The organism is Arthrobacter sp. lap29 (assembly GCF_032458965.1).
GTDB lineage: Bacteria > Actinomycetota > Actinomycetes > Actinomycetales > Micrococcaceae > Specibacter > Specibacter psychrochitiniphilus.
The window spans coordinates 1-115343 of the sequence record NZ_JAUCEK010000003.1; the positions used below are offsets into that span (position 1 = coordinate 1).

Genomic DNA, 115343 nt, shown 5'->3' on the forward strand with positions numbered 1-115343 from the left:
CCAGGGCGGCTTCCCGCATTTAACGGGCTTCCCTTGGTTCCCACCACCAGATTTGGGGGCCACCCCCTCCTTCTGGAGCCGTGGTGGAGCAGAAGTGGCGGAGGCAGAAGAAGGGCGGCAATCGTAGTGATTGCCGCCCTCCGGATGTCTTATCCCTTCAGTGTTCTGTGCCGCCTAGCTTGGCGTTAGCGCAAGATGATGGCCGTGGCAGTGGCGGGAGACTGGCCCGTGGAAACAAATCCTGAGACGTTAGCGTGCGGGTGCTTGATAATGTCCGTCACCGAGCCCAAGTGACGAGACAAATCAACCTTGTCTTCCGGGGCAGCCAGTAACAACTGGAAGCCAAACTCCTGAAGTGCGTTGATGCCGGCCCCCGCGTATTCGGAGTTGGCCTGGATGAAGGCCTCATCGATCATCACTGTCCCGTAGGTGCTGTAGCCCTGAGCATCGATCCCCAACTGGTACGCCAACGCGGCACCCATGATGAAAGAGGTGAAGCGCTGACCCTCACCGCCCGAGAGTGTGCCCGGCTCGAGGCCGGTCTCAATCTCACCGTTAGGGCGGTGCTCATTGCAGCTGATGCTCACGTGTTGACGGACGTCCAATACAGTGTCTGTCCAATGAGCCAGGGCAGGATCGGCCAGCGCGTTAACCAGCAGTTCTAGCTGCTGATAGCTGGAAGCCATGGTTTCCTCCGTGGCCTGGGTGTAGGCATTACCCAGTGCTTCCTTGAGGTCTTGGCGGAAGGTGCGGGCCTCGTCCGGAATGCTGGTTTTGACTTCGAGGCGCAGGCGGCTGCCCTTTTCAAAGGGCACGTCTGCCAGAATCTGGTTCAGCGGCAGTATGCGTTCCTCAATGGCACGGCGCTCTTCCTCCAGCAACTGCAACAGGTCCGAGAAACGTTCGTAGGAGCGGTTGTTGAAATACTCCTTGAACTCATCCTGACGCTGGGGTAGGCCATCGGAAACAATGCGGTCATAGAGTTCGGCATAGTGTGGTGCAGCCTCAGCGCCCGTGCCGTGGCTGGCGCTCATGGAGGGTCCGAACGCCCTGGCAAAGGCCTTAAAGATTTCGCTCAGCGCACCTTCCGTGCGGAACTGGTGCTCCTTCAATGTGGCGATACGCTCACCCAAGTCCACGGCGACATGGCTTAACAGCATTTCCAGCTCTTCAAGGGTGTTGGGTTCACCATCTCTGAGATAGGGGGCAAAGGCTTCCTGCGCCCAATCGTCGGCGGGCTTTGCTGAGTCGCCACCCGCGAGCACGGCCTGTACCGAGGCAAGGTCCCGCTCCAGGGCAGAGCGATCGTGGTGAAGTACAGCCACCCGGCCCACGGCAGCTTCCAGTTCAGCCTGGGCCGCTGTGAGGGAGTCTCTGAGTTGGGCCAAGGTGGTGCTGCCTGCAATGGTTTTCTCCAAGGTTGCCGCCAGTCCGTCCAAGGTGGTGGCTAGTGCCGTTGAGTCCAGTTCGTCAAAGCGCCGGGAGTCACCGGCTATCCGCTTCAGTGTTGCAAGCTTGCGGGCCGATTCCTCCTTCACTAGGCTGCTCTGCATGGCGGCGGCTTCTGCGGCTGACTGTTCGGCCGCCAGAAGTTCCGCCTGCTCTTCCAGCTCGGCAATCTTGGCCCCATTGTTGAATCCGAGCAAGTAGTCTGCTGGGTTGATGGTACGGGTATCACGCTCAAACAATGCGGCGCCGAGTTTCACGGTACCGGCCTGCGAGACTGCCTTTGCGTGCTGGTGCAATGCTGCGTCGTCTACAACGCAGGCTAATGCGAAGTCTCCCGCGATTTTTCCACGTAGCCAGGCGCCGGCGTCGGACTCGTGGAAATCAAGTTTGGTGACCAAATGATCGCGCCCCGCCTTGGCTGGCTTGGCCGGAACACCCAGATCTATCCAGCGCAGCTTGCCATGGCCCTCAAGGGTGTTGATAGCGGCCGTCACGGCAGCGACGTCCGGACCCCTCACCAGCAAAGTGGTGGCGAGCGAACGCAGTACCTTCTCCGCCGCAGGCCGCCAGGCACTGTGACCGCCGCCAATGTCCACCAGCTCTCCGGCAAACGGCATATCCTGGACATCGAACCCTGTTGCGGCACAAATGGCGCGGCGGGCCGCGGCGCTGCGCGAGTCAATGTTGGAGCCGCGGCGCTCATAGGCTGCAATCTCGGCACGCAGCGCCTTCTTCTGTGCCTTGACATTCACACTCGCTGCAACGGATTGATATTCGTAGGCCTTGGCTGAATCGGTCTGTGCTTGTTGAGGCTCGACGCCGTCTGCCGCGGCCGAGCGGGCTGCGGCCAGGCCATCAGGGCTCCAGTCATATACAAGCCCGGCCCCCGAGAGGTCTTCCCTAACAGCAGCCTCAAGACGTACCCGCTCGGTGAGTTCGCGCTTACCGCTGCGGATGTCCTTTTCTAAATTCTCGATGGCATGCCCACCATGGCTGGCATGTTGGTTGGCCAGCGCGGACACGGATTCACCCAGTGCGTCCTTTGCTAGTGTGGCAGCCGCGATTTCGGTGTGCTTGCGCTCCTGCGCCTCTTCCAGTGCAACGGCCTTGGCCGCCAGCAGTTCCCCTTGGAATTGCTGGCGCAGAAGGGGAAGCTGAACATTTTTTAGCTCAACTGTGCGGGTATATTCTGCGCCCAATTCGCACATTTTTTGATGCAGCGCAGGCACAGGGGCCAGCGCATCTCGCTGTCCACGGGCGTCCTGAAGCTGCCGGTGAATACCGCTGAGATGGCTGAAGTCCTCCACCGCGGCAGCGGCAGCGGTCAGTGTGGCCGGCTTGTCCAATACCTCGTAGCGGAAGAAGCGGTTGACGCCCTTATCCAGGCCCTTGCCGTTCTGTAGCGTTCGCAGCAAGCTGAACGCCTTGTCGTTGTGGATTCCCAGCTTGCGCCGGAACCGCTCAGCAAACGTCTTGTGCACATCAAAGGCCTCGGCCCCGGGAAGCGCAGCGTGCAGGGACGACGGCGAGAAGCGGCGGCTGCCGTGGTTCTCCAGTGCCTGGGTGTCAAGGGGCTTGTCATGGATGAGGTAATGCTTGCCAAGCTGCCCCTCAAGGCCGTTCGCCGGCAGGTCAAAGAGGGCGGCAATAGTGACGTGCCTACCCAATCCGTCCTCGAACACGAGCGCTGTGGCGGACCAAGTGGCGCTGGGGCGTTGGTATGCAACGCCCTGGGCGGTTTTGATCTTGCGCCCGCGCATATAGCTGAACGTGGTGCGGCGGTCCTTGCGGTTCGACGCGTCGTGCGCGGATTCGTTGAGCCTCGGCGCAGCATAGAAAATATGCTGGATGCCGTCAAAAAGCGTTGACTTGCCCACGCCTGGGTGGCCCGTTAGCAAGGTACCGGCACGGTCCACATGCATGCTGTGGCGTCCGTGGAAGGTGCCCCAGTTGATGATCTGAATTTGGCTCAACCGGAACTGTCCGGGGTTCAGTTCCTCGCCGATGGGCAAGGTTGTTGCAATGCTCATAGGAAGGCCCCTTGCGTGGCAGAGTCGTCAGTAGCGGAGCCGTCGGTAGCTGGCTCGTCGGTGCCGGGCTCGTCTTGTGCGCCAGCATCCAGTGCGGCCAGGTAGGCCGGTATTTGATCGATGGAGTCAAACGGCAAGGCCAGCGCAAGGGCGTTACTGACCCTGTATTCGTTCTCCAGCTCGGTGGGCAGGATGAGCTTGAGGTTGAGCAATCTGGCCAGTGCCGCATCCGTGGCCTCGTCCAGACGCTTGTCATCAACAGTGCCGGGTTGACGGTGTTCAGCCAGGATCTCCCGTGCCCCCGCCCGGGAGATACTCACATCCGTCCCCGTGCCAGCGTGCCTATCCAGCAATACCCGAAGACGCAATGCAAGCAGTGTTTCCTCGCGGCGAAGGGGCTTTCTGGCCACGATGGGCTGGGCATGGACTGCCTCAATCTCGGCGGGCGCGAGCAGTGCAATTTTGCGTTCACTATCAACACTGAGCAACAAGAAAATCTCGCTGAGATACTGCTGGAGCGAGACGGAGTGCGTGAGAATGGTGGTCCACAGGGCTGGATCTGCTGCGCCGTCAATGTAGGGCCCGCGTAGCAACCGCACGAGGGCTTGGCGCATGTCCAGAGGAAATGAGCCGGTGTCGCCGGGAAAGAGGGTGCGCTCGGTGCTCATGGTGCGTTAGTCCTTCGTGAAAGTGAAAAGGGGGACGGTTGCGGTGCGCGTGGTCCCGTCAATCTGTGTGAATGAAAGTGTTTCGCTGCGGCCCGGATCCAGGTTGTGATTGGAACCGCGTGCAGCGAGAATCAGTCCGCGAATCGTGTTGATGTGATGAAGCTCGTCCGGCAGGCAGGCATAAACCTCTGAAAGAGTGGCGGCACCATTGCGCAATTCCTTGGCCTGCTCCACGGCGGCCAGCAACTTGGGCATATTGGGTGCCGGTGTTGCCGGGGTCCTGTGGATATCGGCGTCGCTGAGGGCCGGGGGAGCGGCCAGTTTAGGTGGCGGTACGTGGTCCTCCGGATTGAAGATCCCCAGCCCGGCCAATGTTTCAAAGGTGGGTGAGAACAGCAACGGTGTCACCACCGGGGTGCGGGATCCCAAGGACGCCGTAGCAACACCCTGTTCGGCAGCATGGATGGCTTTGCGCAGCAGCACCGACTCTTGGAATTCTGCGGACTGGACGTAGGCGTGCAGGCTCTCCGAAAGGCGCCCGTAAATCGTGTGGACCTCGGCTGCCTGGCGGCGCATTTCCCGAACCAGCGAGGCTAAGTTGTGCCGTTCTTCGGAGGTGAGTGCCGCGGTGAAGTCCCGCTCCAGGACTTCATTGACCGATTGCCGGAACCGGGCCTGCTGAACGGGGTTGTTGAGGAACTCGGTGAAGCCTTTGAAGGTCTCGCCCTCGGCCGTGCCGCGCAGGGCCTTATCTCCTGCCAGTACCTGGCCTACGGCAACACCCTTCGTCACGGAGGATTCCATGATTTCGGTGCGAATCGTATGCAACATGACCTCAACGCCGTCGCGCATGCGCTTGAAATCAGCCGGCAGACTGGCGGCTAGATCAAGCACGCTGCGGGTTGCGGCAACCGCGGAGTCGTTGGAGAGCACGGCCGGGCTGGCGCCGTTTTGCAGCGCGTTGATCTCATGGCGGCGCTCAAGAATTTCCGCTTCGAGGGCAGCGATGCGCGACTCCGGGTTGGGATCGCTTTGCTGCGAGAGCGTTTCAATACTGTTCAGCAGCGTGCTCAGACGTGAACTGTTCAGGTTCGTGTGACGGGCACCGAGCGTGTCAATGAACGCCAGCACCCGTGCCGTGGCTGCCGTTGGCTCGTACTGGAACTTGCCATCAACCATGGGCCGGGCCAGGAACTGGCTGCGTACCCAAGAGTCCGCATAATGCGAAGCCTGCCAGGCCTCGTTCAGGCTGAGGCTCTCCTCCCGCAACTCCTTCATGAAGTCCGTCAGCGAGGCATGGAATTCCTCTAGGGGAACGCGCTGCCGGGTGGCGCTGAATTCTGCCCGCAAAAAAGCAAGCGCCCACGGTGCACCCTGGAGAAGTTTCCAGGCCGGGCCTGTCCGCAGCTGTTTTTGCGCGTGCCACTGCGCAACGGCGTTGTCAGTAGAGCGCATGGCAGAGCCTTTCGGCAAAAGGGGACGGGGTTAGTTCCATTTTAAGCCATGGTGTGGCCATTTCCGCCGCTTCTGGGCCCCGTCGGAGCGTGACGTTGGCGGTTCATCCTATTCATCCGTGAGAAATGGTCGTTTTGAGCCGCGAAAGCGACCATTTCTCACGGCTCGATGAAGGTGCGAGCCGGATCGGTGCGCGGTAGTGCTGAAAGCGAGCCTTGCGGCAGAGGGCACAGCGTGTGGCGAGAGTTACGCACAGGGGTGAGGCTCCGGCGTCGTACTTACGGTAGGATGGATAAGTCTGTGCTGGCACCGGACCCACTCGTTGAGTGTTCGCGCCAGGCAGCACCGCAAAAGAACCTCCTGTTACGGAAATGCCGTAACCGCCTAGACCAAAGGAGGTGGGTTCACATATGCGTCCTTACGAACTGATGGTAATCATCGACCCCGATGTTGATGAGCGTACCGTTGAGCCGTCGCTTCAGAAGTTCCTCAATGTCATCACCAACGATGGTGGAACCATCGAAAAGGTTGACATCTGGGGCCGTCGTCGCCTGGCTTACGACATCCAGAAGAAGTCTGAAGGTATCTACGCCGTGGTGAACTTCACCGCTGAGCCTGCTACCGCTCAGGAACTTGACCGCCTGCTTGGCCTCAATGAGACCATCCTGCGCACCAAGATCACCCGTCCGGAAGAGCAGAAGGTTGTTGCCGAGTAATTTCGGCAAACACCCCATAGCTTTTTCATTGTAGGAAAACACCAAGCAGGAAGCAGGAGCAGATGGCAGGCGAAACCACTATCACGGTCATTGGTAATCTCACCGGTGACCCGGAACTTCGGTTTACCCCGAGCGGTTCAGCAGTAGCGAACTTCACCATTGCGTCGACTCCGCGGACCTTTGACCGCCAGTCCAACGAGTGGAAGGACGGCGAAACGCTGTTCCTCCGCGCGTCGATCTGGCGTGAAGCGGCCGAGAACGTTGCCGAATCCCTCACAAAGGGCATGCGCGTACTTGTTTCAGGCCGGCTGAAGTCGCGGACCTACGACACCAAAGAAGGCGAAAAGCGCACCGTTATGGAGCTTGAGGTCGACGAGATCGGTCCCTCGCTGCGCTATGCCAACGCCAAGGTCAACCGCACCCAACGCTCCGGCGGACAGGGTGGGGGCAACTTCGGTGGCGGCAATGGCGCTCCCGCGGGCGGCAACTTCGGCGGCGGCAACGCTGGCGGAGGACAAGGCGGCTTCGGTGGCGGCTCTCAGGGTGGCGGCAACGCTCCTTGGGGCGGCGGCCAACAGCAGCAGCCACAATCCGCACCGGCGGCTGATCCCTGGGCTACGCCCGGTGGAACAACCGGCGGCTGGGGCGCGGGCCCGGATAGCTCCGAGCCTCCCTTCTAGAAATACCAAGTAAATTTGTGCGGCAACCGCCGTACGCACACCATCCCGCGGATTAATATCCACGGGCTCCACGAATACTAAGGAGCTCCACGATGGCTAAGGCTGAACTCCGTAAGCCCAAACCAAAGTCCAACCCCTTGAAGGCCGCTGACGTCACAGTCATCGACTACAAGGACGTAGCATTGCTGCGCAAATTCATTTCTGATCGCGGAAAGATCCGTGCGCGCCGCGTCACGGGTGTCACCGTCCAGGAGCAGCGCAAGATCGCACAGGCAATTAAGAACGCCCGCGAAGTTGCACTGCTGCCCTACTCCGGCGCTGGCCGCGGTTAAGGGAGATAACTAAACATGGCAAAGCTCATTTTGACTCACGAAGTAAGCGGCCTCGGTGCCGCTGGCGACATCGTTGAGGTAAAGAACGGTTACGCACGTAACTTCCTTTTGCCCCGCGGCTTCGCACTGACCTGGTCCAAGGGCGGTGAGAAGCAAGTGGAGACCATCAAGGCTGCACGTGCTGCTCACGCGCACGCGACCATTGAAGCCGCACAGGCGCAGGCAGCTGCCCTGACGGCTACGGTAGTTGTACTCAAGGTAAAGGCAGGCGCCTCAGGCCGCCTGTTCGGCACCGTCAAGGCTGCCGACGTTGCACAGGCTGTTGCCGCTGCAGGTCTGGGAACCATTGACAAGCGCAAGGTTGAACTGCCCGCCCACATCAAGTCGGTTGGCAAGCACACTGCAACTCTTCGTCTCCACGACGATGTTTCAGCTACGCTCACCTTGAACGTTGTAGCAAGCTAGTCTCGCTGCACTGCTTCATCGCTTCAAAAACCCGGTCCCCTTGTGGGGGGCCGGGTTTTTGGGTTAACGCCCCGTTTGGTGAAAATACGACGGCGGGTCACTCACCTTCCCTTCCCCGAAGCGTACGTGAAGTGATATTCACCGAAGGCAATGCGGCAGTGCCGGCACATACCTGAGTGCGCATAGGAGCCGAAGGCAGGCCTGAACTGTGCGGATATCCACAGAGCGACATATCTCTGTGGATATCCCCTGACGGGTGATTTCGATAACTGAGCGCCGAGGCTACCTCGCGATAGCGAAGAAGGTCACTAAAAATGTCCTAATCCACAGGCAGTGGATAGTGTTTTACCTTGTCAGCGCGTGTTTCTATGCAGCTTGGCGGAGTTATCCACATGCTTGTCCCCATCCTGTGCACAAGCAATGGCAGTTAATGCACCGGTTATCCACAGGAGGGGTGGACAATGGGGTTGGTAGATGTTCTGAGAGCGTCTAACGTTGCAAAGAACGCCTCCTCTTTTGACAACTTTGTCGGTATCAGCTGGTAAGCAGGAGCAGTAGCACGCAATGTGTCACCGCTAGGTGATGAAAGGCCCGGCCAGCAGGGCAGAAAGTGGGCACCAACATGTCAGCTCCAGCCATGGACAAAAGGGATACTTCCCGCGAGCCGGACTTCGCCAGAACCCCGCCGCAGGATCTAGTGGCCGAACAAAGCGTCCTAGGTGGCATGATGCTTTCCAAGGATGCCATTGCAGATGTTGTTGAGGTTCTGCGTGGCAACGACTTTTACCGACCGTCGCACGAGAGCATCTATGAAGCAATCTTGGACCTCTACGGCCGTGGTGAGCCTGCTGATGCCATCACGATCGCCGATGAGCTAACCAAACGCGGTGAGATCACCAAAGCCGGAGGTGCCGCATACCTGCACCAGTTGATCCAGTCTGTGCCAACAGCTGCCAATGCCGGGTTCTATGCTGAGATTGTTGCCGAGCGTGCAGTGCTGCGCCGGCTTGTCACCGCCGGCACCAAAATTGTCCAGATGGGCTATGCCCAGGACGGTGAAGTAGAAGACACCGTCAACGCGGCACAGGCAGAAATATTTGCTGTCGCTGAACGCCGCACCACAGAGGACTATGTGCTCCTCAAGGACGTCATGGAATCCACGGTGGATGAAATTGAGGCCTCAGGACACAAAGGCCAAGGGATGACAGGCGTTCCCACCGGTTTCTATGAATTTGATGAATTAACCAATGGTCTGCACCCCGGCCAGATGATTGTCATTGCTGCCCGTCCAGCCGTTGGCAAGAGTACCTTCGCACTGGACTGGGCGCGTTCGGCCGCCATTGATCACAATATGGCCACCGTTGTCTTCTCCCTGGAAATGGGGCGCAATGAAATTGCTATGCGGCTCCTATCTGCCGAGGCAACCATCAGCCTGCAGGATCTACGCAAGGGAACCGTCAAGGACGATCAATGGTCTAAAATTGCCACCACCATGGGCAAAATGAACGAGGCCCCGCTATTCATTGATGACTCGCCCAATATGTCACTGATGGAAATTCGGGCCAAATGCCGCCGGTTGAAACAACAGCATGATCTAAAGCTGGTGATTCTTGACTACCTGCAGCTAATGTCTTCGGGCAAAAGGGTGGAATCTCGCCAGCAGGAAGTCTCAGAGTTCTCACGTGCGTTGAAGCTGCTCGCCAAAGAACTGCAAGTTCCCGTAGTGGCGTTGTCACAGCTGAACCGTGGCTCTGAGCAGCGAACCGATAAAAAACCCATGGTTTCAGACCTCCGTGAATCCGGCTCCATCGAGCAGGATGCCGACATGGTCATCCTGTTGCACCGTGAGGATATTTACGACAAGGAATCGGCGCGCGCCGGAGAAGCAGACGTGATCGTGGCCAAGCACCGAAATGGTCCCACCAAGACCATTGTGTTGGGTTTCCAGGGCCACTATTCCCGCTTCGCCAACATGGCCAGCGAAAGTGGCGGCGGCTACTGACCGCCTTCGGGAAACACGCGTTGTAAGAGAAGCTTCCTAAGAGAAGCCCAGCCGCCTTCCTGAAAACGGCCCAGGCGCTGACGGCGGTGCTACCCGCGGCGGCTGGGAGGTGGCTGGCTCTTTCTGCATACCCCTGAGCTCCTGGCCCAGGACGCTCCTTTGTCCAGGCGGCTCCTCTGCCCAGGTGGCTTCTGCTTCACGGCTACTGTTAAACCATGCCCGAATCAGTCATGCGTTCCGACGCCTCCAAGGCCACCCGCCGCACAACTGCCAGAGCAATTCGTGGGCTCGCCATACCCGCATTTGGGGCACTTGTTGCTGAACCGCTTTTTCTGCTGGCGGATTCCGCCATTGTGGGTCATTTGGGTGTTCCGCAACTGGCGGGGGTGGGGCTGGCTGCCGCAGTTTTACAAACTGTGGTGGGGCTTATGGTTTTTCTGGCCTATTCCACAACGCCCGCCGTTGCACGTCTTCTGGGGGCTGGCAGGCATCGCGAAGCTCTCGCAGTGGGGCGTGATGGGCTGTGGCTGGCTGTGCTGCTCGGGATTGTACTTTCCGTGCTGGGTATATTTTTCGGCGGCTGGCTGCTCACTGCCATGGGTGCTCAAGACGAAGTCTTAGAGTACGCCCGGCAATACTTCATGATCAGTTTGGCGGGTATCCCGGCCATGCTTCTGGTCATGGCCGCCATGGGTGTTCTGCGCGGACTTCAGGACACCAAGACACCGCTGATTGTGGCTACCATAGGTTTTGCCGTAAATATTGTCATGAACTTTTCTCTGGTCTACGGCTTTAACCTCTCGGTGGGAGGAGCCGCTGCTGGCACCGTCATTGCCCAGTGGGGCATGGCCGCGGTTTACCTCGTTATTGTGGCCCGTGCAGCGCGGCGCTATGAGGTGGGGTTGCGTCCCGATTGGAGCGGCGTCAAAGCAGTCTCTAAAGTGGGCAGCTGGCTCATGCTCCGTACCCTGTCCTTGCGTGCCGCCATTGTTTTGACCGTGGTGGTGGTGACAGCACAGGGGCCAACCAATCTTGCCGCCCATCAGCTGGCCATGACGCTCTTTAGTTTCTTGGCATTCGCACTGGATGCCCTGGCCATTGCCGCTCAGGCCCTGGTTGGCAAGGAACTAGGAGCTGGCAACGTGGCTTCAGTGCGGCTGCTGACAAAGACCATGACCCGGTGGGGGCTGGGGTTTGGTGTTGTGACGGGTGTTGGAATTGCGGCTATTTCAGGGGTGGTGGGCTGGCTCTTCACAACAGATCCTGGCGTCCATGCAGCGTTGACTGTGGCTCTACTGGTTATGGCGGTAGGGCAGCCCCTGGCCGGTTACGTGTTTGTTCTTGACGGCGTTCTGATAGGTGCAGGGGATGCCCGCTACCTGGCCTTAGCCGGGCTGGCTAATCTGGTCATCTACCTGCCGTTGCTTTACTGGGTTGGACAGGCGGGCCTTGGAGATACCATTCCGGGCATGCTTTGGGTCTGGGTGGCATTCAGTGTGGGCTATATGGGAGCCAGAGGATTGACGCTGGGCTTGCGCGCGCGAACGGGGCGATGGATGCAGATCGGTGTTCCGGCTCGCCGCGGCTAGACTTAGTGGGTGAGTGATACAGCCCTTCCCCAATCTGCTAACGCCAAACTCTTGACGCCTGGAGCGCCACTGCTGTGGCGACCGGTGTTGTTGCGAGCCCTAGTCGCCTTGGCTTTTGGCCTCACCACCGTCTTCTGGGCCGAACCCGGCCCGCTGGGCATGTGCCTTGCCCTAGCGGTTTACTTCTTGGCCTCTGCTGCGGGGCAGTACTGGATTGTGCGCACCATGGCGCTGCCGCGCCGAGACTCCCGCAGAGTTATGCTCCAAGGTGCCGCAGGGATCCTTGCAGTAGGTGGCGTGATGGTGGCGATTTCAGCTAGTTCTGTGGTTGCCGCGTGGCTGGGTGGTGTGGCACTGGCCGTGCTGGGTGCGGCTGAACTATTCGCAGCGATACGGAAGCCGGCGGGAAACTCAGGGGAGAAGCTTGCTCTTGCCAGTGACTGGCGGATCTCAGGAGTATTGGCGATGGGCACCGGTATCCTGCTGCCGTTCTTTGCGGCAGCCGGGCCCCATGCCATGCTCGGTGTGGCCGGCGGTGGGGCGCTGATGACAGGCGCTCTTTGGGCGTTATCAGCCTTGACGCTACGCCATGACGGCGGCACCGCAAAAGCCCAGTAAACTGGTAGTAGATTTTTCTACTTTGCGTAGAAACGCGTGGTGCGCGACACACCAATCAAAGCAAAGGATCAATTGTGGGCACTGAAGAGCCGGCGAACCCCAAATCAGCCAATTCCATAAAGCTCCCGTTGAGTTTCTCGGCTGCTTTGGCAGCAGTGGCTGGTCTATTCACGTTGGTGTTTGCCTCCGGTGGTACACAGTACGGTCTGCGGTGGGACCTTGCTGGCATTGCTTGCGGCATTGCCTTCGTTGCGTCATTGCTGGTTTCTTCACTCCTGGTGATGGGACACAAGGAAAACGACGCCTACCTCAGCGAGGGCTCCGGCGTATACCGAAAATCCTCCGACCGTTTGGCCCCGAACCCAGAACAGGCCGGCCAGGCTTCCGCAGCGCAAGCAGGGGAGCCTGCAGAAAAGCCCGATGAAGAAGCCCAGGACGGCCCCAGCAAGTAGGTAAAGCCCCTTCGGCGCTACCCGCGCAGGGCTGCGAGGCTATCTTGGATTCTGGTAAAAACTACCGCATCCACCTCAATACCGTTGCGCTTGAGGACCAGTACTGCTGAGCCCACCACTCCGTCTTCGACCATAGAAGCACTTGCAGCCGTCCCCGGCTGGGCCGCGGCCAGTTGCTTGAGCACCTCTGCCGCAACCGTCCTTCCCTTTGTTAGGACACTGCCACCAAATACCAGCGGCTGGGCGCATACCTCTCCGGGAGTCCGGGCAATGCCGCCGGCGTCAGCTGACGCCGGGCCAGTTGCTGAGGCGCTACTGGCAACAGCTAGAAGTGTTTTGGCCAAATGACTGGCAGCGCGGTGCGCGATCTCCCCTGCGACGGCGTCTTGCGGCAGCGCAAAGACTAGCGGGGCAAAGCGGGAAAGCTCAATAGGGCTCAGTTCGTATGTTTTGACGATCAGTTGCTGTTGAGCCCGCAATCTGCCCTGAGAGCGCTGTGCAACATTGAGCTCGATGCCCAGTTCGGTCAACACTAACCCTGTCAGTGCCGTCCGTGGGCCTCTGCCGTCTAACTCGGCGGCCACCGCCCGGGCCACCTCCCGGCCCAGCCAGAAACCCGAGCCGTTATCACCTAATAACCACCCAGTGCCGTCAGCCACGGCCACCAGCTCCGCACCCTCGATTCGGGCACTAACGGCTCCGGTACCGGCTATCAAGGCGCAGCCATCATCCTGATAAGTTCCTGAGTAAAAAGCCCCCAATAAATCAGATTCAATCATCACGCTTCCGCATAGGCCCAGTTCAACGAAGCGTTCGTGGAACAAATCCATTGGCGGTTCCATGGAAGCTCCAGCCATGGCCAGGAGTACCCCGGAGATGTTTGCTGGGGCACCTCCAAGGGCCTGCATGGAGGCTTGGGTCAGCGACTCCAAAGCGGCCGTAACTCCGCGAGAAACCGGGTTTCCGCCCCCTGCTGTTCCGTAGCCCAGACAGTGACCGGAGGAGTTCAAAAGAACGGCGCGTGTAGACGTGCCGCCGGCGTCAATCGCTAGGTATTTACGCATCGTTACCATTCTGTGTCTGAGTGTGACTTGACTTACATCAATAGTGATAATAGTTTTCATTATGTACCCACCTAAAAGAAATGGATTTTCATATGTCAGCCTCCACGACTCCTGCAGTAGCAGTTTCGGCTGCCGGTGTCGTGAACCGCATTCAGGCCAAGCTACCTGACATGCCTGCGGCAATGGCGAAAATTGGTTCCTTCCTCTTGGAGCACCCGCAGGCACCCTTGGAGTTCTCCATCATGGAACTTGCGGAACAAACTAAAACGTCCCCGGCCACGGTGACCCGGTTCTGCCGTCTGTTAGGTTACGCCGGATATGTCCCGTTCCGGGTCAGTATTGCTTCTGACCTTGGTCGCAGCGATGCCCGTGAATCGTGGAAGGCTGACATTGGGCGTGCGTTTGGTCCCGATGACTCCCCCCGAGATGTACTCAGCACGCTAGTGAACGCGCACACGCGCTCACTAGAAGAGACCGCTGCGGTCATGGACCTGGCGTTGATGAACAAAATTGCCCGCCGTATTGCCATGAGTTCCCACGTTGATATTTATGGCATTGGCGGCAGTGCCGTGATGGCTAAGGAACTGCAGTCACGGCTATACCGCATTGGCATCAACGCCCATCATTGGTCGGAGGTCCACGCGGGCCTGACCAGCGCAGCCATTCAGGATTCAAATTCCGTGGCCATTGGAATCTCAAACACCGGCCGCACCGAAGAAACACTGCAGATGCTCCGTGAAGCGGGCGAGGCCGGTGCGCTGACCATCGCGCTGAGCAACAATCCGGGTTCGCCTCTAGCTGAGAGTGCAGATGAGGCCATTATTACCTCGGTACACGAGCAGTTCTTGCAGCCGGATGATCTCTCTGCCAAGCACGTCCAGTTACTTGTTCTGGACTTGATTTACTTGCTGGTGGCCCAAGTGAATTTCGCCCAAACCACGTCAAAATTGGCAGCCTCTGCCATGGCTGTCTCTCCGCATAGGCGCCCTACCCGGGCAGCCCGGATCGAGTTGAGTGCCCATAGGAGCCTGCGCAACGCCGGGAAGGGTGAAGCTCATGTCTAATTCCATTACAAGTTTCAGCTTTGAAGTTTCCTCTCGCCTTGACGCCATTACTGAATGGGCGCTGGCTGGCGGAGCTGCACAAGCCGCTGCCGCCATGGCGGAGGCATTGAGTAACGGCGGGGTCATCCAGGCATTTGGTACCGGCCACTCCGAGGCGTTTGCCATGGAAATTGCCGGCCGGGCCGGAGGGTTGATCCCCACGAGCAAGATTGCGCTGCGCGATCTGGTTCTCCACGGAGACCGTGACGTGTCTGAGCTGGACTCGCTGGAGGGCTCCGTCTTGGAGCGCGATACCGGGGCAGCGGAGGAGCTTTTTGAGCTGTCACTGATCGATCCCCGGGATATATTCCTAATCGCTTCCAACTCCGGAGTTAACGGCTCCATTGTTGGGTTGGCCCTTGAGGCCAAGGAACGCGGACACACTGTGATCGCCGTCACCAGCCTTGAGCACACAAGCGCCGTCGAAACAAAGCATCCTTCGGGAATGCGTCTGAGTGAAATTGCAGACATTGTTATTGACAATCAGGCGCCTTATGGGGATACCACCCTTGAAGTTTCCGGCGGAGGAGGTGTTGGTGCGGTCTCATCGATCACAGCTGCATATATTGCGCAGCTGCTCACCATTGAGACTGTCCAGTGCCTGGTCCGTGCGGGGAAGCAACCGCCCATTTATATTTCAGCAAATATACCGGGCGGCGACGAACACAACACAGCACTGGTGGGCCAGTATGTTGGCCGGCTCAGGCGGGAGGCGTGATTCCAACGGCACTGGAGAAGAAGATCGCTACAGCGCCTGAAGTCAGCCGTAAGAATTGCAGTGAAATGCAGTGAACGTACGAACTAGTACAGGGCAGTAGAAGGCAGTACAAAGCAGTACCGAATTAGCGCTCGTACCATCAATGGAAGGCAGTAAATAGAATGAGTATTCAGAACAAGCCGCTGCAGCGTCGTGGATTCCTCCGCGGCGCCCTGGCCACCGCCGTGCTTTTGCCCTTGGGCGGAGCGCTTGCTTCCTGTGCAGGCGGCAACAACGCAGCGGAGACCTCTGCTGCCCCCGGTGGCGACGTTGACCCCACAAAGAACCCGTTCGGCGTAGCCGCAACCGGCAAGCTTGACGCTGTCATCTTCAACGGTGGCTACGGCATTGACTACGTTGAGTTCGCTGGCGCCATCGTCAAGAAGAACTTCCCCGAGCTGGAAGTCGGCATCAAACCTTCCACGGACATTGCTCAGGAGCTACAGCCCCGCTTTGTTGGTGGCAACCCGCCTGATCTGATCGATAACTCCGGTGCAAAGTCCATCGGTTTCAGCACCATCTTGGATCAGCTCGAAGACCTGCAGAGTGTTGTTGACGCCAACAACCTCGAAGGCACCAAGATCGCCGATACGCTCTTCGATGGCGTGCTGGCTCCGGGTACCTTTGACGGCAAACTTGCCGCCATCAACTACGTGCTCACCGTATACGCGTGGTGGTACTCCGCCAGCCTGTTCAAGGACAATGGCTGGACCGTTCCCACCACCTGGGACGAAGCCTACGACCTGGGCCTTAAGGCCAAGGAAAAGGGCAAGTTCCTCTTCGTCTTCGGTAAAGAAGCCGCAACGTACTACCAGACTATGGCAATTGAATCCGCCATCAAGGAAGGTGGCGATGAAGTTCGCCTATCCCTTGAAAACCTGAAGCCCGACTGCTGGTCAATGCCGGCAGTGCAGAGCGTTTTCACCGCCATGGAGAAGATTGTCAAGGCTGGCATGTTCAAGCCCGGTGGCGCAGGAACTGTCTTCACCGCAGCTCAGGCTCAGTGGTCCAACGGCCAGGAAGCTCTCCTGTACCCGTCCGGTTCCTGGATTGAGAACGAGATGAAGGACCAGACCAAGGCGGGCTTCGAAATGACGGGCGCACCGGTTCCCGTTGTCTCCGCCAGTCCGAAGATCGCCCAGACGGGTGTTCGCTCCGCAGGTGGCGAGCCCTTCATCATTCCCGCCAAGGGTGCAAACGTTGCAGCAGGCAAGGAATTGCTGCGCACCATGCTCTCCAAGGAAGCAGCTACCAACTTCGCCAAGGAGAAGCTGGCACCGACCGTTGTCAAGGGCACCGTCCCCGCCGACGGCTTCGGCTCCACCGCGCTGGTCTCACAGACCACCATGTTGGAGAAGGCTGGTAAGGACATCTTCACCTGGAACTTCGTTGACACCTATGGCATGAACGGTGACCAGCTTGTTCCGTGGAACTCCTTCCTTGACGGCAAGCTCGATGTTGCAGGTCTGACCAAGGCCCTGCAGGAGATCACCGATAAGGTTGCCAAAGACGATTCGGTCAAGAAGATTGAAGTGAAGTGACTCAAGTAACAAACGAAGTGCAGTCGGGCGGTGGCGTTGTCGCCACCGCCCGGCGGCGCCGGAAAAAACTGACATTCGATAAGGTCAGCTTCATGGCAGTCTTCTTAGGGCTGCCGTTGGTGATCTATCTGGTCTTTGTGATCTCGCCTTTTGTTCAGGCGATTTACTACTCAATGACCAGCTGGAGCGGCTTCGACAACAATATGCCGTTCGTAGGCTTGGGTAACTATGTCAAGCTGTTCAATGATGACGTCTTTATGATTTCGGTGCGCAACAGTGTCACCCTAGCAATTTTCTTGCCTGTCATCACAGTTATTCTTTCCCTGATTCTTGCCACCCTGGTCACCATTGGTGGAAGCAGCCGCGGGCAAATCAAGGGCCTGCGAGGCGCAGGTTTTTACCGCGTGGTCTCCTTCTTCCCCTACGTAATTCCGGCCGTTGTCATCGGCATTATCTGGTCCCAGATTTTCAATCCCTCTAACGGTTTGCTCAACGGTATTCTCACGGGTATTGGCATTGACAGTGCTCAGGACTTTGCCTGGCTAGGTGATTCCAGAACCGCCATGATCGCATCGATGGTTGTCATTGTGTGGGGCTTTGTGGGCTTCTACATGATCCTTTTCATCGCAGCCATTAAGGGAATTCCTGCCGAGACGTTCGAGGCAGCTCGCATTGATGGCGCTGGACGCTTCCGTACGGCAGTAAACATTACGATTCCTTTGATTCGTGACAACATCCAGACTGCCTATGTCTACATGGGCATCTTGGCCCTGGACGCGTTTGTGTATATGTCAGTGTTGAACTCCACAGGTGGTCCAGGAAACTCAACCTTGGTCATGTCGCAGAAGCTCTTCAGCACGGCATTCACCAAGGGTCAGTTCGGTCTGGCCTGCGCCATGGGTGTGGTTCTGGCAGCAATAACCCTGATCTTCTCGGCGCTGGTATTCCTAGTAAACCGGCTCACCGGCGGCACTGAGGATGTGTCTGAATGATGTCCATGAAACTTTCAAAGAAGCCGGCTGCTGCCGTGCACGTAGAGCGCAAGGCTCAAGATACCAAGGGAGATAAGGTTGTTGCTGGTGTCTCGCACACCATGCTCGCCCTGTGGTCACTTTTGGTGCTGGTCCCACTGGGCTGGACGCTGTTGTCCTCCTTCAAGACGACCTCGGAAATCTTCGCCTCACCCTTCTCGCTTCCCGCAGTGTGGAAGTTTGAGAACTACATTAACGCCTGGAACACCGCAGGCATCGGTACGTACTTCTTCAACACCGTTATTGTGGTGGGCTTTGCGCTGGTCATTGTGATGGCTCTGGGTGCCATGTGTGCCTACGTGCTGGCACGTTACGTATTCCCCGGTTCGCGTGCCGTCTACTACCTGATGCTAGCCGGTTTGACATTCCCCATCTTCTTGGCCATTGTGCCGTTGTTCTTCATCCTGCAAAACCTGGGGCTTTTGAACACGTTGCCAGGATTGATCATTGTGTACGTGGCGTTCGCTCTGCCATTCACCGTCTTTTTCCTTTTCTCATTCTTCAAGGCGCTCCCGCATGAAATTGCTGAAGCGGCTCAGATTGACGGTGCCGGTGAATGGCGGACCTTCTTCCAGGTCATGCTCCCGATGGCCAAACCGGGCATGGCCTCCGTGGCCATCTTTAACTTCCTTGGCCTATGGAACCAGTACCTGATCCCTGTCGCCATTAACACCAAGGCAGAGAATTACGTGCTCTCGCAGGGTATTGCGCGGTATGCAGGCCAAATGGGCTACTCGGTTGACTTCGGTGCATTGTTCGCCGCCGCCATCATCGTAATTGTCCCCGTCTTGATCATGTACGTTCTGTTCCAGCGCCAGCTCCAGGGCTCGGTGTCTGCAGGAACCATGAAGTAATAGCTCTTCCTTTTCAGGAAAGTACCGAAGGCCCACATTGGATGTTGATGTGGGCCTTCGGTGTGTTTAAGGGAGTTTCTCGGTGCTGGACTTACGGCGGCGGTACGCTGCCACGTGGGCGCGGTTGCCACAATTGCCGGTCTCGCAGTAGCGGCGCGAACGGTTCTTGGATAGATCGATCACCACGGCGCTACAATTCGGAGCGGCGCACACCTTTAGCCGGGCCAGCTCCTTACCGCGGATGACGTCTACCAGAGCCATGGCCGCCTCGACTCCCATGCGTTGGGCCAGGGGAGCGGCCGGTGCCGTGGCGTGCAAGTGCCAATCCCACTGGTCATGCTTGACCAGTTGGGGCAGGGCGTGAGCGCGGGCCAGCAGGTTGTTGACCATACTTGCCGCACCATCCTCGTCCGCAGTAAAAATATTGCGTAATTCGGTGCGCATTTCGCGCACAGCATCCACTTCGGCCAGGGAGTGTTCGCGGGATCCGGTGAACTGTTCTTGGAGTATGAAGGCATCCAGTTCGGACACGGTTTCCAAGGTGTCAGGCCCGGAAGGACCATTCTCGGCGACTGTGGTGGGGGCGGTGTTGATCAAATTCACGGCAGAGAGCAACGCTATCTCCGTGTCATGACTAAAGACCATATTGACTCCTGACAAGCCTCGAGGGTAATGTCACTAGCATAACGCTCTTCACTCATGACTCTTTGGATTTACGTGACTACCTCAACAACTTCCAGCCCCTCTTCCGCCATTGGTGCACGCACGGCCATGGCGTCCCCAGCTTTGGTCATCGCTTTGGTCTCGGCAGCGGCCTTCGCGTTGTCCGGCCCCTTTGCAAAATCGCTCTTCGATGTGGGCTGGTCCCCGGGAGCAGCCGTCGCTGCGCGCATTGGGGGCGCCGCCGTCGTACTTTTAATTCCGGTGATTATCACGCTGGTGCGGCGCTGGGCCAAGGTCAAGGGATCGTTGGGGCGGATAGCTATTTACGGTGTGGTGCCCATTGCGCTGTGTCAGCTTTTTTACTTCAATGCCGTCCAGCACCTCTCAGTGGGGGTGGCGCTGCTACTTGAGTACCTCTCGCCCGTGCTGCTGGTGGGGTGGGCGTGGATCATTACCCGGCACCGGCCGCGGCTTTTGACCATTGTGGGTGCCGCTTGCGCCATGGCCGGATTGGTTCTGGTGCTGGATCTGGCTGGCAGCCAAAAGGTCAGTGTTGAGGGTGTTTTGTGGGGGCTGGCGGCCGCCGTGTGTTCGGCCGTGTACTTCATCATGTCGGCACGTGCCGATGACCACGTCCCTCCTGTCCTCATGGCAGGCGGTGGCATGGCTGTGGGCGCGCTGATGATCCTGGGGCTGGGCGCGGCGGGGATTCTGCCCATGGTCTTTAACTTCAACAACCCGGTGTTTGCCGGAGCCCAAGTGCACTGGCTGGTGCCGGTGCTGGGCCTGGTGCTGGTCACCACTGTTTTTGCGTACCTGATGGGGATCGTGGCAACCCGGGGGCTGGGGTCCAAAGTGGCCTCATTTTTGGCCCTCTTTGAGGTGCTCTTCGCCGTGATCTGGGCGTGGATTTTGCTCGGTGAAATGCCGAGGGTCATCCAGCTGATAGGTGGCGTGGCCATCATGGGCGGGGTGATTCTGGTGCGCCTGGACGAGCTGCGCGGATCTCCCCGGCGTGGGCCCACGCATGTGGTGGAGCTCGACGCCGGAACGAGCCGCGCAGGCGATGGGCTTTCAGCAGCCCGGATTGAAGAGCTACCGGCCGAAGCGGCGCAGCCGTAGCGAGTTTGCCACCACCAGCACGGAGCTGGCGGCCATCGCGGCACCGGCAATCATTGGGTTCAGCAGTCCCAGTGCGGCCACGGGGATGCCAATGGCGTTGTAGAAGAACGCCCAGAACAAGTTCACCTTGATGGTGCCCAGCGTTTTACGGGACAGCGCTATGGCCGTGGCCACTTGGCCCAGTTCGCTGCCCATGACCGTGAGGTCTGCGGCCGCGATGGCCACGTCCGTGCCGGAGCCCATGGCGATGCCAAGGTCTGCCTGCGCCAGGGCGGGGGCATCGTTGACACCGTCACCGGCCATGGCCACGATGGCCCCGGCCGCCTGCAGCTTCTTGACGGCCTCAACCTTGCCCTCGGGTAGCACGTCGGCGAACACATCCTCGGCCGCGATGCCCACCGCGGCGGCAACCTGTGCGGCCACGGTGGCGTTGTCGCCGGTCAACAGGATGGGGCGCAGACCCAGGGACTTCAGCGTGGCGATGGCTTCCTTGGACCCGGCCTTGATGGTGTCCTTGAGTGCAATCAGCCCGGCCGCGTGGCCGTCCACGGCCACCCAAATGGTGGTGGTGCCGCGTTGTTGCTGGTTTAGCAGTTCTGCCTTGGCCGCGTCGGAAAGTTCGACGGCGTTTTCCTCCAGCCAGCCTGCCCTTCCGGCCAGCACGGTGCGGCCCTCGATCACGGCCCGGACACCGCCGCCGGGAGCTGACATGAAGTCCACAACTCCGGCGAGTGTGCCGCCTTCGCCTGCCTGTTCATGGGCGTGGGCCGTAATGGCGTGGGCAATGGGGTGCTCACTGTGGGACTCAACCGCCCCTGCCAGTCGCAGCACTTCAGAGGCAGGCACCTGGGTGAGCGGGACGACGTCGACCACGGCCAACCGGCCCTGCGTGACTGTGCCGGTCTTGTCCAAAAGGATGGTGTCCACGGTGCGGGTGTCCTCGAGGACCTGCGGACCCTTGATGAGGATGCCGAGCTGGGCGGCGCGGCCGGTGCCGGTGAGCAGGCCCACCGGGGTGGCCAGGCCAAGCGCACAGGGGCAGGCAATGATCAGCACGGCCACGGCCGCTGTGAATGCGGACGCGATATCACCGCTGAGCAGTAGCCACAGGGTGAACGTGATGACGGCAATGACGAGCACCACCGGCACAAACACGGCGCTGATACGGTCCGCGAGCCGGGCGATGGGAGCCTTCGATGCCTGTGCGTCGCTGACCAGCTTGCCCATCTGGGCCAGTGTGGTTTCACTGCCCACACGGGTGGCGCGCACCAGCAGACGGCCGTCCGTGTTGATGGTGGCACCGGTGACGGGGTCGCCGGCACTCACGTCCACAGGCAGGGATTCGCCCGTGATGAGCGAGGTGTCGATGGCCGAAGAGCCGTCGGTCACGACGCCGTCCGTGGCGATCTTCTCGCCGGGGCGGACCACGAAGATTTCATCCACTGCTAGTTCGTTGGCGGGGACTTTCACCTCGACGCCGTCGCGCAGCACCGTGGCTTCCTTGGCGCCTAGGCTCAGCAGCGCCTTGAGGGCATCGCCGGCCTTCGCCTTGGCTTTCGCCTCGAGGTACCGGCCCAGGAGTAGGAATGTGACAACTACAGCAGAGACTTCAAAGTAGAGCGGGGCGTGCCCCGCCATTGCGCTGCCGTGCTCCGTCAGCAGGGGGTTCAGTCCCAGCTCCACGGCGGAGAACAGGAACGCTGCGCTGACGCCGATGGAGATCAGCGTGTCCATGGTGGAAGCGAAGTGGCGGGCATTGATGGCTGCCGCGCGGTGGAACGGCCAGGCCGACCACGTCACCACCGGCAGGGTCAGGATGCCGGCAACCCAGCCCCAATGCGGGAACTGCAGGGACGGGAACATGGAGACCAGGAAGACCGGGACGGTCAGAATGGCGGCCAGGATCAGGCGCGGGCGCAGCGTTTCCGCCGTGCCGCCGTGCGCCATATGGTTTTCGTGGTCCACATGGTTTTCATGGTTTTCGTGGTTCGAATGGTCGGCGCCGCGGTGGGCACCATCGGTTTCGACGCCATCTTGCGCGGCACCCGGGTGGGGGTGTTGCGGGAGGCGGGCTCCGGCGTCGTGCTTAATGGCGGGAGGATTCTTGAGCCGGGCCTTGTAGCCGGTGGCGTTGACGGTGTCGATGATTTGTTGGTCGGTAATGCCGGCGGGGACCGTGACAGCAGCGCTTTCCAGGGGCAGGTTCACGGCAGCGCTGACGCCTTCAAGTTTGCCCAACTTGCGCTCAACCCGGCTGACGCACGAGGCACAGGTCATGCCTTCGATGTCGATCTCGACCATGCGGGGGCCGGGTGTGGCGGTTTGGGACAAAATGTTTGAGGCGCTCATGGCGCTCCTTAAGGAGTTGGTGGGTTAGGCGTTGTTGGCGACGACGAGGTAGCCGGCCTCGGCAACGGCCTCGCTGATTTCGCTGGGCTCAAGAGTGAGCGTGGAGGTGATGGTGACTTCGGAAATGCCGCCCTTATTGAGCTCGACGGAGACGTTTTCCACGCCCTTGAGGCTGGTGAGTTCCTCGGTGACGGAGCTGACGCAGTGCCCGCAGGTCATGCCTGAAACGTTGATGGTGGTGGTGTGGCTGCTGTTGCTCATGTGGCTAGCTCCTGAGTAGGCGGGAAATGGCGGCGGTGGCTTCGGAAACCTTGTCGGAGACGATCTCCGGGTTTCCTGTTTCTGCGGATTCATGGGCGGCGTTGACCACGCAGTGCGCAATGTGGTCTTCCAGTAGGCCGATGCTGACGGCGTGGAGGGCCTTGTTGACGGCGGCCATCTGGGTGAGGATGTCGATGCAGTACTTGTCCTCCTCAATCATCCGGGCGATGCCGCGCACCTGGCCCTCGGCGCGTTTGAGGCGGCGCAGGTACGCCTGTTTTTCCTCGGTGTAACCGTAGCTGTGATCTTCTGTGCTCATATTCCGAATTTATACCCCCATAGGGTATACGTCAAGTACCCCTAGGGGGTATGCGTTGAACGTCACGCCCGGCGCTCGGGGGTGTGCCGGTGGGTCGGCGCTACCGCCCCCCGTTTCCGCGCCCGGTAGACCGGGCGCGGATGTGGGGAGCGGGCGCGCTGCCACCGGGCGGACAGGACGAAGGCAGTCAGGACGCAGACTGTCAGAGGGTAGGTTCCTCGAGCAGGTGGCTGATGCGTGCCGTGCTGGCCCGTGCCCATGACGTTGTGGACGCGATGCCCAAGGCAGCAATGGCCAGGCCGAGCGGGTCAAAGCTGCGGGCCTTGGCCGCCCGGGACTCCGGCACAAACAGGGCGGTGAGCACAATCGCAGCCACGCCAATGGGGATGTTAATCACGAACACGGACCGCCAACCAACAGATTGGGTCAGGAAGCCGCCTACGAGAGGGCCGAAACCCATGGACACACCCACCACGGCTCCCCACGTACCAATGGCCCGGGCAAAGATCAAGAACCCAATGGACGGGGCCACGCTGCACAGCAGTGAACCGAGGCTGAAAGCGAGAAGCCCCAGCTGAAAAATACGCCGCCTGCCGAACCTGTCCGCCACGGAACCGGACACCATGAGAAAACCGGCAAGCGCCAGCAAGTATGCGTCAACCGTCCATTGCAGCCCCGACACCGACGTTTCGAATTCCCGCCCAATCGTGGGCAGGGCAACGTTGACGATCGTGGCGTCCATGGACACAATCAGCAGGCTCAGGCAGCAGATCGCCAGCACCAGCGACTTCGGTGCCGGCTTTCTCGGCGGGTTGGCAGTAGTTGAGCGCATGTACCCACTCTCAGTTCCGGGACAGGAGCTGTCAACCGGGCCGGGAGCCGCGAGAACGTGGGCGCATAAGTTACCGGCGGGGAACCATTGCCGTACCTAGGCGGCAGTGGTCGAATTTAACCCATGGAAAATAGCGAAGCAGCAGACACCTCGCACCCCGGAAGCAGTCATCTACTGGCCGTAGGCACCAAGAAAGGGCTGTGGCTGGGCTTGAGCCAGGACCGTAAAAATTATGAATTTACCGGCCCGCATTTCCTGATGCAGGAGATCCCCAGCATCGGCATCGATACCAGAGGAGGCCGCACCCGCATCCTGGTGGGGCTGCGCAGTGAACACTGGGGTCCTACCGTTGCGCACTCGGATGATCTTGGTGCCACGTGGCAGGAGCCTGAGCGCGGAGCCATCACCTTTCCCCCGGACACGGGAAGTGCGCTGGAACGGGTGTGGCAGATCCAGCCCGATTCCGCGGACCGTCCCGGTGTTGTCTGGGCAGGTTGCGAACCCATTTCCGTGTGGAAGTCCACAGATGGTGGCGAACATTTTGAGCTCAACCGCGGTCTCTGGGATCATCCTCACCGGACCGAGTGGGGTGCCGGATACGGGGGAGCGGCGGCGCATACGGTCCTGCCAAGCCCCGCGGATCCCACCACCATCCACGTCGCCATGAGCACCGGCGGGGTATACCGCAGCACCGATGGCGGTGCGTCCTGGCAGCCCCGGAACAAGGGCATAGGTGCGCAATTCCTGCCGGTTGAGACACCGGAGTTCGGACAATGCGTGCACAAAATTGCCCGGGATTCCAACCACCCTGAGGTATTGTTCGCGCAAAACCACGGAGGTGTCTACCGTAGCGCCAATAACGGCGACAGCTGGGACTACATTGCCCAGCAGCTGCCCGCAGATTTTGGCTTCACCATCCTCACCCACCCCCACCGTTCAGACACCGCCTGGGTCATCCCCATCAAGGCCGACGCTGAGCGCATTCCCCCGGAAGGGAAACTTGCTGTGCACAGGACGGACGACGGCGGGGCGTCGTGGACATCTTTTACTGACGGACTCCTGGAGCCGGAGTACAACGTGGTGCTCCGGGATGCTGCGGCCGTAGACGCTGCCAGCCCGGTTGGGTTGTTCTTCGGCACCCGCGGCGGGACTGTGTACGCCAGTGCTGATGAGGGTGAGTCCTTTGTTCCGGTCCTGCGGCAGTTGCCGGATGTTTTGTGTGTCCGTGCCGCCGCCATTGAACTATGAGCGTGACGGCGCATGGGTGAGGTAAGGATTCTGGTGCCGGCCCTGCTCCAGCCGCTCGTGGGCGGAAACGCCGAATTGCGCCTCGATGTGGGGGATGGTGCGCCGCTGGGGGAACTGCTCGATGCAGTTGCCGGTGAGTTCCCCGTATTTGGCCGCAGGGTGCGCGATGAGACGGGAAAGCTGCGCCGCTATGTGAACATCTACCTCGACGGCGATGAGGTACGGCGGCTGGACGGGCTGGAAACACAGATCGCCGCCGGCCAGGAGCTGATGATTATTCAGTCTGTGGCCGGAGGCTGACGCAGACGCTATCTCACCTTTGGTTGATAAAACGCGGACGCTATCGCACTCTGCCCAGCTGGGTGCGACAGCGTTGCCGAAAATCCCGCCATTGCTGCGAGAGCGTTCGTAAATAACGCCCCATTGCTGCGAGAGCGTTGGAGTTAGGGGTGGACCATGGCCTTCAACGCTCCTAGGTTGGACCCTGCCAGAAGTGCGCTCTGGACATCGTCGAGACCGTGCACCGAGGTGACCAGCCCGTCCAAATCCACTTGTCCGGACGCTGCCAGTGCAATGGCCGTGGGCCACGTATTCGCATAACGGAAGGTGCCGGTGATGCTGAGCTCGCGACCTTGTAGCAATGGCACGGGCAACGCAACGGTATCCGCCCCCATGCCCACCAGGACGGCGCGCCCGCGGGGAGCCAGCCGTTCGAGTCCACTCAGAATGGCCCGTTCGGCGCCGCTCGCGTCAATGAACACATCAAACTCGGGCACCACGGGGGGCGGCTCAATGGCAGTAAACGTATGCGTAGCGCCGTATTTTTCGGCCACGGCCAGCCGTTCGGCCCGCACATCGCTCAGGGTCACGGTGGCGCCGGCCAGCTGAGCCACCTTGGAAATGAGCAACCCGATGGGTCCGGCTCCGGCGACCAGGACCGCATCCCCAATCTGGATCTTCCCTGCCGACCGGGCCGCCAAAGCAACGCTCAAGGGTTCGAGCATGGCGGCGCCATCATCACTGATCGAGTCCGGAACCGGGTGGCAGAATGCGGCCGGGTGGATGGCATATTCGCAGAACACCCCGTCAATGGGTGGGGTGGCAAAGAACCGCACGCCGGGATCTAGGTTGTAGCAACCGGCCAGTGACTGTTCAGACAGCGGGTCCGGGATGCCCGGCTCGAGCGAGACGCGCTGACCAACGGACCGGTCGCTGACGCCCGCGCCCAGAGAGGCTATGACGCCGGCCGGTTCATGACCCAGCACCAACGGGGAATCGACAATAAAGGAGCCAATCCTCCCCTCCGCGAAGTAGTGGGTATCGGAGCCGCACACGCCCACCGAGGTGATCCGTACCAGGACCTCGCCCGGACCCGGAGTGGGAACCGGACGCTGCTCTGTGCGCAGCTCACCCTGGCGGACCAGTACGGAAGCGGTCATGGACTCCGGCAGCGTGGCAGCCGGTGTTGGGACGTTTGTTGCTTGAGTATTCATGTGCTTATTTCACCGCACCCATGGATAGTCCGCGAACAAGTTGCTTCTGGGCGATCCAGCCGGCAATGACCACAGGCAGCGACGCCAGTACGGATGCGGCGGATAGCTTGGCCAGGAACAAGCCCTCGCTGGTCATTTGCGAGACCAAGAAAACCGGCACGGTGGAGGCATTAGCGGCCGTGAGGTTCAGTGCGAAGAAGAACTCATTCCACGCGAAGATCACGCAGATCAAAGCTGTGGCAGCCAACCCGGGAGTGACCATCGGCATCAGGATGGTGCGCAAGGTTTTGATCAGGCCCGCTCCATCCATGGAGGCAGCCTCCAGAACTTCTGCAGGAACTTCCTGGAAGAAGGAACGCATCATCCACACCGCGATGGGCAGGTTCATGGCCGTGTACAGCACCACGAGTGTCCAAATGTTGTCCAGGACCTTCAGCTGCCCCGCAATGACATAGATGGGCATGATGACGGCCACCACGGGCAGCATCTTCGTGGAGATGAAGAAGAACAGCACATCGGAGGTCTTCTTCACAGGCCGGATGCTCACCGCATAGGCGGCTGGTACGGCCAGCACAATCACCAAGATGGTGGAGACGCCCGTGGCAATGAGCGAGTTGAGGAAATACGTGCCTGCACCGTTGGCTAGCACGGCCTCAAACTGCTCAAAGGTGGGGACAAAGAAGAACACCGGCGGATTGGACGCGGCGGCCGATTCCGGCTTGAACGCCGTCATGACCAGCCAGATCACAGGGGCGAAGAATACAAAGGCGAGCAGCCACGTGAGGGTGGTGAGAGCGGAACCTGAGAAACGCCGTCGTGCTTCACGAGACTTGCGCTCAGCGGACTTGACGGCCGGGGGAAGACTGGATGGGGTGAGGGTGGTAGTCACGGCTTAGTCCTTTGCGTCAAAGCTGCGGAAGATCAGGCGGAGGGCGAACGTGGCGATGATGATGGTGGCAATGACAACCACCACGCCCATTGCGGCGGCCTGGCCAATGTCGAAGCCCAGGAAGGCCCGCTGGTAGATGTAGAACGGCAGGTTGGCGCTGGCAGTGCCGGGCCCGCCGGCCGTCATGAGGTAGATCTGGTCGAAGGTGTTGACCACGTAAATGGTGCCCAGCAGCACGCCGAGTTCAATGTAGCGGCGCAGTTGGGGCAGGGTGACCCAGAAGAACGTCTTCGTCCAGCCGGCGCCGTCGATCTGGGCCGCCTCAAGCACATCCTTGGGTTGGGACTGCAGCCCGGCCAGTACCAGCAGCATGGTGAACGGGGTCCACTGCCAGACCAGCGCCATGAGGATGGAGACAATAGGGTGCGACGCCGTCCAATCGACGGGCGGGATGCCCACCAGGGAGATCACCCAGTTCACCAGGCCGAAGCTCGGGTTCAGCATGGAGATGCTCCACAGCGTGGCACCGGCAACCGGCATGATCAAAAACGGGGTGATCAGCATGGTGCGCACCACTCCCTGGCCGCGGAATTTGCGGTCCAGAAGGAGGGCGAAGATGATGCCCAAAACCATGGCGAAGAAGACACAGCCCAAGGTTATGAGGATGCTGTTCAGTGCAGAGCTGCGGAACGTGGAATCCATGAAGATGTCCACATAGTTCGTCAGGCCGATGAACTGGTTGCCGTCGGGGCGCAACAGGTTCCAGTTGCGCAGTGAGTACCAAATGGTAACGAGGAAGGGTAGTTGAGTGATGACGATGGTGAAGATCAGCGCTGGCAGCAGCGGGCCGCGGCGGCGCCAGCCTTCGGCCTTGGAGATGCCGGGGCCCTGCTGGGGGGCCTTGGCATTCTTGGCGCTCTGGCGGGCGTGTTGTTTGAGGTTGTGTTGGTCAACCAGCGTGTTCGCCATTACTTGCCTCCTTCTTGGTAGGACTTGGCAACGGGTTCGGCATACTGCTGGGCCTGTTTGAGTGCCTCATCAACGGATTTTTGGCCGGCAATGGCGGCCGAGATTTGCTGGCTGACCCGGGTGCCCAGGTCCTGGAATTCCGGGATTCCCACAAATTGCAGGCCCGGGTAAGGGACGGGGTTGACCATGGAGGTGGCCTGCTTGGCGCCGTACATGGCGTCAAGTGTCGGCTTGGCGTAGGCCTTGGCAACAGCGGCGTATTCAGGGATCTCATAGGTGGACTGGCGGCTGCCGGGCGGCACCCGCTCCCAGCCAATCTCGTTGCCTACTAGCTTGATGTAGTCCTTGTTGGTCATCCAGGAAATGAAGTCCCAGGCGGCGTCCTTGTGCTTGCTGGTGGAGGGGATGGCCAGCGACCAGCTGTACAGCCAGCCGGCATCCTCTGTCTTTTCCACGGGTGCCGGAGCGTACTTTGACTTCCCGGCAACCAACGACGACGACGGGTCCTCAATGCTGGAGACCATGGCCGTGGCGTCGTACCACATGGCCGCCTTACCCTGACTGTAGCGGGTGATGCAGTCGCCGTAGCCGCTGGTTGCGGCTCCCGGCTGGCCGGCGTCGTGCAGCAGGTCAACGTAATCTGTGACGGCAGCCTTGACCTCGGGAGAGTCCAGCTTCGCGTTCCAGTCCCTGTCGAACCACTGGCCGCCATAGGTGTTGATGACGGTGTCTAGCGGGGCCATGACCTCGCCCCAACCGGCCAGGCCGCGCAGGCAGATGCCGGCGAAGTCCTTGGTGGGGTCGTTCAACTTGCGGGCGATGGCGCCGATCTCATCCCAGGTGGGGTGCTCCGGCATGGTGATGCCGGCTTCCTTGAACAAGTCCTCGCGGTAGACAACAAAGGAAGACTCGCCGTAAAACGGCACCGAGTACATATCACCTTGGTAGCTGAGGGCATCCTTTATTGTGGGGATGAAGTCCTCGGTGTCGTAGCCTTCGGTGGCATCGGCTGCGGGCTGTAGATTGTCAATCCAACCGTTTGCCGCCCACATTTCGGTCTCGTAGTTGGAGATCATGACGACGTCGAATTCGCCACCGCCGGTGGCCACGGATGCGGTGATCTTGGCCCGGGCCTCATTTTCCGGCAGGGTGACGAATTTGACGTTTACTCCGGGGTGTTTTGCCTTGAAGTCATCCTGTAGGGAGACGGCATCCTTCATCTGCGGGTTGGCCACAATGGCAACAACAATAGACTCCTGTGCTGCGCCAGCGGGGGTACAGCCGCTGAGCGCAAGTGCTGCTGCGGACATGGCCGCCAGCCAGATCGGGGGCCGGGTGGCAAGTGCAGGCCGGTCTTTCGGGCGGTTAGCGGCCTTAGCTCGGAATGGGGGGAACTTCATCGGTCACTCTCAATCTCGTTGCTCATTTGAGAACATGATCTTGCTCATTTGTTAAGTGACTCTAGTCATATATACTCATTTGAGCAAGAGCAGTGGCTCAAATGTTTCACATGAAGTCAGTTGAGGAAGGTGCGCAATGCCTGAAATCTCCCATGAGGAGCTGCTTGCCCGCATTGGGCAGGCCTATTACCTAGATAGTCGTTCCAAGGTGGAGATCGCCACTGAACATGGCATCTCGCGTTTCCAAGTGGCACGGTTTCTGGACGAGGCGCGAGCCGCGGGCATAGTGCACATTGAAATTCGCCGTACCGGGCGCCACACGGCGGTGGACGCTGCGGCGCTCGCCGCAACCCTCGGGCTGCAGCGCGTGGTGGTGGTCAACACGCTCGATGACGACTTCGCGCAAAGAGACCTCCAAGCTCAGGCAGTGGCGTCGGAACTCATGGCAGAAGTCCATAAGGGAATGACGGTGGGCATCTCCTGGTCGCGCACCCTGGATCTGGCCGCCCGGCATGTCAAAGAGCTGCCGCGTTGTAATATTGTCCAGCTTGCCGGTGCGCTGCCTGTCCCGGGAGCAGGTAATCCGCTGGAAATCATCCAGCGGCTGGGGCGTTTAGGTGGCGGGACCACTTGGCCCATGTGGGCACCGCTAGTTGTTGACAGCGCCGCTACAGCATCAGGGCTTCGCCGGCAGCCGGAAATTGCCGATGCCATGGCCAAGGCTGATGCTCTGGATCTGGCATTTGTTGCCATTGGTGCCTGGGCCCCCAACCTCTCCACCGTCTGGGACCGCGTGGATAACTCCTCACGCCAGGACGGCATTGCCAAGGGTGCCGTGGCTGAATGCTCCGGACGGCTGATAGCGGCGGACGGCTCTGCGGTAGCTGCAGAGCTCGACGCGCGGATCCTCTCCGTGACCCTCAAGCAGCTTCAACGCACGCCCAAGGTCATTGCCGTTGCCCAAGGCGAAGCCCGCGCCGACGCCGTACGGGCCTGTATTGCCGCCGGTATTGTTCACACGCTGGTGGTTGATGAGTCTCTCGCCTTGGCGTTACAGGCATCAGCTGATGAAGAAGGAGCCTTGGTTTGAGCGAGAAAATGAGTGCAGCCAAGGCTTCCGGCCAGTTGGTGGTGGGCATTGACTCCTCCACGCAGTCTTGCAAGGTGGTGGCAATAGAGCTGGCCACTGGGGTGCAAGTGGCTACCGCATCTGCCGCGCACCCGGACGGCACCTTTCTTGATCCACGGCTGTGGACCGCTGCGCTAGAAGAAGCCTGGGCGGCGGCCGGCATTGCCGCCTTGGCAGGCAAAGTGGCGGCAGTGGCTGTGGCCGCGCAGCAGCACGGCATGGTGGCTGTGGATGCAGAGAATGTGCCTGTCCATGACGCGCTGTTGTGGAATGACATCCGCAGCGCCGAGGAGGCCAGCACCATGGTTGCCGAGCTGGGAGCCCAGACGTGGATTGACGCCGTCAATGTGCTCCCCGTGGCCTCATTTACGCTAACCAAGTTGGCGTGGCTTGCCCGCAACCGGCCTGCTGCGGCCGCCCGGGTGAGAACCGTGGGGCTGCCGCACGACTGGCTGAACCTGCAATTGACCGGCTCGTGGAGCACCGATCGCAGTGATGCCACCGGGACGGCCTATTTTGACCCGCTGAGCAACGGCTACCGGCATGAACTTTTGGAGCAATTTTTTGGCGGTGTCCCTGAGCTGCCACCGGTCCTTGACCCGGAGGCAAGTGCCGGGACGCTGCTGCCGTGCTGGGGCGAAAGTGCCGCCGTGGTGGGGGCAGGGATGGGGGATAACGCCGGGGCTGCGTTGGGTCTGGAGCTGGCGCCGGGGGAGATTGTGGTTTCAATCGGCACCTCTGGCACTGTTTTTGCCGTCTCTGAGCACCCCATTCATGATGTCAGTGGCCAGATAGCTGGTTTCGCTGACGCCACGGGCAGGCACCTGCCCCTGCTAGCCATGATCAACTCGGCCCGCGTCATGGCGGCCGGCGCCAACATGCTCAATGTGGATTTGGCCGAGTTTGACCGGCTGGCGCTCGCCGCCGCGCCAGATGCTGACGGCCTAACGCTGCTGCCGTACCTTGACGGGGAACGTACGCCCAACCTTCCCGACGCCACGGGCACGCTGGTTGGGCTGACCCGGACCAACATGACGGCTGAAAACATGGCGAGGGCCTCGGTTTTGGCCGTGCTGAACTCGCTGGCCGACGGGCTGGATACCCTTGCCGCTTCCGGGGTTCCTGTTGAGCGCGTGCTGCTCATTGGAGGCGGCTCCAAGTCCCGGGCGCTGCGCGAAGCTGCCGCAACTGTGTTTGCTGTTCCCGTGGATGTCCCTGAGCCTCGCGAATATGTTGCTCTGGGAGCCGCACGGCAGGCTGCCTGGGCTGCCACGGGGGAGCTTCCTGTCTGGGGCCGCCGGATTGAGGAGTCCTTCATGCCCGGCGGCGGCTGGGGTGCCCAGGTGCGCGAGCGGTATACGGCTGCGCGAAAGTCCGTGTACGGAGTGTAGTTAAGCACCGCCACATTAAAATCTGCGCCCGCCCCCCCGCATCTGCCCCCGTTAGACCGGGCGCGGATGTGGGGGACGGGCGCGGGAAGCGCCGGGGAGGTTAGCGCCCCAGATTCACCAGCTCCTGCACGGCCGCGCGGGCGCCCTTGCTGTGCAGGGTGTCTAGGGTGCGCAGGTAGGCGTCGGTGAAGCGTTCGTTGTCCACCAGGTCACCAAAAATATCCCGGTTGCGCAGGAAGGCGAGCTTTTCCTCACTCTGCTTCGCTGCCGCGGCCATGAGCGGCTCCCTGAGCCGGTCAACCACCGTGATTGGCTGCCCCGACTCGTCCGTCCCCTCGGCATAGCGGGCCCAGGAGGCGACGATGCCGGCGGAACGGGCGATGGCGGCGTCGTTCTTCAGGTTAATCCACACCACCGGCACCAGCCACTTGGGAATCCTGTCCGAACTCTCGGCGCACAGCCGGGCCAAGGTGTCGCGGACGTGCTCGTTGGCGAAGCGCTCAATGAGCGTGTTTTTGTACAGCTGAAGGTCCACACCGGGCAGCGGGGAGAGCGCCGGCGTGCCCTCAAGGTCCATGTAGTCCAGCAGGAACTGCACAAAGAGCGGGTCCTGGGCCACCTGGTGCGCGTACTCGTAGCCGGCCAGGACGCCGAAGTAGCACAGGGCCTGGTGGCTGGCATTGAGCAGGCGAAGCTTCATGAGCTCATACGGCTCCACGTCCTCAACAAGCTGCACACCGGCGTCCTCGTAGGGCGGGCGGCCCAGCGTGAAGTGGTCCTCCAAAACCCATTGCTCGAAGGGCTCGCACACCACGGGCCACTCGTCCACGATGCCGAATTCCTTGGCAATGGCGGTGCGGTCGGCGTCGGCTGTGACGGGCGTGATGCGGTCCACCATGGAGTTGGGGAACGTGACATTCTCACGCATCCAAGCGGCCAGCTCCGGGTCCCGCAGCTGCGCAAACGCCGTGAACATCTTCTTGGCCACATCGCCGTTGCCCTGGATATTGTCACAGGACATCACGGTGAACGGGGCAATTCCACGGGCTCGACGGCGGGAGAGTGCCTCTGTGATCAGGCCAAACGTTGTGCGCGGGGCCGCGTTTGGGGCCAGATCGTGAATCACATCCGGGTTGCCGGCGTCGAATTCACCCGTGACGTGGTGGAAGTTGTAGCCGCCCTCCGTCACGGTGAGCGAGACGATGCGGGTGTTGGGGCTGGCCATCTTCTCAATGACAGCGTCCGGGTTTGCCGGGGCGAAGAGATACTCCGTGATGGATCCGATCACGCGGGCCTCACGGCGGCCGTCGGGGTGCTTGAGCAACATGGTGTACAGGCAGTCCTGCTGGGCCATGACGTGAGCCATTTTCACATCATGGGGCAGAACGCCCACACCGCAAATGCCCCAGTCGAGTGCCTTGCCTGCGTTCATGAGCCGGTCAATGTACATGGCCTGATGGGCTCGGTGGAAACCGCCCACACCAAAGTGCACGATCCCCGTGGTGACCTTGGCGCGGTCATACTGAGGGACTGCGACATTTTCAGGCAGGCGGCCGAGGTTCTCAGCGGTGAGTTGCGGCATGAGGGGCTCCTTAAAGACGTGATCTTCATCCCACTGTATCAAATGAGCGCAATGTAACTTCTCATCTGAGCGTGTGGTGAATTTGGGTCGCCTCGATGCGTCGGGTTGGGCGAGGGGCTATATTGGCCAGTATCTGCCCACCCACACCTTGCAGCAGGAAGGTCCCCCCCATGGCCAAGGAACTTGCCACCCAGCTCATTGAACAACTGCAGCTTGCCGGCGTGCAGCGCATTTATGGGATTGTGGGTGACAGCCTGAACCCCCTGGTCGATGCGGTGCGAAAAACCGGCGGCTCCGCCAACGGAGGCATTGACTGGATCCATGTCCGGCATGAGGAGGCGGCCGCCTTCGCGGCGGGCGCAGAGGCTCAGCTGACAGGAAACCTAGCCGTGTGCGCTGGATCGTGCGGGCCGGGAAACCTGCACCTGATGAACGGGCTGTATGACGCGAACCGCACAGGGGCACCGGTGCTGGCTATCGCCTCACACATCCCCAGCAAACAAATTGGCAGCAGCTTCTTCCAGGAAACCCACCCGGACCGGATCTTCGAGGAATGCTCGGTGTACTCCGAACTTGTCAGCACGGCAGAACAGGCCCCACGCGTCATGCACAGCGCCATCTCGCATGCGCTGGGCTTGCGCGGGGTAGCCGTTATAACCCTGCCGGGCGACATTGCCAGCCTCCCGGCCAGTGCCCCTACCCCGCAGTGGCAACCATTCACTCGGGCCTCGCTGGTACCTGCCCCCGAAAGTGTCGCCGAGCTTGCCCAAGCCATCAACCAAGCGGATAAGGTGGCAATCTTTGCGGGGGCCGGCGTTGCAGGCGCCCACGATGAAGTCATAGCCCTGGCCGAAAAGATCAAGGCTCCCATTGGGCACAGCCTGCGGGGGAAGGACTTCATCCAGTACGCAAACCCGTACGACATTGGGATGACCGGCCTGCTGGGCTATGGTGCTGCAGCCGAAGGAATTGAAGGCGCTGATTTGCTCATCCTGCTGGGCACCGACTTCCCCTACGACCAATTCCTGCCCGGCACCCGCACCGCACAGGTGGATTGTGCACCTGAGCATCTGGGCCGGCGCACCGACGTGGACATCTGTGTCCACGGCGACGTACTGCCAACCCTGCAGGCCCTCATGCCACTGCTCGAAGCCAAGACGCATTCGAAGTTTCTGGACCAAATACTGAAAAAGCATGACCGGCTCATGAATAAAGCGGTGGGTGCCTATACGCGCAAGGCGGATAAGTTGGTTCCCATTCATCCGGAGTATGCGGCGTCGCTGCTGGATGAAATTGCGGCCGAGGACGCCATCTTCACCGCAGACACGGGCATGTGCAACGTGTGGAGCGCCCGCTACATCAACCCGTTGGGCACCAGGCGCCTCATTGGCTCCTACCTGCATGGCTCCATGGCCAACGCACTGCCGCAGGCCATTGGCGCCCAAGCCGCCCACCCCGTCCGGCAGGTCATCTCCATCTCCGGGGACGGTGGGTTGTCAATGCTGCTCGGCGAATTGATCACGGCCGCGGCCCACAAGCTGCCCGTGAATGTGGTGGTGTTCAACAACTCCACACTGGGCATGGTGAAGCTGGAGATGCTGGTGGACGGGCTGGCCGACTTCGGTGTGGACGTGCCCGACACCAACTATGCGGCCATCGCCACGGCCATGGGGTTCCATGCCATGCGGGTCACCGATCCGGCAGACATTGCCGGCGCCTACCGCGCCGCATTTGCCCACAATGGGCCTTCGCTCGTGGAGCTCATCACCGACCCCAATGCACTGTCCATCCCACCGAAAATCAAGGGCAGTCAGGTCCTTGGCTTCGCCACGGCCATGTCCAAGATCGTGCTGAACAAGGGCGCGGGCGAGGCGGTGAGCATGGCCCGCAGCAACATTCGAAACATCCCCCGCAACTAACCGCGCGCCACAGCGAAAAGTCACCTACACCCTGAGAAGGTCTCAATGCTCCTTGCATCCCTGATATTCACCGCTTTGGCCGCCTTGGTCCACGTCTATATTTTCGTGTTGGAATCGCTGCGCTGGACGGCGGAGAGTACCCGGAGGACCTTCGGACTCAACGCTTCGCAGGCTCACGCAACGAAGGAAATGGCGTTCAACCAAGGCTTCTACAACTTGTTTCTGGCATTGGTGGCTGCTGCTGGCATCATCGCCGCAGCCTTGGGCCACCACGGTGTGGGTGCGGCGCTGGTCTTGGCAGGGTGCGGGTCCATGGTGGCGGCTGGGATGGTCCTTCTCATTTCCTCGCCCAAGAAGGCCAAGGCCGCGGTGGTTCAGCTCGCGATGCCGGCGTTCGCCGTCGCCCTTTTGCTGTTCTGGCTGGCGGCCAGCTCGTGAGTCCCACGTAGTGCACAAGCCGGGAAGCGCAGCCGGACGCGGTGGTCCTTGGGTGGTGAGCGTGCTGGCGAGGAAGCACGCCAGTTACTGGCTGGACATCACCAGCAGCCATGTGCCGAACACGCTCAATGCCACGAAGGGCAGGCACAGGATCAGGTGGAGTTTCTTATGTTCGCGCAGGATGGCGGCAAATTCGCGGAGGAACGCGCTGGGCAAATAATAGCGGGCCGTGGGGGAGCCCACCACCTGCGCGTCGAGCCCCAGCTTGCGGGACAGCAGCGCTGCACGGAGGACGTGGTAGTTATTCGTGACCACAACCATGGCCCCGCCCTTCCCGCGCTCGCGGGCCACCGCAGCAGAAAACTGCAGGTTCTCCGCTGTGGAGGCGGCCTTGTCCTCGGCCACCACATGGCCCGCTGGCGCCCCTGCCATGAGCAAATATTCGGCCATGGCCTCGCCCTCGGGTCGGGACTCGTTGGCACCCTGTCCACCGGAGGGAATCAACAGCGGCGCCGTCATAGCGGGACCGTTGGGGCTGAGGGCTTCCCGGTACATCGCAAGGCCTTTGTCGAGACGTGAGCGCAGCAGGGGAGGAACCGTACCGTCGATGATCTGCGAACCGAGGATGACAACTGAATCCGGTTCAACGGTGTGTTTCATCCGCCCGTAGGCAACCGCATAAGCCAGGAACACGACGAACACCACACCAAAGTAGCTGCACAGCAAGAACAACAGTGCGGCAAAGCCAATGGCTACCGGGTTCAGTGTGGCCACGAGTAGAACTGCCAGGACGGGCAGCCCCAGTAACGCAATGCCGGCCAGCAGGGATAGCAGGTTCCCGATGCTCCGGCCCTCACGGCGCAACATGGTGACACCGTTGCTGATAAGAAACCCGGCCAGGACAATAACGGCCAGCGGGGTCAGGGCCACGATGCTGAGCGTTATCAGGGCTGTCCACGGGAACCATTGGGAGAGAATGTCGGCAACGCCCGTGAGCGTGAACCAGCAAGCAGCCACCAAGACAATTCCGTTGCGCAGCATACGGGCATCCTTGCGGCGCAAATATACGTAGGTGGCGGCAAGGATTGCGGCCAAAAACAGGGAGAACATGTCCTCAGCCTAGTTGTTTCACGTGCCTGCCGGCGTGGCACTCCGGGTGGAGACTTCGCCGTGCGGTCAAGGCAAAAATGTGATCTTGGCGGCGGACGCGGGACACTGAAGGGGAAGTAGGGGATGATGGAAAGGATGACTTCCCCCAAAAACATTCCCAGCCCCGCCGTCTCCGCTTCCGCCGCGAACGATGCCAAAACCACGACCGCTCCCAAGAGCCGGACTGCCGAGGCCCGTTCCGCTGCCCGCCGCCCGGCCCAGGTCATGCCTGCCACGGAGGGCTGGGATCAGGCTAAGAACCCAGAAGGCCGCCCGCTGCTGCAGTTCAAGTCCCCGCGCGTCTCTCAGCCACCGGTGCACCTGGCGGATATGACGCTGCCCGAACGTGAGGCGAAGTTCAAGGAGATGGGCCTGCCGGCGTTCCGTGCCAAGCAGCTCTCCGTGCACTACTTCCAGCACTACACCACCGATCCCGAGCGCATGAGTGACCTGCCCAAGGACCGCCGCGCCGAGATCACCGAGACCATGTTCCCGAAGTTGCTGACAGAGATCAAGCGCCTCACCACGGACAACGGGGACACCGTGAAGTTCCTGTGGCGCCTCTTTGACGGTTCCCTCGTGGAGTCCGTGCTCATGCGTTACCCCGGCCGGATCACCCTGTGCGTGTCCAGCCAGTGCGGTTGCGGCATGAACTGCCCGTTCTGCGCCACGGGCCAGGCCGGGTTGACCCGCAACATGTCCACGGCGGAGATCCTGGACCAGATTGTCCAGGCCAACCGCGTGATTGCCGAGGGTGGGTTGGGGAACCTGCGCCGCGATGGCGGGCACGACGCCGACCGGGTCACCAACATTGTCTTCATGGGCATGGGTGAGCCGCTTGCGAACTACAAGCGCGTCATGAACGCCGTGCACCGCATGGTTGCCGAAGCCCCCGAGGGTCTGGGCATGTCCGCCCGCGGCATCACCGTATCCACCGTGGGCCTGGCCCCGGCCATCAGGAAGCTGGCGGAAGAAGGTGTGGCCATCACCTTCGCGCTCTCCCTCCACGCCCCGGATGATGAGCTGCGCGACGAGCTGATCCCGGTCAACGACAAGTGGAAGGTGGATGAGGTGCTGGACGCCGCGTACAACTACTACAAGGTCACCGGCCGCCGCGTGTCCATTGAATACGCGCTGATCAAGGACATGAATGATCACCCCTGGCGTGCCGAGATGCTCGCCAAGAAGCTCAACGCGCGCGGCCGCGGCTGGGTCCACGTGAATCCGATCCCGCTGAACCCCACCCCCGGCTCCATTTGGACCTCCTCCGAGCCAGCTGTCATGGCGGAGTTCATCAACACGCTGATCGATCTGGGCGTGCCCACCACGCTGCGCGATACCCGCGGCAAGGAGATCGACGGCGCCTGCGGCCAGCTCGCCGCCGCCGAGTAGCGCTGACGCAACTGATCCACAGCGCAACTATAGAACGACGCCGGAACTTAGGTTCCGGCGTCGTTCTTTACGTTATGCGGTGGTTGGGCCCGCTAGCGCACCTTGGTGGCGCTCACATAGGCGGTGGTGGAACCGGGCTCAATCTCGGTCCGGCCCGCGTCCTGAATGACGGGCCCGGCTGACTTCCGTGCACCCTTGCGGAACTCCTTCGCCGGGAGCTCAAGCACGCTCAACGGGAAACCGTCGGCCACCCATGCCTCCACCGTGCCGGGTTTGGATTCCAAAACCCACGCAAAGAGTGCGTGGGCGGCCTGGGCGGCGGCCTTGCCCGTGGACATCTCCAGGGAGGCGTTGAGTACAATCGTCAACGGTGCCGGCGGCAGCGGTTCGCCGCGGGGCAGCTGGGTGCCGGAAACCTGCAGCTTAGCCAGCAGCTTCGGCAGTGCGGCGGCGGGCATGGGTGGCAGACCCGCGGCGCGTCCTTCGCCAACTTCGACTAGCGCATGCTCCGGGAACGCTGCGAGCACCTTGGCGAACATTTTTGCGTCGGCCCGGCGCACCGTCTTGCCGAATGCCGCGGAGGACCAATCCCGCCAATCCGGGTTCTCGGGGTCGCGCAGGAACGCCTGAACGGAGGCCAGGGCGGCAGCCGCAATACCGTGGTGTTCCCCTGCCGGATCTTCCCGGTCCACCAGCAAAATGATGGGTTGAATCAATTCTTCATCGCTGCGTTGCGTGTATTCACTCACCCCACCAGCGTAGGGGTAATGCTTGCTGCGTGTGACAAGCTTGGATCCTGGCCGTGATTCCACCGGCCGTTCCAGCTGCAGCATCCAAGGAGTTCCCATGACCAAGCCGCTCACTGTTGCCAGCCGTGCCCAAGTACCGCCCTTTCAGGTCATGGACATCCTGGCACGCGTGGCCGAACTGCGTGCCGAGGGGCGGGACGTCATTTCACTGTGCGCAGGGGAACCCGGCAGTGGCGCACCGGCGGAGGTCTCGGCCGCAGCAGCCGCGATCCACGCGGCCGGAACACCACTGACATACACCCCGGCGCTGGGCATCGCCGAGCTTCGCGAAGCCATCTCCGGACACTACCGGCGCTGGTACGGGCTCGCTGTCCCGGCGCGGAACGTGGCCGTCACCACCGGCTCCTCCGGCGCCTTTGTGCTGACTTTCCTCTCAGCCTTCAACGCCGGTGACCGCGTAGCCCTGGCCCGGCCAGGTTACCCGGCATATAAGAACATCCTGAGTTCGCTGGGTGTGGAAGTGGTGGAGCTGGACTGCGGCCCCGAATCCCGCTTCCAGCCCACACCAGCACAACTTGAGCAGGCAGTACGCACACACGGACCGTTGAGCGGGCTAATGCTGGCTTCCCCCGCAAACCCCACCGGAACCATGGTGTCCAAACCGGAGCTCGAAGCACTCACCCGGTGGTGTGCGGATGCGGGAGTACGCCTCATCAGCGACGAAATTTACCACGGCATCGCATACCCGGAATCCGGTGCGGAGAACCCGCGCGGAGTGTGCGCTTGGGAACTTGACCGCTGCGCCGTCGTGATTTCCAGCTTCTCCAAATACTGGGGCATGACGGGCTGGCGGCTGGGTTGGGCCATTGTGCCCGATGACCTCATCGACACCGTGGATGCACTCGCTGGGAACGTGGCCCTGTGCCCACCAGCTCCCGCCCAGATGGCGGCCGTGGCGGCGTTCAGCGAGGCGTCCTATGAGGCGGCCGATAATTTTGTGGCCGAATATGCCCGTACTCGGGAGTATTTGCTGGCCAACCTTGACCGGTTGGGGTGGGGCGATGCTGCGCCCGCGGACGGCGCTTTTTACCTCTACGCAAACCTAGGTGCAGCCATGGACGGATTTGCTGATTCGGCTGCGTATTGTGCGGCGTTGCTGGAATCGGCAGGGGTTGCGGTTGTGCCCGGGCTGGACTTTGATTCGGTGGCCGGAACGGACACGGTCAGGCTGAGTTTTGCTGGCGGGTACAGCACCGTCCGCGAAGGTTTCGAGCGGATCGTTGCCTTCCAGCAGGAACGGTAGAGGCGCTACTGGTCAACTTCTTTTAGGTGCATGGGCAACCTGTCGCGGTCGTAGGTGATGCAGTCATAACCGTGGGCAGCAGGGTTGCCGTCAGAGCCCAAGTTCACGAACACAATCTTTTCGATGGTCAGGATTGATTTCCGCGTGAACATGTTGCGTACTTCGGCGCGCATTGTCAATGAAGTGCGGCCAAAATGAGTGGCTGTCAGGCCCATCTCAATGAGATCGCCCTTGACAGCGGACGAGACAAAATTGATCTCCGACATGTATTTAGTCACTGCCATGCCGTTGCCGAGTTGGACGATCGCATAGATGGCCGCTTCCTCATCGATCCAGCGCAGCAGGCTGCCGCCGAAGAGGGTGCCGTTGGCGTTGAGGTCCTCCGGGCGGACCCATTTGCGCGTGTGGAAAGTAATATCACCATTGTTCATACAGCCAAACCTAACGGCGAACACTGCTCGCGGCCCCGGATTGTCGTCGGAAACACAGCATGGGGTGTGCCACAGTGGCCGGGAATCCTCAGTGTTCATTCCTTTCAAAGCTGCAGCCGCCGGGACCTTGTTCACAAAACTCGTTGTTGCCCTTTTGCGCGGATTCCTGAACTGGAAGTTTGGATCCATGGAAAGGAAAAACCATGGATGATTCTTTTGGCCCCAATGACCACGGTACCTACGAGAATGAGGCTGATCGAGAGTTTCTTCAGCTGAGAAATTCAATGGGAACCCCTCGCTACAACGAATGCCCAGTGTGCTTCCTGGTACGAGTCATAGCAATGCTGGAGCCTGCGGGTTTCACCATGACCCAAGTATTTCGGACAACTAATGCCCCACGTGCCACCAATCTCGGCGAACGGCTATCGCACCTGGGCATTTACGGTGATGCCCAGCTCCTCCAGACCGGTGTCGTAGCCAATTCGACGATTTGGGAGGTTGAACGCTGTGCTGACTGCGGTATTCCCTTGGGGGCGCCGAATTGCTTCTGAGTCCGTAAGGGATCCACGCAGCCGTGGCCGTTTTAGGTAACAGTGGTTCGCACGGCTCGGCACTTGAATCCGCCCACTTGCCGATTCCGTTAGGAATGACACTCACTACTCTCGGCGTGATGGTGCTCGGAGCATATGTCTTCGATCGCGTTTCACGGCGGAAGAAAAACGGGGCCGCATCGGTCTCTATCGATTCAGGAAACCACCTATTATCGAACGTTGGTGCGGCGCCGGCGAAACGCTCAATTGCCACTGAACTTGCACTTCTATCTGAACTATCTTCACAAGGGGCTCTCTCCGCGGCCGAATTTGAAGCGGCTAAGCGCCGTGTCCTCCATAACTGATCCTTGAGTTGCCGCGCCTAGCTTCCATAAACGACGGCGGCACCCAAGGTGCGCTTGATGCGGCGGATTCTAGAACTCGCCTGCGCAAACTTCAGTGCCGCCGTCATACTTCATCTTCGCCAAAAAAACGGCGGAGGGGGTGTTACTTGTTCAGGTGGTCCACCAAGGACTCTGCGATGCCGATGTACTTGCCAGGGGTGAGGTCCAACAGGCGGGCCTGCGCCTCCGCGGAGAGGCCCAATCCGGAGACGAACTCCTGCATGCGGTCCGCGTCCACGCGGTGGCCGCGGGTCAGGTCCTTCAGGCGCTCGTAAGGATCTTCCATGCCCTCAACACCGGCGATGGCCTCGGCGCGCATGACCATCTGGATGGCCTCGGCGAGGACTTCCCAGTTGTGGTCAAGGTCGTCGGCCAGCACGGCCTCTGCGGTGTCTAGGCGGCCCAGGCCGCCCAAAACATTGTTGATGGCGAGTACGGAGTGGCCAAAGGCTACGCCAATGTTGCGCTGGCTAGAGGAGTCTGTGAGGTCGCGCTGCCAGCGGCTCGTGACCAAAGTGGCGCCCAGAGTGTCAAGGAGTGCGTTGGAGATCTCAAGGTTGGCCTCGGCGTTTTCGAAGCGGATCGGGTTGACCTTGTGCGGCATGGTGGAGGAACCTGTGGCGCCGGGAACCGGAACCTGGGCGAAGTAGCCGATGGAAATGTAGCTCCACACATCAGTGCACAGGTTGTGCAGGATGCGGTTGAAGCGTGCCATATCGGCGTACAGCTCAGCCTGCCAGTCGTGCGATTCGATCTGGGTAGTCAGCGGGTTCCAGGTCAGGCCCAGGGACTCAACGAAGGACTTGGCAACCGCTTCCCAGTCAGCTGTGGGAACGGAAGCGTAATGGGCGGCATAGGTGCCGGTGGCGCCATTGATCTTGCCCAAGATTTCGGTTTTGGCAATGCGGTCCAGCTGGCGGGTCAGGCGGAAGGCGGTGACAGCCAATTCCTTGCCCAAGGTCGTGGGCGTGGCCGGCTGGCCATGCGTGCGGGAGAGCATGGGGACGGCGCGGTTTTCCTCAGCCATCGCGGCGATCTTGGCGACCAGGGTCCGGGCTGCGGGTAGCCAGACGTCCTCGACGGCGCCCTTGACGCCTACGGCGTATGAGAGGTTATTGATGTCTTCGCTGGTGCAGCCAAAGTGGACCAGGGGCTTGAGGCGCTCCAAGCCCAGGGCGGCAAGACGGTTGCCAATGAAGTATTCCACGGCCTTGACGTCGTGGACCGTGACCTTTTCAATGTCGGCCAGTTCTTTGACGGATTCGGCGTCGAACTCGGTGACGATGCCGCGCAGGCCAGCCTGCTGCTCAGCGGTCAGCGGCTCGGTACCGGGCAGCACGTTGTTGTTGGTCAGGTGGATGAACCACTCGACTTCAACACCCACGCGGTCGCGGTTCAGGGCGGCCTCGGAGAGGTAGTCAACCAAAGGTGCAACAGCACCGAAATAGCGGCCATCGAGGGGGCCCAGAGCGATGCGCTCAGAGGAGGCGGCCAAGGACTTACGGCCGGAAGGGATGCGGGCTGTGGCGTTTGCGGAATCAGACATGGTGCCAATTCTTCCATGAACCGCCAATTCCTCCACAGCGGTGGCTTCCTCCCGGACGGGCCACAATCCAAGGCAGGGATGTAGCGCAAGTAAAGAGTGGACTTTTAGGCTGGTAACACGGGGGCATTTCGGGAGAGTTTTCTTAAAAAAGGTGGTGCCGCAGATGGCAGGGGCAGGAGATTTTCTTGGTGGACCGGGAGCCAGGGCTGGACCGCCGCCAGATGCTGTGGCGGCACTGGCCCAGAGGCTGGCAGGAATCGCAGCTGATATTGAGGGCCTCCGGCTGCAACTGTGCCAGCTAGTTTCTGTGGATTGGAAGTCGCCGGCGGCAGCTGCTTTCCGAGATGCGCTGACCGAACGGAACATGGCGATACTGGCCGTGGTCAGGGCCATTGAGAATGCAGCGGATGAGACTCGCAGCTATGGGCATTTCTTAAGCACCAGTGCGCAGTCATGCCTGCGCCCGGGCCTAGACGGGCCGCAGACTGGCGGAATCGTGTGGGTACCGCCGAGATGAGCCGAGTAGAAGGGTGGCATTTCCCGTGACGGGTTAAATCGTGGGTCTTACTGCCAGCGCCGGTGACAGTGCCCGTGCCGTGGGATGGCCCGTGCCAAGGTGCGGGAACAGCAGGGCAGCGAAAAGCCGGGGTGGAGGGTGGAGGATATGGCTGAAGAATATAAGGAGCGGACAGTGTTTTCCGTTGAGGGCGGCCCAGGATCCGTCAGCTACACACTGGCGGAGATTGCTGGGGCCGGTGTCGAGTTGGGCCAGCTAGCCAGAGATATGCTCTCGCTCGTGGAGCGAATACAGGCGGAATGGTTTTGGCTAAACGGAGCTGCTGCGGGAGCAGCGCCCTATCCCCACGGCCCACTTGACGCACTGCTCAATGCGCTGTGGGCCGGCAGGCGTGTGCAGGAAGACACCGCCGCACTTGCCCGCAAGACGGCTCAAGCGGGTGCTAGTTATGCTGCCGCGGAAGCGCGCAATGCAGCCATCACGGCACGGCTGGAAAGTCTTGCTGCACTTCGTCAGGGCCTCCATGCTGGCTCGTTGGGCCCGCTGGCACTCTTTGGAGTTGCCCAAAACATCGCGACGTCGTTACGCAAGCCAGGAACCGGGTTGCGGGATGTGGTGGAGAAGATTCTCAATGATGCCGGACCCTACGGCGCAGGCCTATTGGGTCCGGGCTTTGGGATGGCGTACCTGCTCTCCCAACTCCGGGGGCAGGGGACCAGCACGCCCGGAGTTAAGCAGGCGTTTGTGCTCCGAAAACTATTTGATACGGCCGGATTGGCCCATCCCGGTCATATGGTGGTTCGGCAGCTTCCGGCGCAGGAATGGGACTCTGCTGAGCCTTCCTTCCCGTCAGGGCATGCCTCCTCGACCGAGGGCCGGCCTTGGACGGTCGAAGCAAGTATTGAGGGCCTGCTGGATGGAAGTAACGACGCCTACAAATATCCGCCCGGGTCCATCGGGGTGGTACGTGTTCAGCGGCCCGACGGCACTCCGGTTTGGTTGGTCCACCTTCCGGGAACTGAAGACTGGTCCACGGTGGATAGTGCCAACCCCTTCGATATGGAAGGGAACTTGGAGGGGCTGACAGCTGCCCAAGCAGAAGCATTCAAACAACAGGAAGTGCTGATGCAGCAGCTCATCAAGGAATCTCTCAGGGCTGCGGGGGCCTTGCCAGGGGAAGAAGTGCTCCTCACCGGCCACAGCGGCGGCGGCATCCATGCTGCGGCGGCGGCCGCAGATTCGGCTTTTCTGGCCGAGGTCAATGTGAAGATGATAGTCATTGCAGGAGCACCTGCACGGAACGCGGAGGTTCCCGCCAGTACAGCTGTGCTGGATCTGCAAAATGAGCACGATCTCGTGACGGCAGCAGACTTCGGCCCACCCGCCCCAACTCCCAACTGGGTGACGGTGACTTCTCACCGGCCCCCTCTGCCCGAGGGGACGGATTTGGGGGACATCCTCAAGGAAGCCCACTCCCTCGACAACTATCTTGACGACGCCGCAGCCCTAGACAATCCCGAAAATTCGGCAACTGACGGATCCAGAGAGGCCATCAAAACAATTTTGGGCGCTGGCGTTGCTGGAGCGGCAGTGGCAGGGACAAAATGGGTTTTCCAAGGGAAGGACGTCGACGATCAGCCCAGGTCCGGAACAAAATCCGAAAAAGGGGCCGGGACGAAGAACAAAAGTGAAAAAAGTGACCGCTACAAACTCGGCGTCCGTTAGAGGCAGGAAGTTCTTAGTGCCGAGTATCGTTCTTTCTCAGGTTCCCAGTCAGCATGGACACCACGCTGATGATGAGCGCGGCGAAGATGGCTGTCCAGAAGAAGTTATCAATGCTGAAATCGACCGGCGTATAACTACTTAGCAAAGCCGTTAGCCACAACATGGCAGCGTTGATAACGATCGTGAACAAACCCAATGTCAGAATAGTCACCGGTAAAGACAGCAGTCTCACAATCGGTTTCACCAGCGCATTAACTACCCCAAATACCAGGCCGATGAACAAATACCCCAAGACCGTATTGACGGTAGCCGCAGTGCCTTCGGGGCCGCCTAAATTGGACTCAAGAACCGCTGCGGACGCGATGTGCATGCCGGGCAGGATCCAGCTGGCAAGCCACAGCCCAACGGCGTTGATGACTACTTGAATGATGAATCGTCGCATGTCCCCATGGTTACATAGTCCAGCAGCAGACGGCTGCAATGAATCCTTTTCTAGCACCCTCCCCGGGCTCACCCCGCTCGCGTGGGGCCCCTCGGCCGCTACGCTTGGGGGTATGACTGAGATGAATGCTGCCAATTCTTCGGTGCGGCCTCGCCCTGTAGTTGCCCGCCTGCCTAAATACGCTGCGGGAAAGCCGCCGGAAGACGTCCCTGGGCTGGAAAGCTTCAAATTGTCTTCCAATGAAAACCCGCTAGGTCCGGTCCCTGCAGTTCTGGACGCGATCCGCAACGCCACGGATGTCCACCGTTACCCGGACCCGAGTAGCACTGGACTACGCACGGCGCTCGGCGCATTCTTGAACGTGTCAGCTGATGACATTGTCACAGGCACAGGAAGTCTCGGGGCGCTGGATCAGATCCTTGCGGCCTTTGCTGGACAAAATGAGAACGGCGTGCAGGACGAGGTTGTCTACGCGTGGCGGTCCTTCGAGGCTTACCCCATTTCTGTTGGGCTTGCCGGCGCCAAGAGTATTCAGGTCCCGGTCCGCGCTGATGGCAGCCACGATCTCAAAGCAATGGCTGGCGCCGTCACCAACAACACCAAGGTAGTGCTGTTGTGCACGCCCAACAACCCCACCGGCACCGTGCTGCGTACGGAGGAAACAGAAGAGTTCATCCGTAGCATTCCCCAAGACGTCGTAGTAGTCATCGACGAGGCCTACCAGGAGTTTGTCCGTGCGGAAGATGCCGTCAGTGGCCTGGATTTGTACCGTAAGTACCCCAATGTGATTGCCCTTAGGACATTCTCCAAGGCGCATGGGCTGGCTGGGTTGCGGGTTGGATATTCAATTTCACAGCCTTGGATCAGCCAATATTTGCGCGCCGCCGCAACACCGTTTGCCGTCTCCGGAATCGGAGAAGCCGCAGCGGTCGCCTCGCTGGAAAACAATGACCAGGTTGTGGAAAGAGTACAAAGCCTGGTGGAGGAACGCGACCGCGTTGTGGCGGGCCTGGAGAAACTGGGATGGGAGATTCCCGATGCCCAGGGCAACTTTGTGTGGCTGGCATTGGGTGCCAATAGTCAAGAGTTTGCAACATTGGCACAGAGCCACGGCCTCTCATTGAGGGCCTTTGGTGATGAGGGCGTGCGGGTCAGCATCGGGGAAACGGCAGCAAACACACGATTCCTTGAAATCTGTGCTTCCTATACAAAAGAGCCACGGCGTTCCTAGCGATTAACAAAGGCAGGTTTTGCCGGGCTCTACCGATACAGTTGTAAATCGAAAACGTATATATATGCGCCCCCCGGAATGCATTCCGTAGGTGGCATATATCGGTACCAACGAGTCGAGGCGGGGCGCTTGAAGCCCTGGGTTTGGCAGACGAGGAGACAGCATGGGCACCGCCCAGCAAGCTGACACAGGCAATTCGCGCACCAGTGCCCAGGCATCGACGCGCCCACAAGCGGGGACCTCAGCCGGCGTCCTGCGCGCAGCCACAGTGGGCCCAGATGAGGCAGTCCAGCTCCTTGATGAGCATGGCGCCATTCATCACGACGCCACCTTTAGCCCTTACATTGAGAAGCTGGACCCTGAAGTTGTGCGTGGTTTCTACCGCGACATGGCAATCGTGCGCCGTTTCGACACGGAAGCAACCGCCCTCCAGCGGCAAGGTGAGCTGGCCCTGTGGGTTCCTGTTATTGGCCAAGAAGCCGCCCAAATTGGTTCCGGCCGTGCCATGAACAAGGCCGATTATGCCTTCCCCACGTACCGTGAGCACGGGGTGGCGTTGACGCGCGGCTTGGATTTGGCAGATCTCTTGAAGCTCTTCCGGGGCATTTCCAATGGCGGCTGGGATCCTCGCGAGACCAACTTCCATCTCTACACGCTGGTGCTCGCCGCGCAGACATTGCACGCAGTGGGCTATGCGATGGGCATCTCGCGCGATCTGGCAGCTGACCCCACAACCGAGCCGGCCGCCGTGGTGGCTTACTTTGGTGACGGTTCCAGCAGTGAGGGTGACGTTCACGAATCCATGGTGTTCGCCGCTTCCTACGACGCCCCCGTGGTATTTTTCTGCCAAAACAACAACTGGGCTATCTCCGTTCCCTTCGAGGTTCAGTCCAAGGTTCCGCTGGTCAACCGCGCTGCCGGATATGGCATCCCGGGCGTTCGCGTTGACGGCAACGATGTTCTGGCCGTCTACGCCGTGACCCGATGGGCGCTGGAGCATGCCCGCGATGGCCATGGCCCCGTATTCATCGAAGCCTCCACTTACCGCGTGGGCGCACACACCACGGCCGATGACCCCACCAAATACCGTATGAGTGCTGAAGAAGAGTTGTGGAAAACCCGGGACCCATTGGACCGGCTAGAAACGTACCTGCGTGCCGCAGGATTGGCTGATGAGGCCTTCTTTAAACAGGTAACGAACGACGGCGACGAGCTGGCTGCCCATGTCCGCCGCGCCACATTGGCGATGGGTGGGGCGGATATTCGCCAAAAGTTTGCCACGGTCTATGCGCAGGCCCACCCTCTGGTGGCCGAAGAGCTGGCCTGGTTTGAAAACTATGAGGCGTCCTTTGCTGAGGAAAATACCGAGAATTCGCAGACCCAGGGCGGCGCAGCATGAGCACAATGACCATTGCCAAGGCCATCAACGAAGGTCTGCGCGCAACACTTGCCAATGATCCCAAGAGCTTCCTCATGGGTGAGGACATTGGTTCTCTGGGCGGGGTCTACCGTGTGACGGAAGGCCTGAAAAAGGAATTTGGCGCCCACCGTGTCATGGACACGCCGCTGGCGGAATCCGGCATTATTGGGACCGCCTTGGGCATGGCTTTGCGCGGCCACCGCCCCATCTGCGAGATTCAATTTGACGGTTTTGTGTTCCCGGCGTTCAACCAGATCACCACGCAGCTGGCTAAAATTCATACCCGCTCCGACGGCCAGCTCAGCGCCCCAGTGGTCATCCGTATCCCCTACGGTGGCGGTATTGGCTCCATTGAGCACCACTCTGAATCTCCCGAGGCGCTCTTTGCCCACACTCCGGGGCTGCGTATCATCACCCCCTCCAACGCAAATGACGCCTACTGGATGATCCAGCAGGCCGTTGAGTGCAAGGATCCGGTGATCTTCTTTGAACCCAAGCGCCGCTACTGGCTCAAGGGTGAGGTCAATACGCAGGAGAGCCCGGGGGATCCGTTCAAGGCACATGTAGTGCGCGAAGGTAGCGACGCCACCCTTGTGGCCTACGGCCCGCTGGTCCCCGTGGCCCTGGCTGCTGCCAACGCGGCTGCCGAGGATGGTCACAGTGTGGAAGTCATTGACCTGCGCTCCATCTCCCCGATCGACTTTGACACCATTGAAGCGTCCGTGAAGAAGACTGGCCGCCTGGTTGTGGCCCACGAGGCTCCAACTTTTGGTGGCATTGGCGGGGAAATTTCCGCACGCATCAGTGAGCGTTGTTTTTACTCGCTGGAGGCACCTGCCATCCGCGTGGGTGGCTTCCATATGCCGTACCCGGTAGCCCGAGTTGAAGAGCACTACTTGCCGGACATTGACCGCATGTTGGAGGCGCTGGACCGCGCCTTCGCATACTAGGAAGGCCTCCCATGTCTACCCAGAATTTCTTTAAGCTGCCCGATGTTGGCGAGGGCCTTTTGGAGGCCGAAATTGTCTCCTGGAAGGTCAAGGCCGGCGATGTTGTGGCCGTCAATGACGTGATCGTGGAGATTGAAACAGCCAAGTCGCTTGTTGAACTGCCCTCGCCCTACGCGGGAGTAGTTGCGGCGCTGATGGTTGCTGAAGGTGACACGGTTGACGTGGGAACACCCATCATCGCCATTGGCTCTGAGGCGCCAGCCGGTGATTCCAAGGGTTTTTCAGCCGAGGCTCAGGGTCCGGCCCCCGCCGCCTCCGAGGTGCCGAACGAATCAGAGCAGATAAAGCCGCTGGTAGGTTCTGGACCCAAGGCTGACGCCGTCAAGCGCCGTGCGCGGAAAACTCCAGCCCCTTCCACTGCAGCCCCTTCCACCCCGGCCCCTTCCGCCCCGAATGGGGACCCATCTTCGGCTCCGGTCTCGGCTCAGGCAGAGCCGCAGTTCCCGGCGGCAAACACTGCGCTCTCGGCGCAAGCAAAATCCAATCGCGTGTTGGCAAAACCGCCGGTGCGTAAGGCTGCCAAGGATCTGGGTATCGATCTAAGTCTGGTCTCCGCCTCCGGAGTGCGCGGCGAAGTGACCAAGAAGGATCTGCTCAGCTACCAAGATCAGCGCGCGGCTGGAGAAGGCCAGGGCGCATCAGCTCCGGGCCAGTCAGCCCAGTTCTGGTCAGCCTCAACTCCCGCCACCGGCAAGGTGGAAAACCCGCGCCAAGATGACCCTCGCATTGAGCGCATCAAGGTCAAGGGTGTCCGCAAGGCGACCGCCAAGGCCATGGTGGAGAGCGCGTTCTCGGCCCCGCATGTCAGCATCTTTGTTGATGTGGACGCCTCACGGACCATGGAATTTGTGAAGCGGCTCAAGGCGTCACGCGATTTCGAGGGCATTAGAGTTTCCCCCTTGCTGATTCTGGCCAAGGCCGTCATCTGGGCCGCCGCACGCAACCCCTCCGTCAACGCCACGTGGGCAGGCGATGAAATTATCATCAAGCACTTCATGAACCTAGGCATTGCGGCAGCCACGCCGCGCGGGCTTATGGTGCCAAACATCAAGGACGCACAGGACCTTTCCTTAAAGGAACTGGCCATTGCGTTGAATGGATTGGCCACAACCGCGCGGTCAGGCAAGACGGCACCGGCGGACATGGCCGGCGGCACGCTGACGGTCACTAACATCGGCGCACTGGGCATTGACACGGGCACGCCCATCATCAACCCGGGCGAGGTGGCAATCGTGGCCTTTGGTACCATCAAGCAAAAGCCGTGGGTGGTGGATGGTGAGGTTGTGCCGCGCTGGATCACCACGCTGGGCGGATCCTTCGACCACCGCGTGGTGGACGGCGACCTCTCAGCCCGATTCATGGCTGACGTTGCCGCCATCATGGAAGAGCCGGCACTCCTGCTGGACTGAACCGGTCAGAAAATCCGCGCCTTGTGAAAAATGCCGCCGTTTGACGTAAATGCCATGGTTCAAACTAGGGCATTTACGTCAAACGGCGGCATTTCTGTGTAGCTACCGTACATGGCGGCTGCGGGCAGGGCCTCCGCTACACCCCGGCGATCGCCTCGGCCAGAACCGGAGCCAGCCGCTTCACTCCTTCACGCAACGTTTCCGGAGGTACGGCGCTGAATGCCAGGCGCAGCTTGTTGCTGGGGCCTTGCTGGGGAGAGAATGCTGCGCCAGGAACAAACACCACACCGGCATCGATCCCCTTGTGCAGCAGCGGGTATGTGTCGATCCCTTCAGGCAGGCTCAGCCAGACGAAGAAGCCGCCCTCGGGTTTGGTCCAGGAGACAGTGTCCGGCATGAACTCGGCCAAGGCCTGCAGCAATGCCGTGCAGCGCTCCTGGTACAGCGCACGGTAGGTGCTGACCTGGCCCTGCCAGTCGTAGTTGTTCAGGTAGTCGCTGACCAGCATTTGATTGAAGGTGGGCGGGCATAGGGTCACGGCCTCGCTAGCCAGGTAGAAGCGCTGCTTCAAATGTGCCGGGACCAGGGCCCAGCCAATGCGCAGCCCCGGTGCAAAAATCTTGGAGAACGAGCCCAAGTACAGCACGTCTTCAGCGTTGGCCGCACGCAGGGGCTCCGGGAGAACGCCGTCGAACTTCAAGAGCCCGTAGGGATTATCTTCCAGTACCAAGATATTTGCTTTACGGCATATATCTACAATTTCCTGGCGCCGTTCCGGTGCCAGCATGACGCCGGAGGGGTTGTTGAAGTTCGGGATGGTGTAGAGCAGCTTGATGCGCTTGCCCTCGGCCTGTAACGCGGCAATGCGCTCCCGCAGCAGTGCAGGGACAATGCCGTGCTCATCGCCAATCACTGGCTGTACGTCAACTTCGTACGCCTCGAAAGTGTTCAGTGCGCCAACGTAGGTGGGATCCTCGATCAAGATGACATCGCCTGGATCGCAAAAAACCTTCGCCGCCACGTCCTGCGCGGATTGCGATCCGGCCGTGATGACCACGTTCTCCGGATCGGCATCGAGAATTCCCTCCGCTGCCATGACCTGGCAAATTTGGGTCCGCAGTTCCAAGGTGCCCTGCCCGCCGCCATATTGCAGGGCCTCCAGACCGTGCGTGGCAATGATGGCGGACGCCGAAGCGGCCAGCCGATCCAGCGGCAGTGACTGCAGGTAAGGGTTGCCTCCGGCCAAGGACACCAGGCCCGGCTGCATGGAAATTTCGAAAACATCCCGGACGGCTGATTGCTTGATGTTGGCAGCCCGGGCAGAGAGCAGGGCTTCATGCCTGTGCGCGCCCGGGGGCAGTGTGCTGGCGGAGGCTCGCGTCAGGGCGTCGACGGCTTCTTCGGACAGGGTTTCGGCGGCGTAGGCGTCGGAGGCTGAAGTGTTCACGTGCTCAGGATATAACCAATGTCGCTAAATAGGCATCAAAAGTTTTTCTTTAGTGCGCGCTACTTCAGGCTGAGTGCCGCGCTGAGCGGTTGCCCATTGAGTGTGATCGCCACAGGTGCTCCGGCGGCCTGCTTGGCGGTGAGTAGAAGTTGCGCTTCCACCCGCGGGATGTCACATTCCCCGCCCATCACCAAGGTGCCCGTGAGGTGGGCCGTAATGCTTGTCCCCGACCGCTCAACTGAGGACACCGCAACAGCAGATTGCCAGAGAGCATTGAGCAGACCTGATTGTCCGTAGCTCTTCGAATGGTTATCGAGAAGTGTTTGCAGCGCCGCCTGGACGGGGTCCGTATAAGTTACGGGCGCGCTTTTTACGGCAACCGCACTATCCCCGCAGCCCACCGCCGGTCCAGAGACGCCGGAATCGTGCTCGGCGATGAAGTACAGGCTCAAGGTTGCCGTGGTGGGCGCAGCGGTTGCTTGTGTCGAGGACGACGCCGGATCCTGGCTTGGTGCCCCAATCCCACCAGTGCTTGAGGTGCTCAGGCTTGAAGTGGGGGAGGAGGTGGCCGTTTTGCTGGCGGCTGTGTCGCTGGCCGCCGGGCTTGCTGAGCCGCCCCGGTTGCCTCCCGTGCATCCTCCCAATGCCAGGACGATTCCGGCCAAAAGTACCAGAGCTGATGATGTCCTCATGACGGCCTCCCGATGAGACGTAGGTGGATGCGATGCTTGCACACCGCTTCTGAGCTGCCGCGTTTCTGAGCCGCCACTTTTTTCTGGCAGCCACGCTTTTGGCAAGCAGTATCTCTACAAATCACGCTACGTCAGCCCACGGTGCGAATAAAGGAGCGCAAGGCAACAGGCGTTCAACTGCAACCACGTCGCAGGATGGTCACGAGCCCACGAGCCCACGAGCCCCTAACTGCGGCGATGAAGCCTCATACGAGCCCGCGCCAGTCAGTGCTCAGTGGCAGGCCATGTGCCGTGGAAACCGAATGGTGCGTGATGGAGCCGCCAGCCACGTTGAGCCCTGCCAGCAGGGCTGGATCGGCGTCAAGCGCGGCGGCCACGCCACGGTTTGCCAGGGCCACCACGTAGCGCAAGGTGACGTTGGTCAGTGCGTAGGTGGAAGTGTTGGGTACCGCGCCGGGCATATTTGCCACACAGTAAAACAGTGAATTGTGGACAGTGAAGGTGGGATTGTCGTGTGTGGTGGGCCGGGAATCTTCAAAGCAGCCGCCCTGATCAATGGCGATGTCTACTAAAACCGAGCCCGGCTTCATGCGGGACACCAATTCATTGCTGACAAGCTTGGGGGCCTTGGCGCCGGGAATCAGCACGGAGCCAATCACCAGATCTGCCTGCAGTAGTGATCGCTCGATCTCCAAGGTGTTAGAGGCCACGGTTTTGAGCCTGCCATGGTAATCGTCATCCAGTTCCTGCAACCGCGGGATGTTAATGTCCATGATGGTCACGTCGGCGCCGGCGCCAATGGCCATGGCCGCGGCCTGGGTGCCAGAGACCCCCGCTCCCAGGATGGCCACATTGGCTGGGCGAACACCCGGAACCCCTCCCAAGAGCATGCCCTTTCCGCCAAACGGGGCAGTCAGGTACTGGGCTCCTACCTGTACTGACAGGCGCCCTGCCACAGCTGACATGGGTGCCAACAGGGGAAGAAACCGTCCCACCTGAACGGTCTCGTACGCAATGGCCGTGACCCCCGAATCCATGAGTGCGCGCGTTAGTTCCGGCTCTGCAGCCAGGTGCAGATACGTAAACAGCACCAGCCCCTTGCGGAAGTAGCCGTATTCGCTGCTGACGGGTTCCTTGACTTTGACCACTATCTCAGAGCGAGCCCAGATCTCACCGGGATCCCCAAGGAGTTCCGCGCCAGCTAAGGCAAACTCGGCGTCACTGATACCTGAACCAGTTCCGGCCCCGTTCTGGACCAGCACGGTGTGCCCGTTACGGACCAGTTCATGAACCCCGGAAGTAGTGAGGGCCACGCGGAATTCGTTATTCTTTACTTCTTCTGGAACGCCAATGATCATGATGTACCGTCCTCACTAAATTATTGTCAAAAAATTGGCTGGTTTGGCGCCCTCAAAGAGGTGCGCTGAAGGGACGTGCGGCCGCGGCTGGCCGGTCAGGGTGAGCGCCGGTCAGGGCGAGCACCGGTCCGCGCGAGCCGGAAAGCGGGCTACTGGGGGGGCTCCCCGGCACTGAGACCTTTTGCCTGGCTAACCAGTCCGTAATATCTTGACGGCGGATGCGCCGGTGCGAGCCGCGGTATTCCACAGCAATCTCGCCTCGATCCGTAAGGTTACGCAGAAAGGTGTGGGAGATCCCGGCCAGTTCTGCGGCCTGAGACGTGGTGAGTAGCTCAGCAATGCTGGCTACATTCACGGCGTCCCCTTGCGAAAGCCGGCGCAGGAGGTCCAGCACGGCTTCCCGCGCACCAGTATCAAGACGGTGCGCGGTTCCGTCCACGAATACCGTCACATCATCACTGTCGGCGAGGGTCCGTGTCAGGGCAGCCTGTTCTTCGGGACGCAAAGGGGAACTGATTCGGGGCGCATGCAAGGTCATGGATCACATGGTAACCCGGACTGTAGGGTATGACCCATGGAACAAAGAATCCGCACGGCAGTCTTGGGATATGGATTGGCGGGAAGTGTTTTCCATGCCCCGTCAATCGCCGCGTTGGATACGTTTAGTTTGGACGTCATTGTCACCTCGGATCCGGCCCGCCAAGCCGCGGCACTAGCAGCCCATCCAAGTGCCCGGGTGCTCTCCCGCGAGGAGTGGGATAGCGCCACAGGGGATGGGGCCAACAGTCATGAAAACCTTGACCTGGTAGTGGTGGCCACCCCGCCAGCTACACACGTGAGGCTGGCAAGCCGGGCGTTGGCAGCAGGCTGCGCGGTAGTGGTGGACAAGCCTTTCACACCGAGCAGCGCTGAGGGCGAGGCGTTGATTGCCCTGGCCAAGGCGTGCGGACAAATTCTCACCACCTACCAAAATCGGCGCTGGGACGGGGAATACCTCACGCTGGTGAAACTACTCGCTGACGGTGCCCTCGGTTCGGTCCACCGTTTCGAATCCCGTCTGGAACGGTGGCAGCCAGTCATCACCAAGGCCTGGAAGGCGCAGGCAACAGTGGATGCAGGTGGCGGGATCCTTTTCGATCTGGGCACCCATCTCATTGATCAGGCGTTGGAACTTTTCGGCCCCGTGACGCGGGTCCATGGGGAATTGGCCGCCAGGCGCCCGGCAGAAATGGCCGACGACGATGCTTTCGTTGCGTTGGAACATGCCAACGGGGTGATTTCTCACCTCTGGATGAATCTGACAGCCGCGCATAAAGGCCCGAGGCTGCGTGTGCTGGGCTCGGAAGGTGCCTATGTGAAGCAGGATGGCGATATCCAAGAAGCGCAGCTCCAGGCAGGGATCCGCCCGGGTGATGCAAGCTACGGTGTTGAGTCCCCGGAGCAGTGGGGAAATGTGTGGCGGGCGGGGGAGGCCGCACCGGTCCCCACCGAACGGGGAGATTTTTCAGTTTTCTATGAACTGCTGGCGGACGCTATTTCCCAGGGCGGCCCAGTGCCGGTGGATCCGGCCGATTCCGTGGAAGGATTAAAAATCATTGAATTAATTCGAGCCAGCGCAGGGCGATCTTTACCCGGCAGCGCAACTTCCGGCAGCGCTACTTCCGCCAGTGCCGATTCCTAAAGGGTCACTTCTGCGGAGTCAGCGTCAAAGTCGACGCGGCAAGTAGCTCGGCACGTAGGCTGGGGCCATGCAATTCAGGATGGTACGGATCAGTTGGACTGAGCGGGAGGCACGGGCGTGACTTTCAAAGATGCAGATGCAGGAGCCATGCCCACCGCCCAAAGTGTGGCGTTGGCTGAACCCACAATCAATGTCAGGCACCGCTGGACAGCGTCTATTGTGCTAGTCAACGTGGGTATTAACGCCGCCTTCTTTGGCCCCATACAAGTTCTGCTGGGGCAGCAGGCCATGACCTTTAACGCCGATGAGAAAGAGGGCATTCTGGCGTTGGTGACAGGTGCAGGTGCCGCTGTCTCCCTTGTTGCCAACCCACTTTTTGGCACGTTCAGTGACAGGACAACCTCACGCTTTGGCCGGCGCGTCCCCTGGGTTTTCATCGGCGCCTTACTGGGCACCATTGGCCTGGTGGGATTGGCGGGTGCGCCCAGTGTTGCGGCCATGACGCTCCTGTGGTGCCTGGTGCAATTGGGCTGCAACGGGGCGCTTGCCGCCACCACGGCGGCCATCCCGGACCAGGTTCCGGTGCGCCAGCGCGGCAGCATTGGCGGGTTGGCGTCCATGGGCACCGTGGTGGGCATCCTGGTGGGGGCGGCCATTGGTGCCGTAGTGTCCGGAAACTTCGCACTCGGTTTCATTATCTGCGCCATTGGCCTGGTGGTGGGCATGGTGCCGTACTTGTTTTTCGCCAATGACCCAGTATTGGATGCGAGGGAGAAGTCGTCCTTCCGCTGGGTGGCGTTCATCGCCGGCTTTTGGATCTCACCACGCCGTTACCCGGACTTTGCGTGGGCGTGGATCACCCGCTTCCTGGTCAACGTGGGCAACCACCTGGTCACCTTATACTTGCTGTTCTTTCTCACTGACGCCGTGCATCACAAGGATCCCGCGTTCGGCGTCCTGGTCCTGACGGGCATCTACGCCGTTTTGACGCTCATCACGGCCGTCATTGGCGGGCGGTGGACTGACAAGGTGGGCAGGCGCAAACCATTTGTTATTGCCTCGTCGGCAATCATTGCCCTCGCCGCCCTGATTCTTGCCTTTTTCCCAACCTGGACCGGAGCCATTGTGGGCGCTGCGGTTCTGGGTATTGGCTACGGGGTGTACCTGGCCGTGGACTTCGCGCTCCTGACCCAGGTCCTGCCATCTTCCGCCAGCCGGGGTAAGGATATGGGGGTCATCAATGTGGCTAATTCCCTGCCGCAGGTCATTGCGCCCATCATTGCGTGGCCACTGGTTACCCTGTTCGGTGGCTATGTGACCCTGTATGTGGCGGCCGCCGTGATTGGGCTGCTTGGCGCCGTGTTCGTCGTCAAAATCAAGGGGGTTGACTAAGGGAGGGCCGAGGGCTGCGGCCCTCTGAGCAATTTGAGTGACACTGTGTCGTTAAGATCTTGACAGACTGTCACTATCTTTGATTAGCTAAGGCTTACTTAATCTAATTATGGAGTTTGCCATGTCTGCACCCGCAGTTGAATCCGCTCTACCCGAGACTGCTGCTGAGCTCTCGCAGGAACTTAAAACTCACACCGCGGCAGCCCACGCGGCGGCAGAGGATTCCAGCTTCGTGGCCGAGCTGATGGGTGGGACTTTAGATGCTGCCGCCCTGATCAGCCTGCTGGATCAGAGCCTGATCATTTACCGCGCCCTGGAAGCTGCCTTGGCTTCCCATGTAAACCACCCCCAGCTGGGTGCTTTCATCGATCCGAAGCTGGCCCGCGTTGGAGCACTGGAACGCGATATGGCCTACCACCACGGCGCCGACTGGGAGGCGCAGCTTGCTGACGGGCGCATCACCATTGTGCCCGCCACCCGCACCTACGCCGATGAACTCTCAACTCTGGGCCGCGAATCAATCGAGTTCCTGCTGGCCCACCACTACGTGCGCTACATGGGCGACCTCTCCGGCGGGCTCATCATCCAGCGCATGGTCCAGCGCCACTACGGCATTGCCGATGAGGGCCTGAACTTCTACGCCTTCGATCAGATCGCCAAACCCAAGCCGTACAAGGACGCTTACCGCACCCTCCTGGACACCACCGATTTCACCCGGGAACAAAAGGATTCCATCCTAGCTCACGCCTCGAATTCCTTCGAACTCAACCGGGCAGTATTTGTGGACTTGGACGCTGCCCGCACGGCCGCTGCCTAGTCACACCCTCAACAAGTCACGCCCTTAACAAGCCACACGCTTAACCCAAAGAACGACGGCGGCACTCACGTGCCGCCGTCGTTCTTCCTCCCGAAGGGGTACTACTCCTTGCGGGCAACTTGGTAGTGAGCGTCCGCATAAACAGTGACAAAGCGGGTACCGGGGAAGCGCTGTTCCGCCTCCTGGGCGATGGCGGTGGCAGCTAGGCCGGGGCGGCCGGAAACGTCGAAGAAAACGTAGTCCGGGACCGGATTCTTGTTGCCAATCCAATACACTTCGGTGCGGTCCACCAAATAGCTCATGAGAGAAATATCGGTTTCCACCGTGACACCATCCGGCACGGCGGCCAAGGCGCTTTGTGAGGAAGCTGCCGTGGTGAGCGGGAAGTTTTTGGCCGGGTCGGCCAACTTTTCAAAGGCGTACTGGCTGCTCAGAACCACGGCAATGACCATGATGGTGGTGCCCAGCAGCAACCGTAGCCGCGTGCCGGAGAGGACTTTTCGCCGGGACAGCGCATCAATGGCGGCAATGAAAACCACTGGCATCAGGACGGCGCTGTATTGCCATTCCTGCCCCCAGTACACGGGGAGTTCCGAGAGGAAGCGCCAGGCCAGAGTGGGCAGGACAATCAGTGTTAGTGGTGAAAACAAGCAGAGGCCGGCGGTGATGGCTGCCAGGAGCAGCACTGTGGTGACCTTGTCCGGCTGGAAGAGGGATGCGGGGTCTTTTAAGAGGCCTGCGATGTTGAGCTGGCTCTGGTAGGCCCATTCGGATCCGGGGTTCATCGAGGGCAGAATGACTTTGGTGGTCAGCACGAACCAGCCCACACCCCAGGCTGAGAGCCAGAGGCCGGCGGCGGTTCGGGCTCGCCACGCCATGACCAGGCCAATGACAAACACCGTCAGCCCCAGGTCCTCCTTGACGAAGACAAGCAACGAGGCCCATATCCAGGCGGAACGCCACTTTTCCTCCAAGAGTGCAACCAGGGATAGGGCCAGCAGCGGGACAGCAAAAGCAATCTCATGGAACTGTGAGTCCACGGCAGATTGCAGCCCCCAACTCAAGGCGTAACCAACCCCCAGGCATGCGCCGGTGATCCTGCCCAGCCGTTTGATGGCCAAATGGGCAACAACCACCACGGAAATAGCCAGCAGCATGTTCTGCACCACCAGCAAGGTGTAAGCGCTGGGGAAAAGCTTGTAAAACGGGGCCAGCAACACCAGTATGGGGTGGAAGTGATCGCCGAGCAGGTTGTAGCCATCGCCCTTCAGGCTCACAATGGGCGGGCGGAAGTTTGCGTAGTCCTTGGCTAATTGGGTGAAGATACCCAGATCCCAGGACCGGACGGTGAAGCTTTGCCACTGCAGCCAGGAAAACATGGAATACACCACGAAGGCCATGGCGCCTACCAGTCCAGACAGGGACAGGGCTGAGGCAGCCACCTCCCGCAGTCCGGCCGAGATGCGGGGTCTCGTACCGGGCGGAACGGCCGCCGCGTCCTGCCCATCCCGGGCGTCCTGGCGACTAGTCGCCTCGGGGCTGATTTTTTGCACTGTGCTCACCGTGAAAGTCTAGGCTGGGAGCCTGCTAACCCGGGCATTGTGAAATGCCTGGCTGCGGCCGCGGGCACTGCAGAGTAAGGGCGTGCCCAAGGTCTGGGGCTTGTTAGCTGCGCTTTACCTGCGCGGCAAAATGATTGTGCGGCCTGTGACGGGATGGGCCATGACATCGATTCCGTGTTGGTAAACGCGGCTGAGGATCTCCTCCGTCAACACCTCTTCGGGTGTGCCAAGGGCGGCCAGCTGGCCCTTCTCTAGAACCGCAACCTTATCGGCATAGCCAGCTGCCAGATTCAGATCATGGAGCACAACCACCACGGCGCGGCCGGCGGCGGCACGAGCGCGGGCCACTTGGAGCACCAATTCCTGGTGCCGCAGATCCAAGGCTGCGGTGGGCTCATCGAGCATCAATACAGCGGTGTCTTGGGCCAGTATCCGCGATAACGCCACGCGAGCCTTCTCGCCACCCGAGAGGTGGGAGAAACGCCGTTGGGCAAAGTCACTGATATCAGTGGCGGCCATGGCAGCGGTGATGAGTTCGTCGTCGTGCAGGGAAGCTGCCGTGTTGGACCAAGGGGCGCGGCCCATCTGGACCACTTCAAGCACATTGAAGGGGAAGCTGAGCTGGATCTGCTGCAAGAGCACGGCCCGTCGCAGCGCCAACTCCTGTGCACGCCATTGGTGCAGTGGGCGGCCGGAGAGTTCAATCTGGCCGCTTTCTAGCTCTAGATCGCCGGCCAAGGCGGCTAGCAGCGTGGACTTTCCGGCGCCGTTGGGCCCCACCAGGGCCAGTACCTCCCCGGCCATGACGGATAAGTCAACACTGTTGAGCACCCTCTTGCCACCCAGCTCTACGGAGACGCCGGTGGCCACTATTGCTACCTCGCCGGGGATCAAAGGGTCCGGAATCTCTGTGGGCGGGGCGCGGAAAACATCCAACATGCTCATGCCCAGCCTCCTTGTTCGTTGCGGGTCCGGCGCAGGAGCCAGAAGAAGAAGGGGCCGCCAATGAGTGCCGTCAACATGCCCAGGGGAAGGTCTGAATACGTGACGAGGGTGCGGGCTCCAAGATCGGCCAGCAACACTAGGAGTGCGCCGCCCAAGGCGCTGGCGGGCAGGAGTAGTTTGTGGCCCGGGCCTGCGATGATGCGGATCAAGTGCGGCACCACGAGTCCCACGAAGCTGACAATCCCAGTGAAGGCCACCCCTGCCCCCACTAGCAGGGCTACCGTGATAATCATTCTCATGCGAAGCCGTTCCACATTGACACCCAAATGCCTGGCCGAGCGTTCTCCCAGTGCCAGCAAGTCCAGTTTTCCGGCCGCAGAAAAGGCCATGACCAAGCCGGCAACTAACAGTGGCAGCACGGAGAGAACACTGATCCAACTGGTTCCGTTGAGGCTGCCCAACTGCCAGAAGATGAGCTGGTCACGGGCGTTGGGATCGGCAACATAGGTATAGAAGGCGATCATTGCGAACGTGAAGGCGTTCACCGCAATACCCGTCAAGACAAGCGTCACCACTTCAGTGCGGCCCTTGCTGCGCGAGAGGCTGTACACCAGCAAAGTGGTGATGAGCCCGCCCATGAACGCGAAGATGGCCACCACCCAATTCCCGTGCGTGGCCAGACCTGTCACTATGGCGGTGCTGGCCCCCACAGCTGCGCCGGAGGACACCCCCACCACAGCAGGTTCCGCCAGCGGGTTGCCAAAGACTCCCTGCATGACGGTGCCCGAGCACGCCAGTGCGGCACCGACAATCATGGCCAAGGCGACGCGGGGAAAACGGACTGACCAAAGGGTTTCATAGCCTCGAGGATGTTCCGGAAGCGGTGCTCCGCCGAAGGGGGCACTCAGTCCGGTGCCGAAGTAGTCCAGCCAGCCCTGCAGCCAGTTATTGATGCCGTGAAGAATGCTGCCAATGACTTCCACGGGGGCAATGTGCAGTTGTCCCGTGCCGGCGGCGATGATGGCGGTAATGGCCAGTGCCGCCGAAAGGACACCCAGGATGAGGCGGTCCTTCGCTCTACCTCTAGATTTCTTTGGGGCTTTGCGGGGCTTGGGTGGTTTGCTAATTTCTAGCTGTGCGGCGGCGGACTCCGTGGTGTTGGTGGACGTTTTTGTGCTCATTCGGAGTTTCCATGGATGGCTTGAGAGAGTGCCTTGATGATTTGGCCTGAGCGGGGGCCGAAGCTGAGCAGCGTGCCATCGGCCACATCAATCACACGCTTGTTGGCTCCGGCAGGCGTCTGGGCAATGCCTTGAATCTTGAATAGGCCTTCTGCTCCACCCACGCTTTCGAGGCCTCCGGACATAAGGAGCAGCACGTCAGGGGCGGCCTTGATCAAAGCTTCGGAGGTGAGAGGAGTAAAAGGCATCTTCAAGCCAATGTCTGTTCCGACGTCGGCAGCGCCAGCAGCCTTGATCATGTCATCGGCGCCGGATCCGGGGCCCGCCATGAGGTAGACGCCAGCGGTGCCGCGTACATACAGGAAAGCGATGCGCGCCGGGGTAGCGTCGCGGGGAACCATGCTCAGTGCGGCAACCATGTCCGCGCCAACCAGCTTGTTGAGCTCAACGCCGGCGTCAGGAATACCCAGGGCCCCGGCAACGGCGGTGATCTGGTGACTGACCCCGTTCATGGTGCGGGACGGGTCAAAAAATATTACCGGGATGCCTACTGCCCGCAATTGTTCTTGTACTTCCAGCGGGCCGATGGTGGTGTCAGTGAAGATGACGCTGGGGTTCAGTGCGGTAATAGATTCGGCATTGAGATCATGGCCTGTGGGGGTGACAATCGTGGCATTTTTCGCCTGCGGGAAGTCTGCTGCACGGTCCCGGCCAATGACGTTGGCTCCCAAGCCCAACCCATAAACAATTTCAGTCAACGTGCCGTGCAAATCAATGGTGACGATTCGGCTCACATCTGTAACTGACACTTGCACCCCGTCGCAAGAAAGCACGGTGGTGGGGAGTGCGGGGGTGGGGGTGGTGGCCACCATGGGCAGGGTGATCCCCGATGTATCAACTGTTGTGGGGCCCGCCTGAGTGGAACTGGTAGAGGTTGTGCTGCCGGCTGAGACGCCCGGGCTTGTGCTTACTGCCTGCCATTCGGTGGGGAGCGGTAGCTTGCCGGCTGTGCCGTCCGTGCATGCGGACACAGGAGCCGCGGTTGTGGAGGTGGCCGCGCTGGGGGAGTCTGCCGGGCCGTTAGTGCCGGGTGCTGCGGGAGCGCATCCACTGACAAGCCAGGAAAGCAACACCACTGACGCGAGCGTTGCAAAAGAGTGTTTCCGGGCGCTTGATCGGCGTTCGGGCGCAGCAAAGGGCTGAAAAGCAAAAGTCATTAGTTCCCCAGAGAGAGGCGGCGACGGTGCAAAAGCCGGTCCGCAGCAAGCCGTAAACCGTCCTTTTTCTTAACTAAGCCTACCCTAGGTTAGGTTATGTTTAGGTCAATCTAATCTTGCGTAATGTGCGTGCCTGAAAAGTTGCTACATGCTTCGCCGGGAATCCAAAGAATCAACGCGATATTGCGTCATCACAGCATGCGCACGGACAGTTCGTTCCGTGCGCATGGCGGGCTGCTTCCGGGCAGGCCCCCAACAAGGAGGATCATGAGGGGAATCACCAGCCGCGATGTGGCACAGGTGCCACAAAGGGGTGCTCAAACGCGCCTCACCCGCATTCTGGGTGTTTTAGTGCTGTCAGGCGGCTTGGCTCTGGCGTCAGGTGCTGGTGCGTTTGCAGCATCGAGCAGTGGGCCCAGCGGCCAGTCGCTGACTGTGGACAGGTCAACAGGGTTGGCCGAGGCAGGAGACTCCGTGCAGGTCAGCGGTGCCGGTTTCGATCTGAGCAAGGGCATTTACGTGGGTGTCTGCGTCAATAATGGTCCCGGCGTTGTAGCCTCGCCATGCCTCGGCGGTGTAGATATGACCGGTGGGAGCGGCAGCTCATTGTGGATTTCCTCCAACCCTCCGGCCTATGGTCAGGGACTTGCGCAGCCGTTTTCCCAGAGCGGAGGCAAGGGCTCATTCTCTGTCTCGTTGGCTGTGAGTGCGGCCGATGCGTTGACGAGTTGTCAAGATCCGGCCACGGCGCCCAATGGTTGCGTCATTGCCACTCGCGCAGATCACACCCGTAGTGCAGACCGCAGCGCTGATGTCATGGTTCCCATTAGTTTCGGGGCCGCAGCCGCGGAAAAGGGCGCCGGTACAGTCGCCGACGCCGCCGGGCAGAGCGGCGAGAAGAAGGCAGCCAAGGGTGGCCTGGCAAAAACGGGTGCCACAACAGGCATTTACATTGCTGGTGGCGCAGTGCTGCTGGCGCTGGGCGGCTGCGCCGTTGTCATGACCACCCGGCGTCGAGGTGGGAAATGAACCAGCCCAATTCCACAAGAAATTCTCCCCGATCACAGAGGAAGACCATGACATCGCAACAACGAGGCCTCTGGTGGCGGCGGCCTTTGGCCGTCCTTGCCGCACTCGCCATGACAGGAGGCGCCGTGGTGGTGAGCGCCCCGGCAGCTTCTGCCGCACCGGCCACCCCTGAAGTGAGTGCTGGCAGTCTCGATTGGGGAGTTAAGGAATCATTCCGCAACTACCTCAAGATGTCTTTTGCCGGGGGAACAACAACACTAGGCGGCGGGGCTAGCGAAAACGCTGATGGTACCTACAATTTTCCGGCCGCGGCTGTTGACCCTGCCGCGCAACTTGTCAGCTTTGGCGGGTCAGTAAGTTATTCTGCCCATGAGGGGCAGCTCGCCGTCGAGATTTCGGACATTCGTTTAGACCTGGCGCGTGGCTTTCTGGTAGCTGATGTGGTGAGCAAGTCGCGCGTGGGCACCGCAATGGTGACTTACGACGACGTGGACCTCACCACCCTGGGCGCTGGTGCGAGCGTGGCGGACGGTGAAGCCAGTGGGACTGCTTTGCCTGCGAAATTGACCGCCGGTGGAGTTCCTGCGTTTGCATCCTTTTACGGTGAGGGTGATCCTTTTGACCCCGTAAGTTTTGCGGTTTCCTATGTTGCTCCCGTTGAGGTGCCGGTGGTGACCGCGTCGCCGGCTGCGCAGGCAGTGGAGAGTGGCGCTCCGGTGACATTCACGGCCGCCGCCACCGGGCATGATGCGCTGCAGTGGCAGGTTCTTGCCGCTGGCTCCGCGGACTGGGCTGATATTGCTGGGGCTTCAAGCCCCACACTGACCATTACTGCCTCGGCGCTCGAGAATGGCAACCAATACCGTGCCGCGTTCACCAACGCAGGCGGTGTTGTCTACAGCGGGGCTGCGGCTCTGACAGTGACCGAAGCGGAGGAGCCTGTTCCTGTGTTTACGCCTGAGTTGAAGGTGTTTGCTGCTGATGGTGTGACGGTTTTGAGTGGTCCTGTTGCTGAGGGTGCGAAGGTTGTTGTTAAGGGATCTGGTTTTGATCCGCAGGCCAATATTGCGCCTGCTGGTTCGCGTCCGCCGATTGCTGCTGGGAATCCGGCGGGTGTGTATGTGGTGTTTGGTAAGTTCGCTGATAAGTGGCGGCCGTCTGAGGGGGCTCCTTCTTCTGCTCGTGTGGTGGGGGATCAGTTGTGGGCTTTGAGTCAGGCTGCGCTTGATGCAGTTCCAGCGGCGTACAAGAAGGTTGTTAGTGATCAGTGGGTTGAGATTTCCCCTGAGGGTAATTTCACTGCGACGCTGACGGTGGCGAAGAAGACTGACAAGAACGGTGAAGTTCAGTGGCCTGAGGCTGGCAATTTTGGTGCTTACACCTACCCTGCGGGTGGGACGAGCAAAGCTGCGCAGGAACTTTACGCACCAATCACCGTTGGCAAGCCTGTTCCTGTGTTTACGCCTGAGTTGAAGGTGTTTGCTGCTGATGGTGTGACGGTTTTGAGTGGTCCTGTTGCTGAGGGTACGAAGGTTGTTGTTAAGGGATCTGGTTTTGATCCGCAGGCCAATATTGCGCCGGCTGGTTCGCGTCCGCCGATTGCTGCTGGGAATCCGGCGGGTGTGTATGTGGTGTTTGGTAAGTTCGCGGATAAGTGGCGGCCGTCTGAGGGGGCTCCTTCTTCTGCTCGTGTGGTGGGGGATCAGTTGTGGGCTTTGAGTCAGGTTGCGCTTGATGCAGTTCCAGCGGCGTACAAGAAGGTTGTTAGTGATCAGTGGGTTGAGATTTCCCCTGAGGGTAATTTCACTGCGACGCTGACGGTGGCGAAGAAGACTGACAAGAACGGTGAAGTTCAGTGGCCTGAGGCTGGAAATTTTGGTGCTTACACCTACCCTGCGGGTGGGACGAGCAATGCTGCGCAGGAACTTTACGCACCAATCACCGTTGGCAAGCCTGCAGAACCCGTTGCCAAGCCTGCTCTGAAAGTTGAGCCGGCAACGGGCCTCAAGCATGCTAGCAAGGTCATGGTGTCCGGTTCTGGTTACACAAAAGACCGCTGGATTTATATTGCAGAAACCGCTCAGGGCCCCGGTGCTGACAGGGTGCCGGAGTCCTACGAGAACGCTGTTCGGCTGAAGGTGGATCCAGACGGAACCTTCGGTCCGGTGGAATTCTCGGTAACAACAGTATTCAAAAATGGTGGCTTTAATGCCATCGACAACACGCTCTACATTTCCACGTTTTCCTCACCGTTGGATATTGACAACATTGAGCACAACTACTCCGCGGACCGCAGTCAAGACGAATTCGTCAAGCTAGCCTGGGCCGATGCCTCAGCACCGAACGTCCCGGAGCCCGAAGTTCCTGCCAACGAACCGACTCTGACTCTCGATGCGGCCAGCGTTGACGCGGGCAAAACCGTCAAACTCACAGGCGCTGACTTTGCCCCGGGCAGCACACTTGCCTTTGACCTCAATGGTGAAGAGATTGCGCCAGGGGCTCCCTCCGCAGCCGTCGGCGGACTGGAGTGGGGTGTTAAGGAATCATTCCGCAACTACTTGGGCAGCTCCATCGCACAGGGCACCATCGTCACGGATGGTGGCGCCACGGACAACCCGGACGGCACTTACCACTTCCCGGCAGTCAGCTTCGATGCTGCGAACAAGATTGCTAGCTTTGCCGGCTCGGTATCCATGGTGGGTCACGACGGTGCGCTTCAAGTCACCTTGAGTAATCTCCGCGTGGACGTCAAAGCTGCTAGTTTGCTGGCCGATGCAACTAGCAAGTCATTGGACGGCGAGCTGAATAAGTACTCTGACGTTGCCCTGGTTTCAATCGATACCACTGCAGTCACGGGCGGCAATGAGGGCGTTTCCGGTAAAAATCTGGCCACGGTCCTAACCAAGGCAGGGGTGCCGGCTTTCGCTGACTTCTACCCGGTGGGCACATCCTTTGATGGCTTGAGCTTCGAGGTGCGGAGCCTGGCTCCTGCAGAGCAGCTGCTGGTTGATGCCAACGGAGCTTTCTCACTCGAGTGGACTGTTCCCGCCCGGCAGAAGTCAGGCAAGTACACCGTCACTGCCACAGCAACTGCTCCTGAAGTAGCCACATTGGCTCACGGGGTTGTTCAGACTGGTGGGGTGCAGAAAGCTTCGGCAGCCCTAGAGATTACAGCTGCTGCGATCACGCCGCCCACCACTGACAAGCCCACGGCACCGCCAGTGACTGACAAACCGACGCAGGCTCCAGAAGGAAGCCTAAATGCGGATGCGAAGTGCAGCAATGGCAAGGTTGTGGGCGGCACCCTGACGTGGGGAGTCAAGGAATCCTTCCGGAAGTACATCACCGGCAACATTGCCAAGGGTCAGATTACTTTCAACGGTTCTCCCGCAACGTGGGACCAGCTCTTCACCTTTACCAAGGGTGCCGGCAGCATTGATGCCGGCAAGCGAACGGGTGAGGTTGTCTTCGACGGCGTTGTCCGCTTCCAGGGCCACGATTACGGATCCGGCCCGGTCCTGTCCGTGACAATGCAGAAATTGACCTTGGTCATGGACGGCAACGTTGGCACGCTGCAGGCAGATGTGGTGAGCCGTTCCTTGGAATCGGCAACTGTTGGAGCAAAGCCCGGTGCCAACACCACCTACAACTCGGTGGTTTTGGCAACATTGGATCTGTCCGGCGCCGCACTGAACACTGCGGAGACCATGTACTCCGGAACCGCCGTCCAGACCACACTCGCAGCCAGCGGGGTTGCGCCGTTTGCTGATTTCTATGCAGCAGGGGAATCACTGGATGCCTTGAGCTTCAACCTTGGCTGCTCCGAAGGTGCTGTGTTGCCTGAGAACAATGCAGGCGCTTTAGCTGGTACTGGTACTGGTACTGGTGCTGGTGCGTTGGCGAAGACAGGCGCCATGGGCATGGATGCATCCGTCATTGGGGCCCTGCTGGTCCTGATGTTCGGTTCTGGCGTCATTGTAAGCAACCGTTTGGTGCGCCGCCGCCGCTACTAAAGGACGATGGTAATACCAACGTCTCAATAGAAACGTAGCTGTAAATAGCTAGGAAGGGGCGGCTTGTGCTGATGCACAAGCCGCCCCTTTGTTTAAGTTTGTCAGTGATTGTGCTTCTTGACGTAGCTGACGAGGAGTTGCTCGAGTGGGCTGGCGTTGCTTTCGGTATTCGTCCCGGATGCTGCAGGTTGTGAGGTCCCGTGCGCAGTTTCTTGTGCAACAGCGGGAGGTGCGGATGGGTTCAGGAGCTTCTCGAGCCACGTGGGATAACAGGGACGCTGATGGTCCTTGCGCCGGGTGCGGTGCTTCCTGCCCGATGGTGCCACCCAGTCAACGCTCCCGCCACAGTCCACGGTGGGGGTCCAGCCGCGCAGGCGAATGTTATGACGATCGGGATCGTCAATGCTGCGGCAGATTCCGTGCCGGTTTTTATCGTCCTTGTAATGCCGAAGTGCGTGGTGACGTTTGCAGGCGGGACGTAGGTTTTCCAGTAAGGTCTGCCCGCCGTTTCCGTAAGCCAACAGGTGGTCGGTTTCCGTATCCATGACGGGATTGGGGCAACCCGGAAAGTAGCAGCCGCCAACAAGCGCCCGCAGCACTGCCTTGTCCGCTTCGCGGAGCTGGTATCTCTCCGGATGCAACCCTAGAGGTTCACCCGTGGCCGGATCGGTCAGTACACGCAGGAAACTGCCCGCGTTGATTAGCAGCTTGCGGGCTATGTGCAGTGAAACCGGCCCGGAACAGGCCTCGGATCCTACTAATTCAGCGGGCTCATGGGTGATGCCCAAGGCCCCCAAGAAGGGCACAGTGATCAGGACCGTCGCTTCGGGTAGGGGTGGGTCAGCAACTGGCAGGTTGGCTTGGAGCGCTGCCAGCTGATCCAGATATTCCTGCGAAGCGTTTTCGTCGATTCCGTCCACCAACCCGTGTGCATACCCGCTGGGCCTTGCTTGCGAGCCTGGAGGGGTGCTGCTTGCCCCTGTGATGCTGGCGCTGTCCTCGGCGCCAAAACCAGGAAGCGGCGGCTGCCCGAGCAACAAAGCTGCGGCAACATCCACGCGCAGCTGCGTCAAGGTGCGGTTCTCAGTGTCACCGGCCAGAGCGCCGCTTGCCAGATCTCCGCCCAGATCCCGGCCTAGATCCCCTCCTGCTCGCGGACGGTTCTTGAGAGCGCGGGCAGTCCGGGTGCACTTGACCCAGATCCCTTCCGCCGCCAGCGATGGAACGTGAAGTGTCAGCCAGGACATGCCGTCCTTGCCCGGCGCCAAGGTCATGGACCGTGCTGCGTGGGCGGCTTTGCTGCGCGTGCTGATGGTTGCCGGATGGAGTGATTCTCTGGTCCTTCTGGCTTTTGGCGCAAAACTGGCGGCGCTGGAACCTGGTGCCAGCTGCAGAAGGCGCTGTTCAAAGGCAGCTGTTTGAGCGGCCGTTATGCCGGGGGTCTCAAGGAGCGTTGCCACCTCATCCACAATGATCCACGCGTGCCTGGCGGAGAGGGCCCCGGCCTGCAGTTGCGCGAAGGCCAAGGGATGGTTATTGAACAATTCCGTGGAGTGGTGGGCCAAGGTAGCTGCCGTACGTTCGGGGATGCACAGGGTTAAGGCGAGCTCACTATGGGCGCTGGATTCGCAGATTCCCGCCTGCCACGGATCCAGAGACATTGACTGACCTTCCACGGCGGCTGCCCCCATGAGCTGGGCCACCAAAGCGGCCTTGCAGGCGGCCACCCCGTCTTCAAGGCATTTCATGGCACCTAGCGCGGCTACCGCAGAATCGTAGACAGTCCGGGCCACGCTCAGTCTTGAACGTGGTTCCTGCGAAGGAGACTGAAAAGGAGCCGGAACATAGGCGGGTAGACCCTCAAGGGCAGGACTGTCAGTGCCAAAGGGTTCAATGGAAGGAAGAGTAATTGCGCGAAGGGCTGAAGCCACATCCTGTGTGGCTTCAGGGCCCCGGTCTCCGGGGTCAATCTCCGGAATACTCATATATCCATTATAGAGAATACGTTATAATAATGCTATAGTTCCCCATAAATTTATTCTATAAAATAGTCAGTCACCACCGCGGCTGGGAGAGTTGCTCTATGGATGCGCAGATCGTTTGGACAGTGGTTTGTGGGCTCGCTATTGCTGTCGGTGCCGTTGGGATTATTGTTCCGGTGCTGCCCGGCAGCATGCTCATTGCGGTGAGTCTGCTGGTATGGGCGCTAGCGGTGGGTGGCCCGGTAAGCTGGATTGTTTTCGGTGTGGGCCTGGCCCTCGTGGCTTCGGGTATGGCCTCCAGCGCCGTGCTGACGGGCAGGGCAATGAAGAAGCGGTCCATTCCCGGCCGTTCGGTGGTCATTGGCCTGGCGCTCGGCGTTGTGGGCTTCTTTGTGGTTCCCGTGGTGGGGTTGCTGTTGGGCTTTGCGGCAGGGCTGTTCCTCTCGGAATTTGCCCGCCAGAAGGAGTTCAAGCCGGCAGTGTCCTCATCCGTGGCTGCGCTTAAAGCCACCGGGTTGGGGATCTTGGCCGAATTTGGCTTCGCCGCGCTGGCTGCCGGAACGTGGGCTGCGGGAGTGCTGATCTACTTCGTGAATCGGTAGAGCTTCTTCGGCGGCCACTAGCAAGCCATGCGCCTAGGGGACGTTGAGCACCACGTTGATGGAAGCCATGCGTCCGCCGCAGCGCTCATCACCTGAGATACGGGTCCAGTTAAGGGCGGTGGACTGAGCAGCCACAACGTTCCACGCTTTGTCATAAACGCGGAACGTGACAGCTTTGGGCGGATTTGTAGCAACTTTGAAGAGCCAGGACCCATCCTTTTGCTGCGTCAGCATGCCGGAATTTTTTGCCGAGCTCTTCGCGAAGGTGGGTGGCAGTGGGACGCATTCCGTTCCGGAACAGGCAGTCACTGCACCCGCGTCAACGTTGCCCGTCAGCGAGAGTGTGAGCTGGTTGTTCCAGGTGGGAGCGGGGCAGGGCCCGGAATCTCTGTCAAGAACTATGGCACCAATGATGAAGGCCATGCAAAAGGCGGCCACTAGGGGAACTAAGACAAGTTCCACACGGCGGCGGGTAAGCGGAACGGCAGGCATGGCCACATGCTACCGAACCACTCTGACTGTTTGCCGCGAATTCGGCACTAGTATCTGTACATGCAAGCTGACACCTCCAAGATCCCGGTAGCAACTCAGCCCAACTACCCTTTCGTGCGGGGTGATGTTCGGCTGCGACCCGTTACCTTGGGCGATATCCCTGCTGTGAATGGCTACAGATCAATGGCAGAGGTTGCCCGTTATCTCCCGCACCAGCCGCAGACACTGGCAGACACCGAGCTGACAATCTCCTCCATGGTGGCCCAACAGGGCCTGACTATCCCTGGGCAATGGTTGGACCTTGCTGTGGAGGAGGGGCCGTCGTCGGAGGTGGTGGGGGAGGTGTTGCTCAAATGGGATGCCGAGAACTGGCGCCGTGGTGAAATTGGGTTCGTATTCAGCCCGGCAGCTCAGGGCCGGGGTATCGCCTTCGCTTCGTGTACTGCGGCCTTGGATATGGCATTCAACCACTTTGGTTGGCACCGGGTCGAAGGGATTTGTGATGAACGCAATGAAAAATCGTCCGCGCTAATGGCCCGGCTGGGGATGCGTTTGGAGGCCACCTTTGTAGAGTCGGATTGGAGCAAGGGTGAATGGGTCACCTTGGCGCACTATGCCATCTTGAACCGAGAATGGCAGGATCAAAAACAGAAAAGGAGCGCCACTCATGGCAGTGCCTGAGGGGATGCCCGACGCCGGAGTGCGGCTTACGCTCAATGTCCCCCTGCGCTGGGCAGACATGGATGCTTATGGGCACATTAACAATGTAGAGGTCCTGCGGATCTTGGAAGAGGCCCGTGTGCACGCCTTTGGCCAACCCGCTGGCACCGGGCTACCGGGAGTGGAGGTGGCCTTGCCAATATTTTCCGATCTTGCGCAGGACATCCAGGCGCTGGTGGTGGAGCACCGGGTGAAGTACTTGGCCCCGTTGAACTACCGCAATATTCCGGCGGTTGTTGAGGTGTGGGTCAGCGCCATCAAGGGCGCCAGCTTCACTGTTGCCTACGCCATTTTTGATCCAGTTACAAAGAGCAAATGTGTCATTGCTGAGACGGTCTTGGCGTTCTTCCATGAACCGAGTGGCACGGTGGTGCGGCTGGCAGAGTCCAAGAAAGCTCAGTTGGAGCCGCTCAAGGGAGTCAAAAACTTCAAATCCTGATCCTGGGAAAGTAAATCCCTCAACTGCATACCAGCCGAAATCGGCCTCAAGTAGTGTCCCGAAGGACTTTCCTTGCAAGGACGGAGGTTCACAGTCTTCGTCATGGGGTTCGGCGCTGACGATTTTGGTGATGTCGAACGAATGGTGCACGTCAAACATCGTTTCTCAGTATGCCGAGCCGAGCACGATCAGGATGGCTGATGTTAGGGTTCAGTGAAGGGTGGAACGTCGCGGCCACCACCTGGGCAGGAGGCGATTGGTGTGACGGCGGACGAGGTAACGATCGGGTCCTACCCACGGGATGATGTCTTCAATTCTTGGGTGAAGGACGGTCGGGTCAGGGCAGGAACAGCAAAGATCAGCGTCCGCATCGCCGACGGTTCACTCAAGCGGGTCGGTGAGCTGGTCCTCGGGAGTCTTGAGGTCCTGCATCCTGCCGTCGAGGTCGGTGCTGAGATCATCATCGACCTACACGGGCAGTTCGACGGTCTGGTTTTCGAGCGGCAGGTCACTTTCTTCGCCACCGGCGACGAGGGTCACGACGTGTATATCTCCGCAGTTGGCCCTGGGGCACGCGCAGAGCCTAAGACAGGTCGCCTATTTAGTAAGACGCGCTACTCTGGATTCGAATTCGGGGTGCTGGCCATGGCGGTGACGACACAGCAGGGCACTCGGGTCACGAGTCGATCAGGTCCGCTGATCGAGCACGATCCCGGTGATGGCGTAGCCCGAGCTGACAGCGCTCCAACGATCAAGTACACATCAGGTGTTCCCCTTGTAGCGCATCGACCCGGTGCAGACGTGTACTGATATTGGTGGTGCCGGGTGCGGCAACATGGCTAAGGCAGCTCCGCCGTTGACGGCACTGTATTCCAAACTCTCCACTAGTGGAATGTGCCAGGAGTGGCCATGCCAACTCCCGGATCGGCAGGTGATGCACAGACCATCGCTGGTCGCGAGCATCAAGGCATCAAGAGTGTAAATCCACGCAGCATGGGCCGCCACACTCCCAATGAGGTGGATCAATCCCCTTGACAATGTGTCGGGCTTCACACAAGATGAGACAACAAAAGTTTTCTTTCAGACAACATTTGTTTACCAATTTCGTCCGCTAGTGAATGTTGAGGCGTCAGTGCCCATGAATACCGAAGTGAGTGCTCAGCGAAGAAGCGGGCTCTCCCCCTGGGGCCGGCTCTCCAAGCGGCTTAACGCCGATTCCGATGGCTACGGCCCCATCAAGGGCACCCTTGGCGCCCGGCGCATAGGCCTTATTTGGCTGGCGGCCAATCTTGTGGTCACCACCCTCCTGACCGGAACGCTATTTGTCCCCGGAGTCTCATGGCCCCTAGCCATCGGGCTGATCATTGCCGGGTCTCTAGTAGGCGGCGTGGTTCTGGTGCTCATCGGCAACATGGGGACCCGAACAGGGCTTCCCACCATGTCACTGACCAAGGGAGCCTTTGGCCTCCGGGGATCCTTCCTTGCAGTGGCCGCCAACGTGGTGATCCTGATGGGCTGGAGCTGGGTCCAGGCCATGCTGGCAGGGGTGACGGTCAATTTCCTGGTTGAGCAGGCCACCGGCTTCTCGAATCCAGTGCTCTTCTCCGTCCTGTGCCAGCTGTTTGTTGTTGGGTTGGCAATATTTGGTCACGCTGGTATTGCCAAGGTTGAGCCATGGCTTGCGCTGGTAATTCTCGCCATCATGGCCTACATCTTCATTGTTGCCTTTACCTCGCACCCGCCTGCTGATTTCGCCGCCATCAAGGTGGACACCACTTTGGGCTGGTCAGGCATCACCGTGCTTGACGTCGTCATTGCCACGGCCATCTCGTGGACGGTGCTATCCGCCGAATTCAACCGGCTGGCCAAGACACAGGCCGCGGGGGTAGTGGGTTCAGGCATTGGGTACGTTGTCTCCACAGTCCTGTCGATGAGCTTGGGGGCCACGGCCATCGGATACGTGGTGCTGTCGGGCGGTGATGCGCTTGGATTCGACCCGACGGTCATTGTTGCCGCCTTTGGCGCTCCGCTGGCGATCGTCATTTTCCTCTCCGTAATGGCAACTAACACCATGGTTGTCTACGGCATGGTCTCCTCGGTGGTGAATATGGCTCCCTCACGCAGGATCCGGTTCCTGCCCACTGCGCTGGTTCTGGGGGCCATCTCCGTCCTAGGAGCAACATGGCTGGCACTCCTGGAACAATTCACCTCGTTCCTGACAGTTGTTGGCGCGTTGTTCCTGCCCGTGTTTGCCATCATGATCGTGGACTACTACATCGTGAACAAGGGCTACTACGGCTCGGACATCCTGCGTGGCCGCGGTGGGCGCTTTTGGTACCAGGGCGGGGTGAACATCGCCGCGATTGCCGTGTGGTTGGTGGGCGCCGGCACCTCAGTCATCTTGACCTATGTAGCGCCCAGTCCTATTGGTGCCACCATCCCCACTTTCGTCATTTCTTTTGCCCTCTACCTCGGGTGGGCGCTGCTCACCCGGAGCATCAGGACAGACAAACCGGTCTCACGCCACCTGACGGTGACAGAGCCCGAATCAAGCAACCCAGAAAGACAAGAAAATGCACATCGTTGACCTGAGCCAGCCCGTTTCCACCGGAATGCAGGTTTTCCCGGGGGATCCGGTTGTTTCATCGAATGAAGTGGCCACCAACGCCGCCGATGGATTCCAAGTCGCTGAACTCCATCTGGGCACTCACACCGGCACCCATGTTGATGCTCCCCTGCACACCGTCGACGGCGGCATAGCCGTTGACGAGCTAGATCTGGCGAGGCTGTACGGCCCCGCGCGGATCGTCCACGTGCCGGGGGCTGCCCCCCGCAGCATGATCGAGTTCAGTACGGTCGAAGCCCAGCTGAACAACCTCAAGCCAGGCACCATTGTACTTTTCCACACGGGCTGGTCCGCATACTTCAACACATCCGCTTACCTTGACCATCCCTACCTGGACCCGGACATTGCCGCGCACTTGCTGGCCCAAGGGGTTTCTGTCATCGGTGTGGACTCACTGAATCCAGATCCCACACCGGAGACGCAGACAGAGGCTCCGCTGCACTTGCCCGTGCACCAGCACATTCTAGGAGCAGGAGGTGCCATCATTGAGAACCTCACCAACTTGGCAGACATAACGTGGAAAGATCCACTGTTCTCTGCGCTGCCGCTGCGACTAATGGGCTTGGACGGTTCCCCAGTCCGGGCCGTGGCCATGCGTCCGTTCCCCGGATAGGGCCAAGGGAACAAGGCACAGGGGTAAAAAACGGTAGTGCACGTATCCATCTGACACACAGATTGCTGTGATGGTCTATGGGTCTGCTACTAACTTGGCAGGAGCAGCCAAGTTAGTAGCAGTTCAAACTCGCGCTCTTATTGTTGACGGATCTGATAAAAATGGGGCGCAAATTGCTCTGGCAGAGCACACGGCACCGCACATGAGAATCCCGTCAGTGCGGCGAGGGTTTACACCCTCTGTTATTTCTTTTCCTCAAGTTTTAGTGCCACACCTAGGGCGAAGAACGTAGGTGCCCAATGGCCAACAAAAATGCCCCACCGGTCCGATTGGGCCTTGGAATGGTCGGATTTGGCCCGGCTGACCAGCCAAGAACCTAGGGAGAGCGCGATGGATGCGAATCCCCCTGCGTATGCGTACTCGCTCTTGACGCCGGCATTGTGCAACATTTCGATCATGATGGCTTTCTCCACTCTAGAAATTACTGAGGTAACTCGACTCTGCCACAAGAGAAGCCGTATTTGAAGAGGCCTTCCGCTCGGAAGCGGATTGCTTTGGGCCAGGTTGCAGCGACAGGGCTCAGCGGTTCGGCCGCTGTGAGATCGGAGAAATGGTTATCCTCGCAGTCCTGTCCTGTCTGGAAAGTCTATCTACCAATGAGGACGTCCCTGCCATCTAGCCGGATACTAGAATTCCGTCTGGATCGGCATAGATCATGGCCCCGGGACGGATCTGAACGTCACCTAGACGCACGGTTCCATCCAGGTGGCCCAAGCCGTCCTTGGCGCTCTTGGCCGGGTTGGTGCCCAGCGCCTTTACCCCCAGGTCCAGGGTGCCGATGGCCACGGAGTCGCGGATGGCGCCGTTGATAATGACGCCCGCCCAGCCATGATCCACAGCAGATTGGGCAATCATGTCCCCCATCAGGGCGCTCTGGAGCGAGCCGCCGCCGTCCACCACAAGGACCGAACCGTTCCCTGGTGTGGCCAGAACCGCCTTCACTAGCCCGTTGTCCCGGTGGCATTGAATGGTCCGGGCCGGTCCGCTAAAAGTGGCCACAGCGCCAAAGTCCCTAAATTGCAGCGAGACGGAGGCCAGCTCCGGCCCCCGTTCGTCATACATATCTGCCGTGGAGATACCCAAAGTGTTCCTGTTCTGTGAGATCGTCTTTGGCCAGCATAAGGTGCAATACTCGTGGAATGCGAGGGATCTCTCCAACAGAAGCGAGGGCGCTGCGTTTCTGGCGCAGCGGAATTTAGCAGGGAATGCAAAGGGGTTGGGATGGCGGCGCAGACACACGGAATTACCGGGGACACAACAACGCTGGGCGGATTCTTAGAGCGGGAGATCCGCGCCGCTATGGCGGACCCGGCACAGACCCGGACCCGCGCCCTTGACCGGCACGCCAACGCGCATGACGCCTCCCATTTTCTCCTGATTCCACAGGCCGTGGCGGTCCCTGCGGATGCTGCCGAGGTTGCTAATCTCATGCGCGTCAGCGCCACCCATGGGCTGGAGCTGACACTTCGCTCCGGCGGTACAAGCCTGAGCGGGCAGGCCGTCAGCGGCGGGCTGCTGGTTGATGTGCGAAAGAACTTTCGCAGTATTGAAGTGCTCGACGGCGGTGCCCGGGTCCGTGTGCAACCGGGGGTTACGGTGCGGGATCTAAATGCACGGCTGCTGCGCTTTGGCTACAAATTCGGCCCGGACCCGGCCAGTGAAGCTGCCTGCACCATTGGCGGGGTGGTAGCCAACAACTCCTCAGGAATGGCCTGCGGCATTACCGATAACGCATACCGGACCCTTGAATCCCTGACGCTTGTGCTCCCCAGCGGCACCGTGATTGACACGGGCGCCCCGGATGCCTCCGCCCGGCTGCGCTGCCTAGAGCCCGAACTTTTCAAAGGACTGGGCGAACTTGCGCAGCGAGTCCGCAGCAACCCGGCCTCCCGGGCCACCATTGAGCGCCAGTTCGCCATGAAAAACACCATGGGTTACGGGCTCAATTCACTCTTGGACTTTGATGATCCTGTGGACATTCTGGCCCACTTGATAGTAGGCAGCGAAGGCACTCTGGGCTTTGTGGCCGAGGCAGTTTTCAGAACTGTTCCCCGACTGGCCCATGCCACCGCCGGGCTGTTGGTGTTCAAGGATCTGCATGCCGCCAACATGGCCTTGCCAGCGCTGGTGGACAGCGGCGCCGCCACCGTTGAATTGCTCGATTCGCTCTCATTGAAAGTGGGTCAGGGACTCACCCAGGTGCCCGGTGTGGTGCGGGATCTGCGTGTGGAGCAGCACGCCGCCCTGCTGGTGGAATATCAGAGTGGCAGTGCGGCGGAACTTGTGGACCTCAACGCCAAGGCTGTGGCGCTCGCAGGATCGCTGGGGCTGGACGGGCCAGCGGATTTCAGCTCAGATCCCACGATTCGAGCGGAGCTCTGGCACCTGCGTAAGGGGTTGTACACCTCGGTGGCCGGCGCCCGCCCGCAGGGCACCACTGCGCTATTAGAGGACGTGGTGGTCCCGGTCCCGGCACTGGCCCGCACCTGCCTAGAATTGAACACCCTCTTTAATAAGTACAACTATGCTAATTCCGTCATTTTTGGACATGCCAAGGACGGCAATATCCACTTCATGTTGACTGACAAGTTCTCCAGTGCGGACGAGCTGAGCCGCTACTCATCTTTCACCGAGGACATGGTGGATGTGGTGCTCGGTGAGGGTGGCTCACTCAAGGCCGAGCACGGCACTGGCCGCGTCATGGCGCCCTTTGTGCGCCGCCAATACGGCGATGAGCTCTACGGTGTTATGCGCAGAATCAAGGAGCTGTGCGATCCCTCCGGCATGCTCAACCCCGGCGTTATTTTGGACGACGATCCAACAGCACACTTGCGCCATATAAAATTGGCACCGCCGGAGGTTGATCCCGAAGTGGACCGCTGCGTCTCCTGCGGATATTGCGAACCCGTATGCCCCAGCAAGAACCTGACCTTGACCCCGCGGCAGCGTATTGTCACCCTGCGCGACATGGAGGCGGCCCGCCAGCGCGGGGACACTGAGCTCGCCGAAGCCCTCGCCAAGGACTATGACTACGCCGGTATTGACACCTGCGCAGTGGATGGCATGTGTCAGACCGCCTGCCCCGTGGATATCAACACCGGCACCATGGTCAAGCGCCTGCGCACCAAGGACGCCGGCATGGGAGAAAGTGCTGTGTGGGGGACCGTCGCCAAACACTGGGGTGCGCTCACCCAAAGTGCCGGGCTGGCACTGAGCCTTGCCGCGAAGGTGCCCTCTGTGGCCATGCAGCCTGTGAATAGATTGGGGCGGAAGGTGCTTGGGGCGGACACGCTGCCGCTGTACTCCTCCGAATTGCCGTCCGGTGGGAAGGCGCGACGCCGGCCAGCACCGTCCGGTGTTCCGGCGGCCGTGTACTTCCCCGCCTGTGTCAACGTGATGTTCGGCCCTGCCGGTGACGGCAATGCCGGGGTGCAGGCAAGTTTTGAGCAATTGTGCACGGCTGCCGGGGTGGAGCTGTTAGTTCCGGAGGGTATTTCCGATGCGTGTTGTGGAACGCCGTGGTCCTCCAAGGGGATGGCGGCCGGGCTGGAGACGATGCATGCACGGACACTGAAGTTGCTCCGCAAGGCAACCCGGGACGGCGAGCTGGAGGTTATTTGTGATGCCTCAAGCTGCACGGAAGGGCTGCTACACACCATTGAAACCGAGGTTCTGGACCCTGGCCAGCGGCCGTTGAGGGTGGTGGATGCCGTGGAATTTACCGCTGCGGCGCTGCTGCCGCTACTACAGGGGACCTGGAAACGGGTGGAATCGATGGCCTTGCACCCCACATGTTCATCCGCCCGGATGGGCCTGAACCCCGCCCTCTTGCAGATCGCCGAGGCCGCTGCAGAAACAGTTCAGGTGCCGGAAAGCTGGGGTTGCTGCGGATTTGCTGGAGACCGGGGCATGCTGCATCCGGAACTCACGGAATCAGCTACGGCCGCACAAGCCGGCGATGTAGTGGCGATGGGCGCAGCTGTGCATGCTTCCTGCAACCGGACCTGCGAGCTGGGAATGACCCGGGCCACGGGCGCAGACTACCGGCATGTGCTGGAAGTGTTGGCCGAGGTGGTTTCCCGCGAGATTCCCGTAACAGGGCAGTAAGTTCGCGCACGTTTAGGCCTATTTGTGCAGCTTTGTGACTAAAGTAGGTCAAAAGACTGGTGTCAGTGCGCAAAGCATGGGCGCCTTGGATCAAATAAGGGGATTAAGCATATGGCTGGAATCATCATTGTCGGCGTAGACGGCAACTCAACGTCCATGAAGGCTGCCCGTGTTGCCGCGGAACTGGCTAAGGCAACGGGCCGCACCCTGCGCGTTGTGACAGCATTTGGCGAGGACAAGACCGAGAAGGTCTCTATTGGCAACGACGAATGGTTCCTCTCCACGGCGGATGAGGCTGAGCGTGTGGCCCAGCGCGTTGCCGAAGAGCTGAAGATCAGCGGCGTCAAGACCGAGTACTCATCATCCCTGGGCAAGCCTGCCGATGTCCTGCTGGAAGAAGCCACCAAGCTCCAGGCGGACATGATTGTTGTGGGCAACGTCCGCATGCAGGGCCTGGCCCGCGTACTGGGTTCGGTTGCCAACGCGATTTCACACAACGCCCCGTGCGACGTGTACATCGTCAAGACCGACGGCTAATAACTGTTGTTTGCAAAACCCCCGCGGCCTGAATAGCTGCGGGGGTTTTGTGTTTTGGTGCGGCAGCCTGAGTGTTATCAGCATTCAGCGGTATGTGCGGTGCTGATTTTCCCGCTGTGATGGGCCCGGCGAGGCATCAGCGATCCAAGGACCCGTGCCCTCGGAAGGGTCCAATACGCCGTCCTCCAGCCAGTTGAAGTTCCCGGCCAGCACGTCCTGGGAAAGTTTCCTGTCAGAGTCATCCGTGTTGTTCCACAGCTCGGCGAACAAAGTCTCTACGCGCAGCCTCGACTGCCAGGAAAAGGCATCCGCGAGTGCCAACGCGGACCGGCCCTGGCCGGCGTCCTTGAGGCGCAGCATTTCCGCCCGGGAGCAGCATGCTGAAATGGCAAACAACTCGGCGCCGATGTCCACAATCCGGGCCAGGAACGCCTGCTTGTATTCAAGCTTTCCCTGCCAACGGCCCATGGCGTAAAACGTCTGGCGGGCCAACTTGCGTGATTGACGTTCCACAAAGCGCAGGTGCTTGGCAAGCGGCCCAAACTCGTTATAGGAGCGTGGATCCATACCCTTGCCCACAACAAGTTGTGGCAGCCACTTGGCGTAGAAACCGCTGGCACCCACGGCAGCCCTGCCCTTCTCGGCCAGTGTTGCCGTAGTGGAGGCTAAATCGCCAGCCGCAGCAAGATGGGCATCAACTGCCTCGCGGGCAATCAACAAATGCATGATCTCAGTTGATCCCTCGAAGATCCGGTTAATGCGTAAGTCCCGCAAAAGCTGTTCAGCGGGGACGGCACGCTCGCCACGGTCAGCCAATGACTGAGCTTTCTCATAGCCCCGACCGCCACGAATCTGCACCAGCTCATCCGCACACTGGTAGGAGAATTCAGAGGACCAGAGCTTGGCCAGCGCCGCTTCAATGCGAATATCCTTCATCCCTGCATCGGCCAGTGCTGCCGAGAGCTCAAACACTGCTTCCAACGCGAAGGTGGTGGCCGCCATGAATGCCAGCTTCTTGCCTACGGCCTCGTGCTGGCCCACCGGATGGCCCCATTGGGTTCGGGCGTTTGACCATTCGCGAGCGATCTTCAGTGACCACTTTGCAGCACCGGCGCTCATGGCTGGGATGGACAAACGCCCGGTGTTCAGTGTTGTCAGGGCGATTTTTAGGCCCTGCCCCTCCCTGCCCAGCCGGTTTTCCGCGGGCACCCTCACCTGGTGGAAGCGGGTCACCCCGTTTTCAATGCCACGAAGACCCATGAATTCGTTGCGGTTCTCCACCGTGATGCCAGGGGAGTCCGCTTCAACCACAAACGCCGTGATGCCTCCCGTTTTTCGGCCGGCCGGATCAAGCCCCCGGGACGGCACTAGCGCCATGACCACAACAAGTTCAGCAATGACGCCGTTGGTTGTCCAGAGCTTCACACCGTCCAGGACGTACTCGCTGCCGTCTTCCGTGGGCACCGCAGCGCACCCCATACGGGCGGGGTCAGAGCCCACATCGGCCTCGGTGAGCAGAAATGCCGTTACGGCGCCCGCGGCGCAACGAGGCAGAAACTTTTGTTTTTGTGCAGCTGTGCCAAAAACCTTTACGGGTTCCGGCACACCAATGGATTGGTGTGCGGAGATGAGGGCGCCAAAAGCCGGGTGGACGCTGCCCAAGACGGCCAGTGCCCGGCCGTAATAAGTCAGGTTGAGCCCCAGCCCGCCATACTCCTGAGGGATTTTCATGCCGAACACGCCCAGCTCTGCCAGCCCGGCCAGGTATTCCTCCGGAATTTTCGCCTCCCGCTCCACCCGGGCCCCGTCCAGGGTTTCGGCATAGGTCTTCACCTTGTCCAAAAACTCCTCCCCACGCTCGGTTTCTGCGGCGGTGGCTTGCGGGTGTGGATGGATCAGGGAGATCTCAAAATCACCTAAATACAGTCCCTTGGCGAAACTGGGCCTCTCCCACGTTGCTTCCCTAGCTGCTTCAGCAGCGTTTCTGGCATCCTGGGCACTGACCTGATGAGCGTCAACACCCGGATCAGCGGTGTTGGTGCTCTCAGCAGCTGAGTTATGGCTCATGGCAACCTCAATTCCGCCGGCACAACGGTGTCCGCATTGCCGGCTTGGGGCGAATCCCGGTATTGCCTCGATGCTACGCGCCGGTAAGTGTGCCCGCTAGGGTGCGTGCGTCCCGGAGCTAGTGCCATGCGGCACCGGGTACACCAGTGGTGAAAGGGGTGCCAGGGTGCATCAACTCGCCGAGTCTGCGTAAAAGTCCTGCACCACTTCCCTAAACAGCGGGCGCAACGTGGCAGGGTGGGCTCCGTTCTCCCACTTCCCTGTGATTCTTGCGGCCAGTTCATCCGCCAACGAAAGCCCCTCAGTCCAGCCCGTTGGGACCCGCAAGAACCAGTCAAAGCCGGAGGGGCGGGCAGGAATTCCAGCCGCCAGTAGATACTCATTGACGGAATCTTCTATGGTGCACCGATCCTCTGGGGTGAACGGCGCCGCGCGGGTGGTCGCGGTCTCACCCTGATGGCATGTCACCTGGACAGTTTTGGCCGAGTCACACTGAACCGCTTTGCGGGTATTGCCGGGCCCTGCAGCCCAAGCCATCATGGCAAACCAGCCATTTTCACCCAGAAGCTCCCAACCGTCTGCGGATTCCTCAGAGGCCGCCGTGTCCCAGCGTGATATCTCATCCCAGTACGCCACTTCACTGAACATGGACGTCCCTTCCGTTCTAGTTGACCACGTCGGTGATGCCGCGGGCGGCGAGGTAATCGGCGTCGGAGGTCTTGGTGGAACGGACCAGGGTGGGCTTGGTGCCGGACGCTGCGCGCGCCAGCCAGGCCGTGAACAGCTCCCCCGAAGGGTCCGCAATGCTACGCCCAGCACCGGTGGCCTCATCGCCTGGTTCGAAGGACAACGCCGTGGTGCGTTGTAGCGGCGCCGTGGGGTTGGCTTTCTCGGCGGCAATCAGCTCAGCCAGGCGCAGGCCCGCGGGTTTGGGGCGCCGGTCCGAATCCAAAAGGCCCAGCGTGTATTCCAGCTCAGGGAAATCGGCCAGCTTGCGGCTGACATCATGCGAGCACCACCACGTGACACCCCATAGGTTGGGGGTGTCCAGCACAGGAAGCAGGCTTTGCTCCAGGAAGTCGGCCGCGCCGTCGAAGGGCACCGCTGGATAAGGGGCACCGATCTCCTGCAGCCAGATGGGCCGGGCGGGATTCTCGGCGTAGGCGTCGGCAAGCTGGACCAGGTAATCGGCAAAGAGCGTCCTGGCCGGGTGGCCCTGCGGGAAGAGGTGCGCCACGGCAACAAACACCCACGAGTGCACCGTGGTGGCATCGCCCAGGGTTGCGGCATGGCGCGGCGTGACGGGGCAACTGTCCACAAACCAGGCGTTGTCATCAAAGCTGTGCTGATGCATGCCGGTGGGCCAGGCCTTGCGGGCGGCCGCGAGCAGGGTTGTGAACCATTCGCCCATCTCTGCCGGAGAGGTGACTTGCTGGTCAGGGTGGCGTTCCACCGCGAACTGGTTGGTCTCATTACCTACCGTCATGCCGAGCACGTTGGGGCGGGAGGTGACCTCCTGGGCCAGAGCCGTGATGAGTGCCGCCTCCGCAGCCACAACCTGCGGATCGGTGTAGATGTTGCGCCGGTGCCAGCTCGTCACCCAGGACGGCAGGAAATCAAAGCTTGAAAGGTGCCCCTGCAACCCGTCCACCGAGACGTCCAAGCCAAATTCGGCCGCCACATCCACCACGGCGCCCACATCGGCAATACCTGCCGGGCGAATGAGCGACCGGTTGGGCTGCAATAGCGGCCACAGCGGAAAAATGCGCACATGGTCAAGTCCCAGCTTGGCGATCGAGGAAAAATCGGCCCGCACCGCATCCAGATCGAAATCCTGCCACGAGTGGAACCAGCCCTCGCTCGGGGTGTAGTTCACACCCCAACGCAAAGGCATCTTGCGGGCGGGTGCGGCGTGGTGTGCGGAGGGAGAAACAGGGAGGCTCATTGGCCAGCTTTCTGCAGACGGAGGGTGAGAATTTGGAAGGGACGCAGCTTCAGCGTGATTGTGGGGTTACCAGATGTGCCGGGATCTCCGGGGGCGCCGGCTGCGCCGGGATCACCGGGGGCGCCCACGGCGAGGGATCCGGATGCGTACGGCTGCTCAAGGAGGTTGTTCTCCGCCACGGAAGCCACGGCGAACGACGCGCTCAGGGTCAGCTGCGCGCGGGCACCGAGCGGTTCGTACAGACGCACGATGACGTCGCCGCTGCGGTCATCGGCCAGCTTGACGGCCTCGATGATGGCGGACTGCGAATCCGTGCGCACCAGCGGCTCAATGGGGCGGCCGGTCCAATCGCCCGGCACGCCATGCCACGGCAGGTTCATGGCGTAGCCGGCAGCCACGGCGTCGGCCACCTCGGCGCCCACCACCAGCCCGTACGTGAAGGAATGCTGCCCCTGATCGGTGGTGGGATCGGGGAAGCGCGGCCCGCGCAGCAGGGAAAGCCGCACGGTGGTGAAGCTGGAGCCGTTGGTACCGGGGTGGCGGGAAACGTCGTGGCCGTAGGTGGAATCGTTGATGACCGCTGCGCCAAATCCGGGCTCGCCCACATGGACCCAGCGGTGCGCACACACCTCAAAACGTGCGTTGTCCCAGGACGTGTTCTCATGCGTGGCACGCTGAATGTGCCCGTACTGGGTCTCAAAACGGGCATGGTCCGCGTGCACATCGAGGGGGAACGCGGCCTTGAGTAACGTCTCCTGCTCCCGCCAATCAACCTCGTTGTACACGGTGATGACCTTGGAATCCGGGGAGATCCGCACCCGCTGGGTAATGTGCGAGGCCCGGAAACTGCGCTTAATGGTAATCTCCGGCTGATGGCCCAACATGGTGACCTCCATGGAATCCAGCTCACGAAGATCCGTCACCGTGTTCTTGTAGAAGGCGTCAATGTCCCAGGCATCCCACATATTGGGGAAGTCGGTGTGCAGTTGCAGCAGGTTGGCGCCCTGCCCGGCTGGCACCAGCTCACGATCCGCCGCCACATCCACAATGGAATTAATGACACCGTCCGCACCGAACCGGACCGTGATCAGCCCGTTGCGTACGACGACGCCCGTGCCGTCCCGCTCCACCGTCACCTCCGCGGTGGCCGTGTCCGGGACACCAGCGCTGAGTGGGGCGATGCCGCGGCGCGGGTAGGGGGAGGCGTTGAAGTGCAGTGCGGTGTCGAAATCCTTCTCAGTGGGCGGCCCGGACGTCAGCTCCGAGATTGCCTGGGGATCCAGGGGCGCCAAGGCGTCCACCGCCGCAAAGATGACTGCTTGGAGGTCTTTGGCGATCTGGGCGTATTGCTCAGCAGCTTCGCGGTGCACCCACGCGATGGCGGAGCCGGGGAGGATATCGTGGAACTGGTTCAGCAGCACCAGCTTCCAGATCCTATCCAGCTCGTCGTAGGGGTACGCGATGAGTGAGCGTGCCGCGGCCGTGGCACTCCACAGCTCGGCCTCACGCAGCAGGTGTTCGCTGCGCCGGTTGCCCTGCTTGGTCAGCGCCTGCGAGGTGTAGGTGCCGCGGTGCAGCTCAAGGTACAGCTCACCCTTCCACACAGGGGCATTAGGGTATTCGGCCTCGGCTGCCGTGAAGAACTCTGCCGGGCTGGCGATGGTGACCTGAGGTGAGCCTTCTAAATCACGGGTGCGCTTGGCCCGGGCCAGCATTTCACGCGTTGGCCCGCCGCCGCCGTCGCCCCAACCAAACGGGATAAGCGAATTTTTAGCAGCACCCTTGTCGCGGAAATTCCGCACGGTATGCGCCAGCTCGGCGCCGGAAAGTTGGGAATTGTACGTGTCCGCGGGCGGGAAGTGCGTGAACACGCGGGTGCCGTCAATGCCCTCCCAGTTGAAGGTGTGGTGCGGGAACTTATTCACGGTGTTCCACGAGATTTTCTGCGTCAGGAACCACTTGGCCCCGGCCTGCTTCACAATCTGTGGCAGCGCTGCCGAGTAACCGAAGGAATCCGGCAGCCACACCTCCTGGCACTGCATGCCAAAATTTTCACGGAAGAAGCGCTGGCCGTACGTGAACTGCCGGGCCATGGCCTCCGAGCCCACCATGTTCGTGTCCGATTCCACCCACATGCCGCCCACGGGGATGAAACGGCCCTCTGCCACGGCGGCCTTGACCTTGGCGAAGACCTCAGGGCGTTGCTCCTTGAGCCATTCGTACTGTTGGGCTGAGGACATGGCGTACTGGAATTCCGGGTTATCTTCCAGCAGCTTCACCACGGACGACGCCGTTCGGGCCACCTTCCGCACGGTCTCGCGCACGGGCCACAGCCACGCCGAGTCAATGTGCGCGTGCCCAATGGCGGTGATCTGATGCGCGCTGGCGTTGGCCGGCTGGGCCAGCACAGCCGCTAGATGTGCCCGGGCCGCGGCAGCGCTGCCGGGTATGTCGGTGAGGGAGACGGCGTCGAGCGCGCGTTCCAGAGCGTACAGGATGTCCCAACGCCGGGGATTGCCCAAATCCAGCTCCTGCTGGAGCTGGTCCAGCACCTCAAGATCTTGGACCAACTCCCACACTTCGGTGTGGAAAATGTTGATGTCGGCGCGGGCCATGGTGTAGCGCGGGGTGTCCCCGGCCGTGAACTTTTCGCCCAACGGAGTGGGGACGAACGGGTTGTCGGTGAAGACAAACGGGTTCGCAGCCGCCTCCACATAGAGATCGATTTCCTCCCCGCCCTGCGCCGGCGCTCCGGGAGCGATCCCATCCACGGGCACCCAGGTGTTCAGCGGGTTCAGGGCCTTCACGGTCTCCCCATTGGGACGGTAAATTAGACCTTCGGCCTGGAAGCCGGGCCACGACTGGCTAAATCCCAAGTCCACCACGAGCTCCACCCGTTGCCCGCGCGCCTCTTGGGGGACAGTGCCCGTGAGATGAATCCAGCTGGTGCCCCACGGTGGACCCCACGCCTGGCCCACGGCGAATGGCTCAAAAACGACCTCAGCGGCAGGTGGGGCTTCCGCGCGAGCCGCGTGTCCGGCGTCGTCCGGCAAAGTGCTCTCAGCCAACCCGAGTGCGATGGCTGGCGCCACAGGTTCGCCCTGCCCGCCCTCCACATGCCAGGCGCGTAACTCCAGCGGCGCAACGGGGGTGTGGATGGCCGGAACAATCCGCTCCATGAGGACTCGCTTGAGCCGGTCCTGAATCAAGGCGTGCTTGTCATGCATGGGCAAAAAACCTTCCGGGAGGGGAATTGTTCGCTCGGTACGGCCAGTCTAGTGCGGCGCCACGCGCGGGTGGCTTCAGCTGTCCGAACCGCCCCTGAGGGTGGCGGCAAAACCTTGTCCTGACCGGAGCATTCTTTGTGCCGTTGGCAACCGCTGATGCTCGTAGGCGCTGCGGACTTGGCTGCCGCGCAGCCCGATCACCCCGTGGAGAGTGAGTTCGCCTAGGGATTGAGCATCCCCCAGCCCCGTGTCGAACCCGGCGCGGGACGTATTCGGCGATGGTCTTCGTCTCTCCCACGATCATGGCCCCGTCCTGGTTCGGCAGGGAGCTCATGTCCATATAGTTGTGTCCCTGCTGCCATCCGGGGGGCCGCCTCAAAGGGTGCTTTCCCGGTCCAGATCGTGTACCCCGCATCCGGGTATCCGGGCATCTGGGCATCCGGGTGTCCCGGGTCCACATGCTGGCGGACCAGGCTGCGGTGCCCGTCAGCACCGAGCCGGATGTCGCTGCGGTGCCCGTCAGCACCGAGCCGGATGTCGCCGCGGCGCCCCCGGCATCAACGGCCCACGCCGAATCGGTGCCCTGCCCGATTTTCACGGCCTCATTCCCATAGTGAATGCTGAGCCCCGGCTCCTGCTCCGCGGCTGCCGCGAGCCGACGCCGGACTGTGGCCCAACCTTCGGGGCCGGTGGTGCCGGGGAGAGCTCAGGGCGTTTCACGGCGGGCGCACCGGCCGGCCCCGAGTGGGGATGGTGCCGGGACATTGCTGCCCATAAGTGTCTAGAAGTCCTTAGAGTGGAGGCATGACACATTCACTGCCACGCGGCGCCGGTGCATCCCAAGGTTTGACCACAGAGAAGTTCACCAGCGTTCGTGAACTTTTTGATTCCATGCTCGACGCCGACCCTCGCTACAGTGCGCAACTGGCCGTCTACGTTGCGGGGGAAAAAGTAGTGGACCTGGTGGGTGGCCCGGATTCCTCTGCCAATTCCCTCACGGGCGTGTTCTCCTGCTCTAAAGGCGTCTCCGCCCTGGCATTCAGCCTGCTGGTCCAGGACGGTTTGGTGGATTTGGACGCCACAGTTGCTAGTTACTGGCCCGAATTTGCGCAGAACGGCAAGGCGTCCGTGACGGTGCGTCAACTGCTCTCACACCAGGCGGGATTGGTGGGGGCCCAGGGTGGCTTCGCCATGGAGGAATACAGTGACCTGCCCGCTGTCGCTGCCCGGTTGGCCGCCATGGCGCCCATGTGGCGCCCCGGCAGCGGCACGTTTGGTTACCACGCGCTGACCATGGGCGTGTTCCTGGAGGAGTTGTGCCGCCGGGTTTCGGGGGAGCGGCTGCAGGATGTTTACAACCGCCGCATCCGTGTGCCCTTCGCCGCCGACATGTTCCTGGGGCTGCCGGAGTCGGAAGAGCCACGTTTCCGTCCCGTACTCTTTGATGAGGAGGCTCCCCCGGCCTTTTTTGACCCGTTCTCCCTTGCTGGAGTCTCCGGCAATGTGCAGGCAGGAAACTTACTGGAACTGCCCAATGTGCGCAGCGTCCGGGCCGCAGGCAGTTGCAGCGGAGCCGGCGTAGGCTCCGCTGACGGGCTGGCCCGCGTGTATGCGGGTGCCATCACCGGAATTGAGGGCCAGCCGGCTTATCTAACCCCGGAAACGATTGCCCTCATGAGCCAGGAACAGGTGTGGGGGCTGGACAGGGTCTTTTGCGACACTGGTGCCTTCGCCATCACGTTCATGAAAGCCCACCCGCGCATGGACTTTGGCAGTGCCCAAGCCTTCGGCCACGATGGCGCCAACGCAGCACTGGGCTACGCTGACCCGCTGTACGGGATTGGATTTGGCTACGTGCCAGCCTGGAATGAGGAAGGCTCCACCACCGGCCGGGCCATGCAACTCAGCGCAGCCGTCCGCCAGGTGTTATTAGCTGGCAACTGATCTCCAGGCTCCGCATCTGCTGCCATTGCCTCTGGTGCCATGGCCACTGCTGCCATTGCCTCTGGTGCCATGGCCACTGCTGCCATTGCCTCTGGTGCCATGGCCACTGCTGCCATTGACACTGTGGCGATGTGCCCCAGCGTCTAGTCCATGCTGCACGGGAGCATCAGTGAAGGTTTTTGAGGGCTTCCGGGATGGCCCGGTGGAACGTGGGGTAGGCGTAAATCATGGATTCCAGCGTGGAGACGGGGATCCGCGCATGCACGGCCAGTGCCAGCATGGACAGCACCTCCCCGCCCATGGGCCCCACAGAAGTGGCGCCCACTAAAACTCCCGCATCGGCGTCTTCAATGACCTTGATGAATCCGTCGTTGCCTGCGCCATGGATCCAGCCGCGGGCGGACTCGCCCACCTTTGTCAGGCCCACCCGCACCGACAGGCCGGCGTCCCGGGCTTGGCTCTCGGTCAGGCCCACTACGCCGATCTCCGGATCCGTAAACGTCACGCGCGGCACGGCGTGGTTGTCTGCGGTGCCCCGGTCCGCTTGTTCTAAATGGCGGGCCAGGATGTGCCCTGCAACAATATTTCCTTGATACATGGACATGTGGGTGAATGCTCCGGCCCCTGCAGCGTCACCAATCAGGTAGAGCCCATTCGCTAGTTGTAGGTACTGATCGAGCGCGGGGGCGCCCTTTAGATCGCAGCTGATTTCTGCCGCTGACAGGCCCACCTCTGCCAGAGCCTGGGCGCGTCCGGTGGCCACGAGCAGTTGATCGGCCCGCAGAGATGAGGGGGAGATGCCGTCGGAAAAGCTCAGCTGGAAACGGCCCTGCGCATGCGTCACCGACGTGAGCGCCTTATTTGTCAGGATCTTCACGCCCTCGTTGCGTAACACCGAGGCCAGCAGTTCGGAGGTCTCCGGTTCCTCCCGTGTGAGCAGGCGTGACCCGCGCAGCACCATGGTCACCTTGGTGCCAAAACGGGTGAAGGCCTGTGCCAACTCAACAGCGATGGGTCCCCCGCCCCACACAACCATGGAGGCAGGGGCATCCGCGGCCTGGACCGCCTCCCGGTTAGTCCAAAACGGCGTCCCAGCAAGGCCCGGCACCTCCGGAACCGCAGGATTCGTGCCCGGGTTGAGCACTATGGCTAGCCTGGCGCGGAAGGTGCGGTGGCCGCCGTCGTGCGTGGAAACAGTGACCTCACGGGGACCCGTGAGCCGGCCCGTGCCACGCACCAGCACGCCGCCCTTAGCCGTAAACCGCTCGGCGGCTACCGTGTCATCCCAGTTATCGGTGCCCTCGGTACGGATGCGCCGGGCCACTTGAGTGAAATCCGGTGCCACCTCAACGGTTCCGGCGAGGTCTGGGATACGCAACGCCTCGGCCATGACATTGCCTGCCCGGATCATCATTTTGGACGGGATGCAGCCATAGTACGGGCATTCCCCGCCCACAAGCCGGGCCTCAACACCCACCACGGACAAGCCCGCGGCAGCCAGCTCACCGGCAACCGATTCGCCGCCCGGACCCATGCCGAGCACCACAACATCAACAGTTTCGGGCTTGTTCTTGGAGGCCATGAGAGTTCCTTACTTGGTGATGCCCTTGTCCTTGAGCCACTGTGCCGCGGCATCCTTGGGGTCCATCTTCGCTGTGCCGCTCACCTGATCGTTGAGTTTGATCAGATCTTCCGTGGTCAGGAGGGAGGAAACCTTGTTCAAAGCGTTCTTGGTTGCGTCATTGACCGAGGCGGTCTTGATCACGGGCAGAACTTGCTGTGCCAGCCAGTTGTTCTTCGGGTCGGTCAGGACCACCAACTTGTTGGCCGGGATGGCAGGGGACGTGGTGAAGATGTCTGCCACCTGGATCTCATTGTTCAGGAGCGCCTTGATCGTCAGCGGCCCGCCACCGTCACTGATCGGTGTGAACTTTTTTGGCACGCAGTTATAGTTTGCCTTCAAGCCGGGGAGCCCGTAGGAGCGGGTGGCGAATTCCGGAGGGGCACCGATGGTCAGCTCGCTGCACACCTTCGCCAGATCCTCAATGGAGGTCAACTTGTACTTGGCGGCGGTCTCTGCGGTGACCACCATGGCGTCCTTGTCCTCTGCCTTGGCGGCATTCAGCACGGAGAGGCCCTCGGGCATGGCAGCCGGCAAGGCAGCGAGGACCTCTTCGGCCGTGGTGGCCTTGGTGTTCTCATCAAAATAGCCCAGCAAGTTCCCGCTGTAGTCCGGGATGATGTCAATGGAGCCGTCTTTAACCGCGGTGATGTAGGCCTCACGGGCGCCAATGTTCAGCTTTGTGGTGGCGGTAACGCCTGCGGCATTGATTGCGCCGGCATAAATTTCTGCCACCGTGGCGCTTTCGGGGAAGTTGGCGGAGCCCACAACTACCGATTCGCCGCCGCCAGCGGGTGCGCTGCTGTCACTGGCCAGCGGATCTCCGCCGCCACAAGCCGTCACTGCTAGTGCCACGGAGAGGCCAGCTGCCGCCCCCAGGATGGCCCGGCGGGTGGGTCGCAAGTGCTTGTTCATGTTCTAACTCCTCTAGATGAGACTGCATAAATCGACGTGACTAACGGGTTGGTGCCGGTTCTGCCAGCTGTGCCTGTGGTGCCGACACTTCGGTGGGAGCGGCGGAACGCTGCAACCCGGGAGAAACAATAAGCCGTTGGGCCAAGACTAGTAGCCCGTCCAAAGCTATGGCCAACCCGGCAATTACCACTGCGCCGCCAAGAACTTGACCGTAGTCCTGCACCGCCAAGCCGTCAATGACGTACCTGCCTAAACCGCCAAGGCCCAAGAGTGCCACCACTGCCACTGTGGAAACAACTTGCAGGACCGCTGAGCGGAAGCCGCCAAGCATCACTATCAGCCCGTTGGGTACCTCTACTCCGAAGAGGATCTGCGGCTCGGTCATGCCCATGCTGCGTGCGGCATCAACCAAGTCCCGCTCAACGGAGGAAATTCCGGCATAGGTGGCACTCACAATGGGCGGCACCGCCAACAACACCAGTGACCAAATGGCTGGCATGAGAGACAAGGTGGAGGTGGCAATCAGGGCAAACAATGTCATGACACCCAAAGTTGGCAGGGCCCGGAGCATGCCGGCGAGGGCAATGATGATGGCACGCCCCCTGCCCGTGTGCCCCACATACAGGCCCACCGGAACCGCGATCACTAAGGAAATTACCAAGGTCAGTCCGGTATAACCCAGTTGTTCCAACACGCGTGTGGGCACTCCCATGGGTCCTTGCCAGTTAACCGGATCGGTGAGCCACTGCCAGCCCTGGGCGAAAGCGCCAGAAGCAGTGTATTTCGTGGCCGGAAGCAGCATTGCTGTGGCACTCATGCGATCACCTCCATGGTCTGCGGGGACGCCTTGCTGGCCCGCAACCACGGTGTCAGCAAGCGCTGCAAGAGCACCAAAAGCACGTCCATGAGCAAGGCCAAAATGAGGGTAATGACAATTCCGACCACAATTTCAGTGGGAAAATTGCGTTGCAATCCATCTGTGAAGAAGAAACCCAAACTGGGGATGCCCAGCAGTGAACCCACCGTGACAAGGGAAATGTTACTGACGGAGATAACGCGCAAACCGGCAAATAACACCGGGATTGACAACGGCAGATCCACCGTGAGGAAGCGTTGTAGCGGCCGGTAGCCCATGGCGGTGGCGGATTCGCGGATGGTGCGCTCAACTGAGTTGAGCGCGTCCAGTGTGGAACGGACCAGCAGGGCTACGGCGTAGATGGTCAGGGCAACAATGATGTTGGCGAAGTCCAGTATTTTGGTGCCAAGAATGCTGGGCAGAATCACAAACAGTGCCAGCGACGGGATGGTGTACAGCAGGGAGCCCACGGACAGAATGGTTGCGCCTACGGCCTTATTCAAGCGGGCCAGCTGCGCGAGCGGGATCGCGATGATGACGCTCAAAACAAGCGGCACTACGGACTGAATCAGGTGGTAGCCGGTCAGGTTGAGCACCTGCGGCAGGTTTGCCAGGAACCAGTCCATCAGAGCCGGCCTTCCCGAGCGGCCTCAATGGCTGCCAGCACTTCGGAGGCAAGGACGACGCCGGTCACGCGCCCTTCGCTATCAACGGCAACTCCCAGCCCGGAGGGGGAGGACAACGCCGCGTCAAGGGCGTTGCGAAGGGGATCGCCCGCACGGAATAGGGAGCCGCCGGGAATCAGGCCCGTGGTGGCTTTGGCGTTACCGGGACTGGCGGACGTGCTGGGGGCGTGCCAGCCCAGCGGCCGCTGCTCATCATCTACGGCCAGAGTCCAGCCGGATTGCGGTGTTGTTGAAAGCGGTGCCAGGTGCACGGGTATGGAGGCGCCCGGACTGAAGGAAAGGTGCCTGAAGCCGCGGTCACGGCCAACAAAGTTGGCCACGAAGTCGTCCACGGGGGCGCGCAGGATTTCTTCGGGCGGCGCATATTGAGCAACCCTGCCTCCGGTGGCAAAAACAGCCACACGGTCACCAAGGATGGTGGCCTCGTCAATGTCATGCGTGACGAAGATGATGGTCTTCGCCAGTTCTCGCTGCAGCCGGAGCAGTTCTTGTTGGAGCTCTGCACGGACCACCGGGTCCACCGCGGAGAAGGGTTCATCCATGAGCAGCACGGGAGGATCGGCGGCCAGAGCACGGGCCACTCCAACACGCTGTTGCTGTCCGCCGGAGAGTTGGTTGGGGTAGCGCTTTGCCATCGAGGCAGGCAACCCCACGGTTTCTAGCAGCTCCAAGGCGCGTTGGCGGGCGGGCGCCCGCGGCACTTTGTTCAGGCGCAACACGGTGGAGACGTTATCGATGACTGTGCGGTGGGGGAGTAGCCCTGCTTGTTGCATGACATAGCCCATGGAACGGCGCAGCTCATGGGCGGGGATGCTGCTGACATCGCGCCCGCCCACTGTAATGGTGCCGGAAGTGGGTTCCACCATGCGGTTGATCATGCGCAGTGACGTGGTTTTCCCGCAACCTGACGGGCCCACAAAGACAGTGATTTTGCCCGTATCCACGCTCAGGGTGAGGTCCTCAACGGCGGCTTGACCCGGATAGATCTTACTGACGCCGTGAAATTCAACCATGGCACGCCCTGCCTTGCCGATGGTTTCCCGCGCGGAGATGCTGGTGCCGTGCGTTGCTGCCGTGGCTTCTTGTGGCGCCATGGATAGTCCTGACTGTTGCTGATGCTTAGCTTCTGCCAATAGATCATAGGCAAGGGAAAATTTCAGAGTAAAGAGTCATTGTCTGTGACAGCGAACTTACCCCGGATGGATTCAGGCAGCAAACATCGCGGGAGGGGTTCATGAGCTATTCGGAGCGGTAGGTGTGGCCGGATTGGATAGCTGGGGCATAGGCTAATTTTATGGCCACAAAAAGCACCAAAAACGAGACAGAATTCAGCACCAAGGGCGCCTACGTGACGGGAGCACAGTTCACGCGGGACACCAATTATATTGAAACCCGTATTACGCGTGATGGCGCTGATGGCTACCCCGTTGAAGCTGGCCGCTACCGGTTGGTGGTCTCTAGAGCGTGCCCGTGGGCGCACCGCTCCACCATTGTTCGGCGCCTCTTGGGCCTTGAAGATGCCATTTCTATCGGTGTGTGCGGTCCCACTCATGATGTCCGCTCCTGGACCTTCGATCTAGACGAAGGCGGGGTTGATCCGGTTCTGGGCATTGCACGTCTGCAGGAAGCGTACTTCAAACGCACCCCCAACTATCCTCGCGGCATCACCGTCCCAGCCATGGTGGATATACCCAGCGGGGCAGTGGCAACCAACAACTTCCCGCAAATCACCCTCGACTTCTCCACAGAATGGAGTGAATTCCACCGTGAGGGCGCCCCGGACCTGTACGCGGAAGCCCTGCGCGAGGAGATGGAAGTAGTCAACAAGCGGGTCTTCACCGAGATCAACAACGGCGTGTACCGCTGTGGGTTTGCCGGTAGCCAGGAAGCCTACGAGGCAGCCTACAGCCGCCTGTTCACGGCGCTCGATTGGCTCGAGGAGCGCCTGGCAACCCAGCGTTTTCTCATGGGTGAGAGCATTACGGAAGCAGACGTGCGCCTCTTTACTACGCTGGTTCGCTTTGACGCCGTCTACCACGGTCACTTCAAATGCAACCGGAACAAGCTCACCGAGATGCCCGTCCTCTGGGCCTACGCCCGTGATCTCTTCCAAACCCCCGGGTTCGGTGACACCGTGAATTTCGAGCAGATCAAAGCGCACTACTACATTGTCCACACGGATCTGAACCCCACACAGATTGTCCCGGTTGGTCCGGACACCTCGGGCTGGGCCACGGCGCACGGGCGTGAAGCCCTGGGAGGTCGGCCGTTCGGAGCGGGCACTGCGCCAACGCGTCCCGTGGATGCCTGAGAGCGTGTGCAGTGTTGAGGGCGCGGGGGGTTTCCGTGTTGTTGGGCGGGGCGTGAAAAGATGGCGCCATGACAAACACGGAGCCCCGCTGGCTGAATGTGCAGGAGCGCGCCGCGTGGCTCTCCCTGTTGTCCGTAATGACACTGCTGCCAGGTGCGCTCGAAGGGGCGCTTCAGCGGGAAGCTAAGCTCTCTCTTTTTGAGTACAACATCCTGGCCATGCTCTCCGAGGCGCAGACCGAGGCGCAGATGCTGCCCATGAGTGAACTGGCCGCCCGCACCAGCGCATCCCTTTCACGCTTATCTCATGTGGCCAAAAAGTTGCAGGCCCGCGGCCTCGTGGAGCGTTCCGTCCATGCCGAGGACGCCCGGGTAACCGAGGCATCCATTACGGAGTCAGGGATGGAACTCATTCGGGCCTTGGCGCCGCTTCATGTGGAGTCCGTGCGGGCCAGCGTGTTCGATCAACTGAGCACGAAGGACGCTGCTGACCTGGCCCGCATTGGCCGCAAGCTGGTACAGGGGCTGGATGAGAGCCATTGGACGTTGCGCCCGGCTCAACCCGCACCTAATTGCCGCGCCGATCCCTGAGGTGCCGTCCAGCTGACTCGGGAGCGTGATGCTAGGCACATTTCAGCGTAAAAATGCCCGAGTTTTTGCCACCACCAAGCCCCGACCGTCAAATAGGCCAGCAAAATGTTGCCTAATCACTTCAAGGTGCCGTAACGTAGCTAAGGCTTGCCTAACTCTGGCGAGCGTAGTTTTGGGGGTTTACGGAATGGGAAGTGCTATGGAATTTACTCGCCGCCAGGGTCTCAAGCTGGGTCTGAGCGCATCGCTCGCCGTATTGGGAGTTGGCTTGGCCAGCTGTTCCACGGGCGCAGTGGGTGGAACTGAGCCGCAGGACACGCAGGCCGCAGCGGATAAATTCCCCGTCACCATCAAGCACATCTACGGCGAGACGCTCATCAAGTCCGCCCCGCAGCGCATCGCCACCGTCTCCTGGGTCAATGACGATATTGTCATTGCCCTGGGTGTGGTCCCCGTTGGCATGCCCACGAATGAATGGGGCGGCAATGCCCAGGGCTCGGCGCCGTGGAAGGATGCCGCGCTGGAGAAGCTCGGCGCCGCCATTGGCACCGAAAAGGCGCCCGTACAGTATTCGGAGGCCGACGGCGTGAACTTCACCGAAATTGCCAAGACCAGCCCGGACCTGATCCTTGCCGCCTACTCTGGCATCACGCAGGAAGACTACGACAAACTCAGCAAAATCGCCCCCGTCATCGCCTTCCCGAAGGACCCTTACGCCACCGCCTGGCAGGATTCCACCACCATGATCGGTGCAGCACTGGGCCGCTCGCAGGCCGCCAAGGACCTCATTGGTGCCACGGAAAAGACCGTTGCCGAGCAGGCCGCCAAGTACCCCGCCATCAAGGGCAAGACGTTCATTTACGGCAATCTTGAGCCGGCCAAGTCCGACGGCGTCAACGTCTACCTCTCCGGCGACAACCGGCCCAAGTTCCTCACCAGCATCGGCATGGAATTGGCTCCCGTTGTTGTAGAGGCCGAAAAGGGCGCCAAAAACTTCTACCTCCCCTGGTCCGCTGAGAAGGCCAACGAGCTGGTCTCCGACGTCTTTGTCAGCTGGGTGCCGGATGACAAAACCAAGGAAGTCATCGCGAAGGACCCACTGCTGGGACAGATCCCGGCAGTGAAGACGGGCGCCTTCGTGGCCGATTCCGATCAAACCCTCACCCTGGCTATTTCTGCGGCATCACCGCTGAGCCTGCCGTGGGCGCTGGATGCGTTCCTGCCGCAGATCAACACCGCTGCCGAGAAGGTTTAAGGGCCGTATCTTATGGCCAGCGCAGCAGTGTCAGTGAAGGAAGGTACGGAGCCGGAGCCAGCCTCCGTGCCCTTCGCCGCTGCCGCTGTGCCCACCCCGGGTCGCACAACTGCCGCCAGCCAGGGCTCTAGCCAGCGTTTTTCCACGGTGCCGGCCAAGACGTTTGGCACGCGCCGACGCCTGCTGTGGCTGACTGCCTTGGTGCTCGTCTTGGGCGTGGTGGCCCTGGTGTCGCTGGCCATCGGCGCACGTAGCATCGCCCCCGGCACGGTGCTGGATGCGCTGTTCCATTTTGATCCGGCCAATGGCGACCATGCTGTTGTGCATTCGCGTGTTGTTCGAACCGTGGCCGGGCTCATTGTTGGCCTGTCACTGGGCTTGGCCGGCACCTCCATGCAGGGCGTGGCCCGCAACCCGCTGGCCGATCCGGGCATTCTGGGCATCAATGCCGGCGCCTCATTGGCCGTGGTGGCCGGGATCTTCTTCCTTGGTGCTGCGAACGTCTCCAGCTACCTGTGGTTCGCCTTTGCGGGGAGCGCGGTGGCCGCCGTCGTGGTTTATGCCGTGGCCAGTCTGGGTCGCAGCGGCGCAACTCCTGTGAAACTCGCCCTGGCCGGGGCTGCCATTGCGGCCGGCATGGGCTCGCTCATGAGCGCCATGCTGGTCACGAGCCAGGATTCGCTGGAGCTGTTTCGCCGCTGGCAGGTGGGCGCCTTGGCCGGGAAGTCGTGGGATTCAGTGGTGGCGGTGCTGCCGTTTGTGGCCGTCGGCGCCGTGATCCTGCTGTGCACAGGAAGGCTGCTGAACATGCTCGCACTGGGCGATGACATGGCCCGCGGTCTGGGCCACCGGCCAGGGCTGGGGCGTGCCATTTCCGCCGTCGGCATTGTGCTGCTCTGCGGCTCCGCGACGGCGCTCGCCGGCCCCATTGGGTTCATTGGACTTGTGGTGCCACACCTGCTGCGCGGACTGGTGGGCCCGGATTACCGCTGGCTGCTGCCGCTTTCACTGCTGGGCGCACCCGCCATTTTGCTGGCTGCCGATGTTGTGGGCCGGGTCATTTTGCTGCCCAGTGAGGTGCCTGCCGGGATTTTAGCCGCACTCATTGGCGCCCCGGTGTTCATTGCCGTGGTGCGGCGCGGAAAGCAGGCAGAGCTGTGAGTGTCCAGACTGCTGTCAAAGGGCATGGCAAGACTGCGTCCACTGTGGTGGGTGGCGCCTGGGTGAGGGATGCGCGGAAGGCGCCGCGCCGGCGTCGTGCCTGCCTTATGGGCACCATGGCTGCTCTGGTGTTTGCGCTGTTGGCCGTGAACATCCTGCTCGGCAGCTACACCGTCACCATCCCCGACTTCTTCGCCATGCTCGGCGGGAAGACCATCCCCGGGGCGAGCTTTATCGTCATGGAAAACAAGCTGCCGCAGGCGCTGTTGGGAATGCTGGCTGGGGCGTCGTTCGGCGTGGCCGGTGCCGTGTTTCAGACCATGCTGCGCAACCCGCTTGCCAGCCCGGACATCATTGGCATCAGCTACGGGGCAAGTGCCACCGCGGTTGCCGCCGTGGTGCTGTTCGGGGTGCGCGGGGCGGGTGTTTCGGTGGCCGCGATCATTGGCGCGCTACTTGTGGCCTTGGTGATTACAGTGCTCGCACGGGGACGCGGCGGCACAGGCCTGATCCTGATCGGGATCGGCGCTGCAGCATTCATGCAGGCCGTGGTCACGTTCTTAATGTCGCGCGCGGACGTCAGCAATGCGCAGGAGCTCATGGTGTGGCTGACCGGTTCGCTGAACTCCGCCAACTGGGAGCGGGTGGGCCTGCTGACCATTGCCCTTGTGGTGCTGGCACCATTCGTGGCGGTGGGTTCGCGGGAGCTGCGCGGGCTCTCGCTGGGCGGTGATACGGCCGCGGGCCTGGGCTTCAATGTGCCGCGTGCCCGGCTGCTGCTGACCATTCTCGGCGTGCTGCTCGCGGCACTGCCGACGGCGGCTGCCGGGCCCATTGCCTTCGTGGCGTTCCTGTCCGGACCCATCGCCAAGCGGTTGAACGGGGGAGCGGCGTCGCTGCCTCTATCCGGTTTAGTGGGGGCCGCAATAGTGCTCGCAGCCCACTTTGTCGCCGTCAATGCCATACCCGGAACGTCCCTGCCCGTGGGTGTTGTCACCGGTGCGCTCGGTGCGCCGTTCCTGCTGTGGCTGCTCATTTACACCAACCGTGCCAACCAAGGAGGCTGACATGGCCATGCGCCCAAACAACCCGGATGCGATGCCCCCGGTAGCAACCCTGAGCGCCACCGGCCTCTCGCTAGGCTACGGCGAGAGGACCATTGTGGCGGACCTGGACGTGGAACTGCCGGCAGGGAAGGTGACCATCATTGTGGGCGCCAACGCCTGCGGCAAATCCACGGTGCTGCGCGGGTTGGCCAGGCTGCTCAAGCCAGGTGCCGGCGTCGTCCATCTGGACGGGGAGGATATTCACAAGGTGCCCACCCGTACCCTGGCCCGCAAGCTGGGCATCCTGCCGCAAACGCCCACCGCCCCGGACGGCATTAGCGTGGCCGACCTTGTGGGGCGTGGGCGCAGTCCGCACCAGGGCTGGTTCCGGCAGTGGAGCACGGCGGATGATGACGCTGTGGCTGCCGCGCTGAACGTCACAGGTACGGCGGAACTGGCCGGGCGCAGCATTGACGAACTCTCCGGCGGGCAGCGCCAACGCGTCTGGATTGCCATGGCGCTCGCGCAAGAGACCGATGTGCTGCTGCTGGATGAACCCACCACGTACCTTGATTTGGCGCACCAGGTGGAGGTGCTGGATGTGGTCTCGGAATTAAATGCGCGGCGCGGGATTACGGTGGCCATTGTGCTGCACGATTTGAACTTGGCCGCGCGCTACGCCGATCACCTGATTGCCATGAAGGACGGGGCAGTGGTGGCTCAGGGTGCGCCCGAAAAGGTCATGACGGCGGAGCTGGTGCAGAAAGTGTTTGGGCTTGAATCCGTGGTGGTGGCCGATCCCGTGGTGGGCACGCCCATGGTGGTGCCCATTGGGCGCCGGGCCGCGCTGCTGGCGGAAGCTGCGGCGGCGAAATTGCAGGGTCTTGAGAGTGTGCCCGAAGTGGAAGGAGTGCAGGCATGAGCGCAGCAGTTGAGGAACAGAACGGGGAAGTCGGCACCGTGCAGGCGGACGAGATCCGGCCCATCAGGGCGTTTGACCTAAAAGTCAGTGCGGTGGCACAGCTGAGCCCGCACTTCCGTCGCATCACCTTCCGTGGGGATGACCTGGCATTGTTTGGTGCCAACGCAGCCGGGCAAACGCTGGATTTGCGGATCAAGGTCATGATCCCCTCGCCCGGGCACGCATTGCCGCAGCTGAGCCATATCCGCGGCTCCCTGCAGAACGACTGGTACACACAATGGCGCGCCCTGGACGAGTCGGTGCGCGGGGTTATGCGCACCTACACCGTCCGGGCCTTGCGCCGTGCGGTGCCCGCTGCCGGTGGCCGCCCTGCCGTTCCGGCCGAGCTGGATGTTGACTTTGTGCTGCATCTCGACGGCGGCTCGGGTCCGGCCGCCGAATGGGCCGCGGCTGCCGCGCCAGGGGATCCCATGATGATCATTGGTCCGTGCTCCCGGTGGGGAGATTGCGTGGGCATTGAGTATGCGCCGGGCGAGGGCCGCCGGATGCTGCTGGTAGGGGACGAAACGGCCGTACCCGCCATTGCCGCCATCCTGGAAAGCATGCCGGAGCACGCCACCGGCCACGCAGTCCTAGAAGTGCCCACCGCCGAGGATTTCCTGGACCTGGCTGTCCCGCCTGGGGTTGAGGTCCGCTGGTTTGCTCGGGGGGAGAAGCCGCACGGTCAGGCGTTAGTGGCGGATGTGGAGGCTCTTATTGCCCCTGCCGCCTGCGAACGCGGAGAGGAGCCCGAGGACGTGGACATCGACGCCTCCATCCTGTGGGAGACCCCGGCCGCAAGCCCCGGCCACGGGCTTTACGCTTGGCTTGCGGGGGAAGCGGCCACCATCCGGACGCTACGCCGCTACTTAGTGCGGGATGTGGGGATGGACCGCAACGCCGTCGCCTTCATGGGCTATTGGCGCAAAGGCCAAGCGCTCCCCGGCTGACCCGAAGAACCGACGCTATCCCACCTTCGGGGCGTTTCTGACAAACGCTCTCCCACCTTCGGGGCGTTTTTGACGAACGCTATCCCACTCAATGGGTGACGTGGGCAGCCCTGGGGAGGGCAATCTCAACGGTCACTGTGAATCGCCACCCCGCAGGAGGAATGCCATGACTGTGCGACCGAACCCCTACCTGAACTTCCGCGACAGCGCTCGTGCCTCCTTGGAGTTCTACCACTTAGTGTTTGGTGGGGCACTAGAGCTAAGTACCTATGGGCAGATGCCGATGTTTGAGGACCCCGCCGAGGCAAACAAGATCATGCACGGCATGCTGACCAGCGAGCACGGACTTGTGATCATGTGCGCCGATGCCCCCAACGGCATGGACTTCATCGCCAATTCGAACGTTTCCCTCAGTGGGGACGACGGCGCCGTGCTGCGAGGCTGGTGGGACGCGCTCGCCGACGGGGCAATCATTTCCGAGCCGCTCACCACAGCACCCTGGGGTGACACGTTCGGCATACTCACGGACAAATGCGGCGTCCCATGGATGGTTAATATCCCCGGACCCCCGCAGGGCTGAGCCCAGCCGGGTGATGCTCCGTGCGTTTTTGGTTCCGGTGGCCTATGAACCCGGCTGCCTATGAGACGGTGGCTGGCTCCCGCAGCAGAGCCAGCGCCGCATCAACGGTGGCCAGTGCCTGCGCCGTGTCGATCCGGGATAGCGTCGGCCGAAAACGCACCATTGCTGGGATAGGGACGGTAGTTGGGTGCGGAGGGTGCGGTGAAAACCCCCCCGTAAGGTAACCGACGGTCTCTAGGGAACGCCCCGAAAGTGCGGGAGCGCACCCGTCAGTGAGGGAGTTGGGACAGGATTCTGGCCAGGTCGGTTCGGTCCGCCTCGTTGAGCCGGGCAAAGTATTCGCTGGATTTACCGCGCCGCTCCGCTTGAACGTTAGCGAAAAGTTGTTCCCCGGATGCCGTGGCCACAATGTGTGTGGCCCGCCTATCGCCAGGATCCGGTTCGCGGCGCACCAAACCCTTGGCCTCGAGCTGATCAACCACTTCGGTGGCCGATCGCGGGGCTATCCGCAGCCGCTGCGCCAAATCCTTTAACCGCACATCACCGGAACCGGTGCAGTCTGCGGCCGGGGCGCCACCTCCGGGCCGCATGAGGGTCAGCAGCGCTCGCCACTGGTGCGGGGTCAGACCCCACGGGGCAAGTTGCTCGGACCAGGTGCGGCGTAAGCCCCGGAATGTGGCGTGAAAGAGCTCGCCGAGCTCGGGAGCATCGTCAGGGGAAGCCATAGGCCCAAGCATAACAATTTGACCTGAAACCACATAGTGAGGTAACCTCTGTATCAGTTGGCGCGAGTCCCGTGCCCCGCACACCATATGGAGGTGTCGCCCATGACGGAGAACATCCGCCCTCAAAAGAACCGCTCGCAAAATCCAGGCCGTGAAGACACCGGCCCCTCAAATTTCACCATCCGCGGCCCCGCCCGCATCAACCCTGCGGACAAGAAGCAGATCCAGCTCCACCCCGTTGGCCTCAACCGCATCGCGGCACTATTTGCACCCCACAAGGGGACCATCGCCGTCGTGGTGCTTCTCATCAGCGTCTCCAGCATTGTTGGACTGGCGCAACCATTTTTGGTCCGCGGCATCATCGATCAAGCGCTGCCCGCCAAGGACCTGCAGCTGTTGGGTCTGCTGGCAGGCGCCATGATTGCCGTGGCCGCGGCAACCGCTTTTATCGGCGTGATTCAGACGTGGATGACCACGGCCATGGGCCAAAAAATCATGCACACACTGCGCACCCGGCTGTTCACACACCTGCAAAAACAGTCGCTCGCATTCTTTACGCGAACCCGCAGCGGCGAGGTGCAATCGCGCCTGAACAACGACATCTCCGGCATGCAATCAGTCATCACCTCAACGGCCACGGGCATTGCCTCCAATGTAACCACCGCCGTTGCCACTGCGGTGGCCATGGTGGTGCTGTCCCCGCAACTGTCTCTGCTGTCCCTGTTAGTGATCCCGCCCGCCGTCTGGTTCTCCCGCCGCGTGGCCCTGCTGCGGCGCGACATCACCTCTACCATGCAGGCCGAGCTCGCCACCATGAACACGTACGTCGAGGAGGGGCTGAGCATATCCGGGGTGCGCCTGGCCAAAACGCTCGGTACCACGGGCCGCGACGCCGCCCGGTACACCGAAAGCTCCGAACGGCTCATTGGCCTGGAACTGCGCTCGCAGCTGGCCGGCCGCTGGCGGATGGCCACCATGAGCATCATCTTCTCCGCCATTCCCGCGCTGATCTACTTCGTCGGCGGCCTGCCCGGGACCACGCTGAGCATCGGCACCATCGTGGCGTTCACCGCCCTGCAATCCACTATTTTCCGCCCCATCATGGGCCTGCTGAACCTCGGCGTCCAGTGGGTCAGCGCCATGGCCCTGTTCAGCCGCATCTTCGAATACCTGGACATGGTTCCGGAGATCACCGCCCCCGAGAACCCGGTTCCTCTGGATCCCGCCACAGTGCGGGGTGAGGTTCGCTTTGAAAATGTCCATTTTGCGTACGACGGCGGAGCTGACGTTTTGCGCGGCATCGACCTTGCGCTGTTGGCTGGCACCAGCACCGCCGTGGTTGGCCCTACCGGCTCCGGCAAGTCAACGCTGGGCTCTTTGCTGCCCCGGCTGCACGATGTCACGAGTGGCCGCGTCACAATTGACGGTGTGGACGTGCGCCAGATTGCCCCGGATGTGCTGGCGCGAATTGTTGGTGTGGTTTCGCAGGAAAGCTACCTAGCCCACGCCAGCATCCGCGAAAACCTGTTGCTGGCCGCTCCGGATGCTGACGACGCAACCCTGTGGCAGGCGCTCGCATCAGCCCAGATTGCGGACCTCATTGCGTCTCTGCCGGAGGGGCTGGACACACTGGTGGGCGCCCGCGGTCACCGCTTCTCCGGGGGCGAGCAGCAACGGCTGGCCATTGCCCGCACTATTCTGCGCAATCCGCGGGTGCTGGTGCTGGATGAGGCCACCTCGGCGCTGGATAACACCACGGAAGCGGCAGTCCAGCTGGCTCTGGACCATCTGGCGGTGGGACGCACCACGCTGATCATCGCGCACCGGCTTTCCACGGTGGAAGACGCCGAGCAGTTGGCAGTGCTCGCCGGTGGTTTGCTCGCCGAAGTGGGCACACCGGCAGGGCTGCGGGACGCCGGAGGAGCATATGCGGCGCTGCGGGCCGCCCGCGAAGAAGAACACGCGGGCGAAGAACTCGAAACGGTCGCCTAAATCGGCCCAGCCGAGGAGCCCCGACCTGCGAAAGGCTCATCTAAGTTCCGCTTGTTCCTGCGGCGCTGCGGTACCAGCTAGCTCACAAACTGGCTGGCGAGCCCACTCGCAGAAAAAGTGGAACCCTAGAAAAGTGGAACCAAGTCATAGGATTAGCGTAGTTAATTTATTGGCGAAACAAGACCGCAGGTGATCGGCTATATGCTTGATTGGCGGCGAGGAGCAGCGTGGATTTCTCGGCACGGTACGTGGCATTGGGCGACTCATTCACAGAAGGCCTGGGTGACGCCGACCCTGCCCTTCCCAACCAGGTCCGGGGGTGGGCGGACAGGACCGCAGAGCAACTGGCCCTAGCCCACCCGGAAGAGTCCTGGGGTTATGCCAACCTCGCCATCCGCGGCAAGAAAATGAACCAGATTCTCGCTGAGCAGATAGATGCGGCCGTGGCCATGAACCCCACCCTGGTCACCATTTACGCCGGCATCAATGACATCCTGCGCCCCAAGGTGGACATTGACGCCATGATCGCCAAATATTCCGACGGGCTGGGCAAATTGGCGGCCACCGGTGCGCGCCTGCTGGTCTTCACCGGGTACGACGCCAGCTCGTCCAAGGTCTTCGCCAGCATCCGCGGCCGCACCGCTGTTTACAACGAACTTGTCCGCGAGGTTGCCGAGTCCCACGGCGCCGCCCTTGTGGACTACTGGCGTTTCCGCGAGTACAACGACTGGCGTCTCTGGGGCATTGACCGCATGCACATGTCCACCCCGGGCCACATCAACATGGCCAACCGGGTCCTTGAACAACTGGGTGAAACTGTCCGTATTCCGCTGCCGGATTTGCCGCCCATCCCGGTGCGCACCACGGCTGTCACCATCAAGGAAAACGCCGCCTGGACCAAAGAATACGTGGGTCCTTGGGTGAGCCGCCGCCTGCGCGGGGTATCTTCAGGAGACAACCTCAGCGCCCGCTGGCCGGCCTTGCAATCCCCGCTGGCCTGATTTTTTCGCAGGCACCAAACCATGCAGTGGTGCCCCTCCGGGTGAAAGATACGTAGTAATTACCGATGCCGTGCCTCCGGCCCGCCCGTAGTGTCTAAAGCAACGATCAAGGGAAGATCAAAATGCTGGGGATGCTGGAAGGAATGCGCCATGAGCGTTGCAGTGGGATCGGTCTTGAATTTAGTACAGAGGCAATTAGACGTGCCTGAAACGCAAAAATTTATTGGTGAGCAATTCTTTGCGGATGAAACTGAATCCGTTTTAGCAATGGCGGTGGATCAGCCGGCTGACCACCAAGAAATCCGGGGGATTTGGCCCGTCCGTTTCGCCCGTAATTTTTGAGCCTAGGGCCCTGTTCCTAGGGCCCTGGGCGTGGAGCACTGAAGGATTTGGGGGACAGGCGGCCGGGGCGCGAGGATACCTTTGCGCCACCGTCTGCCCGTTTGATGTGCGCCATGATATGGGCCAATTAGGGATAATCGAGCCTTTCCAACTAGACTGGGTAGGCGCTAGGTAGCGCGGAGCGTGTGCAATTGCTCCGGTTTGCGGTGATTATCCTCCCGCTGGCCGGTAGTTAGGGGCTCAAGTTGCGTGCATTCGGGTAGTCGCTTCGATGGCCTTTTCCCCAACATCATGAAAATGACGGTTGGGAATCATGCTGTCCAAGAGCGGACGCTGCCTATTCGCACGGTTTACACCAGTGAACCGTATCCACATATTTATTAGGAGTGATCATGGCAGCTCATTGCCAGGTGACTGGAGCCGAGCCGGGCTTCGGACATAGCATTTCGCACTCGCACCGCCGCAACAAGCGTCGGTTCGATCCGAATATCCAGAAGAAGCGCTACTGGGTACCGTCCTTGCGCCGCAACGTTACGTTGCAGCTTTCCGTCAAGGGCATCAAGACCATCGACGTTCGCGGTATTGACTCCGTCGTCGCCGACATTCTCGCTCGTGGGGTGAAGCTCTAGTGGCAAAAGACAAGGACGTACGTCCGATCATCAAGCTCAAGAGCACCGCGGGCACTGGTTTCACGTATGTAACACGCAAGAACCGTCGTAACACTCCGGACCGTTTGGTTCTGAAGAAGTACGATCCCAAGATCCGTCAGCACGTTGAATTCCGAGAGGAGCGCTAAGACTATGGCTAAGAAGTCCATGATCGCGAAGAACGAGCAGCGCAAGGTCATCGTAGAGCGTTACGCCGAGAAGCGTCTCGCCCTCAAGAAGGCCCTCGTTAACCCGGCCTCCACTCCGGAAGAGAAAGAAGCAGCCCGCCTGGGCCTGCAGAAGCTCCCCCGCAACGCCTCGCCGGTACGTGTTCGTAACCGCGACGCCATTGACGGCCGTCCGCGTGGAACGCTCCAGAAGTTCGGCATCTCCCGTGTACGCTTCCGCAAGATGGCGCACGCTGGCGAACTGCCCGGTATCAAGAAGTCCAGCTGGTAATACCGGCTTAGGCTGGTAAAGCTAGTCTGAAAAAGGCGGTGACCTTCGGGTCGCCGCCTTTTTGCTGCCCTCTTAATTTGCTCAGACCACCTTCTGGGTGGCTGCGGTGGCGGGTGTTGCGGCCCTGTTCTGGCCCCGGACTTCGCGGCTGGGGGAGGTAAAAAGCTCGGCTGAGAGCGAAATAACCCTAGAATCCGGGGAATTTGTCTGCGAAATCACTGAAAAACGCCCAAATTTGCCGGATTTCCGCGGAAATACTGGTAAGTTCGCTAGCAGTGGTTGACACTCAACCGCGTGGAATTGGATTCACTTTACGTCCAGGAGGACAAACATGGCTAAGAACCGTAGCGAATTGGTTGCTGAAGTTGCTGCAAAGGCTGAGACCAGCCAGACCGCAGTTAACGCTGTTTTGGATGCACTCTTCTCCGTCTTCGAGAGCTCCGTTGCAGCTGGCGAAAAGATCACCATCCCGGGCTGGCTCTCCATCGAGCGCACCGACCGCGCAGCACGCACCGGCCGCAACCCCCAGACGGGTGAGGCAATTGAGATCGCAGCAGGCCACAGCGTGAAGCTCTCCGCTGGCTCCAAGCTGAAGGCTGCTGTCAAGAAGTAATTTCTGCACAGTTTCCCTGAAGGCGGCCGGCAACAGCGGGCCGCCTTCAGACATTTAAGGCCGGTTCCTACCCGGCTGCGGCGCCGCTACCCAACGTTCGGGGGAAACGGTGGCCAGTTTTTATTGGCTCCGGGACATTCCTGTGAGATCCCTGATTCGCCCGATGTTCACAAGGTGCAGGAGAATGGGAGGGTGTCACCCAAAGAGTCTTCCTCAGCAGCCACAGTCCGCACCCCTGCTCCAGCGCGTGGGGGTACTTTTGCCGACGGTATTCCCAGCCCCTGGTGGTGGCTGGGTTTGGCAGCTGCCATGGTGGCAGTGGTGTTATCGCTGCTGTGGACCGGGGCCACTGCTGTGCAATTGCTCGCCGATCCGGGCGCGTTCACGCGCTGGGGCCTGCCCGTGGCTACCACCATTCATAATCTGGCCCTTTCCGCGGTCATTGGTGCGTTGGTGTTCGCGGTAGTGATTCTGCCTAAGGACCTCAAGGCGCACCGTCCGCATTCGGGTAGCCAGAAGATCGACGCCGCCAAGCGCGTCACAGTGCCGGAACATCCAGCTTTTGCCCGGGCCATGACGCTTGCCATGGTGGCTGGCGGAGTATGGACCCTTTCAGCTATTGCCGTACTGGTACTGACGTACTCCAGCATTTCGGGTCTAGCCTTGAACGGCAGCAGTGACTACACCAACATGTTGGTGTTCTTCATCACCGATCTTCCTGTGGGACAAGCCTGGTTGATCATCACGATTGTTGCCGCTGTAGTCACCACCTTGACTTTTGCCCTGCGCAATATCAGCGCATTGGCTGTGCCTCTGGTGCTGGCGGTACTCTCCTTCATCCCGCAGGCCCTGATTGGGCATTCGGCCTCCAGTGCTGACCACAAGGGGGCAGTGAACTCGCTGTTCCTGCATGTTACCGGCGCCTCCCTGTGGGTGGGGGGCATCATTGTCCTAGTGGTAATTTCCGGGGTTTTAGGCAAGATCACGGCCCAAACCTTGAAGCGTTTCTCCGCGCTGGCACTTTTTGCCTTCGTGGCCGTGGCCGGCTCGGGCGTCATCAACGCGGCCATCCGCATCACCAGCTGGCATGACCTTTTCTACTCCACCTACGGACAACTCATCGTGGCTAAGTCCGCGGCAACAGTAGTGCTGGGAGTCATTGGTTACATGCACCGGGAATGGATTATTCCACGGTTGGCAGGCGGCCGGAAGGAGACGGCAAATTCCCGCCGCTTGTTGTGGCAGCTCATTTTTGTGGAGCTGTTGGTCATGGGCATTGTCAGCGGTATTGCCGTTGGCCTTGGCCGCTCGGCACCACCGCAGTCCCGCGAGTTGAGCGTCGAGGCTCTCTCCCCTGCACAAATCCTCACGGGCTACCCGCTGCCGCCGGAATTGGTGACCTCGCGCTGGTTCAGCGAATGGCGGATGGACTGGCTGTGGGTGGCTTTTGCCGTGCTGGCCGGTGCCGCCTACCTGATGGGCGTCATAAAATTGCGCAAGCGTGGAGACAAGTGGTCTGTGCTGCGCAGCGTCTCCTGGTTCGCTGGCCTGCTGGCCCTGGTTTACATCACCTCTGGTGGTCCGGCCGTTTATGGTGCCGTAACCTTCAGCGCCCATATGGTGGAGCACATGGCACTGATGGCGGTGGCCCCGCTGTTCATGGCGATAGGTTCACCTATCTCGCTGGCCTTGCAGGCGCTCGCGCCACGCAGGGACGGATCGCGGGGAATCCGCGAATGGATTCTGGTACTGGTTCACTCCAAGTACTCCAAAGTCATCACGCACCCGTTGTTTGCTGCCGCAAACTTTTCCGGCAGCCTGTTCCTGTTCTACTACTCGCCGGCTTTCAACTTCGCGATGCGCTACCACGTGGGTCATGAACTCATGATTGTGCACTTCACCATCACCGGTTACATCTTTGTGCAGAGCATGATCGGTGAGGACCCCCTTCCCACCAGGGCGCCCTACCCCTTGCGGTTGGTTCTGCTGTTGGCCACCATGGCCTTCCACGCATTCTTTGGCGTGTCATTGATGATGTCCACCTCACTGCTCAGCGGTGAGTACTTCGGCAACATGGGCCGGCCCTGGGGTGATTCCGCGCTGGTTGACCAGCAAACCGCAGGTGGCATTGCGTGGGGGCTGGGAGAATTCCCCACTCTTCTGATCGCCATGGGTGTGGCCTATATGTGGTCAAAGTCTGATGCGCGGGAGACTAAACGCAAGGACCGGGCAGCGGACAGGAATAAGTACGCCGAACTGGGTGCTTACAATGACATGTTCGCCCAGCTGGCGGCCCGTGATACGGCCATGGCGAACAGCGGCCGGGTTCCGCACCTACCGCAGCGCCACCGTGCCACCGCGGGCGCCACCCACGGAGACTCCGGTCTGGGAGTCGCTGAGCAGGAGCGGCCCGCCGAGACCGGAGACGCCGAGAACAGGGCGGCGAAGAACAGCACCACCGAGAACAGATATATCCGTGAGTCGGAGACCCCGGCCGGAACACAAGGAGAAGCGAACTAGTGGATTCCGCAACAAAAACCACCTCCACCTCAGCCAACCCTGTCAGGGTGCGGGCATCGGAGCTTGAAGGTCGCGGCTGGTTGAACACCGGTGGCGTTGAACTGACTCTGGAAAAGCTGCGCGGCAAGATCGTCATTTTGGACTTTTGGACCTTCTGCTGCATCAATTGCCTGCACGTCCTGGATGAGTTGCGCCCCCTGGAGACCGAATTCAAGGACGTCCTGGTGACGGTTGGTGTGCATTCTCCCAAGTTTGAGCATGAGGCTGATCCGGTAGCCCTTGCCTCTGCCGTAGAACGTTACGATATCCAACACCCGGTCCTTGACGATCCCGAGTTGGTCACTTGGCAGGCGTACGCCGCCCGGGCCTGGCCCACGCTGGTGGTTGTTGACCCGGAGGGCTACATTGTGGCGCACCTATCAGGTGAGGGCCATGCCGCTGGCCTGGCCACCCTGATCCCCGAGCTCATTGCCGAGCATGAGGCCAAGGGCACTTTGCACCGGGGAGATGGCCCCTACGTTGCGCCAGAACCTGTTATTCGCGATCTTCGATTCCCCGGCAAGGTGCTGCCCCTGACCAATGGCAACTTCTTGGTCTCGGACACCGGCCATCACCGCCTCGTGGAAACCGGCCCGGATCTGACTACCCTGGTCCGCACCATAGGCTCGGGCACCAAGGGCTTCCTGGACGGCACGGCCGAGGACGCCATGTTCAATGAACCTCATGGTTTGGCACTGCTCCCGGAGCAGCTCGCCGCCTCGGTGGGTTACGACGTTGTTGTGGCGGATTCGGTCAACCACCGCCTGCGCGGGATTACGCTGGCAACGGGGGCGGTCCGCACGTTGGCTGGCAACGGTATCCAGCGGCTCCTGGATGCTGGCCCCGCCCGTGTGACTGACCACGGCGAAGCAGCCTCGGAGACTTACCTCGGCACCGCGCCGCTTGAGATAGCACTGTCCTCTCCGTGGGACGTTGCCTACTCTTCGGCTCTGGAGACAGTGGTGGTGGCGATGGCTGGAACCCACCAGATTTTTGATTTTGACCCGCTCAGCGGCGCCGTCACTGTGATCGCTGGCAATGGCCTTGAAGGCTTGCTGGATGGCCCGGGAGCGCAGGCCTGGTTTGCCCAGCCCTCAGGTGTCACAGAAGACGCCAAGGGCAATATCTGGGTTGCTGATTCTGAAACATCCGCCTTGCGCGTGCTCAAATTCTCAGACGGAGGCGCGGTGGACGTTGAGACGGCCCTTGGCGAGGGACTCTTTGATTTCGGTTTCCGTGACGGCGAGGCAGCCCAAGCGCGCCTGCAGCACCCACTGGGTGTGGCGGTGCTCCCTGATGGTTCAGTGGCAGTTGCAGACACCTACAACGGTGCCGTGCGCCGCTATGATCCGGCCACAAAAACCGTCAGTACCCTGGCCCGCGGTTTGGCCGAGCCCAGTGATGTTCTGCTGGATGAAACGGGAGAGGTGCCGCTGCTCATTGTGGTTGAGTCCAACAAGCACCAGCTGATCCGCCTTCCCCTGCCCAAGAACGCCTTGCAGGTAGATGAGGGAGCGGCTCAGACGCAGCGGCCCAAAACCGAGGTTGCCCCCGGTGAACTGGAACTCACCATTAACTTCTCCGCACCAACCGGGCAGAAACTCGATGACCGCTGGGGGGACCCCACCCAGTTGAAGGTCTCTTCCACACCGCCGGAGCTGTTGCTAAGCGGCGGCGGAACCTCCGTGGGCCTGCACCGGACACTGGTTCTGGCCGCCGGCATTGACGAAGGTGTGCTGCACCTGACCGCCAGGGCCGCCGCGTGCGACGGTCCCGAGGACGCTAACGGTGAGATCCCTGATCATGCGGCCTGCCACCTGTACCAGCAGGACTGGGGTATCCCGGTAGTGCTTTCAGCAGCAGGGGCCACAGAGCTGGTGCTGGATCTACGCGGGGTCTAAACGCTGCGCTGTTGTACTAGTTTTGCAAGTTAGATAAGAGGACCGGACCCGGCAAGGGTCCGGTCCTCTTATTCTTGGAATGAGCCGGTGGGCGCATGTGGCAAAAACACTGCCCGGCGAAGACGCTCTTAGAAGTCGAGCACCGGGGTGACCAACACGTTGTTTGCCGTGATGGTCAGCTTGGTGGTGAAGCTGAAGTCTGACGTTTGTTTGACGGGGGAGACCTGGCCCGTGAAAAGGTCCTGTTCTTTGAACGCCACCTGAGCCTTAAACTTCAGCGGCGCCATGATCCATTGCCCACCAAACGGTGTGATGGTGATGGCTGGGTACTCCACAATTGACCACGCAACGGAGGAAAGAACCCTATTGTTGGTGGCCGCGTTCAGGGGGCAGCCCGTGGGCATCAAAACAGCCTGTTTGGCGCAGGCATCCAAATACTTGCGGATGGTTCCATCTACCTGGGCCAGCAGATCGCTGGTGGGTCCTGTTGCCAGGCTGACAGGGGAGACTGCTTCGGTGGACCCGGTGACGGTGCGCGTCACGGGCGGAGCCGCGAATAGTGGCGAGCGGTATTCCAGCTCATAGTTGCCGGGGTAGAAGACGGCAAAGGAGTTCTTACCATCAGGCATATTGGCTTCGACGCCGTTGATGCTGGATTGATGGGCGTTGACCACGGAGGCGTTGATGACCGGCAGCGTGACGGGAACCATTTCCCAACTGTCAAAGAACAACCAGTGTTTGGGGCCCTTTTGGAGCACAAAATCAGTGCTCAACGGGACATCAGTAACCGTGTAACTGACAGTGACACGTTCTGTGTTCTCGTCGGTAGGGACGGAAGGAGCAATAGAAAGCTCCTTGACGTCCTTCTGGGACTGCGCCAAGGCTTTGCCGTCCAGGGCTGCTGCGTTTGCACCGGGGATTTTGGCGTTCAGCAGGCCCCTTGCGGTCCCGCCATCACCGGCCTTGAGCGCGTCCAGATACCTGGCCACAGTCTTCTCAGGCCCAAAATCCTTGGTGTTGACAACCGCAATGGTCACGATTGACGCGGCAACACCGAGCAGGAAAATCAGCAGCCAGACGGCGGCGATCTTGATGAGTTGGGTCCCGTTCTTCACGCGGTCAACTGTACCGGGTTCAGGGGCAGGGGCTTGAATCAGGGCTCTGTACTCAGTTGTCATCAACCCGGCCCTCCCGCCACGTCAGCGTCGCCGTTTCCGCGGCGCAGTCCCAAACATGTCCCGCATCAGGTTCCGGCCCAGGGATGAGCCCATGGAGCGGACCATGCTTTTTAGTCCCCCACCCAACGCCCCGCCCAAGACTCCAATGACGTCGGAGGCCATGCCGCTTTCGTCCGCGGGGGAGGGAAGCGCCACAGGGGGAGGTGGCGGCAGGGGTGTCCCCACGGCAGG

Annotated in this window: 104 protein-coding genes (1 of these 104 running past the window's edge); 61 read left to right on the forward strand and 43 right to left on the reverse strand. The window is 60.8% G+C overall.

Going from position 1 to position 115343, the window contains the following annotated elements:
• Window positions 1–185: 185 nt before the first annotated feature.
• From RY113_RS05560 to RY113_RS05570, 3 genes are read right to left on the reverse strand one after another with little or no spacing between them, the layout of a single operon-like run.
• On the reverse strand, window positions 186–3479 hold the full coding sequence (locus RY113_RS05560; RefSeq protein ID WP_315913826.1) for an ATP-binding protein: 3294 nt from the start codon (window positions 3477–3479) through the stop codon (window positions 186–188).
• On the reverse strand, window positions 3476–4147 hold the full coding sequence (locus RY113_RS05565) for a DUF4194 domain-containing protein (RefSeq protein WP_110105315.1): 672 nt from the start codon (window positions 4145–4147) through the stop codon (window positions 3476–3478). The genes RY113_RS05560 and RY113_RS05565 overlap by 4 nt, the downstream gene beginning before the upstream one ends.
• 6 nt (window positions 4148–4153) lie before the next feature.
• The gene (locus tag RY113_RS05570) at window positions 4154–5602 is read right to left on the reverse strand and encodes a DUF3375 domain-containing protein (protein WP_315913827.1); all 1449 of its coding nucleotides are present in this window, start codon (window positions 5600–5602) and stop codon (window positions 4154–4156) included.
• A 410-nt stretch (window positions 5603–6012) separates the two neighbouring features.
• Between RY113_RS05570 and rpsF the strand changes: the two genes are divergently transcribed.
• The 8 genes from rpsF (at window position 6013) to RY113_RS05610 (ending at window position 12456) form a co-directional block, all read left to right on the forward strand.
• Complete coding sequence (gene rpsF / locus RY113_RS05575) at window positions 6013–6318, forward strand: 30S ribosomal protein S6 (RefSeq protein ID WP_110105312.1); 306 nt, start codon at window positions 6013–6015, stop codon at window positions 6316–6318.
• Between the two features lie 62 nt (window positions 6319–6380).
• Window positions 6381–6998, forward strand: coding sequence for a single-stranded DNA-binding protein (locus tag RY113_RS05580; RefSeq protein ID WP_110105311.1), 618 nt, complete (start codon window positions 6381–6383; stop codon window positions 6996–6998).
• A gap of 92 nt (window positions 6999–7090) precedes the next feature.
• On the forward strand, window positions 7091–7330 hold the full coding sequence (rpsR, locus tag RY113_RS05585; RefSeq protein ID WP_005273147.1) for a 30S ribosomal protein S18: 240 nt from the start codon (window positions 7091–7093) through the stop codon (window positions 7328–7330).
• A 15-nt stretch (window positions 7331–7345) separates the two neighbouring features.
• Window positions 7346–7795: a 50S ribosomal protein L9 gene (gene rplI, locus RY113_RS05590; protein ID WP_110105310.1), complete on the forward strand. Its 450-nt coding sequence runs from the start codon at window positions 7346–7348 to the stop codon at window positions 7793–7795.
• Window positions 7796–8417: 622 nt separating this feature from the next.
• Window positions 8418–9797: a replicative DNA helicase gene (gene dnaB, locus RY113_RS05595; RefSeq protein WP_110105368.1), complete on the forward strand. Its 1380-nt coding sequence runs from the start codon at window positions 8418–8420 to the stop codon at window positions 9795–9797.
• A 215-nt stretch (window positions 9798–10012) separates the two neighbouring features.
• Window positions 10013–11386, forward strand: coding sequence for an MATE family efflux transporter (locus RY113_RS05600; protein WP_373366667.1), 1374 nt, complete (start codon window positions 10013–10015; stop codon window positions 11384–11386).
• Window positions 11387–11395: 9 nt separating this feature from the next.
• Entirely contained in the window at window positions 11396–12004 is a 609-nt protein-coding gene (locus RY113_RS05605) for a hypothetical protein (protein WP_245932077.1), read from the forward strand.
• Between the two features lie 74 nt (window positions 12005–12078).
• A complete protein-coding gene (locus tag RY113_RS05610) occupies window positions 12079–12456 on the forward strand; it encodes a hypothetical protein (protein ID WP_110105309.1) in 378 nt (125 codons plus the stop codon).
• Between the two features lie 17 nt (window positions 12457–12473).
• On the opposite strand, the gene RY113_RS05615 is transcribed toward RY113_RS05610, so the two are convergent.
• Window positions 12474–13520 carry an N-acetylglucosamine kinase gene (locus RY113_RS05615; RefSeq protein ID WP_170120898.1) on the reverse strand — a complete coding sequence of 349 codons (1047 nt, stop codon included), beginning with the start codon at window positions 13518–13520 and terminating at the stop codon, window positions 12474–12476.
• 92 nt (window positions 13521–13612) lie between these two features.
• Between RY113_RS05615 and RY113_RS05620 the strand changes: the two genes are divergently transcribed.
• From RY113_RS05620 to RY113_RS05640, 5 genes are all read left to right on the forward strand, one after another.
• The gene (locus RY113_RS05620; RefSeq protein ID WP_170120897.1) at window positions 13613–14584 is read left to right on the forward strand and encodes a MurR/RpiR family transcriptional regulator; all 972 of its coding nucleotides are present in this window, start codon (window positions 13613–13615) and stop codon (window positions 14582–14584) included.
• Window positions 14577–15341: a sugar isomerase domain-containing protein gene (locus tag RY113_RS05625; protein WP_110105306.1), complete on the forward strand. Its 765-nt coding sequence runs from the start codon at window positions 14577–14579 to the stop codon at window positions 15339–15341. Before RY113_RS05620 ends, RY113_RS05625 begins: the two co-directional genes overlap by 8 nt.
• A gap of 161 nt (window positions 15342–15502) precedes the next feature.
• On the forward strand, window positions 15503–16921 hold the full coding sequence (gene ngcE / locus RY113_RS05630; RefSeq protein WP_110105305.1) for an N-acetylglucosamine/diacetylchitobiose ABC transporter substrate-binding protein: 1419 nt from the start codon (window positions 15503–15505) through the stop codon (window positions 16919–16921).
• 92 nt (window positions 16922–17013) lie between these two features.
• On the forward strand, window positions 17014–17913 hold the full coding sequence (locus RY113_RS05635) for a carbohydrate ABC transporter permease (protein WP_110105365.1): 900 nt from the start codon (window positions 17014–17016) through the stop codon (window positions 17911–17913).
• A gap of 5 nt (window positions 17914–17918) precedes the next feature.
• Window positions 17919–18806, forward strand: coding sequence for a carbohydrate ABC transporter permease (locus RY113_RS05640; RefSeq protein ID WP_396334216.1), 888 nt, complete (start codon window positions 17919–17921; stop codon window positions 18804–18806).
• A 66-nt stretch (window positions 18807–18872) separates the two neighbouring features.
• Here RY113_RS05640 and RY113_RS05645 read toward each other — a convergent pair whose 3' ends face one another.
• Window positions 18873–19451 carry a CGNR zinc finger domain-containing protein gene (locus RY113_RS05645; protein WP_315914109.1) on the reverse strand — a complete coding sequence of 193 codons (579 nt, stop codon included), beginning with the start codon at window positions 19449–19451 and terminating at the stop codon, window positions 18873–18875.
• Between the two features lie 54 nt (window positions 19452–19505).
• Between RY113_RS05645 and RY113_RS05650 the strand changes: the two genes are divergently transcribed.
• On the forward strand, window positions 19506–20591 hold the full coding sequence (locus RY113_RS05650) for an EamA family transporter (RefSeq protein WP_315913829.1): 1086 nt from the start codon (window positions 19506–19508) through the stop codon (window positions 20589–20591).
• Here the strand turns inward: RY113_RS05650 and RY113_RS05655 are convergent.
• The 4 genes from RY113_RS05655 to RY113_RS05670 all read right to left on the reverse strand — a co-directional run bounded on the left by RY113_RS05655 (window position 20565) and on the right by RY113_RS05670 (window position 24352).
• Window positions 20565–22940 carry a heavy metal translocating P-type ATPase gene (locus tag RY113_RS05655; protein WP_315913830.1) on the reverse strand — a complete coding sequence of 792 codons (2376 nt, stop codon included), beginning with the start codon at window positions 22938–22940 and terminating at the stop codon, window positions 20565–20567. The genes RY113_RS05650 and RY113_RS05655 overlap by 27 nt on opposite strands.
• A 24-nt stretch (window positions 22941–22964) precedes the next feature.
• Entirely contained in the window at window positions 22965–23201 is a 237-nt protein-coding gene (locus RY113_RS05660; RefSeq protein ID WP_110105300.1) for a heavy-metal-associated domain-containing protein, read from the reverse strand.
• A gap of 4 nt (window positions 23202–23205) precedes the next feature.
• Window positions 23206–23520 (reverse strand): metal-sensitive transcriptional regulator, encoded by a 315-nt coding sequence (locus tag RY113_RS05665; protein ID WP_110105299.1) that lies wholly within the window; start codon window positions 23518–23520, stop codon window positions 23206–23208.
• 202 nt (window positions 23521–23722) lie between these two features.
• Entirely contained in the window at window positions 23723–24352 is a 630-nt protein-coding gene (locus RY113_RS05670; protein WP_315913831.1) for an MFS transporter, read from the reverse strand.
• Between the two features lie 123 nt (window positions 24353–24475).
• Here RY113_RS05670 and RY113_RS05675 point away from each other — a divergent pair, with 123 nt between their 5' ends.
• Both RY113_RS05675 and RY113_RS05680 read left to right on the forward strand, forming a co-directional pair.
• Window positions 24476–25600: an exo-alpha-sialidase gene (locus RY113_RS05675; protein WP_315913832.1), complete on the forward strand. Its 1125-nt coding sequence runs from the start codon at window positions 24476–24478 to the stop codon at window positions 25598–25600.
• A gap of 12 nt (window positions 25601–25612) precedes the next feature.
• Window positions 25613–25900 carry a MoaD/ThiS family protein gene (locus tag RY113_RS05680; RefSeq protein WP_315913833.1) on the forward strand — a complete coding sequence of 96 codons (288 nt, stop codon included), beginning with the start codon at window positions 25613–25615 and terminating at the stop codon, window positions 25898–25900.
• Between the two features lie 143 nt (window positions 25901–26043).
• On the opposite strand, the gene RY113_RS05685 is transcribed toward RY113_RS05680, so the two are convergent.
• From RY113_RS05685 to RY113_RS05700, 4 genes are read right to left on the reverse strand one after another with little or no spacing between them, the layout of a single operon-like run.
• Window positions 26044–27093: an NAD(P)-dependent alcohol dehydrogenase gene (locus RY113_RS05685; RefSeq protein ID WP_315913834.1), complete on the reverse strand. Its 1050-nt coding sequence runs from the start codon at window positions 27091–27093 to the stop codon at window positions 26044–26046.
• Between the two features lie 4 nt (window positions 27094–27097).
• Window positions 27098–27982, reverse strand: a complete 885-nt coding sequence (locus tag RY113_RS05690) for a carbohydrate ABC transporter permease (protein WP_315913835.1) — start codon at window positions 27980–27982, stop codon at window positions 27098–27100.
• A 3-nt stretch (window positions 27983–27985) separates the two neighbouring features.
• Window positions 27986–28951 (reverse strand): sugar ABC transporter permease, encoded by a 966-nt coding sequence (locus tag RY113_RS05695; RefSeq protein ID WP_315913836.1) that lies wholly within the window; start codon window positions 28949–28951, stop codon window positions 27986–27988.
• Window positions 28951–30261, reverse strand: a complete 1311-nt coding sequence (locus tag RY113_RS05700; protein ID WP_315913837.1) for a sugar ABC transporter substrate-binding protein — start codon at window positions 30259–30261, stop codon at window positions 28951–28953. Before RY113_RS05700 ends, RY113_RS05695 begins: the two co-directional genes overlap by 1 nt.
• Before the next feature lie 226 nt (window positions 30262–30487).
• Between RY113_RS05700 and RY113_RS05705 the strand changes: the two genes are divergently transcribed.
• On the forward strand, window positions 30488–31441 hold the full coding sequence (locus RY113_RS05705) for a sugar-binding transcriptional regulator (protein WP_110105293.1): 954 nt from the start codon (window positions 30488–30490) through the stop codon (window positions 31439–31441).
• 8 nt (window positions 31442–31449) lie between these two features.
• Window positions 31450–32871 (forward strand): xylulokinase, encoded by a 1422-nt coding sequence (xylB, locus tag RY113_RS05710; RefSeq protein ID WP_110105292.1) that lies wholly within the window; start codon window positions 31450–31452, stop codon window positions 32869–32871.
• 100 nt (window positions 32872–32971) lie between these two features.
• Here xylB and RY113_RS05715 read toward each other — a convergent pair whose 3' ends face one another.
• Window positions 32972–34453 carry a mannitol dehydrogenase family protein gene (locus RY113_RS05715; RefSeq protein ID WP_315913838.1) on the reverse strand — a complete coding sequence of 494 codons (1482 nt, stop codon included), beginning with the start codon at window positions 34451–34453 and terminating at the stop codon, window positions 32972–32974.
• A gap of 170 nt (window positions 34454–34623) precedes the next feature.
• On the opposite strand from RY113_RS05715, the gene RY113_RS05720 reads away from it, so the two are divergent.
• Together RY113_RS05720 and RY113_RS05725 are read left to right on the forward strand one after the other, a co-directional pair.
• Window positions 34624–36372, forward strand: a complete 1749-nt coding sequence (locus RY113_RS05720) for a pyruvate dehydrogenase (protein ID WP_315913839.1) — start codon at window positions 34624–34626, stop codon at window positions 36370–36372.
• A 45-nt stretch (window positions 36373–36417) separates the two neighbouring features.
• Window positions 36418–36810, forward strand: coding sequence for a DUF1304 domain-containing protein (locus tag RY113_RS05725; protein WP_315913840.1), 393 nt, complete (start codon window positions 36418–36420; stop codon window positions 36808–36810).
• Between the two features lie 84 nt (window positions 36811–36894).
• On the opposite strand, the gene RY113_RS05730 is transcribed toward RY113_RS05725, so the two are convergent.
• Window positions 36895–37920 (reverse strand): YdcF family protein, encoded by a 1026-nt coding sequence (locus tag RY113_RS05730; RefSeq protein WP_315913841.1) that lies wholly within the window; start codon window positions 37918–37920, stop codon window positions 36895–36897.
• 264 nt (window positions 37921–38184) lie between these two features.
• Between RY113_RS05730 and rlmN the strand changes: the two genes are divergently transcribed.
• Entirely contained in the window at window positions 38185–39351 is a 1167-nt protein-coding gene (rlmN, locus tag RY113_RS05735; protein WP_315914110.1) for a 23S rRNA (adenine(2503)-C(2))-methyltransferase RlmN, read from the forward strand.
• Between the two features lie 92 nt (window positions 39352–39443).
• On the opposite strand, the gene RY113_RS05740 is transcribed toward rlmN, so the two are convergent.
• A complete protein-coding gene (locus RY113_RS05740; protein WP_315913842.1) occupies window positions 39444–40199 on the reverse strand; it encodes a peptidyl-tRNA hydrolase in 756 nt (251 codons plus the stop codon).
• Between RY113_RS05740 and RY113_RS05745 the strand changes: the two genes are divergently transcribed.
• Entirely contained in the window at window positions 40198–41403 is a 1206-nt protein-coding gene (locus RY113_RS05745; protein WP_315913843.1) for an aminotransferase class I/II-fold pyridoxal phosphate-dependent enzyme, read from the forward strand. The two genes, RY113_RS05740 and RY113_RS05745, sit on opposite strands and share 2 nt — an antisense overlap.
• Window positions 41404–41408: 5 nt before the next feature.
• Here the strand turns inward: RY113_RS05745 and RY113_RS05750 are convergent, their stop codons facing one another.
• On the reverse strand, window positions 41409–41834 hold the full coding sequence (locus RY113_RS05750; protein ID WP_110105285.1) for an acyl-CoA thioesterase: 426 nt from the start codon (window positions 41832–41834) through the stop codon (window positions 41409–41411).
• Between the two features lie 203 nt (window positions 41835–42037).
• Between RY113_RS05750 and RY113_RS05755 the strand changes: the two genes are divergently transcribed.
• Window positions 42038–42385 carry a hypothetical protein gene (locus tag RY113_RS05755; RefSeq protein WP_315913844.1) on the forward strand — a complete coding sequence of 116 codons (348 nt, stop codon included), beginning with the start codon at window positions 42038–42040 and terminating at the stop codon, window positions 42383–42385.
• 486 nt (window positions 42386–42871) lie between these two features.
• On the opposite strand, the gene purB is transcribed toward RY113_RS05755, so the two are convergent.
• Entirely contained in the window at window positions 42872–44314 is a 1443-nt protein-coding gene (gene purB / locus RY113_RS05760; RefSeq protein WP_315913845.1) for an adenylosuccinate lyase, read from the reverse strand.
• Window positions 44315–44477: 163 nt separating this feature from the next.
• On the opposite strand from purB, the gene RY113_RS05765 reads away from it, so the two are divergent.
• Both RY113_RS05765 and RY113_RS05770 read left to right on the forward strand, forming a co-directional pair.
• Complete coding sequence (locus RY113_RS05765) at window positions 44478–44831, forward strand: hypothetical protein (RefSeq protein ID WP_315913846.1); 354 nt, start codon at window positions 44478–44480, stop codon at window positions 44829–44831.
• Window positions 44832–44978: 147 nt separating this feature from the next.
• Window positions 44979–46556 (forward strand): hypothetical protein, encoded by a 1578-nt coding sequence (locus tag RY113_RS05770; protein WP_315913847.1) that lies wholly within the window; start codon window positions 44979–44981, stop codon window positions 46554–46556.
• 13 nt (window positions 46557–46569) lie between these two features.
• On the opposite strand, the gene RY113_RS05775 is transcribed toward RY113_RS05770, so the two are convergent.
• Window positions 46570–46998 carry a phage holin family protein gene (locus tag RY113_RS05775; RefSeq protein ID WP_315913848.1) on the reverse strand — a complete coding sequence of 143 codons (429 nt, stop codon included), beginning with the start codon at window positions 46996–46998 and terminating at the stop codon, window positions 46570–46572.
• Between the two features lie 112 nt (window positions 46999–47110).
• Here RY113_RS05775 and hisC point away from each other — a divergent pair, with 112 nt between their 5' ends.
• From hisC to RY113_RS05795, 4 genes are all read left to right on the forward strand, one after another.
• Window positions 47111–48229: a histidinol-phosphate transaminase gene (gene hisC / locus RY113_RS05780; protein ID WP_110105281.1), complete on the forward strand. Its 1119-nt coding sequence runs from the start codon at window positions 47111–47113 to the stop codon at window positions 48227–48229.
• A 163-nt stretch (window positions 48230–48392) separates the two neighbouring features.
• Window positions 48393–49628 carry a pyruvate dehydrogenase (acetyl-transferring) E1 component subunit alpha gene (gene pdhA, locus RY113_RS05785; protein WP_315913849.1) on the forward strand — a complete coding sequence of 412 codons (1236 nt, stop codon included), beginning with the start codon at window positions 48393–48395 and terminating at the stop codon, window positions 49626–49628.
• Complete coding sequence (locus tag RY113_RS05790) at window positions 49625–50599, forward strand: alpha-ketoacid dehydrogenase subunit beta (protein ID WP_110105279.1); 975 nt, start codon at window positions 49625–49627, stop codon at window positions 50597–50599. Before pdhA ends, RY113_RS05790 begins: the two co-directional genes overlap by 4 nt.
• Window positions 50600–50610: 11 nt before the next feature.
• Window positions 50611–52068: a dihydrolipoamide acetyltransferase family protein gene (locus RY113_RS05795; RefSeq protein WP_315913850.1), complete on the forward strand. Its 1458-nt coding sequence runs from the start codon at window positions 50611–50613 to the stop codon at window positions 52066–52068.
• Between the two features lie 136 nt (window positions 52069–52204).
• On the opposite strand, the gene RY113_RS05800 is transcribed toward RY113_RS05795, so the two are convergent.
• The 4 genes from RY113_RS05800 to RY113_RS05815 form a co-directional block, all read right to left on the reverse strand.
• Window positions 52205–53515 (reverse strand): PLP-dependent aminotransferase family protein, encoded by a 1311-nt coding sequence (locus RY113_RS05800; RefSeq protein ID WP_315913851.1) that lies wholly within the window; start codon window positions 53513–53515, stop codon window positions 52205–52207.
• A 59-nt stretch (window positions 53516–53574) separates the two neighbouring features.
• Entirely contained in the window at window positions 53575–54207 is a 633-nt protein-coding gene (locus tag RY113_RS05805) for a hypothetical protein (protein ID WP_315913852.1), read from the reverse strand.
• A 245-nt stretch (window positions 54208–54452) separates the two neighbouring features.
• Window positions 54453–55565: an alanine dehydrogenase gene (gene ald, locus RY113_RS05810; RefSeq protein ID WP_315913853.1), complete on the reverse strand. Its 1113-nt coding sequence runs from the start codon at window positions 55563–55565 to the stop codon at window positions 54453–54455.
• A gap of 52 nt (window positions 55566–55617) precedes the next feature.
• Complete coding sequence (locus RY113_RS05815; RefSeq protein WP_315913854.1) at window positions 55618–56103, reverse strand: helix-turn-helix domain-containing protein; 486 nt, start codon at window positions 56101–56103, stop codon at window positions 55618–55620.
• Window positions 56104–56139: 36 nt separating this feature from the next.
• Between RY113_RS05815 and RY113_RS05820 the strand changes: the two genes are divergently transcribed.
• The 3 genes from RY113_RS05820 (at window position 56140) to RY113_RS05830 (ending at window position 59455) form a co-directional block, all read left to right on the forward strand.
• The gene (locus tag RY113_RS05820) at window positions 56140–57246 is read left to right on the forward strand and encodes a Gfo/Idh/MocA family oxidoreductase (protein ID WP_315913855.1); all 1107 of its coding nucleotides are present in this window, start codon (window positions 56140–56142) and stop codon (window positions 57244–57246) included.
• Between the two features lie 147 nt (window positions 57247–57393).
• Window positions 57394–58638 (forward strand): MFS transporter, encoded by a 1245-nt coding sequence (locus RY113_RS05825; RefSeq protein WP_315914111.1) that lies wholly within the window; start codon window positions 57394–57396, stop codon window positions 58636–58638.
• A gap of 121 nt (window positions 58639–58759) precedes the next feature.
• Window positions 58760–59455, forward strand: coding sequence for a biliverdin-producing heme oxygenase (locus RY113_RS05830; protein WP_315913856.1), 696 nt, complete (start codon window positions 58760–58762; stop codon window positions 59453–59455).
• A 101-nt stretch (window positions 59456–59556) separates the two neighbouring features.
• Here the strand turns inward: RY113_RS05830 and RY113_RS05835 are convergent, their stop codons facing one another.
• The 4 genes from RY113_RS05835 to RY113_RS05850 form a co-directional block, all read right to left on the reverse strand.
• On the reverse strand, window positions 59557–61017 hold the full coding sequence (locus RY113_RS05835; RefSeq protein ID WP_315913857.1) for a DUF2079 domain-containing protein: 1461 nt from the start codon (window positions 61015–61017) through the stop codon (window positions 59557–59559).
• A gap of 114 nt (window positions 61018–61131) precedes the next feature.
• Entirely contained in the window at window positions 61132–61962 is an 831-nt protein-coding gene (locus RY113_RS05840) for a heme ABC transporter ATP-binding protein (protein WP_315913858.1), read from the reverse strand.
• Complete coding sequence (locus tag RY113_RS05845) at window positions 61959–63143, reverse strand: iron ABC transporter permease (protein WP_110105267.1); 1185 nt, start codon at window positions 63141–63143, stop codon at window positions 61959–61961. Before RY113_RS05845 ends, RY113_RS05840 begins: the two co-directional genes overlap by 4 nt.
• Complete coding sequence (locus RY113_RS05850; protein WP_315913859.1) at window positions 63140–64360, reverse strand: ABC transporter substrate-binding protein; 1221 nt, start codon at window positions 64358–64360, stop codon at window positions 63140–63142. Before RY113_RS05850 ends, RY113_RS05845 begins: the two co-directional genes overlap by 4 nt.
• Window positions 64361–64627: 267 nt before the next feature.
• Here RY113_RS05850 and RY113_RS05855 point away from each other — a divergent pair, with 267 nt between their 5' ends.
• Both RY113_RS05855 and RY113_RS05860 read left to right on the forward strand, forming a co-directional pair.
• Complete coding sequence (locus tag RY113_RS05855) at window positions 64628–65389, forward strand: hypothetical protein (RefSeq protein ID WP_315913860.1); 762 nt, start codon at window positions 64628–64630, stop codon at window positions 65387–65389.
• A gap of 47 nt (window positions 65390–65436) precedes the next feature.
• Window positions 65437–69402: an HtaA domain-containing protein gene (locus tag RY113_RS05860; RefSeq protein ID WP_315913861.1), complete on the forward strand. Its 3966-nt coding sequence runs from the start codon at window positions 65437–65439 to the stop codon at window positions 69400–69402.
• Window positions 69403–69503: 101 nt separating this feature from the next.
• Here RY113_RS05860 and RY113_RS05865 read toward each other — a convergent pair whose 3' ends face one another.
• A complete protein-coding gene (locus RY113_RS05865) occupies window positions 69504–71387 on the reverse strand; it encodes an HNH endonuclease signature motif containing protein (protein ID WP_315913862.1) in 1884 nt (627 codons plus the stop codon).
• Between the two features lie 98 nt (window positions 71388–71485).
• Between RY113_RS05865 and RY113_RS05870 the strand changes: the two genes are divergently transcribed.
• Window positions 71486–71986 carry a DUF456 domain-containing protein gene (locus tag RY113_RS05870; protein ID WP_110105262.1) on the forward strand — a complete coding sequence of 167 codons (501 nt, stop codon included), beginning with the start codon at window positions 71486–71488 and terminating at the stop codon, window positions 71984–71986.
• A 33-nt stretch (window positions 71987–72019) separates the two neighbouring features.
• On the opposite strand, the gene RY113_RS05875 is transcribed toward RY113_RS05870, so the two are convergent.
• Window positions 72020–72478, reverse strand: coding sequence for a hypothetical protein (locus tag RY113_RS05875; RefSeq protein WP_110105261.1), 459 nt, complete (start codon window positions 72476–72478; stop codon window positions 72020–72022).
• A gap of 60 nt (window positions 72479–72538) precedes the next feature.
• Here RY113_RS05875 and RY113_RS05880 point away from each other — a divergent pair, with 60 nt between their 5' ends.
• From RY113_RS05880 to RY113_RS05905, 6 genes are all read left to right on the forward strand, one after another.
• The gene (locus RY113_RS05880; protein WP_110105260.1) at window positions 72539–73159 is read left to right on the forward strand and encodes a GNAT family N-acetyltransferase; all 621 of its coding nucleotides are present in this window, start codon (window positions 72539–72541) and stop codon (window positions 73157–73159) included.
• The gene (locus RY113_RS05885; RefSeq protein ID WP_245932072.1) at window positions 73146–73637 is read left to right on the forward strand and encodes a thioesterase family protein; all 492 of its coding nucleotides are present in this window, start codon (window positions 73146–73148) and stop codon (window positions 73635–73637) included. The genes RY113_RS05880 and RY113_RS05885 overlap by 14 nt, the downstream gene beginning before the upstream one ends.
• A 321-nt stretch (window positions 73638–73958) precedes the next feature.
• Window positions 73959–74447: a hypothetical protein gene (locus tag RY113_RS05890; protein WP_315913863.1), complete on the forward strand. Its 489-nt coding sequence runs from the start codon at window positions 73959–73961 to the stop codon at window positions 74445–74447.
• Window positions 74448–74546: 99 nt separating this feature from the next.
• The gene (locus RY113_RS05895) at window positions 74547–74672 is read left to right on the forward strand and encodes a hypothetical protein (protein ID WP_315913864.1); all 126 of its coding nucleotides are present in this window, start codon (window positions 74547–74549) and stop codon (window positions 74670–74672) included.
• Window positions 74673–74775: 103 nt separating this feature from the next.
• Entirely contained in the window at window positions 74776–76224 is a 1449-nt protein-coding gene (locus RY113_RS05900) for a cytosine permease (RefSeq protein WP_315913865.1), read from the forward strand.
• Window positions 76211–76876, forward strand: a complete 666-nt coding sequence (locus RY113_RS05905; protein ID WP_315913866.1) for a cyclase family protein — start codon at window positions 76211–76213, stop codon at window positions 76874–76876. Before RY113_RS05900 ends, RY113_RS05905 begins: the two co-directional genes overlap by 14 nt.
• A 242-nt stretch (window positions 76877–77118) precedes the next feature.
• On the opposite strand, the gene RY113_RS05910 is transcribed toward RY113_RS05905, so the two are convergent.
• On the reverse strand, window positions 77119–77334 hold the full coding sequence (locus RY113_RS05910) for a hypothetical protein (RefSeq protein ID WP_170120893.1): 216 nt from the start codon (window positions 77332–77334) through the stop codon (window positions 77119–77121).
• Window positions 77335–77551: 217 nt separating this feature from the next.
• A complete protein-coding gene (gene rraA, locus RY113_RS05915) occupies window positions 77552–78019 on the reverse strand; it encodes a ribonuclease E activity regulator RraA (RefSeq protein WP_315913867.1) in 468 nt (155 codons plus the stop codon).
• 216 nt (window positions 78020–78235) lie between these two features.
• Here rraA and RY113_RS05920 point away from each other — a divergent pair, with 216 nt between their 5' ends.
• Both RY113_RS05920 and RY113_RS05925 read left to right on the forward strand, forming a co-directional pair.
• On the forward strand, window positions 78236–81043 hold the full coding sequence (locus RY113_RS05920; RefSeq protein ID WP_315914112.1) for an FAD-binding and (Fe-S)-binding domain-containing protein: 2808 nt from the start codon (window positions 78236–78238) through the stop codon (window positions 81041–81043).
• Window positions 81044–81154: 111 nt separating this feature from the next.
• Complete coding sequence (locus RY113_RS05925; RefSeq protein ID WP_110105255.1) at window positions 81155–81580, forward strand: universal stress protein; 426 nt, start codon at window positions 81155–81157, stop codon at window positions 81578–81580.
• An 84-nt stretch (window positions 81581–81664) separates the two neighbouring features.
• Here the strand turns inward: RY113_RS05925 and RY113_RS05930 are convergent, their stop codons facing one another.
• The 4 genes from RY113_RS05930 to RY113_RS05945 form a co-directional block, all read right to left on the reverse strand.
• Window positions 81665–83647: an acyl-CoA dehydrogenase family protein gene (locus RY113_RS05930; RefSeq protein ID WP_315913868.1), complete on the reverse strand. Its 1983-nt coding sequence runs from the start codon at window positions 83645–83647 to the stop codon at window positions 81665–81667.
• A gap of 171 nt (window positions 83648–83818) precedes the next feature.
• A complete protein-coding gene (locus RY113_RS05935; RefSeq protein ID WP_315913869.1) occupies window positions 83819–84295 on the reverse strand; it encodes a DUF5956 family protein in 477 nt (158 codons plus the stop codon).
• 16 nt (window positions 84296–84311) lie between these two features.
• Window positions 84312–85592 carry a glycosyl hydrolase gene (locus RY113_RS05940; protein ID WP_315913870.1) on the reverse strand — a complete coding sequence of 427 codons (1281 nt, stop codon included), beginning with the start codon at window positions 85590–85592 and terminating at the stop codon, window positions 84312–84314.
• The gene (locus RY113_RS05945) at window positions 85589–88819 is read right to left on the reverse strand and encodes a glycoside hydrolase family 38 C-terminal domain-containing protein (protein WP_315913871.1); all 3231 of its coding nucleotides are present in this window, start codon (window positions 88817–88819) and stop codon (window positions 85589–85591) included. The genes RY113_RS05940 and RY113_RS05945 overlap by 4 nt, the downstream gene beginning before the upstream one ends.
• Before the next feature lie 804 nt (window positions 88820–89623).
• On the opposite strand from RY113_RS05945, the gene RY113_RS05950 reads away from it, so the two are divergent.
• Window positions 89624–90763, forward strand: coding sequence for a serine hydrolase domain-containing protein (locus tag RY113_RS05950; RefSeq protein ID WP_315913872.1), 1140 nt, complete (start codon window positions 89624–89626; stop codon window positions 90761–90763).
• Window positions 90764–90929: 166 nt separating this feature from the next.
• On the opposite strand, the gene RY113_RS05955 is transcribed toward RY113_RS05950, so the two are convergent.
• The 5 genes from RY113_RS05955 to RY113_RS05975 are packed head-to-tail and all read right to left on the reverse strand — an operon-like array spanning window position 90930 to window position 95854.
• Window positions 90930–92345 (reverse strand): NAD(P)/FAD-dependent oxidoreductase, encoded by a 1416-nt coding sequence (locus tag RY113_RS05955; protein ID WP_315913873.1) that lies wholly within the window; start codon window positions 92343–92345, stop codon window positions 90930–90932.
• Between the two features lie 9 nt (window positions 92346–92354).
• Complete coding sequence (locus RY113_RS05960) at window positions 92355–93299, reverse strand: ABC transporter substrate-binding protein (protein ID WP_110105249.1); 945 nt, start codon at window positions 93297–93299, stop codon at window positions 92355–92357.
• A 40-nt stretch (window positions 93300–93339) separates the two neighbouring features.
• Window positions 93340–94116: an ABC transporter permease gene (locus tag RY113_RS05965; protein WP_315913874.1), complete on the reverse strand. Its 777-nt coding sequence runs from the start codon at window positions 94114–94116 to the stop codon at window positions 93340–93342.
• Window positions 94113–94781, reverse strand: coding sequence for an ABC transporter permease (locus tag RY113_RS05970; protein ID WP_110105247.1), 669 nt, complete (start codon window positions 94779–94781; stop codon window positions 94113–94115). The genes RY113_RS05965 and RY113_RS05970 overlap by 4 nt, the downstream gene beginning before the upstream one ends.
• A complete protein-coding gene (locus RY113_RS05975) occupies window positions 94781–95854 on the reverse strand; it encodes an ABC transporter ATP-binding protein (protein WP_315914113.1) in 1074 nt (357 codons plus the stop codon). Before RY113_RS05975 ends, RY113_RS05970 begins: the two co-directional genes overlap by 1 nt.
• Before the next feature lie 281 nt (window positions 95855–96135).
• Between RY113_RS05975 and RY113_RS05980 the strand changes: the two genes are divergently transcribed.
• The 8 genes from RY113_RS05980 (at window position 96136) to RY113_RS06015 (ending at window position 103695) form a co-directional block, all read left to right on the forward strand.
• Window positions 96136–97152, forward strand: coding sequence for a glutathione S-transferase family protein (locus tag RY113_RS05980; RefSeq protein WP_315913875.1), 1017 nt, complete (start codon window positions 96136–96138; stop codon window positions 97150–97152).
• 68 nt (window positions 97153–97220) lie between these two features.
• A complete protein-coding gene (locus tag RY113_RS05985) occupies window positions 97221–97742 on the forward strand; it encodes a MarR family transcriptional regulator (protein ID WP_315913876.1) in 522 nt (173 codons plus the stop codon).
• 199 nt (window positions 97743–97941) lie between these two features.
• Window positions 97942–98997, forward strand: a complete 1056-nt coding sequence (locus RY113_RS05990; protein ID WP_245932070.1) for an iron-siderophore ABC transporter substrate-binding protein — start codon at window positions 97942–97944, stop codon at window positions 98995–98997.
• A 12-nt stretch (window positions 98998–99009) separates the two neighbouring features.
• Window positions 99010–100158, forward strand: coding sequence for an iron ABC transporter permease (locus RY113_RS05995; RefSeq protein WP_315913877.1), 1149 nt, complete (start codon window positions 99010–99012; stop codon window positions 100156–100158).
• A 107-nt stretch (window positions 100159–100265) separates the two neighbouring features.
• Complete coding sequence (locus RY113_RS06000; RefSeq protein ID WP_315914114.1) at window positions 100266–101225, forward strand: iron chelate uptake ABC transporter family permease subunit; 960 nt, start codon at window positions 100266–100268, stop codon at window positions 101223–101225.
• 1 nt (window position 101226) lies between these two features.
• A complete protein-coding gene (locus tag RY113_RS06005; RefSeq protein ID WP_245932069.1) occupies window positions 101227–102126 on the forward strand; it encodes an ABC transporter ATP-binding protein in 900 nt (299 codons plus the stop codon).
• Window positions 102123–103115 (forward strand): siderophore-interacting protein, encoded by a 993-nt coding sequence (locus tag RY113_RS06010; protein WP_315913878.1) that lies wholly within the window; start codon window positions 102123–102125, stop codon window positions 103113–103115. Before RY113_RS06005 ends, RY113_RS06010 begins: the two co-directional genes overlap by 4 nt.
• Before the next feature lie 166 nt (window positions 103116–103281).
• A complete protein-coding gene (locus RY113_RS06015; protein WP_315913879.1) occupies window positions 103282–103695 on the forward strand; it encodes a VOC family protein in 414 nt (137 codons plus the stop codon).
• A gap of 269 nt (window positions 103696–103964) precedes the next feature.
• On the opposite strand, the gene RY113_RS06020 is transcribed toward RY113_RS06015, so the two are convergent.
• On the reverse strand, window positions 103965–104420 hold the full coding sequence (locus RY113_RS06020) for a MarR family transcriptional regulator (RefSeq protein WP_315913880.1): 456 nt from the start codon (window positions 104418–104420) through the stop codon (window positions 103965–103967).
• A gap of 102 nt (window positions 104421–104522) precedes the next feature.
• Here RY113_RS06020 and RY113_RS06025 point away from each other — a divergent pair, with 102 nt between their 5' ends.
• The 9 genes from RY113_RS06025 to RY113_RS06065 all read left to right on the forward strand — a co-directional run bounded on the left by RY113_RS06025 (window position 104523) and on the right by RY113_RS06065 (window position 113934).
• On the forward strand, window positions 104523–106412 hold the full coding sequence (locus RY113_RS06025; RefSeq protein WP_315913881.1) for an ABC transporter ATP-binding protein: 1890 nt from the start codon (window positions 104523–104525) through the stop codon (window positions 106410–106412).
• Window positions 106413–106639: 227 nt separating this feature from the next.
• Window positions 106640–107413, forward strand: coding sequence for an SGNH/GDSL hydrolase family protein (locus RY113_RS06030; protein WP_315913882.1), 774 nt, complete (start codon window positions 106640–106642; stop codon window positions 107411–107413).
• A 150-nt stretch (window positions 107414–107563) separates the two neighbouring features.
• On the forward strand, window positions 107564–107755 hold the full coding sequence (locus RY113_RS06035) for a hypothetical protein (RefSeq protein WP_110105237.1): 192 nt from the start codon (window positions 107564–107566) through the stop codon (window positions 107753–107755).
• A gap of 392 nt (window positions 107756–108147) precedes the next feature.
• A complete protein-coding gene (gene rpmB, locus RY113_RS06040) occupies window positions 108148–108384 on the forward strand; it encodes a 50S ribosomal protein L28 (RefSeq protein ID WP_044574618.1) in 237 nt (78 codons plus the stop codon).
• Entirely contained in the window at window positions 108384–108551 is a 168-nt protein-coding gene (rpmG, locus tag RY113_RS06045; protein ID WP_044574616.1) for a 50S ribosomal protein L33, read from the forward strand. Before rpmB ends, rpmG begins: the two co-directional genes overlap by 1 nt.
• A 4-nt stretch (window positions 108552–108555) precedes the next feature.
• Window positions 108556–108861 (forward strand): 30S ribosomal protein S14, encoded by a 306-nt coding sequence (gene rpsN / locus RY113_RS06050; protein WP_062007872.1) that lies wholly within the window; start codon window positions 108556–108558, stop codon window positions 108859–108861.
• A 331-nt stretch (window positions 108862–109192) separates the two neighbouring features.
• Window positions 109193–109474 carry an HU family DNA-binding protein gene (locus tag RY113_RS06055; RefSeq protein ID WP_110105236.1) on the forward strand — a complete coding sequence of 94 codons (282 nt, stop codon included), beginning with the start codon at window positions 109193–109195 and terminating at the stop codon, window positions 109472–109474.
• A 309-nt stretch (window positions 109475–109783) separates the two neighbouring features.
• Window positions 109784–111994, forward strand: a complete 2211-nt coding sequence (locus tag RY113_RS06060) for a cytochrome c oxidase assembly protein (protein ID WP_315914115.1) — start codon at window positions 109784–109786, stop codon at window positions 111992–111994.
• On the forward strand, window positions 111994–113934 hold the full coding sequence (locus RY113_RS06065) for an NHL domain-containing thioredoxin family protein (protein WP_315913883.1): 1941 nt from the start codon (window positions 111994–111996) through the stop codon (window positions 113932–113934). Before RY113_RS06060 ends, RY113_RS06065 begins: the two co-directional genes overlap by 1 nt.
• A gap of 128 nt (window positions 113935–114062) precedes the next feature.
• On the opposite strand, the gene RY113_RS06070 is transcribed toward RY113_RS06065, so the two are convergent.
• Window positions 114063–115049: a hypothetical protein gene (locus RY113_RS06070; RefSeq protein WP_315913884.1), complete on the reverse strand. Its 987-nt coding sequence runs from the start codon at window positions 115047–115049 to the stop codon at window positions 114063–114065.
• 84 nt (window positions 115050–115133) lie between these two features.
• Window positions 115134–115343: the 3' end of a helicase HerA-like domain-containing protein gene (locus tag RY113_RS06075; protein ID WP_315913885.1), read on the reverse strand. The gene runs 1374 nt beyond the window's last position; 210 of the gene's 1584 nt are visible here — the last part of the coding sequence; its start codon lies beyond the right edge, outside the window — the gene reads right to left on this strand; the stop codon is at window positions 115134–115136.

Coding starts and splice junctions, on each gene's coding strand:
- RY113_RS05560 (WP_315913826.1), bottom strand. CDS start 3,479: ATGAGCATTGCAACAACCTTGCCCATCGGCGAGGAACTGAACCCCGGA.
- RY113_RS05565 (WP_110105315.1), bottom strand. CDS start 4,147: ATGAGCACCGAGCGCACCCTCTTTCCCGGCGACACCGGCTCATTTCCT.
- RY113_RS05570 (WP_315913827.1), bottom strand. CDS start 5,602: ATGCGCTCTACTGACAACGCCGTTGCGCAGTGGCACGCGCAAAAACAG.
- rpsF (WP_110105312.1), top strand. CDS start 6,013: ATGCGTCCTTACGAACTGATGGTAATCATCGACCCCGATGTTGATGAG.
- RY113_RS05580 (WP_110105311.1), top strand. CDS start 6,381: ATGGCAGGCGAAACCACTATCACGGTCATTGGTAATCTCACCGGTGAC.
- rpsR (WP_005273147.1), top strand. CDS start 7,091: ATGGCTAAGGCTGAACTCCGTAAGCCCAAACCAAAGTCCAACCCCTTG.
- rplI (WP_110105310.1), top strand. CDS start 7,346: ATGGCAAAGCTCATTTTGACTCACGAAGTAAGCGGCCTCGGTGCCGCT.
- dnaB (WP_110105368.1), top strand. CDS start 8,418: ATGTCAGCTCCAGCCATGGACAAAAGGGATACTTCCCGCGAGCCGGAC.
- RY113_RS05600 (WP_373366667.1), top strand. CDS start 10,013: ATGCCCGAATCAGTCATGCGTTCCGACGCCTCCAAGGCCACCCGCCGC.
- RY113_RS05615 (WP_170120898.1), bottom strand. CDS start 13,520: ATGCGTAAATACCTAGCGATTGACGCCGGCGGCACGTCTACACGCGCC.
- RY113_RS05620 (WP_170120897.1), top strand. CDS start 13,613: ATGTCAGCCTCCACGACTCCTGCAGTAGCAGTTTCGGCTGCCGGTGTC.
- RY113_RS05625 (WP_110105306.1), top strand. CDS start 14,577: ATGTCTAATTCCATTACAAGTTTCAGCTTTGAAGTTTCCTCTCGCCTT.
- ngcE (WP_110105305.1), top strand. CDS start 15,503: ATGAGTATTCAGAACAAGCCGCTGCAGCGTCGTGGATTCCTCCGCGGC.
- RY113_RS05635 (WP_110105365.1), top strand. CDS start 17,014: ATGGCAGTCTTCTTAGGGCTGCCGTTGGTGATCTATCTGGTCTTTGTG.
- RY113_RS05640 (WP_396334216.1), top strand. CDS start 17,919: ATGAAACTTTCAAAGAAGCCGGCTGCTGCCGTGCACGTAGAGCGCAAG.
- RY113_RS05645 (WP_315914109.1), bottom strand. CDS start 19,451: ATGGTCTTTAGTCATGACACGGAGATAGCGTTGCTCTCTGCCGTGAAT.
- RY113_RS05650 (WP_315913829.1), top strand. CDS start 19,506: ATGACTCTTTGGATTTACGTGACTACCTCAACAACTTCCAGCCCCTCT.
- RY113_RS05655 (WP_315913830.1), bottom strand. CDS start 22,940: ATGAGCGCCTCAAACATTTTGTCCCAAACCGCCACACCCGGCCCCCGC.
- RY113_RS05660 (WP_110105300.1), bottom strand. CDS start 23,201: ATGAGCAACAGCAGCCACACCACCACCATCAACGTTTCAGGCATGACC.
- RY113_RS05665 (WP_110105299.1), bottom strand. CDS start 23,520: ATGAGCACAGAAGATCACAGCTACGGTTACACCGAGGAAAAACAGGCG.
- RY113_RS05670 (WP_315913831.1), bottom strand. CDS start 24,352: ATGCGCTCAACTACTGCCAACCCGCCGAGAAAGCCGGCACCGAAGTCG.
- RY113_RS05675 (WP_315913832.1), top strand. CDS start 24,476: ATGGAAAATAGCGAAGCAGCAGACACCTCGCACCCCGGAAGCAGTCAT.
- RY113_RS05680 (WP_315913833.1), top strand. CDS start 25,613: ATGGGTGAGGTAAGGATTCTGGTGCCGGCCCTGCTCCAGCCGCTCGTG.
- RY113_RS05685 (WP_315913834.1), bottom strand. CDS start 27,093: ATGAATACTCAAGCAACAAACGTCCCAACACCGGCTGCCACGCTGCCG.
- RY113_RS05695 (WP_315913836.1), bottom strand. CDS start 28,951: ATGGCGAACACGCTGGTTGACCAACACAACCTCAAACAACACGCCCGC.
- RY113_RS05700 (WP_315913837.1), bottom strand. CDS start 30,261: ATGTCCGCAGCAGCACTTGCGCTCAGCGGCTGTACCCCCGCTGGCGCA.
- RY113_RS05705 (WP_110105293.1), top strand. CDS start 30,488: ATGCCTGAAATCTCCCATGAGGAGCTGCTTGCCCGCATTGGGCAGGCC.
- xylB (WP_110105292.1), top strand. CDS start 31,450: ATGAGTGCAGCCAAGGCTTCCGGCCAGTTGGTGGTGGGCATTGACTCC.
- RY113_RS05715 (WP_315913838.1), bottom strand. CDS start 34,453: ATGCCGCAACTCACCGCTGAGAACCTCGGCCGCCTGCCTGAAAATGTC.
- RY113_RS05720 (WP_315913839.1), top strand. CDS start 34,624: ATGGCCAAGGAACTTGCCACCCAGCTCATTGAACAACTGCAGCTTGCC.
- RY113_RS05725 (WP_315913840.1), top strand. CDS start 36,418: ATGCTCCTTGCATCCCTGATATTCACCGCTTTGGCCGCCTTGGTCCAC.
- RY113_RS05730 (WP_315913841.1), bottom strand. CDS start 37,920: ATGTTCTCCCTGTTTTTGGCCGCAATCCTTGCCGCCACCTACGTATAT.
- rlmN (WP_315914110.1), top strand. CDS start 38,185: ATGCCTGCCACGGAGGGCTGGGATCAGGCTAAGAACCCAGAAGGCCGC.
- RY113_RS05745 (WP_315913843.1), top strand. CDS start 40,198: ATGACCAAGCCGCTCACTGTTGCCAGCCGTGCCCAAGTACCGCCCTTT.
- RY113_RS05740 (WP_315913842.1), bottom strand. CDS start 40,199: ATGGGAACTCCTTGGATGCTGCAGCTGGAACGGCCGGTGGAATCACGG.
- RY113_RS05750 (WP_110105285.1), bottom strand. CDS start 41,834: ATGAACAATGGTGATATTACTTTCCACACGCGCAAATGGGTCCGCCCG.
- RY113_RS05755 (WP_315913844.1), top strand. CDS start 42,038: ATGGATGATTCTTTTGGCCCCAATGACCACGGTACCTACGAGAATGAG.
- purB (WP_315913845.1), bottom strand. CDS start 44,314: ATGTCTGATTCCGCAAACGCCACAGCCCGCATCCCTTCCGGCCGTAAG.
- RY113_RS05765 (WP_315913846.1), top strand. CDS start 44,478: ATGGCAGGGGCAGGAGATTTTCTTGGTGGACCGGGAGCCAGGGCTGGA.
- RY113_RS05770 (WP_315913847.1), top strand. CDS start 44,979: ATGGCTGAAGAATATAAGGAGCGGACAGTGTTTTCCGTTGAGGGCGGC.
- RY113_RS05775 (WP_315913848.1), bottom strand. CDS start 46,998: ATGCGACGATTCATCATTCAAGTAGTCATCAACGCCGTTGGGCTGTGG.
- hisC (WP_110105281.1), top strand. CDS start 47,111: ATGACTGAGATGAATGCTGCCAATTCTTCGGTGCGGCCTCGCCCTGTA.
- pdhA (WP_315913849.1), top strand. CDS start 48,393: ATGGGCACCGCCCAGCAAGCTGACACAGGCAATTCGCGCACCAGTGCC.
- RY113_RS05790 (WP_110105279.1), top strand. CDS start 49,625: ATGAGCACAATGACCATTGCCAAGGCCATCAACGAAGGTCTGCGCGCA.
- RY113_RS05795 (WP_315913850.1), top strand. CDS start 50,611: ATGTCTACCCAGAATTTCTTTAAGCTGCCCGATGTTGGCGAGGGCCTT.
- RY113_RS05805 (WP_315913852.1), bottom strand. CDS start 54,207: ATGAGGACATCATCAGCTCTGGTACTTTTGGCCGGAATCGTCCTGGCA.
- ald (WP_315913853.1), bottom strand. CDS start 55,565: ATGATCATTGGCGTTCCAGAAGAAGTAAAGAATAACGAATTCCGCGTG.
- RY113_RS05815 (WP_315913854.1), bottom strand. CDS start 56,103: ATGACCTTGCATGCGCCCCGAATCAGTTCCCCTTTGCGTCCCGAAGAA.
- RY113_RS05820 (WP_315913855.1), top strand. CDS start 56,140: ATGGAACAAAGAATCCGCACGGCAGTCTTGGGATATGGATTGGCGGGA.
- RY113_RS05825 (WP_315914111.1), top strand. CDS start 57,394: ATGCCCACCGCCCAAAGTGTGGCGTTGGCTGAACCCACAATCAATGTC.
- RY113_RS05830 (WP_315913856.1), top strand. CDS start 58,760: ATGTCTGCACCCGCAGTTGAATCCGCTCTACCCGAGACTGCTGCTGAG.
- RY113_RS05840 (WP_315913858.1), bottom strand. CDS start 61,962: ATGAGCATGTTGGATGTTTTCCGCGCCCCGCCCACAGAGATTCCGGAC.
- RY113_RS05845 (WP_110105267.1), bottom strand. CDS start 63,143: ATGAGCACAAAAACGTCCACCAACACCACGGAGTCCGCCGCCGCACAG.
- RY113_RS05850 (WP_315913859.1), bottom strand. CDS start 64,360: ATGACTTTTGCTTTTCAGCCCTTTGCTGCGCCCGAACGCCGATCAAGC.
- RY113_RS05855 (WP_315913860.1), top strand. CDS start 64,628: ATGAGGGGAATCACCAGCCGCGATGTGGCACAGGTGCCACAAAGGGGT.
- RY113_RS05860 (WP_315913861.1), top strand. CDS start 65,437: ATGACATCGCAACAACGAGGCCTCTGGTGGCGGCGGCCTTTGGCCGTC.
- RY113_RS05865 (WP_315913862.1), bottom strand. CDS start 71,387: ATGAGTATTCCGGAGATTGACCCCGGAGACCGGGGCCCTGAAGCCACA.
- RY113_RS05870 (WP_110105262.1), top strand. CDS start 71,486: ATGGATGCGCAGATCGTTTGGACAGTGGTTTGTGGGCTCGCTATTGCT.
- RY113_RS05875 (WP_110105261.1), bottom strand. CDS start 72,478: ATGCCTGCCGTTCCGCTTACCCGCCGCCGTGTGGAACTTGTCTTAGTT.
- RY113_RS05880 (WP_110105260.1), top strand. CDS start 72,539: ATGCAAGCTGACACCTCCAAGATCCCGGTAGCAACTCAGCCCAACTAC.
- RY113_RS05885 (WP_245932072.1), top strand. CDS start 73,146: ATGGCAGTGCCTGAGGGGATGCCCGACGCCGGAGTGCGGCTTACGCTC.
- RY113_RS05895 (WP_315913864.1), top strand. CDS start 74,547: ATGCCAACTCCCGGATCGGCAGGTGATGCACAGACCATCGCTGGTCGC.
- RY113_RS05900 (WP_315913865.1), top strand. CDS start 74,776: ATGAATACCGAAGTGAGTGCTCAGCGAAGAAGCGGGCTCTCCCCCTGG.
- RY113_RS05905 (WP_315913866.1), top strand. CDS start 76,211: ATGCACATCGTTGACCTGAGCCAGCCCGTTTCCACCGGAATGCAGGTT.
- RY113_RS05910 (WP_170120893.1), bottom strand. CDS start 77,334: ATGATCGAAATGTTGCACAATGCCGGCGTCAAGAGCGAGTACGCATAC.
- RY113_RS05920 (WP_315914112.1), top strand. CDS start 78,236: ATGGCGGACCCGGCACAGACCCGGACCCGCGCCCTTGACCGGCACGCC.
- RY113_RS05925 (WP_110105255.1), top strand. CDS start 81,155: ATGGCTGGAATCATCATTGTCGGCGTAGACGGCAACTCAACGTCCATG.
- RY113_RS05930 (WP_315913868.1), bottom strand. CDS start 83,647: ATGAGCCATAACTCAGCTGCTGAGAGCACCAACACCGCTGATCCGGGT.
- RY113_RS05935 (WP_315913869.1), bottom strand. CDS start 84,295: ATGTTCAGTGAAGTGGCGTACTGGGATGAGATATCACGCTGGGACACG.
- RY113_RS05940 (WP_315913870.1), bottom strand. CDS start 85,592: ATGAGCCTCCCTGTTTCTCCCTCCGCACACCACGCCGCACCCGCCCGC.
- RY113_RS05945 (WP_315913871.1), bottom strand. CDS start 88,819: ATGCATGACAAGCACGCCTTGATTCAGGACCGGCTCAAGCGAGTCCTC.
- RY113_RS05950 (WP_315913872.1), top strand. CDS start 89,624: ATGACACATTCACTGCCACGCGGCGCCGGTGCATCCCAAGGTTTGACC.
- RY113_RS05955 (WP_315913873.1), bottom strand. CDS start 92,345: ATGGCCTCCAAGAACAAGCCCGAAACTGTTGATGTTGTGGTGCTCGGC.
- RY113_RS05960 (WP_110105249.1), bottom strand. CDS start 93,299: ATGAACAAGCACTTGCGACCCACCCGCCGGGCCATCCTGGGGGCGGCA.
- RY113_RS05965 (WP_315913874.1), bottom strand. CDS start 94,116: ATGAGTGCCACAGCAATGCTGCTTCCGGCCACGAAATACACTGCTTCT.
- RY113_RS05970 (WP_110105247.1), bottom strand. CDS start 94,781: ATGGACTGGTTCCTGGCAAACCTGCCGCAGGTGCTCAACCTGACCGGC.
- RY113_RS05975 (WP_315914113.1), bottom strand. CDS start 95,854: ATGGTTGAATTTCACGGCGTCAGTAAGATCTATCCGGGTCAAGCCGCC.
- RY113_RS05980 (WP_315913875.1), top strand. CDS start 96,136: ATGGCCACAAAAAGCACCAAAAACGAGACAGAATTCAGCACCAAGGGC.
- RY113_RS05985 (WP_315913876.1), top strand. CDS start 97,221: ATGACAAACACGGAGCCCCGCTGGCTGAATGTGCAGGAGCGCGCCGCG.
- RY113_RS05990 (WP_245932070.1), top strand. CDS start 97,942: ATGGAATTTACTCGCCGCCAGGGTCTCAAGCTGGGTCTGAGCGCATCG.
- RY113_RS05995 (WP_315913877.1), top strand. CDS start 99,010: ATGGCCAGCGCAGCAGTGTCAGTGAAGGAAGGTACGGAGCCGGAGCCA.
- RY113_RS06000 (WP_315914114.1), top strand. CDS start 100,266: ATGGGCACCATGGCTGCTCTGGTGTTTGCGCTGTTGGCCGTGAACATC.
- RY113_RS06005 (WP_245932069.1), top strand. CDS start 101,227: ATGGCCATGCGCCCAAACAACCCGGATGCGATGCCCCCGGTAGCAACC.
- RY113_RS06010 (WP_315913878.1), top strand. CDS start 102,123: ATGAGCGCAGCAGTTGAGGAACAGAACGGGGAAGTCGGCACCGTGCAG.
- RY113_RS06015 (WP_315913879.1), top strand. CDS start 103,282: ATGACTGTGCGACCGAACCCCTACCTGAACTTCCGCGACAGCGCTCGT.
- RY113_RS06020 (WP_315913880.1), bottom strand. CDS start 104,420: ATGGCTTCCCCTGACGATGCTCCCGAGCTCGGCGAGCTCTTTCACGCC.
- RY113_RS06025 (WP_315913881.1), top strand. CDS start 104,523: ATGACGGAGAACATCCGCCCTCAAAAGAACCGCTCGCAAAATCCAGGC.
- RY113_RS06035 (WP_110105237.1), top strand. CDS start 107,564: ATGAGCGTTGCAGTGGGATCGGTCTTGAATTTAGTACAGAGGCAATTA.
- rpmB (WP_044574618.1), top strand. CDS start 108,148: ATGGCAGCTCATTGCCAGGTGACTGGAGCCGAGCCGGGCTTCGGACAT.
- rpsN (WP_062007872.1), top strand. CDS start 108,556: ATGGCTAAGAAGTCCATGATCGCGAAGAACGAGCAGCGCAAGGTCATC.
- RY113_RS06055 (WP_110105236.1), top strand. CDS start 109,193: ATGGCTAAGAACCGTAGCGAATTGGTTGCTGAAGTTGCTGCAAAGGCT.
- RY113_RS06060 (WP_315914115.1), top strand. CDS start 109,784: ATGGTGGCAGTGGTGTTATCGCTGCTGTGGACCGGGGCCACTGCTGTG.